Source organism: Mesorhizobium sp. BHscii (assembly GCF_053848065.1).
Genome location: NZ_JBSPKW010000001.1, coordinates 509,897 through 594,801, shown reverse-complemented (window position 1 = coordinate 594,801; position 84,905 = coordinate 509,897). Strand labels below are relative to the sequence as shown.

General features: G+C 61.6%; 69 protein-coding genes and 3 pseudogenes (1 of these 72 cut by a window edge). 39 read left to right on the top strand and 33 right to left on the bottom strand.

The genetic code is table 11. The features are described 5' to 3' along the window. Positions 1-137: 137 nt before the first annotated feature. From ACWTU7_RS02725 to ACWTU7_RS02700, 6 genes are all read right to left on the bottom strand, one after another. Positions 138-1,445, bottom strand: a complete 1,308-nt coding sequence (locus ACWTU7_RS02725) for an ABC transporter substrate-binding protein (RefSeq protein ID WP_455837623.1) — start codon at positions 1,443-1,445, stop codon at positions 138-140. Positions 1,446-1,470: 25 nt separating this feature from the next. After that, complete coding sequence (locus ACWTU7_RS02720) at positions 1,471-4,887, bottom strand: AAA family ATPase (RefSeq protein ID WP_455837622.1); 3,417 nt, start codon at positions 4,885-4,887, stop codon at positions 1,471-1,473. Positions 4,888-5,184: 297 nt separating this feature from the next. Next, the gene (locus ACWTU7_RS02715; RefSeq protein WP_455837621.1) at positions 5,185-6,384 is read right to left on the bottom strand and encodes a mandelate racemase/muconate lactonizing enzyme family protein; all 1,200 of its coding nucleotides are present in this window, start codon (positions 6,382-6,384) and stop codon (positions 5,185-5,187) included. 17 nt (positions 6,385-6,401) lie between these two features. Further along, entirely contained in the window at positions 6,402-7,763 is a 1,362-nt protein-coding gene (locus ACWTU7_RS02710; RefSeq protein ID WP_455837620.1) for a mandelate racemase/muconate lactonizing enzyme family protein, read from the bottom strand. A 63-nt stretch (positions 7,764-7,826) separates the two neighbouring features. Next, on the bottom strand, positions 7,827-8,993 hold the full coding sequence (locus ACWTU7_RS02705; protein WP_455837619.1) for a mandelate racemase/muconate lactonizing enzyme family protein: 1,167 nt from the start codon (positions 8,991-8,993) through the stop codon (positions 7,827-7,829). A 57-nt stretch (positions 8,994-9,050) separates the two neighbouring features. Next, complete coding sequence (locus ACWTU7_RS02700; RefSeq protein WP_455837618.1) at positions 9,051-9,761, bottom strand: GntR family transcriptional regulator; 711 nt, start codon at positions 9,759-9,761, stop codon at positions 9,051-9,053. A gap of 211 nt (positions 9,762-9,972) precedes the next feature. On the opposite strand from ACWTU7_RS02700, the gene ACWTU7_RS02695 reads away from it, so the two are divergent. The 9 genes from ACWTU7_RS02695 (at position 9,973) to ACWTU7_RS02655 (ending at position 19,700) form a co-directional block, all read left to right on the top strand. Further along, positions 9,973-11,451, top strand: a complete 1,479-nt coding sequence (locus ACWTU7_RS02695; protein ID WP_095491407.1) for an ABC transporter substrate-binding protein — start codon at positions 9,973-9,975, stop codon at positions 11,449-11,451. A gap of 66 nt (positions 11,452-11,517) precedes the next feature. Continuing rightward, the gene (locus tag ACWTU7_RS02690; RefSeq protein WP_095518397.1) at positions 11,518-12,477 is read left to right on the top strand and encodes a carbohydrate ABC transporter permease; all 960 of its coding nucleotides are present in this window, start codon (positions 11,518-11,520) and stop codon (positions 12,475-12,477) included. Next, complete coding sequence (locus tag ACWTU7_RS02685) at positions 12,474-13,364, top strand: carbohydrate ABC transporter permease (protein WP_192363768.1); 891 nt, start codon at positions 12,474-12,476, stop codon at positions 13,362-13,364. Before ACWTU7_RS02690 ends, ACWTU7_RS02685 begins: the two co-directional genes overlap by 4 nt. A gap of 10 nt (positions 13,365-13,374) precedes the next feature. Continuing rightward, the gene (locus tag ACWTU7_RS02680; protein ID WP_455837617.1) at positions 13,375-14,472 is read left to right on the top strand and encodes an ABC transporter ATP-binding protein; all 1,098 of its coding nucleotides are present in this window, start codon (positions 13,375-13,377) and stop codon (positions 14,470-14,472) included. Between the two features lie 32 nt (positions 14,473-14,504). Continuing rightward, positions 14,505-15,668: a mandelate racemase/muconate lactonizing enzyme family protein gene (locus tag ACWTU7_RS02675; RefSeq protein ID WP_455837616.1), complete on the top strand. Its 1,164-nt coding sequence runs from the start codon at positions 14,505-14,507 to the stop codon at positions 15,666-15,668. A gap of 23 nt (positions 15,669-15,691) precedes the next feature. Next, positions 15,692-16,441: a ribonuclease activity regulator RraA gene (locus tag ACWTU7_RS02670; RefSeq protein WP_455837615.1), complete on the top strand. Its 750-nt coding sequence runs from the start codon at positions 15,692-15,694 to the stop codon at positions 16,439-16,441. 3 nt (positions 16,442-16,444) lie between these two features. Further along, the gene (locus tag ACWTU7_RS02665) at positions 16,445-16,663 is read left to right on the top strand and encodes a hypothetical protein (RefSeq protein ID WP_455837614.1); all 219 of its coding nucleotides are present in this window, start codon (positions 16,445-16,447) and stop codon (positions 16,661-16,663) included. A 436-nt stretch (positions 16,664-17,099) separates the two neighbouring features. Further along, on the top strand, positions 17,100-18,566 hold the full coding sequence (locus tag ACWTU7_RS02660) for a DUF6600 domain-containing protein (RefSeq protein WP_455846488.1): 1,467 nt from the start codon (positions 17,100-17,102) through the stop codon (positions 18,564-18,566). Positions 18,567-19,019: 453 nt separating this feature from the next. After that, positions 19,020-19,700, top strand: a complete 681-nt coding sequence (locus ACWTU7_RS02655; protein ID WP_455837612.1) for an HAD family acid phosphatase — start codon at positions 19,020-19,022, stop codon at positions 19,698-19,700. A gap of 356 nt (positions 19,701-20,056) precedes the next feature. Here the strand turns inward: ACWTU7_RS02655 and ACWTU7_RS02650 are convergent, their stop codons facing one another. Beyond that, a complete protein-coding gene (locus ACWTU7_RS02650) occupies positions 20,057-20,230 on the bottom strand; it encodes a hypothetical protein (RefSeq protein ID WP_455837611.1) in 174 nt (57 codons plus the stop codon). A gap of 11 nt (positions 20,231-20,241) precedes the next feature. Between ACWTU7_RS02650 and ACWTU7_RS02645 the strand changes: the two genes are divergently transcribed. Then, positions 20,242-20,418 carry a DUF1127 domain-containing protein gene (locus ACWTU7_RS02645; protein WP_095491021.1) on the top strand — a complete coding sequence of 59 codons (177 nt, stop codon included), beginning with the start codon at positions 20,242-20,244 and terminating at the stop codon, positions 20,416-20,418. Between the two features lie 4 nt (positions 20,419-20,422). Continuing rightward, positions 20,423-22,132, top strand: a complete 1,710-nt coding sequence (locus tag ACWTU7_RS02640; RefSeq protein WP_455837610.1) for a tetratricopeptide repeat protein — start codon at positions 20,423-20,425, stop codon at positions 22,130-22,132. A 261-nt stretch (positions 22,133-22,393) separates the two neighbouring features. On the opposite strand, the gene ACWTU7_RS02635 is transcribed toward ACWTU7_RS02640, so the two are convergent. Next, positions 22,394-23,104 (bottom strand): response regulator, encoded by a 711-nt coding sequence (locus tag ACWTU7_RS02635; RefSeq protein ID WP_455837609.1) that lies wholly within the window; start codon positions 23,102-23,104, stop codon positions 22,394-22,396. A gap of 68 nt (positions 23,105-23,172) precedes the next feature. Beyond that, positions 23,173-26,862 (bottom strand): PAS-domain containing protein, encoded by a 3,690-nt coding sequence (locus ACWTU7_RS02630; RefSeq protein ID WP_455837608.1) that lies wholly within the window; start codon positions 26,860-26,862, stop codon positions 23,173-23,175. Positions 26,863-27,319: 457 nt separating this feature from the next. Here ACWTU7_RS02630 and ACWTU7_RS02625 point away from each other — a divergent pair. The 3 genes and pseudogenes from ACWTU7_RS02625 to ACWTU7_RS02615 all read left to right on the top strand — a co-directional run. Then, a pseudogene (locus ACWTU7_RS02625) lies at positions 27,320-27,832 on the top strand (FAD-binding oxidoreductase); the annotation flags it as partial. A 330-nt stretch (positions 27,833-28,162) separates the two neighbouring features. Next, positions 28,163-28,702 carry a BBE domain-containing protein gene (locus ACWTU7_RS02620; protein ID WP_455837607.1) on the top strand — a complete coding sequence of 180 codons (540 nt, stop codon included), beginning with the start codon at positions 28,163-28,165 and terminating at the stop codon, positions 28,700-28,702. Between the two features lie 1,363 nt (positions 28,703-30,065). Next, positions 30,066-30,332 (top strand): hypothetical protein, encoded by a 267-nt coding sequence (locus ACWTU7_RS02615; protein ID WP_455837606.1) that lies wholly within the window; start codon positions 30,066-30,068, stop codon positions 30,330-30,332. A gap of 176 nt (positions 30,333-30,508) precedes the next feature. Here ACWTU7_RS02615 and ACWTU7_RS02610 read toward each other — a convergent pair whose 3' ends face one another. Beyond that, positions 30,509-32,218: an ABC transporter ATP-binding protein gene (locus tag ACWTU7_RS02610; RefSeq protein WP_455837605.1), complete on the bottom strand. Its 1,710-nt coding sequence runs from the start codon at positions 32,216-32,218 to the stop codon at positions 30,509-30,511. A 159-nt stretch (positions 32,219-32,377) separates the two neighbouring features. Here ACWTU7_RS02610 and ACWTU7_RS02605 point away from each other — a divergent pair, with 159 nt between their 5' ends. The 6 genes from ACWTU7_RS02605 to ACWTU7_RS02580 all read left to right on the top strand — a co-directional run bounded on the left by ACWTU7_RS02605 (position 32,378) and on the right by ACWTU7_RS02580 (position 38,562). Continuing rightward, positions 32,378-32,662, top strand: a complete 285-nt coding sequence (locus ACWTU7_RS02605) for a DUF2218 domain-containing protein (protein ID WP_455837604.1) — start codon at positions 32,378-32,380, stop codon at positions 32,660-32,662. 22 nt (positions 32,663-32,684) lie between these two features. Then, positions 32,685-33,587 (top strand): siderophore ABC transporter substrate-binding protein, encoded by a 903-nt coding sequence (locus tag ACWTU7_RS02600; protein WP_455837603.1) that lies wholly within the window; start codon positions 32,685-32,687, stop codon positions 33,585-33,587. Further along, positions 33,584-34,564 (top strand): ABC transporter permease, encoded by a 981-nt coding sequence (locus ACWTU7_RS02595; protein ID WP_455837602.1) that lies wholly within the window; start codon positions 33,584-33,586, stop codon positions 34,562-34,564. The genes ACWTU7_RS02600 and ACWTU7_RS02595 overlap by 4 nt, the downstream gene beginning before the upstream one ends. Next, positions 34,557-35,531 (top strand): iron chelate uptake ABC transporter family permease subunit, encoded by a 975-nt coding sequence (locus ACWTU7_RS02590; protein WP_455837601.1) that lies wholly within the window; start codon positions 34,557-34,559, stop codon positions 35,529-35,531. The genes ACWTU7_RS02595 and ACWTU7_RS02590 overlap by 8 nt, the downstream gene beginning before the upstream one ends. Continuing rightward, complete coding sequence (locus tag ACWTU7_RS02585; protein ID WP_455837600.1) at positions 35,528-36,286, top strand: iron ABC transporter ATP-binding protein; 759 nt, start codon at positions 35,528-35,530, stop codon at positions 36,284-36,286. Before ACWTU7_RS02590 ends, ACWTU7_RS02585 begins: the two co-directional genes overlap by 4 nt. 188 nt (positions 36,287-36,474) lie before the next feature. Next, a complete protein-coding gene (locus ACWTU7_RS02580; protein ID WP_455837599.1) occupies positions 36,475-38,562 on the top strand; it encodes a TonB-dependent receptor domain-containing protein in 2,088 nt (695 codons plus the stop codon). Positions 38,563-38,638: 76 nt separating this feature from the next. On the opposite strand, the gene ACWTU7_RS02575 is transcribed toward ACWTU7_RS02580, so the two are convergent. The 5 genes from ACWTU7_RS02575 to ACWTU7_RS02555 are packed head-to-tail and all read right to left on the bottom strand — an operon-like array spanning position 38,639 to position 45,565. Next, complete coding sequence (locus ACWTU7_RS02575; protein WP_455837598.1) at positions 38,639-39,484, bottom strand: sugar phosphate isomerase/epimerase family protein; 846 nt, start codon at positions 39,482-39,484, stop codon at positions 38,639-38,641. After that, positions 39,481-40,824: a DUF6005 family protein gene (locus tag ACWTU7_RS02570; RefSeq protein WP_455837597.1), complete on the bottom strand. Its 1,344-nt coding sequence runs from the start codon at positions 40,822-40,824 to the stop codon at positions 39,481-39,483. Before ACWTU7_RS02570 ends, ACWTU7_RS02575 begins: the two co-directional genes overlap by 4 nt. After that, positions 40,824-42,095, bottom strand: a complete 1,272-nt coding sequence (locus tag ACWTU7_RS02565) for an AMP-binding protein (RefSeq protein WP_455837596.1) — start codon at positions 42,093-42,095, stop codon at positions 40,824-40,826. The genes ACWTU7_RS02570 and ACWTU7_RS02565 overlap by 1 nt, the downstream gene beginning before the upstream one ends. A gap of 13 nt (positions 42,096-42,108) precedes the next feature. Next, entirely contained in the window at positions 42,109-43,818 is a 1,710-nt protein-coding gene (locus ACWTU7_RS02560) for an IucA/IucC family protein (RefSeq protein WP_455837595.1), read from the bottom strand. After that, on the bottom strand, positions 43,802-45,565 hold the full coding sequence (locus ACWTU7_RS02555) for an IucA/IucC family protein (RefSeq protein WP_455837594.1): 1,764 nt from the start codon (positions 45,563-45,565) through the stop codon (positions 43,802-43,804). The genes ACWTU7_RS02560 and ACWTU7_RS02555 overlap by 17 nt, the downstream gene beginning before the upstream one ends. A 585-nt stretch (positions 45,566-46,150) precedes the next feature. Here ACWTU7_RS02555 and ACWTU7_RS02550 point away from each other — a divergent pair. The 9 genes from ACWTU7_RS02550 to ACWTU7_RS02510 all read left to right on the top strand — a co-directional run bounded on the left by ACWTU7_RS02550 (position 46,151) and on the right by ACWTU7_RS02510 (position 57,573). After that, positions 46,151-47,182 carry a substrate-binding domain-containing protein gene (locus ACWTU7_RS02550; protein ID WP_455837593.1) on the top strand — a complete coding sequence of 344 codons (1,032 nt, stop codon included), beginning with the start codon at positions 46,151-46,153 and terminating at the stop codon, positions 47,180-47,182. Between the two features lie 108 nt (positions 47,183-47,290). Beyond that, the gene (locus ACWTU7_RS02545; RefSeq protein ID WP_455837592.1) at positions 47,291-48,832 is read left to right on the top strand and encodes a sugar ABC transporter ATP-binding protein; all 1,542 of its coding nucleotides are present in this window, start codon (positions 47,291-47,293) and stop codon (positions 48,830-48,832) included. 19 nt (positions 48,833-48,851) lie between these two features. Then, on the top strand, positions 48,852-49,841 hold the full coding sequence (locus ACWTU7_RS02540; protein ID WP_127208126.1) for an ABC transporter permease: 990 nt from the start codon (positions 48,852-48,854) through the stop codon (positions 49,839-49,841). Positions 49,842-49,870: 29 nt separating this feature from the next. Then, a complete protein-coding gene (locus tag ACWTU7_RS02535; RefSeq protein WP_065007908.1) occupies positions 49,871-50,851 on the top strand; it encodes a sugar-binding transcriptional regulator in 981 nt (326 codons plus the stop codon). Then, the gene (locus tag ACWTU7_RS02530) at positions 50,848-51,843 is read left to right on the top strand and encodes an aldo/keto reductase (RefSeq protein ID WP_455837591.1); all 996 of its coding nucleotides are present in this window, start codon (positions 50,848-50,850) and stop codon (positions 51,841-51,843) included. Before ACWTU7_RS02535 ends, ACWTU7_RS02530 begins: the two co-directional genes overlap by 4 nt. Positions 51,844-51,861: 18 nt before the next feature. Next, positions 51,862-53,598: an FAD-dependent oxidoreductase gene (locus tag ACWTU7_RS02525; RefSeq protein WP_455837590.1), complete on the top strand. Its 1,737-nt coding sequence runs from the start codon at positions 51,862-51,864 to the stop codon at positions 53,596-53,598. Continuing rightward, on the top strand, positions 53,571-54,413 hold the full coding sequence (locus tag ACWTU7_RS02520) for a class I fructose-bisphosphate aldolase (protein ID WP_077381191.1): 843 nt from the start codon (positions 53,571-53,573) through the stop codon (positions 54,411-54,413). Before ACWTU7_RS02525 ends, ACWTU7_RS02520 begins: the two co-directional genes overlap by 28 nt. Positions 54,414-54,439: 26 nt before the next feature. After that, entirely contained in the window at positions 54,440-55,954 is a 1,515-nt protein-coding gene (locus ACWTU7_RS02515; RefSeq protein WP_455837589.1) for an FGGY-family carbohydrate kinase, read from the top strand. After that, a complete protein-coding gene (locus ACWTU7_RS02510) occupies positions 55,951-57,573 on the top strand; it encodes a GMC family oxidoreductase (protein ID WP_455837588.1) in 1,623 nt (540 codons plus the stop codon). Before ACWTU7_RS02515 ends, ACWTU7_RS02510 begins: the two co-directional genes overlap by 4 nt. Before the next feature lie 94 nt (positions 57,574-57,667). On the opposite strand, the gene ACWTU7_RS02505 is transcribed toward ACWTU7_RS02510, so the two are convergent. Then, complete coding sequence (locus tag ACWTU7_RS02505) at positions 57,668-58,456, bottom strand: class I SAM-dependent methyltransferase (RefSeq protein WP_455837587.1); 789 nt, start codon at positions 58,454-58,456, stop codon at positions 57,668-57,670. A gap of 164 nt (positions 58,457-58,620) precedes the next feature. On the opposite strand from ACWTU7_RS02505, the gene ACWTU7_RS02500 reads away from it, so the two are divergent. The 3 genes from ACWTU7_RS02500 to ACWTU7_RS02490 are packed head-to-tail and all read left to right on the top strand — an operon-like array spanning position 58,621 to position 61,539. Then, complete coding sequence (locus ACWTU7_RS02500; protein ID WP_455837637.1) at positions 58,621-59,703, top strand: ABC transporter substrate-binding protein; 1,083 nt, start codon at positions 58,621-58,623, stop codon at positions 59,701-59,703. Further along, complete coding sequence (locus ACWTU7_RS02495) at positions 59,693-60,760, top strand: FecCD family ABC transporter permease (RefSeq protein ID WP_455837586.1); 1,068 nt, start codon at positions 59,693-59,695, stop codon at positions 60,758-60,760. The genes ACWTU7_RS02500 and ACWTU7_RS02495 overlap by 11 nt, the downstream gene beginning before the upstream one ends. After that, a complete protein-coding gene (locus ACWTU7_RS02490) occupies positions 60,754-61,539 on the top strand; it encodes an ABC transporter ATP-binding protein (protein ID WP_455837585.1) in 786 nt (261 codons plus the stop codon). Before ACWTU7_RS02495 ends, ACWTU7_RS02490 begins: the two co-directional genes overlap by 7 nt. A 1,283-nt stretch (positions 61,540-62,822) precedes the next feature. Here ACWTU7_RS02490 and ACWTU7_RS02485 read toward each other — a convergent pair. The 8 genes from ACWTU7_RS02485 to ACWTU7_RS02450 form a co-directional block, all read right to left on the bottom strand. After that, entirely contained in the window at positions 62,823-63,764 is a 942-nt protein-coding gene (locus ACWTU7_RS02485) for a lipid kinase (protein ID WP_455837584.1), read from the bottom strand. Positions 63,765-64,012: 248 nt separating this feature from the next. Continuing rightward, positions 64,013-64,996: a branched-chain amino acid ABC transporter permease gene (locus tag ACWTU7_RS02480; protein WP_082982332.1), complete on the bottom strand. Its 984-nt coding sequence runs from the start codon at positions 64,994-64,996 to the stop codon at positions 64,013-64,015. After that, positions 64,996-65,883, bottom strand: coding sequence for a branched-chain amino acid ABC transporter permease (locus ACWTU7_RS02475; RefSeq protein ID WP_029355907.1), 888 nt, complete (start codon positions 65,881-65,883; stop codon positions 64,996-64,998). Before ACWTU7_RS02475 ends, ACWTU7_RS02480 begins: the two co-directional genes overlap by 1 nt. Positions 65,884-65,952: 69 nt before the next feature. After that, a complete protein-coding gene (locus tag ACWTU7_RS02470) occupies positions 65,953-67,140 on the bottom strand; it encodes an ABC transporter substrate-binding protein (RefSeq protein ID WP_240992870.1) in 1,188 nt (395 codons plus the stop codon). A 55-nt stretch (positions 67,141-67,195) separates the two neighbouring features. Then, entirely contained in the window at positions 67,196-67,942 is a 747-nt protein-coding gene (locus tag ACWTU7_RS02465) for an ABC transporter ATP-binding protein (protein WP_095519874.1), read from the bottom strand. Then, positions 67,935-68,690, bottom strand: a complete 756-nt coding sequence (locus tag ACWTU7_RS02460) for an ABC transporter ATP-binding protein (protein ID WP_455837583.1) — start codon at positions 68,688-68,690, stop codon at positions 67,935-67,937. Before ACWTU7_RS02460 ends, ACWTU7_RS02465 begins: the two co-directional genes overlap by 8 nt. A gap of 306 nt (positions 68,691-68,996) precedes the next feature. Beyond that, entirely contained in the window at positions 68,997-69,197 is a 201-nt protein-coding gene (locus ACWTU7_RS02455) for a hypothetical protein (protein WP_455837582.1), read from the bottom strand. A gap of 65 nt (positions 69,198-69,262) precedes the next feature. Next, positions 69,263-69,409, bottom strand: a complete 147-nt coding sequence (locus ACWTU7_RS02450) for a hypothetical protein (protein WP_164759765.1) — start codon at positions 69,407-69,409, stop codon at positions 69,263-69,265. 177 nt (positions 69,410-69,586) lie between these two features. Here ACWTU7_RS02450 and ACWTU7_RS02445 point away from each other — a divergent pair, with 177 nt between their 5' ends. The 3 genes from ACWTU7_RS02445 (at position 69,587) to ACWTU7_RS02435 (ending at position 73,284) form a co-directional block, all read left to right on the top strand. Further along, positions 69,587-70,681, top strand: coding sequence for a glycosyltransferase family 4 protein (locus ACWTU7_RS02445; protein WP_455837581.1), 1,095 nt, complete (start codon positions 69,587-69,589; stop codon positions 70,679-70,681). A 77-nt stretch (positions 70,682-70,758) separates the two neighbouring features. Next, the gene (locus ACWTU7_RS02440) at positions 70,759-72,927 is read left to right on the top strand and encodes an amylo-alpha-1,6-glucosidase (protein ID WP_455837580.1); all 2,169 of its coding nucleotides are present in this window, start codon (positions 70,759-70,761) and stop codon (positions 72,925-72,927) included. A gap of 147 nt (positions 72,928-73,074) precedes the next feature. Further along, on the top strand, positions 73,075-73,284 hold the full coding sequence (locus tag ACWTU7_RS02435) for a hypothetical protein (RefSeq protein ID WP_455837636.1): 210 nt from the start codon (positions 73,075-73,077) through the stop codon (positions 73,282-73,284). A 31-nt stretch (positions 73,285-73,315) separates the two neighbouring features. Here the strand turns inward: ACWTU7_RS02435 and hutC are convergent, their stop codons facing one another. The 8 genes from hutC to ACWTU7_RS02395 all read right to left on the bottom strand — a co-directional run bounded on the left by hutC (position 73,316) and on the right by ACWTU7_RS02395 (position 81,401). Beyond that, positions 73,316-74,050: a histidine utilization repressor gene (hutC, locus tag ACWTU7_RS02430; protein WP_029355923.1), complete on the bottom strand. Its 735-nt coding sequence runs from the start codon at positions 74,048-74,050 to the stop codon at positions 73,316-73,318. Next, a complete protein-coding gene (locus ACWTU7_RS02425; protein WP_455837579.1) occupies positions 74,050-75,051 on the bottom strand; it encodes a zinc-dependent alcohol dehydrogenase in 1,002 nt (333 codons plus the stop codon). The genes hutC and ACWTU7_RS02425 overlap by 1 nt, the downstream gene beginning before the upstream one ends. A 5-nt stretch (positions 75,052-75,056) precedes the next feature. After that, positions 75,057-76,379, bottom strand: coding sequence for a histidinol dehydrogenase (gene hisD, locus ACWTU7_RS02420; protein WP_455837578.1), 1,323 nt, complete (start codon positions 76,377-76,379; stop codon positions 75,057-75,059). A 35-nt stretch (positions 76,380-76,414) separates the two neighbouring features. Further along, positions 76,415-77,215, bottom strand: a complete 801-nt coding sequence (locus tag ACWTU7_RS02415; RefSeq protein WP_029355930.1) for an ABC transporter permease — start codon at positions 77,213-77,215, stop codon at positions 76,415-76,417. Continuing rightward, positions 77,212-78,156, bottom strand: coding sequence for an ABC transporter permease (locus ACWTU7_RS02410; protein WP_455837577.1), 945 nt, complete (start codon positions 78,154-78,156; stop codon positions 77,212-77,214). The genes ACWTU7_RS02415 and ACWTU7_RS02410 overlap by 4 nt, the downstream gene beginning before the upstream one ends. Before the next feature lie 66 nt (positions 78,157-78,222). Beyond that, positions 78,223-79,329 (bottom strand): ABC transporter substrate-binding protein, encoded by a 1,107-nt coding sequence (locus ACWTU7_RS02405; protein WP_287095461.1) that lies wholly within the window; start codon positions 79,327-79,329, stop codon positions 78,223-78,225. 35 nt (positions 79,330-79,364) lie between these two features. After that, positions 79,365-80,429 (bottom strand): ABC transporter ATP-binding protein, encoded by a 1,065-nt coding sequence (locus tag ACWTU7_RS02400; protein WP_455837576.1) that lies wholly within the window; start codon positions 80,427-80,429, stop codon positions 79,365-79,367. A gap of 198 nt (positions 80,430-80,627) precedes the next feature. Beyond that, positions 80,628-81,401 (bottom strand): SDR family NAD(P)-dependent oxidoreductase, encoded by a 774-nt coding sequence (locus ACWTU7_RS02395; protein ID WP_455837575.1) that lies wholly within the window; start codon positions 81,399-81,401, stop codon positions 80,628-80,630. Positions 81,402-81,792: 391 nt separating this feature from the next. On the opposite strand from ACWTU7_RS02395, the pseudogene ACWTU7_RS02390 reads away from it, so the two are divergent. Next, positions 81,793-82,028 (top strand): annotated as a pseudogene (locus tag ACWTU7_RS02390) (type II toxin-antitoxin system VapB family antitoxin). Beyond that, a pseudogene (locus ACWTU7_RS02385) lies at positions 82,025-82,440 on the top strand (PIN domain-containing protein). The pseudogenes ACWTU7_RS02390 and ACWTU7_RS02385 overlap by 4 nt, the downstream one beginning before the upstream one ends. Positions 82,441-82,782: 342 nt before the next feature. Here the strand turns inward: ACWTU7_RS02385 and ACWTU7_RS02380 are convergent. Next, positions 82,783-83,022, bottom strand: coding sequence for a hypothetical protein (locus ACWTU7_RS02380; protein WP_455837574.1), 240 nt, complete (start codon positions 83,020-83,022; stop codon positions 82,783-82,785). A 511-nt stretch (positions 83,023-83,533) separates the two neighbouring features. Here ACWTU7_RS02380 and ACWTU7_RS02375 point away from each other — a divergent pair. Next, positions 83,534-84,160, top strand: a complete 627-nt coding sequence (locus tag ACWTU7_RS02375; protein WP_455837573.1) for a transglutaminase-like cysteine peptidase — start codon at positions 83,534-83,536, stop codon at positions 84,158-84,160. 464 nt (positions 84,161-84,624) lie between these two features. Continuing rightward, positions 84,625-84,905: the beginning of a TylF/MycF/NovP-related O-methyltransferase gene (locus ACWTU7_RS02370; protein ID WP_455837572.1), read on the top strand. It continues 469 nt past the right edge of the window; the window shows 281 of its 750 coding nt (coding positions 1-281); it begins with the start codon at positions 84,625-84,627; its stop codon lies beyond the right edge, outside the window.

Genomic DNA, 84,905 nt, shown 5'->3' with positions numbered 1-84,905 from the left:
GGCCGGATTGATCCGACCAAGAGCCATGCTGCCGTCCCGGCAACGACTAAATCAACAATATCCTTCGCAAAGCGGGCGTTCGGCATCTCCACGATGGTCGGTGTGAAACGCGATGCGTCCATCCATAGCCACACCGACTACCGGCGCCCGTACTTCTTGAAAGTCGCGTTCCAGTCCGCGGCGAGGGCATCAAGCGTCTCCCTGGCCGTGCCTTGGTCGCCCGTCACGTACGGATAGACTCGCTGGTTAAACTGCTGCAGTAATTCGGCGTACTCCGGGACCGCCCAGAAGTCCTTCACCTTGAACATGGTCTCATAGAAGGCCCTGTTGTACGGCGTGGCGTTCTGAAATGCATCCGACTTCAGCACAGCCGCACTGCAGGTGTAGCCGCCGAGCTCCGCCCACCTCTTCTGGGTTTCGTCCTTGATGAACCACTCGAGGAATTTGAGGGCTTCGTCTTGCTTTTGCGAATAAGAGATGATCGAGATGCCCTGCCCCCCGAGGGGGGCGAACTGATCGCCTTGCGGGCCGGCCGGGTTGGCGAAGAAGCCGGTGTTGGCGGCATTCCGATTGCTAGCCTCGTTGGTAAGCGATGGGAAGAACGCGAAATAGTTCATGCTCATCGCGGCCAGGCTTTCGGTGATCGCCAGATTCTCCTCTCCGAAATTGGCGTTGGCCCAGCCCGGAGGCGTGAATTTGTACAGCTCCCGATAGAATTCGAGCGCGGCCACGGCCCTGTCGGAATTGATAAAACCGTCGACCTCGTAGGTTGCATAGTCGCCAAGCTCGCCGCCATACGAGAAAAGCACGCTTTCGAAGCCCCCGACCAACCCATCGTATGAGTTGTCGGTGTAAATCGCGATGCCATATCTCTTCTGGTCAGGCCGGTAGAAGAACTCAGCGATGTCGCGCATCTCTTTGAACGTGTTCGGCACGGCGAGATCGTAGCCGTACTTCGCTCGGAAGTCGGCCATTTCCTTCGGATCCTCGAACCAGTCTTTGCGATAGGCCCAACCGATAGCGTCGCCCTCGAGCGGGACCGCCCAGTATCTGCCGCTGTCGCCAGAATACTCGGAGTAAAATTTCACCGTGGCCGGAGCCATTAACTCGGCGATATCGTGCTTCGCGAAGAAGTCGGTGAGGTCGACATAGTGGCCGCCAGTCGAGCCCGCGCCGAGCCACTGCGAGTCGCCAACGACCATATCATACGCATCGCCCCTGGCATTGAATTCGGCGAAGGCTTTGGTCTGAAAGCCCGGCCAAGCCGTTGTTTCGACTGTTACCTTGACGCCCGTCTGCCTCTCATATTCGGTAACGAGTTCTTGCAGATAATTGGCAGGATCCCATTCTGCCCAGAAGATCGTGAGCTCGGTGGCAGAAGCCGGTGTGCCGGCCAGCGTTAGCACTACGCCGGCCACCAGACCAAAGCACGTTTGTTTGAGCATGGTTGTCCTCCCTGGTTGTTGCTGCCTATGGCTGCGCCGCCGGATGATGTGAAAACTTCTGCAGCAGGCTCTTTGCCTCAACCAGATCGGAAGTGCCGAAACCCTCGTTGAACGCCGCATATGCGGGTGCGAGCAGGTCTCGCGCCTCGCTCTCGCGTCCGCGATCGGACCAAAGTCGGGCAAGCCGAAGCGCGGCCCTCAGTTCGGCCAGTCTCGCACCTTGTTCGCGGGCGGCGGCCAGCGACTGCCGGAACGAGCCTTCGATAGCATCGTCGCCTTGGTCCAGGCGCGATAGGAGCTCTCCTTTGGCGCTCAACAGTTCGGGCAGCTGGTAGCTGGAGCCAGACTTGGCGAGCGTGTCGAACGCTTGCTCCAGCAGCGCAAGCCCTTCGCTTGCCTCGCCCCGCTCGCCGCAAGCGCGGGCGAGCGCGCAAAGGTAGTAAGCCATCCCCATGTCGGCGCCGGTCGCGGCGATCGCCGCGATCCCGTCGCGCATCTGGCGAATGCCCTCGTCCAACTGCCCCAAACCACCGAGCGCCCAGCCGAAGAACACGCGAGCCTGCCCAAGCAGCAGGGGCATGGCGAACTCGGTGCATACGGCGATCGCCTTTTCGGCCCAGAGTCGCCCGTCATGCGGCTCCCGTCGCATGAGATGGACGACGCTGAGCGCCATCTGCGCCTGGGCCAGGCTAACAGGGTGCGAATCGCGCTCGGCGAGGGCGACTGCTTCTCTTGACTGCTGAACCCCCTTATCCGGCTTGCCGCAAATGCAGAGCATCTGTGCGGAGAACGACCGGCAGCAAACGCCCGGATCATGCCCGGTATAGCCCCAGGCTAGGTGGCGATGCTTTTCGTAGTCGTAGATGGCCATACCCTGGCTGGCGTGCACCCCGCTGGTCTTGTAGTTGCCGAGATAAAAGTTGACACCCCAGAGCTGGTGGTGCGCTTCCAGCATGTAGCCGGAATCGCCTGAAGCATGCGCGAGTTCCATGCCGAGCGTGAGGCACTGGTTGGCGAGCGCATTTGCGGCGCGCAGGTGACCCGAAATGGTGCGGCAGGCGCTCTCGCCCCGGACCGCGGCGAACAGCTGTGTCTTATCGCCAAGCCTTTCGGCAAGTTCCCGTGCCTTCGAGAAAGAGTGCAGGACCTCGGGATCTCCCCAACCCCTGGTGGAGATGAGCGCCGAGCCCATTGCCGTCCAGAGTGACAGCTCCTGTCTGAGACGGGCCTCGGAAGCGGGCAAAGTCACAACGAGCTCGAGTCCTTTGCCGAAGTGCGCCGCGGCTTCGCGGTTGGCAGACTTTGTCATCGCCCGCTGCCCGGCTTTCAGCCACCACGACGCGGCCTCAGCCACCAGTCCGGCGATCGTATAGTGCTGCGCCACGGTCTCGGGTTCGGTCTCGGCGACGTCGGCAAACTCAGCTTCCAGCGCGGAGGCAATCTTCGCATGGATCTGCTGGCGCCGGCTTCTCAACAGGCTCTGGTAAGCCGTGTCGCAGACCAGCGCGTGCTTGAATGTGTAGGTCGCCTCCGGCGCCGCGCCGCTGCGGAACAGCAGCTCCGCCTGTTCCAACTGGCTGAGCGCATCGTCGAGCCGGCCTCGGCCGGCGCCACTCACTGCGGCGAGCAGCCGGTGCCGGAAAACGCGGCCGATGCAGGCGGCGATCTGCGCCGTCTCCTTCGCCGGTGACAGCCGGTCGAGTCTTGCCATCAGCGAGTCCTGCAATGTCGACGGGATCGCGATCGCCGGCAGCGGCCCGATCGCCAAATAGCGATCGCCCGCCTCGACCAATAGGTCGGAATCGAGCACGGTCTTCGTCAGCTCCTCGACGAACAGCGGCACCCCCTCCGTGTTAGCAAGGATGCGGTCCGCGATGTCGCGCGGCAGCTTCTTGCCGCCCGCCACCCGCTCCATGATCGCCGTGCCTTCGTATGGTTCGAGCCGCCCCAGTTGCAGCGTGTCGACACACGACAGCGCCCTCCAGCGCGGCTCGAATTCCGGCCGCGCCGTGACCACCAGCAGGACCGGCAGGTCCGAGAGCCGCTCAACGAGCGCTTCCAGCCATTCGGCCGTCGTGGGGTCGATCCAATGGGCGTCCTCGACGAGTACGAGCACTGGAGCGTTCGTCGCCGACGCCTCGACAAGCCGCGTCAAGGCTGCGAGCGTGCGCGCCCTGAGCGCCGGCGCCGGCAACTTCGGCGGACGATAACGCCCGCTTGCATCGATCGAGAGCAGCGTTGCCAGCAATGGTAGGGCCTCGCCAGCCTCCGCGCCGATCCCGGTAAGCAGCGTCGTGAGCTTGTCGAACCGCGTGTCGGCGTTGTCGTCGCCCACGAAGCCCGCCGCCCTTTCCAAATGCGAGATCAGCGGATGGAGTGCGCTGTTGGTGTAGTGGGCCGAGCAGAAATAGCGCAGTACCGAACGCGGCCCTGCGGCGACCTGCGCGGCAAGTGCTGCCAACAGGCGAGACTTGCCGATGCCAGCCTCGCCGGTGAGTAGGAGAACCTGGCCTTGTCCCGATGTTGCGCGATGCCACCGTTCGGCTAGGAAGGCGAGCTCTTCGTGCCGGCCGACCAAAGGCGTCAGCACGGCGTGCCGGGCTTCGAAGCGGCTCTCGGCCGCCGTCTCGCCGACGATGCGCCAGCACCGCACTGGAGCGGTGAAGCCTTTGAGCTCCCGTTCACCAAGATAGGTCGCTTTGAACAGTCCGGCGACCAACCTTTGCGTAGCCTCCGCGACCACTATAGAATCCGGCTCGGCGACGGCTTGCAGCCGGGCTGCAAGATTGGGCGTGTCGCCGACTACGGCTTCCTCTTGCGCCGCGCCTTCGCCGACCAGGTCACCGACGACCACCAGCCCGGTGGCGATGCCGACACGCGCGGCGAGCGGCACTCCTCCGGGGCCGCCCAGTCGGCCGGTCGCGGTCGCGGCCGCGAGACCCGCGCGCACGGCGCGCTCGGCGTCGTCCTCATGCGCCCGCGGCCAGCCGAAATAGGCGAGCACGCCGTCGCCCATGAGCTTGGCGACCCGTCCCTCGTAGCGCGCGATCTCGCGCGACACGGCCTGCTGGTAGCTGAGGATCACCTCGCGCATGTCCTCAGGATCGAGTCGCTGCGACAGCGCGGTCGAGCCGACGAGGTCGACGAACATGACGGTAAGTTGCCGCCGCTCTGCTCGTGGCGCTGCAACGTCGTCGTCGGTGGCGTCTTGCGCAAACTCCTCACGAGTGGACAGGGTCGACCCTGGCTGAGCGGAGGAATTCTCCGCGAGCGCCGAAATGGCGCTGAGCAGCTTGCGCCGATGCCCCACGGACCTGATGCCCAGGGCCGTCAAGTCCTCGGTGGTGAGCTTAGGCAGCAGCTCGAAATCGATGTCATTGTCGCGGAAGGCCGGGGCGTATTCCCCCAGTCCGAGGCTTGCCAGCCATGCCGCGATATCCACGCCCTTCTCCCTAGGCGGTGGAAGTTTGGTCAGCATTATACCGCAAACAGGAGGCTAAGTCGTCCTTGCCGTTGTGCCCATAGCAACGTCAGGTGCCAGTGAGAGAGGGCGCGCGTTGAGGAGGGGCAGATGGCAGCTCCGGGTCAGATCACGACGATGCTCGCGCCGACCTGAAGGTCCGCTCTTGAAAATTCGAGACCCGAAGCTGTCAGTCCGCTACCGGCCCGAAACGGTCATTCCGGATGCCAATTTGCGTGAAGAGGTCCGCGTGGTGCAGGGTGGAGCAAGAAGGATGGTTCAATTGAAGAAGCCCGCATCCTCTTCCCTGAGATACCTCCTGGCTGCTTCGGCGTCGATATCGAGGCCCAGCCCCGGCGCTTCCAGCAGGTCCACCATGCTGTCCTTCACGACCTGCGACGGCAGGCCGATCACAAGGTCCTCCCACCAGGGGTCGGAGGCGCTCGGGTATTCGAAGGCGATGTAGTTGGCGGGCAAGGTGGCGCACACGTTGATCAACGCGCCCAGGCCGAGCAGGCCGTTCGCCGTGCCGTGCGGCGCCATCAGGATCGAGTGCATATGGGCGTGCTCGGCTACCCATTTCAGCTCGGCGATGCCACCGACATCGGCCGGGTCCGGACCGATGATACGGACCGCCTGCGTTTCGATCAGCTCCTTGAAATTATGGCGCAGGTAGATCTGCTCGCCGGTATGGATTGGCGTCGAGGTGGAGGTGGTCAGCTCCCGATAGGCCTGCGGATTGACCCACGGCACATAGTCGCCAGTCAGCATATCCTCGAGCCACATCAAATTGTACTTCTCGACCGCGCGAGCAAACTTAATTGCATCGGGCAGCATCCAGCCGGGGCCGCAGTCGAGCGCCAGGCTGACCTTGTCGCCCAGCACTTCCTTCATCGCGATCACGCAGTCGAGCATGTGATTGAAACCGCGCTCGCTGATCACGCCTTGATCCATGGCACCGTGATAGCCGGCCTTCTTCTGCGTCACGCCGTAATGGAAGCCCGCAATGGTGTCCTTCATGTTGGAGTGGAACGAGATTCCTTGCTTGATCATGAAGAAGTTCTGCGGCTGCTCCATCATCCATTTGACGTCAGCGGCGTAATCCTCCGGCCGGTCGCCCGTGCGCTTCTGGCGGATCGAGCCGTTGTAGACGCGCACCTTGTCGCGCACCTTGCCGCCGAGCAGTTTGTAGGCCGGCACGCCTGCGGCCTTGCCGGCAATGTCCCACAGCGCATGCTCGATAGCGCTTACTGCCGCGCCATAGGGCTTGAAAGAGCCGCGTTGGCGGATCTTCAGCATCACGCGCTCGACGTCGGTCGGGTCCTCGCCGATCAGCGCCTCGCGAAAATGCAGGACCCAGGGCTTGAGGTAGGGCTTGGTGTATTCGACCTCGCCCAGGCCATAGAGGCCCTCGTCGGTGACGACGCGAACGATGGGATGTTTACCGATGACGGCACAGCGGAGATCGGTGATCTTCATCTTCGGTTCTTTTCGCCTCAGCTCCAGGTGCGATCCCAGGAATACTCGTTGTCCCAGTGATCCGTGGCCTGCCAGATGCCGCTGACACCCGGCTGCAGATGCTCCGAAATCACCTCGTCGACGACGTCGTCAATCCCCAGGCCCGGCTTGTCGGGAACAGTGATAAAGCCGTCTTTCACGAGCGGCTTGGCAACGCCGGTGACGATATCGTCCCACCAGTCGACATCGGCAGAGTGGTATTCGAGCGCCATGAAGTTTTCGGTCGCGGTCGCGACATGTGCCGCTGCCATTGCGGCGATTGGACTTTCTGCCATATGGATCGCCATAGCGACGCCGTGGTCCTGCGCCATGTCGCCGATCTTCTTGGTCTCGAGAATGCCCCCGCTGGTGAGCAGGTCTGGGTGGATAACGGACAGGCCGCCGCTCTTGAGCAAAGGTTTGAAGCCCTCCTTGAGGTAGATGTCCTCGCCGGTGCAGATCGGCACCGTGGTGGCGTCCTGCAGTTGTCGGTACTGCTCGGTGTACTGCCATGGGATCACATCCTCGAGCCAGGCTGGCACGTATTTTTCAATCCGCCTGGCGAGGCGAATACCGTTCTGCAGCGAGATGTGGCCGACGTGGTCGATGGCGAGCGGAATATCCATGCCGATAACGTCGCGAACCTCGGCAATGTACTGCTCAAGCAGGTCGAGGCCCTTGTCGGAAAAATGGAGGCCGGTAAACGGGTGGGGGACGTTGTGCAAATCGTAGGCGGCGTTGCGGGCGCGCCGCTCTTCAAGAGTCTTGACCGGGCCGCGGCCGGGCTCGACGCGGTACCCTTCAAGTGAGCCGGCAGGAGACACGACCGCACCGGGTACATCCGCGATCTGCATCAGGCCCAGATCCATCTTGAGGACCGTGAAGCCGAGCGCCATGCGCTGCTTGAGGCGCTTGCCGGTCTCGGTGCCGCTCGGCACGGTAGCGTCGGTATCGCAATAGAGGCGCACCTTGTCCCGAAACCTGCCGCCGAGCATCTGGTAGATGGGCACGCCATAGGCCTTGCCGGCGAGATCCCACAACGCGATTTCGATCGCCGAGACGCCGCCGCCTTGCCGGCCGTGTCCGCCGAACTGTTTGATCCGGCGGAACAGGCGGTCGATGTTGCAGGGGTTCTCGCCAAGCAGCCGGCTCTTCAGCATCAGCGCGTAGGTGGCGCTGGCGCCGTCGCGCACCTCGCCAAGTCCGACGATGCCCTGGTTGGTGTAAATCTTGAGCAGGGTTGAGGTGAACGGCGCGCCGATGATTTCGGCTACCCGCATGTCGGTGATGCGAAGCTGGGATGGCTTAGAGTTCGCGTTCACCCGATTGAGCGCCTCGTCGGCACCACCCGTCTTTGCCATGAATTATCCTCGTTCTGGTGGATGGGGCTTGTCGCCCGCACGCCGGGCCGGCATAGGGCGTTGCTAGCCCAGCTCAATCTCGTGGGCCTGCAGGTAGTCACGGTCCATCTCAATACCGAGACCAGGCTTCGACGTCAGCTTGAGGCTGCCGTTCGAGACGTCGAGTGGTCTGTCGATGAGGTGATCGTATTTGCCCAGGTTCCACTCCGACGTTTCGAGCTTGTAGAAGTTAGGAACGGTCATCATCACCTGCGCTCCCGCAACCACGTTGATGGGTCCCGCGGCGTCATGTGGCGAGACCGGGACGTAGTAGGCTTCGCATAGGGCAGAAATCTTCTTGAGTTCGGTAATGCCGCCAGTCCAGGTGACGTCCGGCATGATGTAGTCAGCGAGCCTGTTCTCGAGTACCGGCACGAAATCCCACTTCGTGTGGCCGCGCTCGCCCCACGAGATGGCGGCACTGACCTTCTCCCGCACCTGCTTGAGGGCGTTGAGGCTCTCGGGCGGGCAGGGCTCCTCAAACCAATCGATCTGGCCGGCTTCCTCGAGGCTCCGACAGAGGCGAATGGCGGTGGGAACGTCGAAGCGGCCATGCGCATCGATGAGAATGTCTACATCGGGCCCCGCCGTTTCGCGGATCAGAGCCGTGAGTTCGGCGGCTTCGCGCTCGTCCTTGCGGGTCATGCTGCCATCGAGGTAGCCGTCCCGCTGTTCGCGGGGCAGGCCATCGGCGCTGCGGCCCTGGTGGGGGTACGGATCGAACTTGAGCGCGGTGTGTCCGGACTCGACGATGTCTAGAATTTCGCGGACCACAGCCTCCTTGCTGGTGAATTTGGCCTGGTTGGGATGGGTGTAGAGCGCGATTTCATCGCGTACTGGTCCGCCCAGCAGCTCGTAAATCGGCTTACCGAGGACTTTGCCCCGGATATCCCAGAGGGCTATATCGATGGCGCTCACGCATTCGACGGCGGCGCCGCGGCTGCCCATGTAGGTGAAGCTGCGAAAAATCTTGTGCCAGAGGTGCTCGATACGCGCTGGATCCTCGCCTGTCACGGCGACACCGATCTGCCGCAGGATCGTGCAGAGAGCGCGGTTGGCGAGCTTTGTAGTGGTGGTGATCTCTCCCCAGCCACTCACCCCCTCGTTGGTCGTCACTTCGACGAACAGGAACTCTCCCCAATAAGAAGCATCGGACTTGATCAGCCACGGCCGAATGCTCGTGATTTTCATCTCAATTCCTTATCTGAAATGGCCAGACTAACGATGTTCGAGACTGGACCTTCGTTCCTATCCGGCCCGAGCGGCGTTGCGCGCACGCATCTGTTCGAGAATATGCCGGCCGGAACCCTCGACATGGCGGCAAACGAGTTCGGCCGCCTTGTCGGCTTCTCCCGCTTTTACGTGCGCGATGAGTTCGCGGTGCTCGCGAATGATCGCGGCACGCCGCGCGAGCGTGAAATTGAAACGCCGGCTGACGGCTCGCAGCACTTCGCGATGCTTCCACCAAAGTTCGGCGGCATGGCGGTTATAGTGCCGCTGGTACATCACGGTGTGGAAAGCGGTATCAAGCTCACTGTGCCTGAAGGTGTCGGCAAAGTTGTTCTCTTCAATCAGGCCTTGGAGACGTTCGAGTTCGGCGATGTCCTCGCCGGTCGCCATATTCACAAACCATCGCGTCAGGGCCGGCTCAATCAAAACACCGATTTCATAGATATCCCGGACAAAATCCTGATCTATGGGTCGGACGCGCGCCCCGCGGTTGGGAAGAAAGATGACAAAACCCTCCCCGCGCAAGAGCTGCAGGGCCTCGCGCACGGGGTTGGTCGAGGTGCCGTGACGCCGGGCGAGATCGGTAACCACAAGCCGTTCATTGGCGGCGAGCCGTCCCTCAATGATGTCTTCCCTGATGAGTTCATAAAGCGAGGCGCCCTCGCTGGATGCCCCGATTGGATCAGTGCCCACAGGTGGCATCGCTTTGAAATCGCTCATTTCGGCCAAGGCCGGCTCCCCTAATCAATACATACCCAGCCCGATATCACACACGGTTTCCGCAAACAATGTACGATCCAACGCGTTGACAGGCAATCCACGATCTGAAAACGTACAAAATGATCGAGGGGATACATAGAACAGAAAGGCGTCCCGCGGTCGAACGAGCTAGACCGCTTTGCCTCGGCGCAGGGCGGCATGCAGAACAGGGAGGATACCTATGACGAGGATTACGCTCGGCAGTGCGGTCCTGCGCGGCACTGTCGCCACTGCTTTGATGGCATCGCTGATGTCCACTTCGGCGCTGGGAGCGCCGCCGGTCGACCTCAGCAAGTGGTCGCCGGAATATGTGCGCTCCATTGCGGGCACACAGGATTTTGACACGGCGGCCGATTGCGCCAAGGTCACCCCCCTCGACTACAAGGGGCGACTGACTTTCTGGTATCAGGGCGTGTTCGAGGGCGACCCCGACCTTTTGCGCCAGTACTACAAAGATTTCTTCGAGACCTTCCGCAAGACCTATCCGAACATCCAGCTCGAGGAACAAGCCCTCACCTATAACGACCTTCTTGACAAGTTCCGCACGGCGCTCCTGGGCAATGCCGCGCCGATGGCGGTCCGCCTGCAAATCCTGGGTGGTACCGAGTTCGCCTCAAAAGGTTATCTGCAGCCGCTCAAACCCGAGGATGTGGGGTATTCCACCGAGGATTTCTGGCCCGGCGCCATGAAGGCCGTGACCTGGGAGGGGGTGACCTACGGCATTCCAACCAACAACGAGACGATGGCGTTCATCTGGAACGCCGACATCTTCAAGCGTGCGGGCCTCGATCCGGACAAGGCTCCGGCAACCTGGGACGACGTCGTCAAGTATTCCAAGCAGATCCACGACAAGCTCGGCATTGCCGGTTACGGCCTCGTGGCTCGCAAGAATGCCGGCAATACGCCGTACCGTTTCATGCCGCAGCTGTGGGCCTATGGCGGCGGCGTCTTCGACGAAGCCACCGCGAACCCGACCTATGAGCAGGTCAAGCTCGATAGCCCGCAGAGCAAGGCCGCGCTGCAAGCCTCGTACGACATGTATGTTCGCGACAAGTCGGTTCCGGTTTCGGCACTCACCAACCAGCAGGCCGATAACCAGCCCCTGTTCCTCGCCGGCCAGCTCGGCATGATGATCTCGCATCCTTCCGACTACGACGTCATGCTCGACCTGCAGAAGAAGGCGACGGGCGCCGACAAGGATAAAGCGCAGACCGTCATCGACAACATGCGCTACGGCCTGATTCCCACTGGCCCCGACGGCAAGCGCGCAGTCGTGTTCGGCGGCTCGAACATTCACATTCTGAAGCCTGAATATGTCGAGGGCGGCAAGGTCGACGAGCCAGCTGCAAAGGCTATCATCTGCATGTGGACAAGCCCTGAATGGTCGCTGAAGATGGCCTACGCCGGCTCGAACCCGGGCAACCTTAACGGCTTCAAGACCAAATGGATGAAGGAACGCCTAGACAACATCAAGTTCCTCGATGTGACGACCTCGATGCTACCATATGGCATCCCGTTTCCAGCGCTGCCGCAGGCCCCCGAGATCATGAACATCATCGTCCCGGACATGCTGCAGAATGCCCTGACCGGCGCGATGACCGTCGACCAGGCAGCGGACGACGCGGCCAAGAAGGTAAGAGACCTGATGGGCGGACTCTAGTCCGAGCCTGACCGGCTGCACCGATAGTGCAGCCGGTTCGTTCAGAAGAAATAAGGGCGCGCCACAGTGACGATCGTGACCGGCAAGGCCGAGGCTCGCCGAAGATTGCAATCCGGTAGGTCCGGCGTGCTACGGAAAATATGGGATCATCGCGCTGACTACGCGTACGTGCTCCCTGCGATCGCCGTGATGCTCATCGTCATCGCCTATCCGATCTACTACACGATCGAGCTGTCGTTCTTTAAGACGCCGCCTGGCCTACAACTTCGCGACAAGACCTTCATAGGCTTCGACAACTACACGGCCATCCTCACCAGTGAGGTGTTCTGGAAAGTCACCTGGAACACTCTGATCTGGACACTGGGATCCACTTTGATCTCCTTTGTCCTGGGGTTTGCCACCGCGCTGGCACTCCACCGCGCCTTTATCGGCCGCGGTGTCCTGCGCGCAATCCTGATCATTCCCTGGGTCATCAGCGCGGTCGCCGCCTCCTATATCTGGAAGTGGATCTATCATTCGGACTTCGGGATCATCGGTGCGGTGCTGGTCGGCCTCGGATTGGCCGACCGACCGCCGAATTTTATCGACAGCGTTAGCACGGTGCTGCCTTCCCTGATCGTCGTCAATATCTGGCGCGAGTTTCCGTTTGCCATGATCATGATGATGGCCGGCCTGCAGACCGTGCCCGAGCAGTTGCTGCGCGCCGCGCAGGTCGACGGCGCCAGCGCCTGGCAGCGCTTCTGGCACGTCACCTTCCCGCACTTGCGCAACGTCTCGACGGTGACGATCCTGCTGCTCGCGGTGGCCAACTTCAATTCCTTCATCATCCCCTGGATCATGACCGGCGGCGGGCCCTCCAACGCATCGCATATCTGGATCACCCACATTTATGAGCTTGCCTTCGGACGACAGCGCTGGGGCGTGGCATCTGCCTATTCGGTGCTCCTGTTCCTCATCCTGATGACGCTCGGCTACTTCTACGTCCGTGCGCTAAGCGGCAACGAGCGGAAAGAGGGGAGCGCATGAGCACGACTGCCGAGACAGCCCCTCGAGGCCTGAGCCGTCGCCGCATGCGCGTCGACGGATGGCGGTGGGCCGGGCGTATCTTCCTCGTGTTCATGCTGCTTTACACCGCGGTGCCGATGATCTGGATGCTGATCACCTCGATCAAGTCCGGGTTCGCGGCGATGCAATTCCCGCCGCAATGGTGGCCGGACGAACCTACCCTCGCCAGCTACGAGAAGCTGCTCGATCCCCAGAACAGCGTCGGCCAGGACTTCCTCCGCTTCTTCTGGAACAGCCTTTTCGTGTCGACCGTCACGACAATCCTCTCGGTGATCGTCGCCGTCCCTGCGGCCTACGCGTTTTCGCGCTTCAGTTTCCCCGGCCGGAACTTCCTGTTCTTCGCCGTGCTGCTGCGCAACATGTTCCCGGCTGTGATCTTTCTCGTGCCGCTGTTCATCCTGATGCGCCTGCTCGGGTTGATGAACACGCATGGCTCGCTGATTCTCACCTATCTCACCTTCGGCCTGCCGCTGGCGATCTGGTTGCTCAAGGGCTTTTACGACAACATTCCGGTGCAGCTCGAGCAGGCGGCGCGCATCGATGGGGCAACGCGGTTCCAGGCCTTCATCTTGATTGTGATGCCGCTCTCGACGCCGGGGATCATCGCCACCGCGATCTATTCGTTCATCGGCGCGTGGAACGAGTACATCTACGCCTACACCTTCCTCACCAAGAACGACCAGTTGACACTGCCGGTCGGCATCCAGCGCTTCTTCTCAGAGAATACGACGGACTTTCCGGGCCTGATGGCGGCCAGCTTTATGATGAGCGTGCCCGTCGTGGTGCTGTTCCTCGTCCTGCAACGATACTTCGTACGCGCCCTTACAGAAGGCGCGGTCAAGCACTAGGGAGTTGCCGATGGCCCACGTGGTCCTCAAAGATCTCGTCAAGACTTATGGCAGCTTCAAAGCTGTCAACGACGTCTCGCTGACGGTCAATGACGGCGAGTTCGTTGCGCTCGTCGGCCCTTCAGGCTGCGGCAAGACAACCACGCTCAATCTCGTCGCGGGGCTGATCCCGATCACATCGGGCGACATCGTCATCGGGGACCGGGTGGTCAATGACCTCGACCCCAAGGACCGGGACATCGCAATGGTGTTCCAGAACTACGCGCTCTACCCGCAGAAATCGGTTTACAAGAACCTGGCGTTCCCGCTGCAGATGCGCAAACTGCCCAGGGACGAGATCGACAAGAAGGTCAAGGAAGCGGCGCGAGTGCTCGACATGACGCACCTGCTCGAGCGCAAGCCACGCGAACTTTCGGGCGGGCAGCAGCAGCGGGTGGCCCTGGGCCGTGCGCTTGTCCGCGACCCCGCCGTGTTCCTCATGGACGAGCCGCTCTCTAATCTCGACGCCAAACTGCGCGTGCAGATGCGGTCGGAGATCAAGCGCTTCCACCAAGACCTCAAGGCGACAATCATCTATGTGACGCACGACCAGCTCGAAGCCGTAACCATGGCCGACAAGATGGCGGTGATGAACGGCGGCTACCTGCAGCAATACGATTCACCGGCGCGGGTCTTTGCCCATCCCGTCAACATGTTCGTCGCCAGCTTCATCGGCAGCCCGGCGATGAGCCTTATTCCGCTGGAGGCATCGACGGCAAACGGCAACTCTGTGTTGACCGGCGCGGAGGGCTGGAGCTTTGAGCTCTCGCCGCGCAACGCCCAGAAGGTCGCAAGGGCAACGACCAAGAAAGTCGTGCTCGGCGCGCGTCACTCGACGATCAAGCTGCGCAAGAACGCGGTCCCCGGTGCCATTCCGGCCAAGGCCTACACGGTGGAGCCGACCGGAGACGTCACCTTCGTGCAGGCGTTCCTGTCCGGCGCCATCGTCAACGTCAGCGTGCCGCCGAACATTGCCGTCGCGCCCGATGAACAGATCTGGCTCGAGTTCGACCAGGAGCGGATGCATCTGTTCGACGGCCAAACCGAAATGGCCCTCAAGGCCAACTGAGACAGGGTGGATGCGTTTGGAACGTTACGTGGATGACTACGAAGCTTAAGATCACCGCGATCAAGCCCTATCCAGTGTGGGTAGGAACGCGCAACCAGATGCTCGTCAAGGTCGAGACCGACCAAGGCATCTTCGGCTGGGGTGAGAGCGGCTTGAGTGGTCGCGAGAAAGCGGTGGCCGGCGCGGTCGAGCACTATCGCGAGTTTCTCATCGGCCGCGACCCGATGCAGATGGGCCGCATCTGGCAGGAGGTTTATCGCAGCCAGTACTTCGAAGGCGGACGAGTTCTGCAGGCGGCGATTTCCGCCATCGACATCGCCCTTCACGACATCAAGGGCAAGGCGCTGGGAGTGCCGGTCTACGAGCTGCTAGGCGGCAAGCAGCGCGACCGCATCCCCACCTTCGCCTCGACCGGAGACGAGGCCGAAGGCGACGTTGCCATCGAACGAGCCCGCGAGCTACGCGCACAGGGCTGGCAGGCGATCCGCTTCTTCCCCGCCGGGCAAAACAGCAGGGAGATCTTCGAGCCGCGCGAGTCGATCGGCGCTACCTCGAGTATGCTTAACAAGGCGCGCGAGGCGCTGGGCGACGACGTCGTCCTCGGCATCGATTATCATCATCGGCTGTCGGTGGCCGAGGCGGCGAGCTTCTGCAACAAGCTCGGCCGCGGCGTGCTTGATTTCGTCGAAGAGCCGATACGAGACGAGGCACCGGAGGCCTACGAATCCCTGCGTAGGATGACCGACATCCCCTTTGCCATCGGCGAGGAATTTGCCAGCAAGTGGCAGTTCCTGCCCTACATCGAGCGTGGCATCCACCAGTTCAACCGGCTCGATGTTTGCAATGTCGGCGGGCTTACCGAGGCGATGAAAGTCGCTGGCTGGAGCGAGGCGCACTATGTGGATCTGATGCCGCACAATCCCCTTGGTCCGGTGTGCACGGCTGCGACCGTGCATCTCGCCGCCGCGGTACCCAACTTCGCCTGGCTCGAGACCAGGGAACCCGAAACAAAGCTGGGCTTCGACAATTCCGACTTCTTCCCCGTGCAACCACGGCTCGACGGGACCAACTATCCGGTCGGCGATCTGCCGGGGCTCGGCGTCGAGGTCAACGAGGAGGCGATCCAGGCGGCGAGCTTTCGTTTTTGGGAAGCACCTCACCTTAAGCGCCGCGACGGTTCTGTTACGAACTGGTAGTTCTCTTTCAACCGGAGTCCACGATGACACATGCTCCCGACATCACGCGGCCGCCAAAACACCTGATCGACGGGCTAAGGGAGATCGGCGCCGCGACGGTTGCCGGCACGCTTGGCCACATGGGTTTTCGCAATCCGCACATGGTCGGACCGGTGGCGCAGAACCACGGGAAGTCGATCGTCGGGCCGGCGCTGACGCTGCAGTTCATGCCACAGCGGCCGGACCTATTCACCGAGGGAGAATACGCCGATCCAGAGACGCAGCTGCATCGGCACGTGCTTTATCACGCACAGGAGGGCGATGTAGTCGTGGTCGACGCGCGCGGCGACATGAGCTCGGGCGTCTTCGGCGATATGATGTCGACGTATTTCAAGGGCAGGGGCGGCGCGGGCATCGTCATCGATGGATGCATGCGCGACCGGCCCAATGTTGAAAAGCTCGATCTGCCCCTATGGCTGCGCGGCTGGACGCCAAATTATCATGTGCAGACCAGCATCTATCCCAATGCCGTCAACGTTCCGATTGCCTGCGGCGGTGTCACGGTGATCCCCGGTGACATCATCGTCGCCGACGACGACGGGGTGGTGGTGCTCCCTGTCGCAATGGCCCCGACGGTAATCGAAGAATCACAGAAGCATCACGATTGGGAGGAGTTCTCGCGAGTGAAGCTCATGGCGGGCGGGCCGTTGCAACGCTACTATCCGCTGCATGACGACGCCCGTGGGGAGTACGAGGAGTGGCGCAAAACAAACCGCTTGGAGGACCCGAGTTAGCGCATGGATTACCCTGCGGCAGGCGGCAGACCTTCTGGCGGTAACGCCGGCGTCTACGCAAAAGGCCTCAACAAATGCCGCGAATATCTCTACAGGCTGTCCGTCAATCCGGAGCCCGGTCAGAAGCTTTCCCGGGCGCAGTATCTCGACTACGCGGAGCGCGTCGAGAAAAGCTCGGTCGTGAAGGTCAGCCGCGGACCATGGTGTTCCATCGCTGCTTGAGGGCGGAGTCGATGCCCTCTTGGTGTGGCGCCGATCCGCACCGGTTCAATCGGGGACCCAGAAACGGTTTTGAACAACCGGATACTGTTCGTGCAATTTCGCGCGGGCGCACGGGTGCAGGTTGCCCCGCTGCTTCGGTGCAACCTAGGTTTTGTCCGCGCAGATGTCAGCTTGCCCGCTTTTCGTGGCTATATTCCAGAGCGCGGGCTGACTGCTTTCGGCCCGAGGCTGCCAGGCAGCAATGCGCCGATGTGTGCTGTTTGCGCTGATAGGGGTGGCGTACCATCGTGTGATGCCAAGCCGGTGTGTGAGCAGATGCGTGCATCACTAGCAAGTGGAACAATCCGACAGCCGGCGAGTTTCCAAGAGGAAGGGCGATCTGTTTCGGAGGAAGACTAGGATGAAACGCGTCCTTGCCCAAAACGCTGTACGGCTGATGCTGGGCGGCGTAAGCGCCTGCCTGCTCACGGTCGTCGAGATTCCCAACCCGGTTGCGCCATTGTCGCTTGTGTCCGAGGCGAGGGCCGCCACCGACGTTTCCATTTCGATCAGCACATTCTACGATGACCTGTCTTCCCATGGTGATTGGGTTTCCTACCACGGAGCGACCGTTTTCGTCCCGGTCGATGTACCTGACGATTGGCGTCCGTATACCCTTGGACACTGGGTCTATACCGAGCAGTATGGCTGGCTCTGGGTGTCCGACGAGCCGTTCGGCTGGGCGACCTACCATTACGGCCGGTGGGGCTATGCCGACGACATCGGCTGGTACTGGGTTCCCGGCACTCGTTGGGCGCCAGCATGGGTGAGCTGGCGGCGTGACAGGGAGCACATGATCTGGGCTCCGCTGCCGCCGCGCCGGGATCCCGATTTGATTTCAATCGAGGTGACGTTCGACACCACGCCGGATTTTTACTGGGTCGTGGTCCCCACCCGCGAATTCCTTGCTGAGGACATTTCTGTCGTCGTTATCCGTGATGAGCCGGAGTTTGTGCGCATTGTCGAGGCGGCCGAGCCGGCCGGCGACGTGACGATCCAGAACAACGTGGTGATCAACAAAGTCATTGATGTTGATGTGATCGAGAAGGAGACGAACCAGCAGGTGACTGTCGTCGAGGTCAGCGAGACCGAGACGCCCGAGCAGGCCGGCAAATTGGAAAAGAATACGGTCACGGTCTTTGAAGGTGAAGTCAAGGCCGATCCCGATGCCAAACCAGCTGAGCTCAAAGACATCGAGGAGGTGAAGCAGGTTCAGGCTGGCCGGAAATCAAAGCCGACCGAAGGCGGAGCCACGACCGAACAGGCGCCAGCGACCGGCGAACAGGTTGAGCCGGAAGAGACCGCCAAGCCTGAGAAGCCGACGACCGAGGAGCAACCGGCCGCCGGGCAGCAGCAGGCCGAGCCGGAACAGGCGGCCAAGCCTGAGAAGCCGACGACCGAGGAGCAACCGACCGCCGAGCAGCAGCAGGCCGAGCCGGAACAGGCGGCCAAGCCTGAGAAGCCGAAGGCCAAGGAGCAGCCCGCCGCCGAGCAGCAGCAGGCCGAGCCCGAGCAGGCGGCCAAGCCTGAGAAGCCGAAGGCCAAGGAGCAGCCCGCCGCCGAGCAGCAGGCCGAGCCCGAGCAGGCGGCCAAGCCTGAGAAGCGGAAGGCCAAGGAGCAGCCCCCCGCCGAGCAGCAGCAGGCCGAACCGGAACAGGCGGCCAAGCCTGAGAAGCGGAAGGCCAAGGAGCAGCCCGCCGCCGAGCAGCAGCAGGCCGAACCGGAACAGGCGGCCAAGCCTGAGAAGCGGAAGGCCAAGGAGCAGCCCGCCGCCGAGCAGCAGGCCGAGCCCGAACAGGCGGCCAAGCCCAAGACACAGAAGCAAGAAAAGGCGTGCGATCCGCAGACAGAGGCGAACTGCTAGGTGTTGTGCGGGTACAGACTACGGCACCGCGATCGTTCCACCGCGGTGCCCGTTGAACGGCAACGCGCCAAAGCTGCGAGCCCTTGCCGACATCGACGATCGGTCGTCCCATCGTGCATAGCCATTTGCTGTACTCGAAATCGGACATGCAGAAGACGGCCCAAAATAGGAGTCCATTGTCTCGGCGCTGAGCGTCGGCAGTTGGCGCATTCCGGACGCGTCGGTTTGTGCAAGCGCTAATTTGTGCAGCAATGGACGAAATCCTGCACCTTGCAGCAACTCATAGAAACATTCGGCGTCTGTTTTGGAATCCTCTAATTCAGCGCCGCAGTTTCGAGGACCTGTGCCTTGCCTCGCTTGACAGAGGACTTGTCGCGACCGCAAGGTCTCATGATGCAGACGATTAGTTGGAATAGAATTGCGCGTGGTGCGGCCGTTGGAGCAATCGTGCTGATGACTGGCACAAGTGCGCCTGTGTCGGCGCGTGCCGACGGCTCGCTCCTTCTTACAAGCCCGTCCCAGCCAGCCAATGTCGGCGACGCGATGCTGGCGGCCGCCAATTATCATGATTCCGGCGACTATGATCGCGACCTTGCCGCAGTGGCGAAGCAGGCAGGCGATTGGGTCGTCAAGCGCGCAACGGAGGTGCCTCGCCCCGCACTGGTGCTCGATATCGACGAGACGGCTTTGGCCAACTGGGAAGTGATCACACGTGATAATTTCGGCCGCCCGATCGGCGGCGCCTGCGACATCGCAATCGACGGTCCCTGTGGCTGGGCCGCCTGGGACCAGCTCGCGAAGGATCCGGCCATCGACCCTGTGCTGGAGGTCTTCCGGCAGGCGCGAACGGCGAAAGTCGCAGTATTCTTCATCACCGGACGTCCGGAGGACCAGCGTCGGGCGACCGAACAGAACCTGCAATCGGCGGGCTATGCCGGCTATGAGCAACTTTACATGGTACAGCCTGGAGCCAAATATAGTTCCGCCGCAGATTTCAAGGCACCCATAAGAGCCGAAATCGAAAAGGCCGGCTACACGATCATTGCCAATGTCGGTGACCAGCCATCGGACCTGTTCGGGGGGCATGCCGAGAAGCTGTTCCTGCTGCCGAATCCGTTCTACAGGGTTCGCTGACGGCGTGTACGACGAAAACCCGAACGCTAGGGGCCCTTGCCGCCCAACGGCAGGCCGTGACCCGTTGTTTAGCTTGAGCAGCAGCGAACGAACGACGGCTGTCGGGCGGGCAGACATGCCGATCATATTCATCTCCGGGTACGGCAACGTACCGATGTCAGCCCAGGCGATCGAAGATTTGACAGCCGCATATCGGCCCAAGAGGGGCCCCCTCGTCGGGCCTGACCACAGACGATCGATTACGGCTAATGTCATGGCTACTCTAACATTAGGCGGCAGATAACCTGCGATTGGACCGGTGTCCCCGTGCTGCCATCTGACGCGCGAGCCAGCGTGGCTGATCGCGGACGCCGGTTTCACCAATCAGCCCCAGGAAAGAAGTCGGTTTCCCGCGACTCTGGCAGCTCGGAATTCGCACCGCGCGGGAAGCGCTGAAACAAACGAAACACTTCGCGTTCGGCGCGGAAAAACGCCTGAAACAGGGATGGTTTAAATGCAATGGCAACGCTGCATCCCGCGGCGCTAATCATGGAGTTTTGCAATGTCGATAATGCGAGCAGCTTACCGGTCTTTCCGGGACTACCGGGTTCACCGTATGGCGGAACGGACCCTTGCGGCAATGGACGATGCCTTCCTGAGGGACATCGGGATTAGCCGGTCAGAGATTGGTTTGGTGGTCCGCGGCTTGAAGCGCGGCCAAGAAGACAAGGCGGGCTGAAACCATGAAGCTTTCATTTAGGCTCCCGCTACTGGCCTGTGCGAGCGTGGCCGCCCTTCTGGCGGCGCCCGCCGCCAATGCCCATGACTCGGGCCTTCCGCACCGCCAGGCCAAGGCGGCGGCGGTTGGAGAGGATTCGACAAGCGTCCCGCTGTTCGAAAACCTCGGCAGCCATTCCTACCCTGTCACCACCGCCAACCCGCTGGCGCAGGCCTATTTCGACCAGGGCCTGCGCTGGGCGTGGGCGTTTAACCACGCCGAGGCGCAGCGCGCTTTCAGGGCCGCCCAGAAGCTGGACCCGACCTGCGCCATGTGTTTCTGGGGCGAGGCTTACGTGCTCGGCCCCAACATCAATGCCGGCATGGGCCGGGACGCAGCCGCGAACGCCGCCGAAGCTGTCGCGCAGGCGCGCAAGGTAGCGCACCTTGCCACCAGCCGGGAAAAGGACCTCATCGCCGCGCTCTCCAAGCGCTACAGCGCCGATACTTCGGCCGACCAGGGCGCCCTGAACCAGGCCTATGCCGCGGCGATGGCGGAACTGGCAGACCGCCATTCGCAGGACGACGAAATCGCCACGCTCTACGCTGACGCGCTTATGAACCTGATGCCCTGGGACTACTGGCTTGATGGCGGAGCAACGCCAAAGCCGGACACGGTCAAGCTTGTGGCCTCACTGGAGCGGGTGCTGGCGCGCAATCCGGATCATGCCGGCGCGATCCATCTCTATATCCATGCCGTCGAAGCGTCCACGACGCCGGAAAGGGCCGAAGCCCATGCCGACCGGCTTGCCGCCCTCATGCCCGGCGCCGGACACATCGTGCACATGCCAGCGCACATCTATCATCAGGTCGGCCGGTGGATCGACAGTCTGGAGATCAACCGCGAGGCAGTGGCAGCGGACGAGGCCTATTTCGAGCGCGTCGGCATAGCGCCGGAGAGCACGCCCGGCGTCTACACTGACGGCTATTATCCGCACAACCTGCATTTCCTGATGACCTCCGCACAGATGGCGGGCGACGTCGAGGCAATCGCCGAGGCGGCCAAAAAGCTCGAATCGCTGGTCTCCGACACCATGGCCAGAAAGGTGGCCGGGCTGCAGCCGATCAAGGCGGCTCCCTATTTCGCGCACGCCCAGTACAGCGATCCCGAGGTCATACTCGCGCTGCCGCTGCCGGCAAATGCCCTGCCTTATGTCGAGGCAACCTGGCGATATGCACGGGGCGTCGCCTTCGCCGCAAAGGGTGCGAGCAAGGCGGCGCGCGCCGAGACCGCCGCAATCCGCAAGCTCGCTGCCGAGGCCGATTTTTCCACGGAGACGGCGGGAGGACTTCCGGCGCCGAATTTGCTGGAATTGAGCGCGCTGATCGTGGAGGCCCGCATTGCCCAGCACCAGGGCAACCTGCGGGAAGCGCGCAATAAGCTTGAGGCGGCCGTCGCGATCGAGGACGGCCTTGCCTATATGGAACCGGCGTACTGGTATTATCCGGTCCGACAAACCCTCGGCGCGTTCTACATCGCCATGGGCGAGCACGAGGCGGCCGCGGCGGCCTTCGAGCACGTCCTGGAGCAGACGCCGAACAACGCCTGGGCGCTGTGGGGCCTGCGCGAGGTGTTCCGCAGGACCGGCAGGACAGCGGACGCCGAAGCGATGGATGCGCGCTTCAAGGACGCGTGGGTGGGAGCGCCGGACTTTCTCGGCATCGAACGGCTCTGACCCGCGCTCAGGTGCCGGCGTCGTGTCGGCGCAGGAAACGTGTCGCAGCCTCGCAACCGGCGGCTGCGGCACACAATCCAGGTGTCGAGAAGGCCGGCTTGGCCTGCACGCCTCTCGCGCCCACACGTGATAGTGGAAGCCCAGGGCAACGCAGCTGGTTTCCGGAAACTCAGTAGTTCGAGCGGGGCCCTCCGCCTGGGACCACAAAGTCGCAATACCTCAACCGCAAGGGATGAGGCGCTGGTCCACCGTGCGGCGCGCTCAGGAGTAGAGGTAGCCCATGCCGCGGATCGTCCTGATCACCTCCGGCTTGGAGGGATCGACCTCGATTTTCTTCCGCAGGCGCGAAACGCGAATGTCGATACTACGATCGAAGGGATCCCATCCGCGGTCATGGGCGAGTTCGAGCAGTTGATCGCGGTTGAGCACTCGTCCGCGATGTTCGCTGAATACTTTCAGAAGCCGGAACTCCATCGCGGTGATCGCTATTTCGACCCCCTCGGCGTTGTATAATTTGTGTTCATCCGGGTCGAAGCGGCACTTGCCGAACTGGACCTGGTGAGAGTCCGGAGTACTCGCTTTCTCCGCAGCTCGTTCGGTCGCCGACGTCCTGCGCAGCACGGCCTTCACCCGTGCCAGCAGCTCCCGCAGGTCCACGGGCTTCGCGACATAGTCGTCGGCGCCAATCTCCAATCCGACAACGCGGTCGACGATTTCCGCCGATCCGGTCAGCATGATAATGGCAACGTCTGAGTGCTCTCGTAGATATCGCGCCAGGGAGAGGCCGTCCTCGCCTGGCATTCGGATATCCAATATGACCACATCGACGTGCTGGCTATTAATAAGTTCGCGCAGGGCAGGCCCTGCGTTGGCCGTTGTCACGGCATAGCCATGATGCTCCAGATATTCCGCCACCGTGTCGCGGATATCCGGTTCGTCATCGCAGACCACTACGTGTGCGTGCGTCGTCAAAATCGACCACCAGCAACTAGCCTAATGGATAAGCTGCCCCTGAAGTGACGTGCAAATCCACTGATCTGTCAAGTATTGTTGTTGACCAGATTCGAGACAAACGAACGGAGCTCGTTAGGTTTGATCGGTTTCTCAAGATAGGGCCGTTTCGCGGCGCGCAGGAACATCTGCGCGTCCGGGCTGATCGTGTCCCCCGTCAGGAAGGCTAACCTGTCGAGCTCGGCCGGATGAAGCTTGGCAATCTGGTTGAACAATCCCCGTCCATCCATGTTCGGCATTTTCAGATCGCTCAGGATCAGCGCGAAAGTGCGGTTCTGGAGCTGCACCAGCGCTTCTTCGCCGGATCTGGCAATGGTCACCTTGAAACCATCCCGGCTGAGCACCTCAGCAACCAGCTCACCCACTTCCTCTTCGTCGTCCACCACCAGACAAGCAACGCCGGTTGAATTCGGGAGCTCGTCTTCGGCCGTTTCGGCCCGTTCCTCGATACGGTCCGAAGCAGGCAGCGAAAGTATGAAGGTCGAGCCACCCCCCTCGGGGGATTCGACTTCGATGGTTCCTCCATGGGATTGAACGATCCGATGACAGAAGGACAGCCCGATCCCAGTCCCTGCCCCAATCTCTTTGGTCGTGAAGAACGGCTCGAAAATGCGGGGAAGTATCTCTTTGGGAATTCCCGGGCCCGTGTCGGCAACGCTGACGACTATTTTGCCGGTCGTGGGATGAAGCCGCGTTGAAACCGTGATTGTCCGTCGCCCTTCCCAGCCGTGCAGCGCCTGTTCTGCATTGACAAGCAAATTGATCAGCACCTGGCCAAGCTGATCGGGATCCGCCCAGATCGGGGGAAGAGCAGGTTCAAGATGAACTGAAAGCCCGATGTCCGACGATCGAATCGAATAGCTCGCCACTTCCACCGCTTCGGAAATAATGTCATCGATCGCAACGTTTGAGGTCCGCGTCGGCTGCTGTCTGGCCATAGCCAGGAAAGTCTTGACGATCCTGGCGCAGCGTTCGGCTGCCTTACTCATCTTGTCGGCGCGTTCCACGACCTTGGCGTCGGTTGCGGTCTCCTTCAACAGCGATGACAGGCCAAGCACCACCGAGAGCGGATTATTGAGCTCATGCGCCACCCCCGCCAGCAATCCGCCGAGCGCCGACATTTTTTCGTTCTGGTGCAGCGTCTCGCGCTGGCGCTCCAATTCCTGCTGCATTTCGATACGGTCGGTGAGATCGTAGGTGTGGGAAACAATCACCTTCTCACCGCGGTAATCGATCAGTCGAGACGAAATCGAGCACCAGCAGGTTCCACCGTCGTTGCGTTTGAGCTGGGTTTCGAAATCGTCGACCAACCCCGTGGCGAGCAGCCGCTCAACGTATCGCACCCGCTCTGAAGGATCGACATAGTAGTCGATGGCGCTGGTCACATTGCCGAGCAGCTCAACGGTGGCGGGACTGCGGTAGAGCAGCTTCCCGTCATGCGCGCGGGTCATCTGGATGTTGACGGGGCAGGCTTCGAGGACTTTACGGACCATTTCATCCGCTTCCTTAGCGGCCTCCTCGGCCCGCTTGCGCTCTGTAATGTCGACACGGGTGACCACGAACCCGCCTTCGCGGGTTGGACAGTTCGAGACGAAAAACCAACCGCCGTCCGTATGACGGAATTCCTGTTGCCGGAACTCGCGGCGGTCCCTTGCCCTCTCGGCAAGCCAGTCGTCGATCTTGTCCCGTGGAACCGGAAACTGGTTGCGCTCTGCGGTCACGCGGAGGAAATCGAACCAGTTCACCCCGGGAACGAGCACATCCGCGCTTATCGCATGCATCTGGCGGTACCTGCTGTTGGCCAGCACCAGGCAATCGTTCTTGTCGTAGAGGGCAAACCCTTCGGCGAGAGATTCGATCGCGTCGATCAGCCGCTCGTTTGCCTTGCGCGTTTCTTGCTGGGCGGTGATCATGTCGGTGATATTCGTCGTGTTCGACACGATCACCTGCCTTCCCTGGAACTCGATCAGGCGAGCGGAAACCGAAGCCCAGAAGGGCTTGTTCTCTGTGTCGTACTGCTGGACCCGAAAATCATCGATCCTGCCCTTTTCGATCAGGGTGCGCTCCAATATTGCGCTATTGTCTGGATCGACATAGTGGTCGGTTATTCGAGGGCGATCGGCGTAGAGATCTCTGGTAGCAGGATTGCGGTAGAGCGTTTCTCCCTCGAACGTCGTCATGTGTATCGGCGAGGGGCAGGCATCGAGCACCTTTTGCAGCAGAGCCGTCGCGTCGCGCTCGGCAGCCTCGGCCTTTTTGCGCCCGCTGATGTCGGCCCGCGTTACGACGAAGCCGCCAAGATCGGTGGGATGTATCGAAACCGAGTGCCATTTGCCGTCGGAGAGGGGGACCTCGAAATGGGAGTGGAACTCGATCCGGCCTTGAATCCGCTCGTCGAGCCACTCGTCCTCGCGCCCAACCGCGTTGCGGTACACGCCGCGCTTGGCGGATTCGCGAAGGAGCTCGTTCCATTCCACGCCCGGTTCAACGAGATCCCGCACCGGGTGGTTCAGTTCGCGGTAAAGGCTGTTGCACATGACCAGGCGGTGATCTTCGTCGTACAGTGCGAATCCCTCGGAGAGTGATTCAACGGCGTCTGCGAGCATCTCCCGCGCCGCAGCGACTTCGCCATCACGCTTCTTCTGCTTGGTCACATCGGCGATGCCGGCGAGAACCACTCGCCGGCCTTGGAACTCGACGATCCTGAGATTGCCCGTGGCCCAGAACTCTTGGCCGTCGGGTCGTTTAAGAAGCACCTCGCAATTTTCGACGACGCCCTTTTGCATGAGCTCCCGATTGATTTCCCGGTGTTTCTCGGGGTCGACAAAGTAGTCGCCGAGCCGCACCGTCTCGCGTTGCGCCTTCTTGCTCCATCCAAGCAGCCGTTCGGCAGCATTGCTCTGGTAAATGAGTTCCCCCGAACTTGCGTCCGTCATCCATACCGGCAACGGATGATGCTTGATCAGGAAACCGAACAGATCCTCGCGCTGCTTACGTTCCGTGATGTCCAATACGCCGATGATGAGCGAGGGGCGCCCGTCATAAACGCCGCGACGGCAGTTGGTCGAGCACCAGACGGTCGATCCGCTTGTGTTTCTAAGCTGGATTTCGTGATCCCGCACGATCTCGCTGTTGCTGGCGAGAGAACTGATTTCATCGAATTCGCCAGTATTCACGAAATAATCCGTCAGGAATTGCGGCTCGTTCGGGGTCCATTTTCGGCCAAGCAGGTTCGACGCATCGAGGCTTTCGTAGACGATTTTCCCGCTTCCCGCGTCCACCACCCAAACGGGCAGCGGGTGACTGTCCGTGATGCAGCGGAATATCTCCGCGTTTTCCCGGTGCGCGATCTGCGCTCGCTTCATGTCGGTAATGTCGACGCTTACCAGGGCCATGCCACCATTCGGCCGAGGATGTGCGGTGAGCAACTTCCACCGGCCATCCAATGTCTCAGCTTCAACTGGAGGGTTGTCGATTTGCGTCCATCGCGCAGCGGCGCTTTCAGCGAACGCGTTGCCCGGCTCGATGGGGCGGCCGTCGAAACTTTTCAGATGTGAGAGGGCTTCGGCGACTGCGGCAATGGTGTCCATCGGATGCATCTCGCCGCGATCGAGCCGCCGGCTTCCAAATATCTCCGGATTGCTGTCGACGAGGACATTGTTGGCGTCAAAAAGGGCATAGCCTGTGTGTGTGGATGGCACCGGATTATCAGGCCGCATGGTCGTTCCTTTTGTTCGCGTGATCTCGCGAGGGCGGATACTAGACCCTCTTTGTTTCAGCATACATTCAGACGCCGCGTGATTTGTTTCAACTGTTTCGGCGCGTGGGAATCTTCGCCAGCGCTGACGTGAAAACGAAACTCTACCCAATCCTCCGGAAAAACGGCGGAAACACGAATGGCCTGGGTTGCACGGCCGATACCACGGCTCGAGCAAACGACTCGGACCATAACCAGTCACAAAGTGCCGCCTGTCATCCCCGTGGGGCGCGCGCTGAAACAAACGAAACACTCCCACCGCACCACAGAAAAACGTCTGAAACGAAGGCGGTGTATGACAAGAAGAGCCGCAGATGCGGCAAATTCAACCGGCGAAGCGCAAATGTCCGGCGCCCAGGATGAACAATCTATTCTTGGCGAGCGTCGACGCGTCTTGCTCTGAAACCTGAGGGTTCAATATGGATAAGCCAGTTACTTCGTACGATTTCCCCGACAGGCTCCTCGCGAGCCTTATTGACCAAAACCATCCGGCCTATGAAGAGGCTCGCGGGCTCTACAACGCTATGATCGACAAGCGGCCGCGCTGGATCGTCCCCTGCGCCGAAGTCGCCGACGTCGTCGCGGCAGTCAATCATGCCCGAGATAACCATTTGCTTCTTGCCATTCGCGGCGGCGGCCACAACGGTCCAGGCTTCGGCAGTTGCGACGGCGGAATGGTCATCGACATGTCGCCGATGAAACGGGTCGATATCGATCCCAGGACTCGCACGGTCCGCGTCGAGGCCGGCTGCACCCAAGGCGATGTCGACCGCGCCACCAGCGCTCATGGGCTGGCGGTGCCGGCGGGCCTCGTCTCGACCACAGGCATTGCCGGACTGACGCTGGGCGGCGGCACCGGCCATCTAACGCGCAAACACGGCCTCACCATCGACAATCTGCTTGCGGCCGAGGTCGTGCTGGCCGACGGCAGCGTGGTGACGGCAAGTGAGGACGAACACCCGGAGCTGTTCTGGGCGCTGCGCGGCGGCGGCGGCAACTTCGGCGTCGTGACGCGCTTCACATTTCAGGCGCATCCGGCGAAGGATGTCTATGCCGGGCCGATCTTCTTCGACATCGCACATGCAGTAGAGATCATGCGTTGGTACCGGGACTTCCTGCCCGGAGCGCCGCGAGAGCTCGGGATGTTCTTCGGCATCAAGACGGTGCCCTCCTGCGACCCTTTCCCGCGCGAGATCTGGGGAAGGCGCATCTGCGCGCTAATCAGTTGCTACAACGGCGCGGAGGAGGACGGCATCTGAGCGATGCAGCCCGTGCGCGACGCGCTTCCCAAGCCTCTAATGGACGGTATGATGCAGATGCCCTTCGTCGATCTGCAGGCGCTGTTTGATCCGCTGCTGCCGAAGGGCTTACAGTGGTACTGGAAGGGCGATTATGTCGACGAGCTGTCCGATGCGGCCATCGCTGCCCATGCCGAGCACGGCTCGAAAACCCCGAGCGAGCTGTCGCTGATGCATCTCTACCCGATCGACGGAGCGGTCCAGGAAGTGGCTCCGGACGCCACCGCCTGGGGAGCGCGGCGAGCGCGTTGGTCCATGGTTATCGCCGGCATCGACCCCGACCCGACGAAGGCGCCGGAGCTGAGGCGCTGGGCAAGCGAGTATTGGGCCGCGGTGCACAAGCACAACCCGCATGGTGGCGCCTATATCAACTTCATGATGGATGATGAAGGCGAAGCGCGCGTACGCGCCGCCTACGGCGCCAATTATGAGCGGCTCGTCGCGGTCAAGCGCAAATACGATCCGGCGAACCTCTTCCGCGTCAACCACAACATCCGGCCGTAAGCCGAGGCTGAGCCTGTCCGTCCTTGGGTCGCGCCGAGGCGGACAGGCCTGTGGCATGCGGGAGCCGGTGTCGCGCCCATCGAGGAAGACTCTCGTCGAATCTCCGACGAGATCGATATGCGACGGCTGAAGGTCGGCTCCCGGAAAGCCGTTATTCAGCATGTGTTCTGGATGGACGGGATATTGACCTACCCAGACCTTCCTTTTCCCAGGAGAAAGTCGTGAAAGGACGCAGGCATGACCTACGCAGGCCGTGTTGGCCTCGCAGGAACAGTTTTGGCGTTAGTTAAAAAATCACCGCCATCAGTGCTCGTCAGCTCGCGCTCGCCTCCAGCAGCCGGACGAGTTCGGCCTGCCTGCGCACGCCGGCCTTCTCGAAGACATGCCTTAGATGCGCTCTGATCGTGTGGCCGCGATGCCGAGCCGGGCAGCGGCGTCGCGCCCGTTGCCATCGAGATTTTCCAGGACGACGTCAGCCTCCGCCGGATTCAGTCTGAACCTACGATCCAGGTCCTGCCTTCGCTCGTGCTGTTCTCGTTCAGGATTGGTGACCATATGGATCACCACTGGCCGCGCAGCGCCGAGCCAGGACGTGTCGATCGGACAGCGCGGAAAGGACACTCCGCGAGATTGCGGGCGGCATTCCATTCCTTCCGGGCCGCTCGGCTACGCGCCAGTGTTCGCAACCCCTTATCGACTTGATCCTTTCTGGATCCGGAGCAAACGACTCGGACCACAACCATCCACAAAATGCGGCCCGCCCCGTCGCGCGCCCCTGAAACAAACGAAACACTCCTACCGCACTACAGAAAAACGCCTGAAACGAAAGCGATGTATGACAATAAGAACCGCAGATGCGGCAGATTCGACGCGCAAGACACAAATATCCAGCGCTCTGGACGAACATCTAGTCTTGTCGAGGTGTCGACGCGTCTTGCTCCGAAACCTGAGGTTCAAAATGCATAAGCCAGTTACTTCGTACGATTTCCCCGACCGGCTCCGCGCGAGCCTTATTGACCAAAACCATCCGGCCCATGAAGGGGCTCGCCGGCTCTTACAACGCCATGATCGACAAGAGGCAGGCGTCAACCCCACCACGCGACGGCTGATCGGGAACAGCCGCCATTCATACAGGCCGCGTTGACGCCGCCGAATGGTGATGATCTCGGCTGCTATCAAGCAGCCCTCCGAACAGCGCACGAACGTAACAAGACAAACCGTGCGCTGAACAACCTGCTGCCGCAAATCCAGAAGGATAGCGGTTGGTCGGTTTGCCCAAAGGGCATGGAAGACGGCTCATCGATGCGGTGCGGGGCACGGCGCGTTGAGGCCAAATGCTAACCCTCAAAGATGGAGAATTGAAATGCTTAAGATCGTTCTTGCCACTGCCACCTTCCTGATTGCCTCCGGCATGGCCTTTGCCGGCAGCGACCACTATGGCTCCGACTACAGCCATGGCTCCGGCTCTTCGAACACCGGTCACCATTCGATGGTGTCCGACAACGGCTACGCGGTCGACCCGAGCGGCACAGCCAGTGTCAACACGGCCGGCAGCGCACCGACCTCGGCAGGAAATTCGATCTTCGATATTCCCGGGCCCGGTTATGGCCAGGGGATCTGGGGCCGCTAATGCCAGCGTTCGGCCGGCACCGTCGAGATTAGACTTCCAAGCGGCGGGCGCGCCCGCCGCTTGGAATCACCTCACGGCCACCGGAGAAAGATCTTTGCCGATCTCGAACCGTGGGCTGGAGCGGGCTTGGGGGCCTGTGCACGCTCCCCTTGGCTTCAGCTTTGAGCGCTGCGTCGTCAGTCCTGAGCCGCGCCCAGTCGGGAGTAAGCGCCGCCAAGCGCCACCAGTTCATCATGCGGACCTTGTTCGACAATGCCGGTATCGGCGACCACCACGATGCGATCGGCATTGCGGATCGTCGCCAGCCGGTGCGCGATCACCAGTGTCGTTCGGCCTTCCGCAAGCTCTGCCAGCGACTGCTGGATCTCCCGCTCGGTCTGCGTGTCGAGTGCCGACGTCGCCTCGTCCAGGATGAGGATTGTCGGGTTCTTCAGGAATATACGCGCGATTGCCAGGCGCTGTTTCTGACCGCCCGAAAGCTTTACGCCACGCTCGCCAATGATCGTATCGAGGCCTTCCGGCAGTGAAGCGATGAGTTCGTGGAGGCGCGCGCGGCGCGCGGCCTCGACGATCTCGCTATCGACCGCGTCCAGCCGGCCATAGGCGATGTTCTCGCGGATCGTTCCGCCAAACAGGAACACGTCCTGCTGCACGATACCGATCTGGCCGCGTAATGAGGCCAGCCTCATGTCGCGGATATCCAAACCGTCGATCGTGATGGCGCCGCTGTCGACGTCGTAAAAACGCGGCAACAGCGAGCACAGCGTCGTCTTGCCGGCGCCGGACGGTCCGACGAAGGCGATGGTTTGTCCGGCTGCTATGTCGAGATTGACGTTCTTCAAGACCGCCCGTTCGCCGCTATAGCCGAAGGTGACATCCCGGTAGCTGATGTTGCCTTGGAGCGTCGGTGCGTCAACAGCACCAGGCCGATCCGCGATGTCCGGCTCAGTGTCGAGGAGAGCCGCATAACGGCGGAATCCGGCGATGCCTTTCGGATAGGTTTCGATCACCGAATTGATCTTGTCGATCGGCCGGAAGAACACATTGACCAGGAGCAGGAAGCCAACGAAGCCGCCACTGGAAAGTTCGCCACGCAGCACGAGGTAGCTTCCGGCAATCATTACCACCAGTTGGATCAACCGCATGCTCATGTAGCTCAGCGACGTGCTGGCGGCCATGATGCGATAGGCATCGAGCTTGGTCTTGCGGTAGCTGGCGTTGTCACGCGCGAACAGATTGCGCTCGTGATCTTCATTGGCGAAAGCCTGCACCACCCGCATGCCGCCGACATTCTCCTCGATGCGAACGTTGAAATCGCCGACCCGCCCGTAAAGCGCCTGCCAGTTGCGCGTCATGCGCGCGCCATAGCGGCTTGTCACCCAGGCGACGAGCGGCACAATTGCGGCCGTAATCAGTGCAAGCTGCGGATTGACCAGGAACATCAGCGCGAAAGCGCCGAGGAAAGTCATGATCGCGATGAACAGGTCTTCCGGGCCATGATGGGCAACCTCGCCGATCTCCTCCAAGTCCTTGGTGACGCGGGCGATGAGGTGACCGGTCTTGTGGTTGTCATAGAAGCGGAACGAGAGCTTCTGCAGGTGATCGAAGCTCTTCCGGCGCATCTCGGTCTCGATATTGATACCGAGCATATGACCCCAGTAAACCACGACCGCCATCAGCCCGGTGTTCAACACATAGATGGCAAGCAGGCCGGCCGACGCAGCAAGTATCAACAGCCACTGCTGAGTCGGCAGCAGTTCGTCGACGAACAGCTTGACCGCCATCGGGAACCCGAGCTCCAGCATGCCAGACAGAACCGCACAGCAGAAATCCAGGATGAACAGACCCTTCCAGGGGCGGTAGTAGGAGAAAAATCTAAGCAGCATTGGAACGCTTTTTCTGTTCGAAGGTCTGGACTGCCAGGAGCATGGCAATATGGGGCTGTCGCTACAGGCAATCTTGCGGGCGACTGCTCATGAGGCCGACCTTGTCTGGAGGGATAGCTTACGATAAGTGGAGTGTAAACATCATATTATGAGGACTCCATGCTGACTCCAACCACGCGCTGCGAAACACCGAATGCGGGCAAATATATCCAGCAGCTATGCAAACATTTCGCGCACAAGGTGGAGGTCGCTTATGGCCAAGGGCATGGGCAGTGCCGGTTTTCCTGTGGCACAGCTACCATGAATGCCGGTCTCGAAGAGCTGGCCATAATAGTGGAAGCGGCCGACACCGGCGCATTAAACGAGACCAAGCAGGTCATCGAATCGCATCTCGCCCGGTTCGCCTTCCGCGAAAATCTCCAGCCGCTGGCCTGGCGCGATTGAGGCGTCGACACGGAGCATGCTCATGAAATGGCTCAAGTCGGTCCTGGCGTTGCCGGCACTGGCGCTTTTCCTCGTTCAGGCGTTCGCAACCGACATCGAAACCGCGAAAGGCCCGGTGACGGTCGCCAAGACGCCGCAAACGCTCGCGGTGTTCGATATTGCGGCAGTCGATACGCTGAACAGCCTGGGCGTGAAGATTGCCGGTCTGCCCGATAAACTCTATGTGCCCGAATTCGCAGGATTGAAGGACGGTGCGGAAATCGTCGGGACCCTCTTCGAGCCCGATCTGGAGGCCCTGAGCGCGCTGGCGCCGGACCTTATCATTGTCGGCGGGCGCTCCTCGCCGCAACTGGCGGCGACGAGCCGGATTGCGCAGAGCATCGATATGACAATGGAGGGCGATGACCTTTTCGCGCAGGCAAAGCAGCGCCTGATGGCTTACGGCGCTCTCGTCGGCAAGCGGGCCGAGGCGGCGGCGCTTGCTACGGAACTCGATGACGCGCTTTCGTCGACACGTGCCGCCGTCAAGGGCAAGGGTACGGCTCTCATCCTGATGACCAGCGGCCCGAAAGTGACTGCCTACGGCAAGACGTCCCGCTTCGGTTGGCTGCATTCGGCGCTCCAACTCACGCCGACCGTCGAGGATGTTGAGGCCGCCACCCACGGCGAAGCGATCTCCTTCGAGTTTCTCCGCGACGCCAATCCGGACTGGCTTATCGTGCTCGATCGCGCCGCGGCGATCGGTTCGGGCGAGCAGAATGCCAGGGCAACGCTCGACAATGAACTGGCGGCCGAAACCACGGCCTGGAAGAAAGGGCAGGTGGTCTACATGCCGGCAGCCGATTTCTACATCGCTGCAGGCGGCGTCCAGTCGACGATGCGCGTGCTTGAGACCATTCGAGACGCTTTCTCGCAGACCAAATGACCGCTGGATCGCTTGGCACTCAAGGCTTCGCTTATCAGGCAATCGGCGCCGCAACCCTGCTGGCGCTCTTTGTGGCCAGTTTGTTCGTCGGTGTCGGCGAGCTCGCCATAGGCAGTCTGGCGGCAGACCCGGAAGCGTTGCGGCTGATCATGATCAGCCGCCTGCCGCGGACGTTGGCGACGCTTCTGACCGGCAGCGCCTTGGCCATCGCAGGGCTTGTGATGCAGACGCTTGCCCGCAACCGTTTCGTCGAGCCGTCGACGGCGGGAACCGCGCAATCGGCGGCACTCGGCATACTGGTCGTGACCCTGGTGTGGCCCAATGCATCGCTTGGATGGAAAGCAGCCGGCGCGGCCGTGACCGCTCTCGCCGGGACATCCGTTTTCCTCATGCTAGCCCACAGGCTGCCGCCAACACAACCATTTCTGGTTCCGCTGTTCGGATTGGTCTATGGCGGCGTCATTGGCGCCGCCGCGACCTTTGCCGCATGGCACCTCGATCTTCTGCAATTTCTCGAAGTGTGGATGACGGGCGAGTTTTCCGGCATCCTGCGCGGGCGCTATGAACTGTTGTGGGTTGCGGGCGCATTGGTCGTATTGGCTTGGTGGACAGCCGACCGCCTGACGATGCTTTCGTTGGGCAGGGACGTCAGCATAGGGCTCGGCCTGAACTATGCCGGCATGCTTCGGCTCGGCCTGATTATCGTCTCGGCCATCACCGCTCTGACCGTGGTTGTTGTCGGAACGATCCCGTTCGTCGGCCTTGTCGCGCCCAACATCGTATCGCGCTTCGCTGGCGAAAACCTGCGCCACACCTTGCCGTGGGTCGCCGGCAGTGGTGCGGCGTTGGTGCTTGCTTGCGATATCATTGGCAGGCTCATCCGTTTCCCTTACGAGGTTCCGGTCGGCACGATCCTCGGCGTCGTCGGGGCTGTGCTTTTCCTCGTCCTGCTGCTTGGCCGAAACAGCAATGACTGAAGTCGTGATGCAACGCGGCCCGATGCGGCACGAGGGCCGCCTCGCGATGATGGCGGCGGTCGCAGTGCTGGTCGGCGTCGCGTTCATGACGATCGGCCTGCGCGGCAATCTCGCTTTCGTGATCGAACTGCGTGCCGTGCGGCTGGCGGCGATGGTTCTGGTCGGCGTGGCGGTGGCGGTTTCGACGGTCGTGTTTCAGACCGTTTGCGCCAACCGCATCATCACGCCATCGATCATGGGGCTGGATGCGCTCTACGTCTTTTGCCAGACCGCGCTTGTTTTTGCGCTGAGCGGTTTCGGCTTTGCCGGCATTGATCCCCGCTTGCACTTCCTCGGCAATTTCACGGTAATGACGAGCCTCGCGCTGGCGCTGTTCCTGCCGATGCTTCGCCGGCGTTTCGACCTGACGCTGATGTTGCTGACGGGCGTCGTGCTGGGCGTTCTGTTCCGATCGCTGACGACGTTGCTGGCGCGGCTGCTGGATCCGAACGATTTCGCCGTGCTGCAGGGTGCGTTGTTCGCCAGCTTCAATACAGTGGAACCCGATCTCATGCTGTTGGCCGGCGTGATCACCGTGGCGGGAGTCGCCATCGCCTGGCGGGCGCGACATGTTCTCGATGTGCTCGCGCTGGGCACCGACACAGCCATCGGGCTCGGCGTCGCGTGGCGCGGCATGGCTGCCGGGCTGCTGGTTCTTGTCGCCGCGCTCGTATCGGCGTCGACGGCGCTGGTTGGGCCGATGGCGTTTCTGGGCCTGCTGGTGGTTTCGCTCACTGAGCGCATCGTCGGCACCAACCGACACGCCATCCTTCTGCCGGCAGCCGCGTTCACGGCGATAATCGTGCTCGTGGGCGGCCAGACAATCCTCCAGCACGCTCTGGGCGGGGAAGGCAGCCTCGGCATCGTCGTGGAATTTGCCGGCGGCATCGTGTTCCTTGCCATTCTGTTTGCCGGGGGCCGGCGATGATCGAGATTGCAGGCGTCTCCCTGGCTCTTGGCGGCAGCCGCATTTTGGATAATGTGAGCCTGACAGTACCGAAGGGTGGCGTCACGGCGCTTGTCGGACCGAATGGCGCCGGCAAGTCCAGCCTGTTGTCGTTGATCGCCCGCCTGCAGCCCCTGCAAAGCGGCCGCATCACCGTCGACGGGCTGCCCGTCGATACGACGCCGAGCCGGCAGTTGGCCAAGATCATGGCCATCCTGCGACAGGATCCCGGCGTCGCAAGCCGCCTGCGCGTCGGCGAACTGGTGGGGTTCGGTCGTTTCCCGCATCACCGCGGGCGGCTGACGGCGGAAGACCGTGAAATCATCGCGGCGTCGCTCGAGCAGTTCGATCTCAGCGACCTGGCGCTGCGCTTCATCGATACCTTGTCAGGCGGGCAACGGCAGCGCGCTCTCGTTGCCATGACCTTCTGCCAGGGGACGGATTACATCCTTCTCGACGAGCCGCTGAACAACCTCGATATGTTTCACGCGAGAAACCTCATGCGGACGCTTAGATGCATCGCCGACGAGCACGGCAAGACGGTGCTCATCGTGCTCCACGACATCAATCATGCAGCCTCGTACGCCGACCGTATCGTCGCGATGAAGGACGGCGCAGTTGTCGCAATGGGCGAGACCGGCGACGTCATCCGGCCGGACATACTGGAGAGCATTTTTGGCTTCTCGATGCGGGTCGAAAACATCGCCGGTCGGCTGACCGTCCTGCACCACGCCTGAGAATCTGCACCACGCCTGAGAATGCTTCCGCGGCTGCGGCGCTCGAAGAGCGCAAGAGTTACAACGGCTTGCATAAAACTAGATTTTCACTATCAAGTTTATTGCGACAGCGCAACCGATGGGTTAAGGCAGTCCTACAGGCGCAGTTCGCGCCAGCCGGGGCTGCCGTAATCGAGGGGATTTAACCGATGTCATCGGATCTGTGGCGAGCGCTGACCGTCAGCACCGCGATGTCGATTTTCTTGTGTCCCGACGCGCTGGCGCAGTCTGCTCCCGTCCCAGAAACGGAAGCCAGGACGAGCACCACCGAAGAAAATGAAGACAGCCAGGCTCCTGCTGGGGGCACGCAACTCGACACCATTCTTGTCGTAGACGTGGGGGCGGGCGCTGACGCGACGGCCGGCGCCGACCTGATCACCATCGACCAGCAGGAGATCGACCGCAAGAAACCGCAGGATTTGAGGGAGGTGTTCTCCGGTGAACCGCAGATCGCCGTCGGCGGCGCGATACCCAGCACGCAGAAGATCTACGTCAATGGTGTCGATGAAAACAATCTAGCCGTGACTGTCGACGGGTCACGACAGAACAACAAGGTGTTCCACCACAACGGCACATACCTGCTCGACCCGGCGCTGCTGAAGGCCGCGTCGGTGCAGGCAGGCGTCGCACCGGCCGACGCCGGTCCTGGCGCGCTCGCGGGATCGCTTGGATTCGAGACCAAGGACGCCGTCGATCTGCTCGAACCCGGCCGCAACTTCGGCGGTTTCGTTACCGGCATATGGGACACCAACAGCGGGACATTCACCACCGGCGTGAGCGCCTTCGGCCAGCAGGACGGGTTCGAGTACCTCGGCTACATCAATTACGGCCGTGGCGGCAACTTCACCGCCGGCAACGGCGAGGAGATGCCGGGGACCGGCACCGATCTAATCAGCGGGTTAGCCAAGGTCGCTTACGAGAGTGTCGAGGGCCATCGATTCGAGCTCAGCCACGAGCGGGTCCGCGACGACGCGCTACGCCCCTATCGCGCCAATGTCTATATCAATCGACCGGGCCGGGAACCCGAATTGCGGAACTACGACCTGCGCCGCCAGAACACGGTCTTTACCTATACGGATACGTCGCCGGAAGGCTGGTGGGACCCCAAGATCGTGCTCGCCTATAGCAAAACGCAGATCGCAGCACCTGAATATTTCTTCGACGTTGTGTCGCCCACGGAAGGCGCCACCAGCAGCTTCAACGGGAAAGTGGAGAACCGGTTCGCGCTCGACATCGGCAGCGTCACTGCGGGTTTCGACTTCTACAACGACAAGGCCGATCTGGATTATCTCAACCCGACGGAGCCGTTCTTTACGGACGAGCGCGCCACTAATATCGGCGCCTATGCGCAGGCGCGGCTGGAGCCCTTCGACCGGACCAGGATTTCCTTCGGCGGGCGCGCCGATCACCAATGGTTCACCGGCGTCGACGATTCGGATTGGAACAATGCGGGCCTGAGCGGCAACATTTCGGGCGAGTATGACCTTATCCCGGAGTTCCTGACCGTAAAGGCTGGGACCTCGCATGTCTGGGGCGGCGTTCCGCTGGCGGAAAACTACCTGCAGAACCCGCTGTGGACCTATGGCGACGGCCCGGAGCCGGTGACCTCTAACAACTATACGGCCGGTCTAGAGGCGCGCTACAACGGCTTCACCTTCGAGGCGAACGTGTTTCGCACCGACATCAACGACGCGCGCCTGCCGGTGTTCGGACGCGGCGCGCCGGTGCCTGTTTTCACATCGATCCGAACGCTCGATCTCGTTTCCAAGGGCTGGGAAATCGGCGGCCGCTATGATTGGGACGCCGGCTTTGTCAGCCTGAAATACGCCGACATCAATGCCGACGTCGACGGCGAGCCGGCTGATACGGAGATCGGCCGCTATTTGACGACGCCTCTCGGACAGATCGTGATGATCGGCGCCGGCTACAAATTCGACGATTGGGGCGTCAAGGTCGGTGGCGACATCGAAATCGCCTTGAAAACCGACAGGACGCTGGTGCGGCATCCAACCGATCCGACAAGCGCAAAGAAGGAACTGCCCGGCTACGAGGTGGTGAACGCCTATGTCGAGTGGACGCCGCCTTCGAAGCCGAACTTCACGCTGCGCGCCGATGCCCTCAACATCTTCGACGAAGCCTACACCGACCGTGCTGCCTACGGGCAGGATTTCGTTGGCGTGGCGCCGCACTTTGATCCCGGCCGCTCGTTCCGGCTGAGCGCCACGGCGCGATTCTGATGTTGTAAAAACGCCGGTCGCGGACAATCGCCCGCGCCGGCTGCGAAAACGATGTTTGCGTTGGCGCCTTCGATGCTCAAGCGACGCCGACGCGGATCGGTGCCTCGCGGTCCGCCCGCAGTAGACGCATGTTGCGGGCGTCGGTGGCGAGAATGTTGAAGCAGTCGCCGCCGAACCATTCCAGCGAGGCATCTACTTCCTCGCGCTCGAACACCTCATCCAGGAATTGCAAATAGTCCACCGCACCATCGAAAAGCGCGGTCATGCCCGTCCGGTTTCCGGCCGCGGCATAGACATTTGCCGGCTCGAACACGGCGAGGTCTGCACGCGAGCGTACATTTTTCAGATGATAGTGCCGGATGTGCGGCAACAGCGCGCGATGCGCAGCAACCGGATCGGCGCCCCCTTCCCAGACGTGCAAAGTGTCGAAATTGATCCCCAGCGCGGGATGATCGACCTCCTCGAGCAGGCGCTGCGTCGACGCCAGCGTATCAGCAAGCGTTCCTGGATGTGTCTCCACCAGCATCTGGCAGCCCTGGTCCTGCGCCATCATGCAGGCATCCTTAAGCCGCGCCGATAGTCGCCAGCGCGCTTCGGGCGAGGTGTCCCCGCTTGCCGACTTGCCGGCGAATGTTCGCACCTTGCGGGCGCCCCAGCGGCCGGCCAGACGGCAGAGATTCGACGTGGCATGACGCAGTGACGTCAGATCCTCATCGAGAGGCAGATAGTCGCTGAGCATCGGCACGGAAAGGCCGAATGCCGCCATCCAGTCGGCGTTGCGGTCGGTCATATGCTGCATGTTGCGCGCGTGTGCGCCCCAGAGCTCTACCCCCTGGAAATCGCTCGCCGCCGCCCATCGCGCGATATCCTCCAGCGACAGCAGGTGATGGCGGAACGTGATCGTGCAGAGCGACAGTCTCATGCGACGGCGTCCTCCACATCGTGGCGTGGCGCGTGCAGGAGGCCGCGGGTGTCGCACCACAACCGATAGGTTTGGGCGAGACGGCGCTTCAGCGAGCGCTCCATCGCGTCCAGAACATCGAGTTTTTCGAATATCCGTACCGCCAGCGCTTCGTCGCCTATCTGGCCGAGCTTCATGATGGCGTAGTGAAGCGCCTTGAATTCCTGGATCAAGGATTCGATGTCGTCGCAGATCGTGTCAAACTCGGCGTTGGAAAGCTGCAGCGATCGCCAGAAAAAGGCAAAGCCGTGCTCCAGCGCGTATTTGCGGATCGAGATAACTGGCAACTCGCGCAGCGCCGTCGACAACTCGGCCAATTTCAGGCCGTCGCGGCCTTCCAAATACGCCCGGACGACCTCGCGCGTGGCACGTGTCAAAAGATTGTCGTCCTCATGAAAACAGGCAAGGAAATAGTCGCGAAGATCGACGGCGGACGGTTTCCTGATGTCGGCAGCGTCGAAGATGAAGCCGCCGGCAACGGTCGGCTGCATGATTGCGTCGATGACTTTCTGTTTCTCGATCCTGCCTTCCCAGCGGAAATCCGGGTCGAGGACCATCCAAACCGCCGGATCCTCGGTGTGTTCGAGCATCAAATAGTGCGGGAACGGATTCTGGTTGAACTTGTTCTCGCGCTCCGGCAGGTGGAAGAGATCGAGCATCACCATCAGGTACTCGCTCTGCTTCTTGCGCTCCAGAAGCTTCCGCATCGTCGCCAGGTTCTCTTCCTTCGTAGCGCCCGGCCGATACCATTGGCGAACCTTGGCGCCATACAGGCGCTCGAACCAATCGCGGAAGAAGTCGTGGTTGATTTCAGACGCGTGATACGCCAGCCGCCAGCTTTTATCGACGGCGAAACCCGCATCCCAGACGCCGAAGAAGAAGGGTCGATGATCAAGCTGCCTTTGCTTCACCGCGTGACAGACATTGCTGACGAAGCAATGGACCTTGATGTCAACGAAGTCCTCGCCATGCACGCCGATCCGCTCGGCCGCTTCTCTTTCGGCGCGAGCGAGAACAAGCTCCTTTGCGGGCTTCACCAGTGTTCCACTTGGTTCCGACGCCTTGGCGAACAACCGCGCCAGGTCGTCTACCGTGGCCAGATCCTGGCGGCTGATGACCGCCTCGGGCAACGCGACGCCGTGGTCGAGTTCAAGAGCCAGCATGGTTTCGAGGACAAGCACGGAGTCGAGGTACAGATCCTCGTTCAGCCTGGCTTGCGGCGCGAAGGCATCCATATGCTGGTTGTCGAGCTTGTCGCGCAGGATAGTCCCGATTGCGTCGAGTATTTGATCATAGGTCATCAGGCTGCCTCCGTCCGTACCGGCCCGAATTCGCCCGCACCGTAGCGCGCGGCCACGTCGCGCCTGCTGATTTTCCCGTTCGCTTGGCGCGGGATCCGCTCCACCTGAAGGATTTCAGTTGGCACCTGGTGTGCTGCAAGCCGCTCGGCGCACCATTGCCGAAGCTGCGTCCGGTCGACCGCATGTTCGGCACTGAACAGAAGCGCGACGCGCTCGCCCGCGAATGCATCCTGTTTCCGGAACACGACGGCGTCGCCAATGCCGCCGAACGTCAAGACGACGTCCTCGACTTCCTTCGGATAGACGTTGAGGCCCGAGACGTTGATCAGGTCGTCGAGGCGCGACAGGAAGACCAGCATGCCGTCGTCGCGGCGATAGCCGAGGTCGCGCGTCTCGACCGCCACGCCCTTGCGCGCAACGGCAATTTCCTTGGGCTCGCCGGCGGTGCCGGCGTCACGCAACGAGAAGCGCGGCAGCACATAACCGACTTCATTAGCCGCTTGAACATCCGGGTTGATCGCGATGCAGCCGGCCTCCGAGCAGCCGTACTGCTGGAACATGTGCCTGGATTTGGCCCTGATCTGCCTGAACCAGGGTTCGGGTAAGAGGGTACCGGATGTCATCGTTGCGTGGATCTGCTCGCCGGCCGGCAAAAGCCTGGCGAGCGTATACAAGATGGCCGGCGACGAGATCAGGTAGGGGCGCTCGGTTTCGCGCAGCTTGCGCAGCAGAAATTTGGGGTTCCCGGTGTCCAGTATGGCGGGCGACTGGCCGCGCTTCAGCGCCACCAGGACGCCGCAGATCAAGCCATAGGAATGGGTGGTTGGCCCCGCGATCAAGGGGGTCATGTCCTGGGGCTCGACAAACGCCGAGGTGTAGCTCTCGATCTCGTCGTCTATGTCGCTCCAGGCGCGCGCGATGCATTTCGGCTCGCCGGTCGTGCCGGAGCTCATCTGCAACAGCTGTCCAGCTTCGCTCGCGCGCTCCTCGCAGATCGGCTCGCCTTCCAGCCGGTTGTAGAAAAGCCAGTTGCACCTCGCCGTCTCCGCCTGCCGGCGCGCTGCGGCATATGGTGTCGAGGGATGCAGCGGCAGAACGCTGGCGCCGGCCGAGCGCGCGGCAAAGAAGAACGCCAGCCAATCCTGCGCCTCGGAGAAGCAGACCGCAAAACGGTCGCCTGCGCGCTTGTCGAGTTGCGCGGCAGCCGCAATGCGGTCCGCCGCGTCGCGGAAATAGACCTGATCAAAGACCGTGTCGTTGATTGTGATCATGTTTTCTGTCTCTCTACGCGACTGCAAGGCTGTTTGGGATTTCGTGGGCGCATTCGGTCCCCGGTGGCGAGAGCTTCCGCCGCAGCAGCGATTCCGTGCGGATGCGTGGCTGGAAAAGGCCAAGTGCGGCTTGCCGGTATGTCAGTCCGAACTGCCGGCTATGGTCCCGCAATCGCCTGCCGACATCCGACCAGAAGCTGTCTTCGTCGAGCCCGTAACAGTGCCGCAACAGATGCGAGATCTCGGCGAGGTTGTAGACGAACAGGGCGTCCATGCAGAGCTCGCCGAGCAGCTCGGCGCTCTCCATCCAATAGTACTGGTTGGGCGCGGCGTCGCGATAGGCGGGGTTCAAGGCGAGGAAGTCGGGTGCAGCATCGGGATCGCGCAGGAAGCCCGCCACATATTCGACGCTGTCGTGGAAGTCGCGCATTGCCAGCCTCACTGGCCAGCCGTCCCGGTGGATCAGTATCAGGTTCTGGCCATGCGCTTCCGTCGCGATGCCATGGCCGACGAGCAGGTGAAACACCGGCATCACCACCGTATCCACAAGCCTGTCGAGCCAGACGTCCAGCCCGTACTGCTCGATCCAGTTCGCGACGAACGGCCGGCCGTCACTCTCCAAGGCCATCAGCGCGTTGAGAGGCACCGCGGTTTCGCCGGACTTAAGACTGCTCGTAACGTCCTCTCGCCAAATCGCGGCGATCTGTCCTGCGAGCGGTCCGTCCCGATCTGCGATCGTGCCGGCATATTCGCCGAGGATCGTGAGCGGATAGCGCGCCTCAAACAGCGAATCGCCGGCGACGATGTCCTTCAGCCAGCGGCTGATCGCCGGCGCGCTGCCCACCGAATGCGGTTCGATAATGCGCTTGGCCGACGAGTTGACGAGATTCATCGGCAATTTAAGATTGGCGCGTCGCGGGTGATCGCGATTGAAAAGCGTCCGCACGGATTGGCTGGCGGTGTAGCGATCGCCGGCCTCGCCGAGGAATCCGGCGGAGCCCTCCGCCAGCCAGCGCGACAGTTCCGAGCTCTGCAACGCTTTCCATTGCCAGGGGTGCAGCGGCATCAGGCCGAACCGCCTCGCATTGTCGCCGAGTGGGGCACGGCGCTCGTCCAGCAGCGCGTAGGTTTCGGCGCCGAGTTCGTGCATCCAGAAAGCCTGCTCGTCCGTGGGAAACGCCGAGTGCAGACGTTCGGGCGCGACCGCCAGCCAGGCCAGTTGGAAGGCGTTGCCTGCTTCCGGGCCGTACGCCGCATGGTCGGTGTAATCGAAGCCGGTGCGCGCCTTGAAACACGGATGATAGGGATGGCCCTCATCGATCGCGCTGTCGAGTTGCGCAAATGGGAGATCGCGGCGCGGTCTGGGCCGGAGGTTGCTTTTGTTCCAGGCGCTGAAATCCAACGTCCGATCCAGTTCGGATGTAAGTTGCGCACGCCGATCGGGGCAGGTGTTTATACTCGCAAGGAGATCGCCGAGCGTCGCCGGCCGCCATGGGCCGCCGCAGCCCCGCACGATCGTTTCGGGGGCGATCCTGACCCGGCCGAAGGCGCCGATCGATCCCTCGCAGCGTATCGAGGCGCCGTCGCAGCGCCATTCGAAACGGGCTTTCCCGCCGCCTCGCGACACCGCGCAATCGACCAGGCCCTCATAGACCAGGGCTTCCGCGAGCTGGCGCATCACACGCAGCTCGGGGATGCCGTGGAGATCAAGAGGCAATGGCATGTGTCTGCTCCGCGGCCATAAAAAGCCCGACACGGCTCAGTGGATTGGCAAAATGCGTGTAGATGGCGCTGCCGCCCTCGGCCAGCTCATCGACATCCTGCAGCCGGATGGCCAGATTGGCCTTTGCGGTGATGTTCGGCTTGTCCAGCAGGCTGGACGCGAATTCCCGGCCTGCGCCAGTGAGCTCTCCCGCCAGCTTTTTGAGCCGCACTCGCAGGATGCCGAGCAGTTCGGCCTCGCTTACCAAGCCGTCATGTCCGGCGCGCGCGACGACCGAGAAGATCTGGTTGACGATGAGGTAGTAGGAGAGCCGCTCGCGAATGTCACGGTCATCGAAGAAGAGGCTGCGGATTTGGACAACCTCCGGCACCAGGCCATACCACCGGGCCCTGAAACTATTCGAGAGGTAGAATCCCTGGCTGTCGCGATAAAAGTATCGGCTGGGCAGCCCCTGCTGCGAAAGGTCCAGCAAGCTGTTCTGCTGATGCGCTTCCAGCGCGACGCCGAACCGGTCGTAGAGTCTGACCAGCGGGTCGAGCGCACAGTCGAGATAGCATTCGAACCAGCGACGGCACGCCTGCCGCACAGAGATATCATGATCATGCGCGACGCGCCGGACGACGTTTTGGAACAACGAGCTGTGCCCGGGACGCGGTTCGGCAGTCAGTGCCGAAACGGTTATCACGGCATCGTCGGCGCGGAACCGGTTTTCGCGGAAGATGACTTCGAAACCGCTCTCGGCCTGTCCGGAAATATCCAGCGTCACGTAGGCGCTGTCATGGAGAAAGCCGAGGCGCGGCTCGAACGTGTCGATCCCGGCGCATTCGAACAGGCGCGCCACCGCAACGCCGGCCTCCAGCTCATGCCGCCTGTTAACGCGCTTGGAGTTGGTGATGCGGACGGGCAGCGAAAATTTCGGCATCCAGGCGGCGTCGTCGCTGTAAACCGTGCGTACCGAGGACGTCGCCGTGAACACCGGCCCTGCCGGACCGAGATACCGGATCTGCCCTGAATCCATGAGCGCGCGCACCGCCGGGTCGAGCATCAATGCTTCCGCCTGCAGCGGATGCATGGGCAGGAGCATTTCGCCGCTGCTGGCGGCAACGTTGCCGGCGTCATTCCCCAGTAATGACCCGACGATCGAGGTCACCGCGATGCCGGCGGAATCCTCGCGGACAAGGTGGGCAGCGGCAGCGAAATAGGTCAGCTGGAAACCGCCGCGCAATTCGGGGGCATAAACATCCTGCTGCCAGTTTGACATGCCCTGCAGGCTCTTGGGCGTCGGATGCAGCGGATGTCCGAAATACAGGGATTGTTCCGCGGCTATAAAGCCGACCAGTGGCGGCGCCCGATCGGCGGCGTCGAGGTAACGTTTTGTCGCCTGACAGCTCTGAAGAATCCGCTCAAGAAGCTCCACATCGGCCTGTCGGTGCGTTGCCGATCCGGCTTCTCTGGCTCCCAGCACAAGCAGATGCACGGCCAGGATCGGCTCTATCTCGTGCCAGTTTGGACCGGCATCCTGGCGCATCCAGATCTGTCCAAAGAGGTGCATTCCGCAAAGCGATCGGGATTTGATTTCGATACGCAGGACTACATGCCGCGATGGCAGGGAAATCTCCACGCAATCGAAGTTCCGTTCTCCAATGCGGTGGAACACGGGGTTCCCGGAATTCAACTCACGCAGATAGCTGTTTGCGAAGGCTCGAAACGTTGCCTGTTCTGCTGCAATCTGATTCTTGTCGATCATTCGTTGCGGACGCCATGTCACACAGACGCCGCGCAGGCGTTCTGTGCTGAGTTTCAAAGGTTTTGATGGCGCCGCGCGTGAAGGGCCAGCCTTGCTGCGGCCGCGGCTAAAACTAAACTAGGATTGTCATGTTATCCTAGTCAGGTGCGCGGATCAACCTCCCAAGGGGGTCATCTGACCAATGCCAGCAATGGATGCTCTACGCCCGCCGGGCGGACAACTGATGAGAGACGGAGCAATGAAAGTTCTGATTGCGGGTGCCCGGGATTGGCGGCTTGACGACAGCTTTAGCTCTGCATGAACTCGGCATCGAGGCCGCGGTGTTCGAACAGGCACCCGAAGTGTGCGCGAACTCCATGTCGGTATCAATAAACGCCGGGGAGGGTCGCCAATTTGGCGCGAAGCTGCCAGTCGCGATGAGGTGTGAAATATATTTCTACATATGAATTTTATTGACACTCGAGCCAACTCCTGCGAATGATCGAACTGCTGGGCCTCGGGAGGAGGTTCGGCCTCATCAACCACAAGCGGCGGCACGTAAGTGTCCGACCGCCCATTGACCAGGCTTCGGCCGAGGGAGGACTCTTGCGCAAATTTTTGAGCATGCTCGCCATTTCGGCAGCAGCCACCACTGTGTTGGGGGCAAGCCACGCCGCGGCCCAGGCCGCTAACCCGTTCAAATGCGAGCCGGGTGAAAAATACGTCATGAACGTCATGGTTTCCGGCGTCGAATATTGGTTCCCGGTCTATGAGATGTTCAAGCAGGCCGGACAGCAGTTCGGTTGCGAGACCGAATACACCGGAACGCCAGAATACGACGTGAACAAGCAGATAGCGACATTCGACCAGGCGCTGGCTCAGAAGCCGGCTGGCATCCTGGTGCATCCGATGAACTCCGATCCATTCATCGAGCCAATCAATCGGGCGATAGACCAGGGAACGGCCGTAGTCACATTCGCCGCAGATTCGCCCAACTCCAAACGCGTATCCTACATCACCTCCGACAACGTCGCCGAAGGCACCTATGCCGCCGATGCAGTCGCCAAGGCGATGGACGGCAAGGGCGAATACGCGGTCCTCGAAAACCCTGGACAGGACAATCACGACAAGCGCATCGCCGCCTTCATCGCCCGCATGGAAGCCAAATGGCCGGATATGAAGCTTGTCGGCCGCGCGGCTTCGAACCAGGATGCGACGAAGGCCTATCAGGCCGTGCTCAGCCTCGCGCAGGCGCATCCCGACCTGGGCGCGGTGTTCATGCCGGAAGCCAACTCGGCAATCGGCGCCGCTCAGGCCGCGAAGGAAGGCGGCGGCAAGATCCGAGTTATGCTGGCCGACGTCAACGCCAAGATCCTCGATATGATCAAGGCCGGCGAAATTTTTGGCTCAGTCAACCCGAACCAGGGCATGCAGGGCTATATGGGGTTCATGCTGCTGTGGCTGGCCAAGCATCCTGAGCTGATCGATCCGATGAACGACGCCCGGCGGTCGGGATTCAATGGCATGAGCGTGCCTTTCGTCGACAACGGCTTTTCCATCGTCACTGCGGAAAATGCCGACGATTTCTATTGGGATGCCTACCTCAAGCGGCGCGGCACCAAGGGCATCGAGGAATAAGGGCTCACCGTTATCTCTTCGGGGCTCTTCGAAGATGCTCGATCCGGGACGGGGCGCGCTCGCGCCCCGTCGACCCAACCGTCAACATCAACGCTGCAGGGGGACGGAGTGACTGCCGCCGCCATTCTTGAAATCCGCGACATATCGAAATCTTTCGGCGCCATCAAAGCGCTGACCGGGGTCGATTTCACGCTGCAGCGGGGCGAAATTCACGCGCTGTGCGGCGAGAATGGCGCGGGCAAGTCCACGCTGATGAATATCATCGCCGGCATTGTGCAACCCGACGTAGGCGCCATTCGTCTCGAAGGCAAGGACGTCACCATTGCATCACCATCCGCCGCGCAGCGGCTTGGCATAGGCCTCGTCCATCAGGAAATCGCGCTCTGCCAGGATGCTACGGTCGCCGAGAATATCCTCATGGCGGCCATCAACAATCGGCGCGCGCCGCTGATGAATTTTCGCCGGCTCTACATTGATGCGCAGAAGATAATGGACCTGCTGGCGCCGATCCCGGTCGAGACGCCGGTCGCCGACCTTTCGATTTCCAACCAGCAACTTGTAGAAATAGCCAAGGCGCTGACGCTCGAATGCCGGGTGCTGATGCTCGACGAGCCGACGGCCGCGCTGACCGAAATAGAAGCCCAGCGCCTTTTCGCCATCGTCCGCGATCTCAGGGCGCGCGGAATTTCAATTATCTACATCAGCCACCGCATGGCCGAGATCTTCAGCCTGTGCGACCGCGTCACGGTGTTTCGTGACGGCAGATATGTCGCGACCGATTCTATCGCTTCGCTCACTCCCAATGATGTCGTGCGCAAGATGGTCGGGCGCGAAATCACGCAGCTCTATCCGCAAAAGCTCTCGCCTGAACGGCGTACTGACCGCCCTGTGCTGTCGGTCGCCAATCTCTCCTATCGAGCAGGTTCCGAGGGCGTCAGCTTCACGCTTCGTGCAGGCGAAATTCTTGGCATCGGTGGGTTGATTGGCGCCGGCCGCAGCGAGATGGTCCAGACCGTTTGCGGCTTGCGCCCGAAGCTGGCGGGATCGGTCGAACTCAATGGCGAGCCGGTCAGCATCAGGACCTATAGCGATGCCGTGCGCGCAGGCCTGGTCTACCTCTCAGAGGACCGCAAGGCGTCGGGCCTGTTCCTGGACCTGTCGGTTGCATCTAATATCTCCGCGCTGGACCTTCGGAAACTGACCACACCGCTTGGGCTGCTCGATCGCCGCGCCGAGGCAAAGCAAGCCACCGACCTGGTCGAGCGCCACGGAGTGCGCATGGGCGGCATCGAGACACAGGTGTCGACGCTTAGCGGTGGCAATCAGCAGAAGGTCGCCATCGCCAGGCTTCTGTCGGTTGGCCCCAAAGTGGTCATTCTGGACGAGCCCACACGCGGGGTCGATGTCGGCGCGAAAGTGGAAATTCATCGCCTGCTCCGCGATCTCGCCGAGCGGGGCGTCGGCGTCATCGTGATTTCATCCGAGCTTCCGGAATTAATCGGGCTCAGCGACCGTGTGCTTGTCATACACGAAGGTGCCATCGCCGGCGAACTGGGGGCGGACGAATTGACCGAAGAGGCAATCATGCTGCTGGCTTCGGGTCTCCGGCAACAACGATCAAATGCAAGGCAGGTTCAGAATGTCGCTTAGACAGACCGGAGGAACCCTCATGGACGCTGAACTCAAGGCGAGCGCCCCCGGGCTTGGCGGGCGCAACTGGCTGCGTCTTGGGTCAATGCGCGAGGCGGGGCTGATCGCAATCATGCTGGCGCTGTGCATCGCCATGACATTCGCTTCGCCGCATTTCCTGACTTGGGGAAATTTCCGCGCCATGCTGATGAGCTTCTCCATCGAAGGCATCGTCGTGGTCGGCATGACGATACTTCTCATTGTCGGGGGCATCGACCTGTCCGTCGGGTCGGTGGTCTGCTTCTCCATGGTCGTGTCAGGCGCTCTCTTCCTGATGGGTCTGGACCCGTGGACCGCGAGCCTAATCGGGATAGGCGCCAGCGCGCTGATCGGCGCGGCGATGGGCTTCTTCGTGACCGTCATCGGACTCAATCACTTCATCACATCGCTGGCAGCGATGGTGATCGTGCGCGGTCTTTGCCTTGTCATCACCAAGGGAACCCCGCTGTCGCTGTTCACCCTGCCGCCGGGGTTCAAAGCGATCGGCCAGGGCAGCTTCGGCAATGTGCCTTATGTCATTGTGATCTTTGTTGTGGTCGTAGCCATCTTCGATTTCCTGCTTCGGCGTGCCACCGCCTTCCGCAAGGTCTTCTATACCGGCAGCAACGAGAAGGCGGCCCAATTTTCGGGCATCAAGACCAAGCAGGTTAAATTCTGGGTCACGGTTCTCTGCTCGACCCTGGCGGGCTTTGCCGGCGTCATCTACATGTCGCGCTTTGGCGCTGCGACCCCGACCTTCGGCGCTGGCATGGAGCTCAACATCATCGCCGCGGCGGTGATTGGCGGGGCATCGCTCAATGGCGGCTCGGGCACCATCTTCGGCGCCATACTGGGCATGGCGCTGCTCTCGGTCGTCACAAGTTCGCTGATCCTGCTCGACGTCTCCGTCTATTGGCAGGACATGATCAAGGGATGCATCCTGCTCGCGGCAGTATCGATCGACCACTTCCTGCATCGCAGGAAATCCTGAGCAGCAGCGCGAGAATTGAGCATCCAATCATGTCACCAACCAATTCGCGGGACGACATCACGATCGTCCGCCAGATGTATCAGGCGCTTGTGCTTCATTACATGGAAGCCAAGACGCAAGCTGAAATCGCCAAGGAGCTCGGCATCTCGCATGCGACCGTCAACCGGCTGATCAAGCGCGGTCATCAACTCGGGCTTGTCGAGATCAAGATCAAGTCGCCGGTCGAGCAACTGGTCGACATCGAGGCGCGACTGGTCGCGATAGGTGGACTCCAAAGGGCCGTCGTCGTCCCTTCCGTTTCGGACAATCCGCAGACTGCGCTCCAGCGCGTCGGCGAGGCCGCGGCCAGGCTGGTGCTCGAGACGATCAAGGACGGCGACACGATCTCCATTACCGGGGGCAAAGGGGTGAGTGCCGTCGTCGCTGGCCTCAAGCCGAGCCGCAGCTACGACGTCGAGGTTGTTCCCGCGACCGGCCTGGTCCAGGGCAAGCATTACACCGACGTCAATCATGTCGCGTCTCTGATGGCCGACAGACTCGGCGGCCGCGCTTATCAGATTCACGCGCCGCTGTTTGCCGACAGCCCGGCCCAACGTGACATGCTGATGGGCGTCCGGGCCGTTTCGGATGTCTTCAACAAGGCCCGCGAAGCAACGCTCGCGGTCGTCGGCATCGGCTCCATCCTGACCGACGATTCCAGCTACTACGATCTGCACCCGTCCTCAAGCGCCGACCGGCTGGCCATCGAGCGCTCGGGCGCGGCGGGCGAGCTGCTCGCCCATCTCATAGACGGCAGCGGCAAGCTCGCGGACTACCGCCTCAACCACTCACTCGTTTCGCTGACGCTCGAGGAATTCGCGACCATTCCGCAGTCGATCGGGGTCGCAAGCGGCGCAAGCAAGGTGGTCCCGATCCTCAGTGCCATGCGCGGCTCTCACCTCGATACCCTCGTCACCGACGAAACCACCGGCTTGAAGATCCTCGAGCTCGCCGAAGGAAATGCAGCATGAATTCTCGACAAATCACCCGTCGCGTCGGCAAGTCCGGCGTTGTCACGTCGGCAGTAGGGCTCGGAACCTGGGCTATCGGCGGCTGGATGTGGGGTGGCACGGATGAAGCTGAATCGATCGCTGCGATCCAGGCGTCCATCGATGCCGGCGTCTCGTTGATCGACACCGCGCCGGCTTACGGTCTCGGCCGCAGCGAGGAGATCGTCGGCAAGGCCATCAAGGGCCGGCGCGACCGCGTGGTGATCGCCACCAAATGTGGACTGAACTGGCATTCGAAAAAGGGCAATCACTTCTTCGATCAGGACGGAAAGCCGGTGAGCCGATATCTGGGCGCCGATGGCATCGCTTATGAAGTGGAGCAGAGCCTGAGGCGGCTCGGCACCGATTATATCGATCTCTACATCACCCATTGGCAGGACCCGACGACCCACATTGCCGAGACAATGGAAGCGCTCGAACGCCTCAAATCAGCTGGCAAGATCCGCGCCATCGGCGCAAGCAATCTCAACACCGCCGAGCTGCAGCAGTATGTAGTAGCTGGCCAGCTCGACGCGATCCAGGAAAGGTATTCGATGCTGGATCGCGAGATTGAGCAGACATTGCTGCCGATCGCGCGCCAGCATCAAGTTGCTGCGCTCAGTTACTCGTCGCTTGCGCTCGGCCTGCTTTCGGGCGCGATCGATCCGGCGCGTGAGTTCTTCGGCGACGACCAGCGCAAAAGCAATCCGCGCTTCTCTCAGGCCAACCGGCGCAAGGTAGCCGCTTTGAAACATGCCCTGGCCCCGGTCGCGGAGGTCCACCAGGCAATCATGGCGCAGATCGTGATCGCCTGGACGCTGGCGCAGCCCGGTATCACCTTCGCGTTGTGTGGAGCGCGAAGCGCGGCGCAGGCGCTCGACAACGCCAGGGCAGGGGAGATTTCGCTGAGCGCTGCGGAACTGGCGGCCGTCGATGCGGCGGTGGCCGTGCATCTCGTGGCGATAGATGCGTGATCGAAAGCGCATCTTGAGATGAATCGCATCCAGACGATCGCCGGCTTGCGCGAGAACCCCGATGTCGACGTGCTCGTCATAGGCGGCGGCATTAACGGCATCAGCGTGTTTCGCGAACTCGCTTTGCAGGGCGTTGATGTGCTGCTCGCGGAAAAGGGCGATTATTGTTCCGGCGCCAGCGCGGCCCTCTCGCGCATGGTTCATGGCGGCTTGCGTTATCTTGAAAACGGCGAGTTCAAGCTGGTGCGCGAATCTCTGCTCGAACGCGATCGGCTGTTGAAGAACGCGCCGCACTACGTTGCGCCACTGCCAACCACGGTGCCTATCTTCGACCTGTTGTCAGGCATCGCAAATGGCGCATTTCGCTTCCTTGGGCTAAGCCGTCGTCCGGGCCGGCGCGGCGCTTTGGTCATCAAGACCGGCCTGGCGATGTATGATTTCTTCACCGCCGCACGGCGTATCGTCCCGAAGCATAAATTCAGGAGCCGAGCCGAAACACTCAAGGTCTGGCCTGCAATCAATCCTGCTATTCGCAATTCGGCGACATACTATGATGCCTGGGTCAGCCACCCCGAGCGGTTGGGGACCGAGATGCTGCGCGACACCATGAACCAAAAGCCGTCCGCTCGAGCGCTCAACTATGCACGCGTATCGCTCGATGACGCGACCCTGGTGCTTAATGACCGACTTTCTGGCGAAACGTTAGCCGTGAAGCCGCGGCTCGTCGTCAATGCCACAGGCGGCTGGATCGACCTGACCAATTCGGCGATCGGAGCCATTGCGCCGAAGCTTATGGGCGGCACCAAAGGTTCGCATCTGATCGTCGACAATCGCGAACTTCATGACGCGCTCGACGGTCACATGATCTATTACGAGAACGAGGACGGCCGGATCTGCATCCTGTTCCCCTATCTCGGCAACGTGCTGGTCGGCTCGACGGACATCCGTGTCGACGATCCCGACCAGGCGCGCTGCGTGGATGACGAGCGGCAATATATCCTGCAGTCCCTGTCATTCGTGTTTCCCGGGATCGAGATCACTGATGCCGACATCGTCTTTCAGTTCACCGGGGTGAGGCCGCTGCCGATAAGCCAAGACAGTTTTACCGGGCGCATTCCCCGCGATCATTTCTGCGAACTGGTCGAGGGCGCCGGTATACTGCCGCCGACGCTCTGCATGATCGGCGGGAAATGGACCACCTTCCGATCGTTCGGCGAACTGGCAGCAGATATCGTGCTCGAGCGATTGCGCCGACAGCGCGTCGTCGGCACCGAAAACATGCCGATCGGCGGCGGCCGGGATTTTCCCACTGCCCCTGCAAAATGGTGCGCAGAACGCGCGGCGACGCACAGCCTGTCGCTTGACCGCATGCGCAGCCTCTTCGAGCGCTACGGAACCGCGGCGGATGCCGTCGCCGCCTATATGGCAGCGGGACATGACGAGCTCTTGCCCGGCAGCGACTACTCGGCCCGGGAGATTCGATATCTCATCGCCAATGAATATGTCGAGCAGCTGGACGACCTGCTGCTTCGCCGCACGACAATCGCCATCACCGGTGCTCTGTCGGCCGACCTTCTCGATGCGGTTCTCGATATTCTCGCTGTCGAAAAAAACTGGGACGCCGCGCGCAAGGCATTCGAGCGCACCGATTTCCTTGCCCTGCTGCAACACCGGCACGGCGTCGATCTCGACCAGCTATCCCAAAAAGACCAAGGAAGGAGCGCCGAATGCGCATCAACAAGAAAGTCCGCATGAACCGGTTGTTCGGGGGAGCGCGCTGTCTCGACGTCGCAATCGACCATGGCGTGTGCAACGAGCCGTCGTTTCTGGAAGGGCTCGAGGATATGGCCGGCGTCGTCGCCCAGCTGGTTGCCGCGGGACCGGACGCCATTCAGATGAATTATGGCCAGGCCGATCTGCTGCAGTCCTTGCCTGGCAAGGACAAGCCGGCATTGGTCATGCGCATAGATATGGGCAATCCATATAACAAAACCCGCCATCGCTCGATGTGGGCCATCCTGCAGAACGAAGCCGAGCCACTGATCGGCGCGCTGGAGATGGACGCGGCCTGCGTGGTCGTCAATCTATTCATGCTGCCCGATGAGCCGGACCTGTTCCGGCAATGCGTCCACAACATTGCCCGCGTTCGCGCCGACTGCGAAAGATACGGCCTGCCGCTGATGATCGAGCCGCTGGCGATGCTGCCCAACTCGGAGCGCGGAGGCTACATGGTCGACGGCGACCCAGAAAAGATCGTCACCCTGACCCGGCTCGCAAGCGAGATGGGCGCCGACATCATCAAGGCGGACCCGACCACCGATCCGAACGACTTCCACCGGGTCGTGGCGGCGGCGCGCTGTCCTGTCCTGGTGCGCGGTGGGGGCAGGGAGGATTTGCGCGCCGTCTTCGACAAGTCGGCGGCGCTGATGGCACAAGGCGCGGCAGGCATGGTCTATGGCCGCAACATATACCAGCATTCCAACCCTCGTGCCGTCGTGAGAGGATTGATGGCGATCATCCATGAGAATGCGGACGGCGCTGCAGCTTGGGAGCTCTACCAACAAGAATAAACCTTGGTAGCTTGGGAGGCGCTTCAATGCAGCAATACATTCTGGGTCTTGATGCGGGCAACACCGTCATCAAGGCCATCATCTTCGACACGGCAGGTCGCGAACTCGCGCTTGCCGCTCGGGACGGCCACTCCTGCATGCCAAAGCCCGGCCATGTCGAGCGGGACCTCGGCGAATTGTGGCGCAACGCCGTCGAGGTCATCAGTCAGTGCCTCGACCAGTCGGGCATCGATCCCCGCGACATCGCGGTGATCGGCTGCGCCGGCCACGGCAACGGGCTCTACGCGCTGGACCGCGCCGGCGACCCGCTGCTCGGCATCCAGTCGCTCGACACCCGCGGCATCGGCATCGTGAGCGAATGGGCGGCCGCAGGCGTTGGCGACCAGACCTATGTCCACTGCCTGCAACGGCCCTGGGCGGCGCAGACGCCGACTCTGCTGGCGTGGCTCAGGCGCCATGATCCGGCGCTTTTTGCCCGAATAGGCACCGTCTTCCTGTGCAAGGATTTTGTCGTCAACCGCCTCACCGGAGCGCGCTCGACCGAGACCTCGGATATGTCGGGCTGCGGGCTTTTGCACATGCCCGGCCGACGCTACGAGCGTGAGTTGCTGGCCGCCTACGGGCTCGACGATTGCATGGAACTGCTGCCGAACGTGCTGGAGGCCTCCGACATCGCCGGCCATATCACCCGCGATGTCGCCGCAGCCACCGGCCTTCGGGCGGGCACGCCTGTGGTGGCGGGTCTGTTCGACGTCGTCGCCAGCGCCATTGGTTCGGGCGTCACCAGCACCGGCGCCGCCTCCATCATTGCCGGCACCTGGAGCATCAACCAGGTTATCACCGAAGAGCCGATCCGCGATCCGTCGATCTTCATGCTGTCGACGTTCGATCCGGTGCGTTATCTCGCCATCGAATCGAGCGCCACTTCGGCCGCAAATCTCGAATGGATCGTCCGTGAGTTCTTCGAGCATGCGCCGCCGGCAGGCGCATCGCCGTTCGAGATCTGCAGCGAGCTTGTTGCTTCCGTCGGTCCCGCGGGAGACATGCCGATCTACCACCCATTCCTTTACGGCTCGCAGCAGAATGGCAAGGCGCGTGCAGGTTTCTACGGCATCGCCGGCTGGCATACGCGGGCGCATATGCTGCGCGCACTGTTCGAGGGGGTCGTCTTCGAACACCGGCGCCATGTCGAGACGCTGCGCCGAGCGGGAGCGACCGTCAGTCAGGCGGTTCTTTCGGGCGGCGGCTCGCGCAGCGCCATTTGGCCGCAGATATTCGCCGATGTGCTGGACGTCCCGGTGACGGTAGCGCGCAGCCGCGAGACTGGTGCGCTGGGAGCTGCAATTGCAGCCGGGACAGGCGTCGGCCTGTTTGCCGACTTCTCTTCAGGCGCGGCCGCGATGACCGCGCCCGACCGCTGCTACCAGCCCAATAGCGAGATCGCACCGGTCTATGAGCAGCGCTATCGGCTGTATGGCGAAATCAACCAGGCCATGGGTCCGCTATGGGACAGGATGGCAAGCGAACGGACGTCCAATTGACACAGACCGCTGCCGATTTTGGACAATACGACTTCATCATCGTTGGCGCAGGTTCAGCCGGCTGCGTGCTGGCCAACAGACTGTCGGCCAATCCAGCCATGCGCGTGCTGCTTCTGGAGGCCGGCGGCAGCGACCGCTATCACTGGGTCGACATTCCCATCGGCTATCTCTACTGCATGGGCAACCCGCGCACCGATTGGCTGATGAAGACCGAGCCGGAAGCCGGGCTGAACGGTCGTGCGCTCAAGTATCCGCGCGGCAAGCTTCTGGGCGGCTGCTCGTCGATCAACGGCATGATCTACATGCGCGGCCAGGCGGCCGACTATGACGGCTGGCGGCAAGCCGGAAATCTTGGTTGGGGCTGGGATGACGTGCTTCCGTATTTCCGCAAGTCCGAGGACCATTTTGGCGGCGCCAACCACCTTCATGGCGCCGGTGGCGAATGGCGCGTCGAGCGCCAGCGCCTGTCCTGGCCAATCCTGGATGCCTTCCGCGATGCTGCCGAGGAACTCGGCATCCCCCGGACGGAGGATTTCAATGGCGGGACCAACGAGGGGTCCGGGTATTTCGAGGTCAACCAGCGGAACGGCGTGCGCTGGAATACCTCGAAAGCGTTCCTGCGCAGCGTGCTGCGGCGGCCGAATTTGCGCGTCGTGACCGGCGCCGAGACCGAGAAGCTAAATTTCGACGGAGCTTGCGTCACTGGTGTTATTTTCCGAATGGGCGGTCAACTGCATCGTGCGCGGGCAGGCGAGACGATACTTGCCGCTGGCGCGATCAATTCGCCGAAGCTGCTCGAGCTTTCCGGCGTCGGCCGACCCGACGTGCTTGGTGCAGCAGGAATCCCGGTTCGCCACGCGCTGGAAGGCGTCGGCGAGAACCTGCAGGACCATCTGCAGATCCGCACAGTCTTCAAGGTCGCCAATGCCTCGACGCTGAACCAGCGCTACCACAATCTGTTCAGCCGCGCGGCCATGGGCGTCGAATACGCTATTCGTCGCACCGGACCGCTGTCGATGGCGCCGAGCCAGCTTGGCATCTTCGCCAGAAGCCACCCACGCCTGGAAACGCCCGATCTCGAATACCATGTCCAGCCGTTGAGCACTGACCGGCTGGGCGAGCCGCTGCATCGCTTCCCCGCGGTCACGGTTTCGGTCTGCAACCTCAGACCGGAAAGCCGCGGCACCGTCCACATAGAGGCACCCGATCCGCCGACTGCCCCGAAGATCCGGCCGAACTATTTGTCTACCGAGGGAGACAGGACCGTCGCCGTAGCCTCGCTTCGCCATGTCCGCCGCTTGATGAAGGCGCGCGCCGTTGCCCGTTTCGCGCCTGAGGAAATGCTGCCCGGTACACAATATGAAAGCGACGAAGATCTCGTCCGCAAGGCCGGCGATATCGGCACTACGATTTTCCACCCGGTCGGCACCTGCAAGATGGGCGCAGATTCGATGGCGGTGGTCGACGGCCGGCTGCGGGTGCACGGCATTTCTGGCCTGCGCGTCGTCGACGCTTCGATTATGCCGACGATCGTTTCCGGCAACACCAACTCTCCAGTGGTGATGATCGCGGAGAAGGCATCGGAAATGATCTTGCAGGACGCCAGTCACAAGAAATAATACTCGGTGGCGCATCTGAGCTGACCGCAGACCGGCAGCTATTCGCAGTCGTGCCGCCGCCCGCGCCATCCCGACGCCGGCAGCGCCGAGGCGTTTACTGCGGCTTTGTCGCGCAGATCGCGAAGCGATGTTGAGTGACGCGTTCGAGCGCCTTGGGCCAACTCATCTGTCGAGACTGAGCGCGATGGATCGCGCCCAGTTTCCAGTCGACGACAGGCTGCTCCAACCCGGCTTCGGCCAGCAAGCGCGCTATCTCTTCCGCCCGTGCGCCGCCCGAGAAATAGATACGAGCAAGAATGCTCTGATGGCGTCTGGCCATGGAGGCGCTGTCATTGTCCGCGACCCAGGACTTGCCGGCCGTGAGCTTCTCCCAAAGTTCCCGCAAATCCATCGCCCAGTTGCGGCTGACGAAATCGCCGTCGATGATCAGCAGCTTGCCGCCGGGCTTCAGCAGCGAGAACCATTCGGCAAAGGCCGTTTTCGGATCCACCAACGTCCAGACCAGGTGACGGGTGACGATGACATCGTAGCTCGCCCTGTCCTCGAGCGTCCGTTCAGCATCCCTCAGGATGAAGCGGATATCGGCGCCGCGTTTTTGTGCCTTGGCGCGCGCCTTGGCGAGCATGGCTTCCGACCAGTCGAGGCCTGTCACCACAAAGGTTAGATCGTGCATCAGATGCGAAATGACGCCTGTCCCACAGGCAAGATCCAGAGCCGCCCGCCCGGCGCCAGGCCCAAGGTGCCTGCTTATGAGCGCATGCCAGGCAGCGCGCTCGCGCTCGGAAAAAATCTCGTGGCCGACCTGCAGGTCGAACGTCTCGGCGCGATCGGACCAATAGTCCCGAATTTCGTCGCGCAGCGAATAGTTTGCGTGAGCCGTCATTGCCCGAAACGCTCTCTCCAAAAGCGGTACATTGGAATTGCTCTAAAAGATAATACTTGATTAGACAATTCACGTTTTCTAAGCGGGGTGGGCACAAACTGAATTGCGAGAGCACAATGATTTTGAAGTCGATATTTGCGGCCGCGGTCGCCCTCGCGGCCTTCATGCCGCTTACCCTCGGCGCGCGCGCCGAGACCGTCACCGACATTAGTGGCCGTAAGGTCGAAGTGAAGACGCCGGTCGAGAAGGTCATCCTCGGCGAAGGCCGGCAAATCTACCTGATCGCCGCGCTCGATACCGACAACCCCTTCAAGCGAATCGTTGGCTGGCGCGAGGATTTCTCCCAGGCCGATCCCGACAATTACGCCGTCTATCTGGAAAAATTCCCCTCGATGGCTACGATCCCGACCTTCGGCGGTTTCAAGGACGGCACCTTCGACATCGAGCAGGCCATCGCGCTTCAGCCGGACGTGATGATCATGAACATCGAGTCCAAGCAGGCAACGGAGGACGCGCAATATATCGAAAAGCTCGCCGCCGTTGGCATTCCGGTGGTCTATGTCGATTTCCGCGAGCATCCCTTCACCAACACCGAGCCGAGCATGCGCCTCATCGGCAAGCTCTTTGGCCAGGAAAAGCGGGCCGAGGAGTTCATCGCCTACCGCGCCGCGCAGATCGCGCGCGTCACCGAGGTGATCGCAGAGAAGGATCCAAAGCGCCCAACCGTCTTCGTCGAGCGCGCCGGGGGCTATTCCGATGACTGCTGCATGAGCTTCGGCAACGACAATTTCGGCAAGTTCGTCGAGATGGCCGGCGGCCGGAATATCGCGGCGGATCTGATCCCGGGCACTTTTGGTGCGCTCAATCCCGAACAGATCATCGCGAGCGATCCCGACCAGGTGATTGTTACGGGCGGTAACTGGGAGGCTTATGTGCCGGGTGGCAAATGGGTCGGCGTCGGTCCCGGCGCGGACGAAGCGGCAGCACTGAAGAAACTCAAGGGCCTGACGGAGCGGTCCGCCCTCACCGGCATCAAGGCGGTGGAGAACGGGCGGATCCACGCCATCTGGCACCAGTTCTACAACAGCCCCTATCAGTTCGTCGCCATCCAGCAGATGGCCAAGTGGCTGCATCCCGACCTGTTCGGCGATCTGGATGCTAAGGCCACCTTCAAGGAGTTGCACGAGAAGTTCCTGCCGGTCGAATACAGGCCTGGCCATTGGGTCTCGCTCTCCGATGAGCAGTGAACCCGCTACACTGTCTGCCAAGAAAGGGCGCGGCCTCTACCGCGCACTTGTTCTGCGCAAGCAGCTCATGCTCGCAGGGCTCGCCCTGGCGCTGCTCCTGAGTCTTTGCGTCGATCTTGCGCTCGGCCCTGCCAGCTACAGCCTCGACCAGGTGGTGCTCGCGCTCGTTTCTCCCGCCAGCGTGCCCCTTCAGGTGCGCGTCGTACTGTGGGAAATTCGGCTTCCCATCGCGCTGATGGCCGTGGTCGTTGGCGCAGCACTGTCGGTCGCCGGTGCACAGATGCAGACCATCCTCAATAATCCGCTCGCCAGCCCCTTCACGCTCGGCATTTCGGCGGCGGCCAGCTTCGGCGCCGCGCTCGCGCTCGCCTTCGGCGTCGCGCTCATCCCCGCCGCGATCGAATATGTCGTGCCGCTCAACGCCTTCGTGGTGGCGATGCTGACCGCGCTCGTCATCCACCTGCTGAGTCTCAAGCGCGGCGTGACGGTCGAAACCATCGTGCTTCTCGGCATCGCGCTCGTCTTCACCTTCAATGCGCTGCTGTCGCTCGTCGCGTATCTTTCCTCGGAGCAGGCGCTCGCCGCGGTCGTGTTCTGGACGATGGGAAGCCTCACCAAGGCCACCTGGCCCAAGCTCATCATCACCAGCCTCATCCTTATCGCAACGCTGCCGATATTCGCGCGCCGCGCCTGGGCACTGACGGCGTTGCGGCTAGGCGAAGACAAGGCCGCGAGCTTTGGGGTCAAGGTCGCACGCCTGAGGCTCGAAACCATGATGATGGTGAGCCTGCTTGCTGCCATTCCCGTCGCCTTCGTCGGCACCATCGGCTTCATCGGGCTCGTCGGTCCGCACATCGCCCGCATGCTGATCGGGGAAGATCAACGCTTCTTCCTGCCCGCTTCAGCGCTTGCTGGCGCCCTCATCCTTTCGGCAAGTTCGGTTGCCAGCAAGTCGCTCATTCCAGGCACGATCTTCCCGATCGGCATCGTCACCTCGCTTATCGGCATTCCCTTCTTCATCTCGCTGATCCTCTCGAATGTGAGGCGCTCATGGTGACGATCAGGCTCGATGGTCTCGGAGCCTTCCACGGGACGCGGCTCGTCCTTTCGGACGTTTCAACTCCCATTTTCCGAGGTGGCGAGGTAGTCGCCGTTATCGGGCCCAACGCAGCGGGCAAGTCAACGCTGTTCAAGCGCATCGCAGGACTCTTGAAAGGCCCGGGGCGCGTCTGCCTCGAGGGAGCGGCGAAGGGACCGGACGGCATCTGCTACATGCCGCAGGATACGGCAGCCAACGCGGTGCTGACCGTCTATGAATCGATCCTGCTCGCCCGCAAGCAGGGCTCTGCCTGGTCGGTTAGCGATGGCGACCTCGCACTCATAGACGGCATCCTGGCCGCGCTCAGCATCTCGGATCTTGCCTTTCGCAATGTCGGAGAATTGAGCGGGGGGCAAAGGCAGGTGGTGAGCATCGCCCAGACCCTCGCCCGCGAACCGGAAATCCTGCTCATGGACGAGCCGACGTCCGCGCTTGACTTGCACCGGCAGGTCGAGGTGCTGAGCTTTATGCGCGGGCTTGCGCGCAAGCACGGGATTGCGGTGTTGATCGCAATTCACGACCTCAACCAGGCCCTGCGCTTCGCTGACAAATGCATCGTGATTGCCGAGGGCCGGATGATCGCCTGCGGCACGCCGGAAGATGTTGTCACCCCGGCGCTTTTGCGTGACGTGTACCGCGTCGAGGCGCGGATCGAGCGCTGCTCGCGGGGCATCGGTCATGTGATGGTGGATGGCGTCGCGGACGAGACGGCAGCGGCTGCGTCGATAGCAGCTTAAGGCATCTGTGGCCGAAAGCCAAAACCTAGAAAATAGATCGAAATGCTGGCGTAAATGTTTGAATTAAAAACATTTGCTATCGCACAGGCGGCTATTGGGCGACGAAGGGAGGCGTTCACTTACGACCGCTGCACGTTCTTCGACGAGCCGCTGTTGTACGAGAGACCTTGGGTAGACAGAGGTCGTGAAAACGCGCGATAAGGTTAGCCTGCGCTAGATCTAGAGATGGCCGGGGCACCAGAAGATGGCACGCCGATTGTGCAACGCAATGCTTGGCTTCGCGGCGCTTGCCATAACCGCGTGCCAATCGGCTCCTGAAGCGCCGCAACCCACTCCCGAACCTGCATTAGAACTTGGTACCATTCCCGCCCAAACTACCTCGGATCCTGCGGCTGTTCCCTCCGGCTCAGCAATTATGCATCAATCCGTGGCAGTCACTCCGCCTGACAAGGCCGTTCCGTCAAAGTATGCTGTTTTTTCGGGTCTATGGGCCGGACGATTGGATGGGAGGTATGACGCCATACTTGCTGTTCAGACGATTTCTTCCAATGGGAAGGTGACGGTTACCTATGCGTGGGGAACTCTGGGCGACAACCATCCGGGAGAGGCCGCCGGCGCTGGAAGAATTGTGGGGAGTACGTTGAAGCTTGAGCGCCTACCGAATGGCGCAGACGTCAGTTTTGTCATGCGGCCCGACAGAACCCTGGCCGGAACCGTTAGGCTTGCCGGCCAGACCTACACGGGCGCGTTCCTCAAGCAATGATCAAAGACGTGTCCGAAGGCTATGTAGGGGCCAGGCGACCGTTCCATATTGCAGCCTATTGTTACCGGGGTGGGGGCCTGCAGGCCGTGACCAGCGGCTACAATGGTTGCCAGGGCGTCGGCTGCATGGGCGACGACCCGGATAGGGCTGTCGACAATACTCCCAGTTTGACAAGGAGGGTGAACCCAACTTTGACGAGCACGGCAGCTACCAGGGTTGTCATGGCGCCGGCTGCCTCGTCGACGATCCCGGAGATAATGAACAATTTCTGATGGATCGTCTGCGTCAGACACTCTCGGACAAGTTTTAGTCGGTCGCGCTCATCCGCAGCGCCGAAAGGTGCGGCGGGCTTTTTGCGTCTGGAATAAAGGCTTTGAGACGAAAGTTAGCGGCTTTGCGGCGTGTTCTCGCTGACGACAATTGCTGTTGCCCGATCAGCCCGCGTCCTTGTTCCAGAGGCTCCTGATCGAGAGATGTCCGCAGGCGGTTGGGTTTATTCGACGCGCGCTTGATCGCCAGTCTACCCGCTTGCGCTGACCGCATCATCAAGCACCTTTGTGCTGGGCTGTATGCGCGCGCCAGCAGGCGCGAACACCGAAATCGCCTTCGGGTGGACCTTGAAATGCGCCGGGGTCGAGGTGACGATCTCCCCATCAGTGTTCACCGGCATCGGCCTTTTCGTCTCGATGTCAAACTCGACGCATCTCGCTGTGCGAACCTCGCTCCAGGCGCCATGCGTGCCTGAGCGGAACGAGCGCAGCATAAGCGCCATTTTCCAGAGGTTCGTCATTTCCAGGCTGTACAGGTCGAGATGACCGTCATCGATCTCCGCCGTCTCCTCGACGATGTTGCCGCCGCCATAGTGGCGGCCGTTGCCGACTGCAATCTGGTAGGTCTTGACTTCGGTCGCTACGCCCTTTTCGGTAATCCTTGCTTCGAAGAGGCGGGCCTTGGTCAACACTTTCATGGCCGCCAAGGCATAGCCAAACCTGCCGAAACGCTTCTTCAGCGCCGGATCGAGACCCTGCGCAAGGTCGGTGCTGAGGCCGATGCTCGCAACGTTGAAGAAAGCGTGACCATTGACGGTTCCGATGTCGATCAGACGTCGTCCGCCCTCTACGATCACGTCGGCCGCCTTCCCCAAATCCAACGGTATTTCGAGGGTGCGCGCCAGATCGTTCGCCGTCCCCATCGGAATGATACCCATCGGCAGCCGGCTTTCCATAACCGCGACCGCCGCCGAGGACACCGAGCCATCGCCGCCGCACACGATCACGAGGTCGGCCCTATGGCGAAGGCGCACGATATCGCGTGCTATCTCGGGCAGCGCCTCAAACGTCTCGACGCTGACGCGGAGCCCACCGGCCTCCAGCCGCTCGACGACCGGTGCGATAGATTCCTGCCCGCGTCGCGCCTTTGGATTGACGAGCAGAAGCGCGCGTCTGTTCGTGATGTCGTTCATGCGGCGTAGATAGGGTGCGTGCCTGCGGATTACGACGTCAACAGGCGCACCTGGGAAGACCCAGAGTTGAATTTTCGTAACAGCCCGAATTGCTGGTTGTCACATCCGATGAGGAATCTGCACAGTTGAGGCCGCTGTCGCCCGCATCCGCTGCGGCTAACTTGGCCGAACCTGACGCTCAAACGTCGTTGTGAGTCGACTTCTCGAAGTCGACCGTTGATGATCCGAAATTTCGGCCTCATGCTCGTTCAGAGCGGCTTCCGGATCCATTTTGCCAGGACGCCAACGATGCCCTCCCGGAACGACAGCACCGCGACAACGAAGATGATGCCCTGGCCGATGGTGACCCAGTCGCCGAATGTCGCGAGGTAGTTCTGCATCGTGACGATGACTGCCGCGCCGACGATCGGTCCGAACACTGTGCCCATGCCGCCCAAGAGCGTCATCAGCACGACCTCGCCGGACATGGTCCAGTAGACGTCGGTAAGCGACGCCAATTGGAACACGATTGCTTTGGTTGCACCGGCGACGCCGGCGAGCGTGGCCGACAGCACGAATACGGCGAGCTTGTAGCGGTTGACCCGATAGCCCAGCGAGATCGCGCGGGGCTCGTTCTCGCGGATCGCCTTCAACACCTGTCCAAACGGCGAATGGATAATCCGGTAGATCAGCAATATGCCGGCGAAGAAGACGGCGAGCACGAAGAAATAGAGAACTTCGCTCGATCGCAGGTCGATTAGCCCGAACAGGTGGCCGCGCGGCACGGCCTGGATGCCGTCCTCGCCGCCGGTAAACGCCGCCTGCAGCGAGAAGAAATAGATCATCTGCGCAAAAGCCAGTGTCACCATGGCGAAATAGATGCCGTGGCGGCGAATGGCGAGGGAACCGATGGCGAGACCGAGCACGGCTGCCACCAGCGTGCCCGCGATAATGGCAAGTTCAGGCGTCAGACCCCACACCTTTGCCGCATGGGCCGAGACGTAGCTTGCCATGCCGAAATAGGCTGCGTGGCCGAAGGACAGGAGGCCACCAAAGCCGAGCAACAGGTTGAAGGCGCAGGCAAACAGCGCGAAGCACAGCACCTTCATGACAAAGATCGGATAGAGCAGAAATGGCGCGGCGATGAGGAAGACGAAAAGCGCGGCGAAGATCGCAAGGTGATGACGGGGCATGCCCGCGGCGCCAACGGACGTGATGGTCGCCATAGCGATCGGGTTGGTGTCGGTTGCCATCACACACTCCGCCCAAACAGACCGGCGGGTTTGACGAGCAGCACGAGCGCCATGATGACAAAGATCACCACGGCCGAGCCTTCCGGATAGAACACGCGGGTCAGGCCCTCGATCAACCCAAGCCCAAAGCCGGTGAGGATCGAGCCCAGGATTGAGCCCATGCCGCCGATGACGACGACGGCGAAGACGACAATGATCAGGTCTGCCCCCATGTTCGGATTGACTGCGTATATCGGCGCGGCGAGCACGCCGGCGAAACCCGCGAGTGCGACGCCGAAGCCATATGTGAGCGTGACCAGCAGCGGCACGTTGATGCCGAACGCGCCGACCATCGTCGGGTTCTCGGTCGCTGCCCTCAGATAGGCGCCAAGCCGGGTCTTTTCGATGATGAACCAGGTCGCGAGGCACACGATCAGGGAAGCCACAATCACCCAGGCGCGCGAATTGGGCAGGTACATGAAACCGAGATTATGCCCGCCGGTCAAAAGCGGCGGCGGCGGGTAAGGCAGGCCAGATACGCCGAAAAACTGGCGGAAGAAGCCGACGATTATCAGCGCCAGGCCAAAAGTGAGAAGCAGTCCGTAGAGATGGTCTAGGTGATAGAGCCGTCGGATCAGCACGCGCTCGAGCACGATCCCGGTGACGCCGACGATCGGCGGAACGATGAACACAGCCCACCAGTAACCGACGCCGAGATAGTTGAGCAGCATCCAAGCGCCGAAGGCGCCCAGCATGTACTGCGCGCCATGCGTGAAATTGATGATGTTCAAGAGACCGAAGATGACCGCCAGCCCGAGGCTCAGAACCGCGTAGAAGGACCCATTGATCAGCCCGAGCAGCAACTGGCCGAACAGGACCTGCGGCGGAATTCCAAGCAGTTCGAACATGGTCGCTCCAGCTGACTTGTCGACGCAACGACGCGCCGAGCGGTTCGGCGCGTCGTTGGCGAGGGCTGCTTATTTAACGAGCGAACAGCCGCCTTCGGCGAGCGGGCGGAACGCCTTGTCGGCCGGAATGGTGGCCACCGTCTCGAAATAATCCCATGGCCCCTTCGACTGGTCCGGCTTCTTGACGCGGAACAGATACATGTCGTGCAGCTTGCGCCCGTCGGCGCGGATCGTACCCTTGCCGAACAGCGGATCGTCGGTCGGCATTTCCTTCATCTTGGCCATCACCTTGGCCGCATCCTTGTCACCAACGGCCTCGACGGCTTTAAGGTAATGCAGGACCGAAGCGTAGACTCCCGCCTCGATCATCGAAGGCTTTTGTCCGGCATTCCGCTCCTGGAAGCGGGCAGAGAATGCCCGCGTTTGATCGTCCTTGTCCCAGTAGAACGCGCTGGTGAGCACGAGGCCTTGCGCCACGTCGAGGCCAAGCGCATGCACGTCATTGATGAACATCAGCAGAGCGGCGAGCGCCTGGCCACCCTGCGTGATGCCGAATTCCGACGCCTGCTTGACCGCGTTGATCGTGTCGCCGCCGGCATTTGCGAGGCCGACGACCTTGGCACCCGACCCTTGCGCCTGCAGCAGGAAGGACGAGAAATCCTGGCCGGGGAAAGGATGACGGACAGCGCCGAGAACCTTGCCGCCCGATGCTTCGACGACCGCCGACGTATCGCGCTCGAGCGCGTGGCCGAAGGCGTAGTCTGCCGTGACGAAGAACCAGCTATCGCCGCCTTCTGCGACCATGGCCGAGCCCGTGCCGTTGGCAAGCGCCCAGGTGTCGTAGGTCCAGTGGACGGTGTTGGGCGAACATGCTTTGCCGGTGAGGTCGGACGAGGCCGGACCCGAGGCGAGGAAGATCTTGTTCTTCTCCTTGGTGATCTCGTTGACGGCGAGCGCCACCGACGAGGTTGGCACGTCGGCGATTACATCGACATTTTCAGTGTCGTACCACTGGCGGGCGATGTTCGAGCCGACGTCCGGCTTGTTCTGGTGGTCGGCGGAGACGATCGACACGTTGATGCCCTTGTCCGCCGCCTTGAAGTCTTCCGCCGCCATCTGGGCCGCGATGACCGAACCTTCACCGGCGATGTCCGCATAGATGCCGGAACGGTCATTCAGAACGCCGATCTTGACATCCGTGGCGTGGGCCGTGCCGGCCATCAGCAGGCTCGTCAGCGAAGCCAGAATAAACCCCATTTTTTTCATCGCTACTCTCCTCCGATTGCGGCGCAACGCGCCGTTGATGATTGCCTCAGACACCGAGATAGGCGTGCAGTTTGTCGATGTTGGCGTCGAGTTCGTCATTGGGGATCGTGTCGATCACGCGCCCCTGTTCGACCACGTAGTGACGGTCCGCGACCGACGCGGCGAAATGAAAATTCTGTTCAACGAGCACGATCGTGAATCCCTCGTCCTTGAGCCGGGCAATGGTGCGGCCGATCTGCTGCACGATGACGGGCGCAAGCCCTTCGGTCGGCTCATCGAGCAGCAAAAGCTTCGCGCCCGTCCGCAAGATCCGGCCGATGGCGAGCATCTGCTGTTCGCCGCCCGAAAGCTTGGTGCCTTGGCTCGAAAGCCGCTCCTTCAGGTTCGGGAAAAGCTCGAAAATCTGCTCGACGCTGAGCCCACCGGGGCGCACCTGCGGCGGCAGCATCAAATTCTCCTCGACCGAAAGGCTGGAAAAGATCGCGCGTTCCTCTGGGCAGTAGGCGATGCCCATCTGTGCGATCAACCGCGACGGCAGCTTGATCGTCTCGCGGCCGTCATAGGTGACCGAGCCCGAGCGCCTGGAAAGGATGCCCATGACTGCCTTCAGCGTCGTCGTCTTGCCGGCGCCGTTGCGGCCGAGAAGTGTCACCACTTCGCCTTCGCCAATCTCGAAACTCACGCCGTGAAGCACATGGCTCTCGCCGTACCAGCCCTGCAGGCCATCGACGCGCAGCAGCGGTCTCGCCGAGGGGGCAGGAGCCGGCCTGCTCGTCAGTTCAACTTCAACCATGTCCGGCCCCGATATAGGCTTCGATAACGCGCGAATCTTTGGAAACCGCGGCATAGTCGCCTTCGGCGAGGACTTTGCCGCGCGCGAGCACGGTGATGCGGTTCGACAGCGAGGCTACGACCGAAAGATTATGCTCAACCATCAAAATGGTGCGGTTCTTGGAGATGCGCCGGATCAGCGCCGAGATGCGCTCGATGTCTTCTTGCGCCATGCCGGCCATAGGCTCGTCGAGGAGCAGCATTTCAGGGTTCAGCGCCAGCGTCGTCGCGATCTCAAGCGCGCGTTTGCGGCCGTAGGACAGATCGCTGGCGCGGATATCTGAAAACTCGGTCAGGCCGACATCGGCGAGAAGAGCCGCACCCTCGCTATTGAGCTTGGAGAGCACTTTCTCGGAACGCCAGAAATCGAAACTGTCGCCGCGCCGGCGCTGCAGCGCGATGCGGACATTCTCGAGTGCCGTCATGTGCGGAAACACCGCCGATATCTGGAAGGAGCGCACAAGGCCCAGCCGCGCGATGTCGGCCGGCTGCATCCTGGTGATGTCGCGGCCTTGGTAACGGATCGCGCCGCGCGTCGGCTGGAGGAATTTGGTCAGCAAGTTGAAGAGGGTCGTCTTGCCTGCGCCGTTGGGCCCGATCAGCGCGTGGATCGATCCTCGCTCGACTGTCAGGTTGACATTGCTGACAGCGACGAAACCCCCAAATTCCTTAGTCAATCCCGCTGCTTCGAGGATCGCTCCGGAATTCATGCGCGGGAGCCTTCGCCGGTCATTGGCGTGAAAACGTGGAACCGCGCTGCGAGGCTATCCGCCCCCAGGGTGACTTCCATGGTTTCCTCCCGTGGCACTCCCGCCCGCAACAAACGACCTAATGCACATCGCGTCAAGGCCGCAATTGCCGGCGCTGTGGCACGGGGCCTTCGATCATTTTCGAATTGCAACGTCGAAGGGGCAAACGACAGGCGAGATGGGCCTCTAATCCGAACCACCCCAATCCGAACCCATCCCGTCCAAGCAGTTCGAAATCCGCGCCGACTGATTAGATGAATGCAAAGCTTAGCTGCGCTGGCTCGAATTGGGGTTTTCCCGGTCTGCCCGGGTGATCTTGCCCTTTGACGCTTTCGATCCGCCGCCCCATTCCTGGGCGTTCCTGGCTTGGGCGCCGCCCTTGGCCGGTTCCTTGGCCTTGTCGCTGCCGCTTGCCCTCTTTCCCGATACAGGATGCTCGGCTTTCGTAGACGAGTTGGTCTTTGTCATGGTGTCACTCCTATGGATGGTCGGGGATCGCAGCCATTACGGTTCGCCTGCGGGGCAGGCATCGTTCAGTCCTCGCCGCGGTTTGGATCCTTGCCGGCAGCCTGGCTGCTCTTTTGCGGCTTGTCCTTCTTCTCCTGATTGCCGCCGCGGTTGCCGCCATGCTCGTCGCTCGATCCCTTGACGGCTTTTGTGTCCTGAAGCTTCGTAACCATCCTGGTTCTCCTTTTGGTCCATCTGCTTGAACTCCCCTGACTCGGCGATTGTTCCCGCCGGGAACATATCGGCGCTTCGAGAGTTGGCGAGGAGGACCGCACCGCAATGAACGCGAGGAAGGGGATTGCCGTCGGAGCTTTTTGAAGGGTGACCTTCACTTTCGAGAAGTGTTGCAGATGAAAATTGCCCAGATCGCCCCCCTTACCGAAGCCGTGCCGCCGCGGACCTATGGCGGGACCGAGCGAATAGTTTCATATCTGACTGAGGAGCTTGTTCGGCAGGGGCATGATGTAACCTTGTTCGCCAGCGGTGATTCACGCACCTCTGCCGAATTGGTACCGTGTTGCGATATTGCATTGCGCCTGAATCCCAGGGTCCGGCACGATATTCCCCAGCACGTGATGATGCTTGAACAGGTGCGCAGGCGGGCCGATGAATTCGACGTGCTGCATTTTCACATCGATATTCTCCACTTCCCCGTAGTCCGGGACTTTGCCGAGCGAACCGTTACGACACTTCATGGACGGCTCGACCTCCCGGATTTGGCGCAGCTTTATGCGATGTTTGATGACATTCCGCTGGTTTCGATTTCTTACGATCAACGCTGGCCCATGCCGCCTGTCCATTGGATCGGAACGGTGTATCACGGTCTGCCTCGCGATCTTCTCCCTTTTCGCCCGAAAGCCTCGGGCTATCTCGCCTTCCTCGGCCGCATCTCACCGGAAAAGGGGCCGGAAACAGCAATTGAAATCGCAGCGCGTACCGGAATGCCGCTGAAGATTGCCGCCAAGATCGACAAGGTAGACCAATCATATTGGAAAGAGAGGGTCGAACCCAAGGTGCTTCGAAATTCCAACGTGGAATTCATCGGCGAGATCGACGAACGGCAAAAAGCAGACTTTTTGGGCAATGCGGCAGCGCTTTTGTTCCCTATTGACTGGCCGGAACCCTTCGGACTCGTAACCATTGAGGCGATGGCCTGTGGCACGCCTGTGATAGCGTTTAGACGCGGCGCCGTTCCGGAGGTCATCGACGATGGTGTGTCCGGGTTGATCGTCGACACGCTCGACGGAGCTGTGGACGCGGTACGGCGGATAAACGGCATCGATCGTGCACGGGTGCGACGGACTTTTGAAGAGCGATTCACGGTTGAGCGCATGTGCCGCGACTACGTGGCGATCTATGGCTCGCTCTCGGACGTCATAACGAAAGCACTTGGTTCTCAAAACAAGCGCGCTAAAAATGCCGCAATGATGACTATGTCTACCTGACCGAGCAAGGCGACGGCTCGGCTGCCCGGATCAGCGCCTGAGCCGCCTTGTTCGCTTCTGAACGGGAGGGGGTTACCATGACCACTCAACTCGAAGACCGCAAGATTGATCCAGCCGTGGCGCTGCCGGCAATCGACGAAACGGCACCGCGCGAGCCGCATCGGCAATTTGCGCTGAAACACGAGGATTGCTTCGTCGTCGCAGACAGCTACGGCGACATACGCGGCACCGGCGACGGGCTTTTCCGCGACGACACGCGTGTATTGTCGCGCTTCCGTCTGTTCATTGGCGGCCGGATGCCGTCGCTGCTCGGCGCCTCGCTGTCGCAGGACAACATCCTATTCACCGCCAATCTCACCAATCTAGCCACTATCGGGCCGAATGGCAGCGAAGCATTGCCGGGCGTCGTCCACGTCGATCGGACGCGGTTCATCTGGCAGGACCGCATGTTCGAACGCATCAAGTTCACCAACTACTCCGCGCGCGAGGTGGTTCTGCCGGTCCGGCTCGACTTCGACGCCGATTTCCGTGACATGTTCGAGGTGCGCGGCACTATGCGTAGCCGCCGCGGTCGCGCGCATGACGCACTGGTCGGCGAGGCGAGCGTAACGTTCCGATATGAAGGCCTCGACAATGTGGCTCGTCAATCGGCGATCGCATTCTCGATCAAGCCCGATCAGGTGCACCCCGATCACGCGGATTTCCTCATTGTCGTGGCAAAGCGTGACAGCAGAGCATTGTACCTGGAGGTCGGCCACAGCGAAGAAACCCCCTCCAGCGACCGCTTTCGCGCGGCCGCTGCGCGAGCCCGCTTCGCCATGCGCTCAAAGCGCCGGCAGGGCGCCACCGTCTTCAGCTCCGGGCGCGTGTTCAATGACTGGCTGACACGCACGCGCGCCGACATCGCGCTGCTGACGACCGATCTGGAGACCGGGCCATACCCGTATGCCGGCATCCCTTGGTTTTCGACGGCTTTCGGCCGCGACGGCGTCATTTCCGCCTTGCAGATGCTTTGGCTTAATCCGGACCTTGCTCGTGGGGTCCTGGCCTTCCTTGCCCATTATCAATCGACCGAGACCTCTGTATTCGACGATGCCGAGCCTGGCAAAATCATGCATGAAACCCGCAAGGGGGAAATGGCCGTGCTGCGCGAACTGCCGTTCGGCCGCTACTATGGCGGCGTCGACACCACGCCACTCTATGTCTACCTGGCTTCGTCCTACGCCGATCGCACCGGAGACGAGGCATTCGTCGATCGCATGTGGAACTCGCTGGGCGCTGCCACTGCGTGGATGGAAGAGGTCGGAGCCCGCAACGGGGATGGCTTTGTAACCTACAACAGGGCGGCCGACACGGGTCTGTTCAACCAAGGCTGGAAGGACAGTTCCGATGCCATCTTCCATGCCGACGGCACGATCCCCAAAGGACCGATCGCATTGGTCGAGGTGCAAGGTTATGCCTTCGCCGCATATCAAGGGATGGCGGCGCTGGCCGCCAGGCGCGGCGAAGACGCAAAGGCGGCGCACTGGAGCGCCCTGGCAGAGAGGATCCGTCAGGCAGTGGAGACGCATTTCTGGATGCCGGATCGCGATTTCTATGCTTTGGCAATCGACGGACAAGGCAAGCAATGCGCGGTTCGCACGTCCAATGCCGGTCACCTGCTTTATGTCGGGCTGCCGGCGGCGGAACGGGCTCAGTCAGTCGCCACCCAGCTGCTCTCTGGTCATCTCCATAGCGGTTGGGGCGTTCGCACACTGGCCGACGACGAGATTCCATTCAACCCTATGTCATATCATAATGGCTCGATCTGGCCGCACGACACCGCGCTCTGCGCCTCCGGGCTCGCCCGCTATCACGAGCGCGACAGCGTCGTGAAGCTGATGAGCGGTATGTTCGAGGCGGCGGTCCGTTTCAACATGCGGCTGCCAGAGCTGTTCTGCGGCTTTACGCGTGCGGCCAGCGATTCACCGGTGGCCTACCCGGTCGCTTGTCTGCCGCAGGCCTGGTCGGCTGGCTCCGCTTTCATGATGCTGCAGGCTTGCCTGGGCATTCGGGTTGACGGCTGGAAACGCGAGATCACTGTGGAACGCCCGCGGCTGCCTATCGGCATCGACAACATCGTTATCCGCCACCTGGCTATTGGCGAGGCGAAAGTCGATCTCATCTTCGAGCGCATTGGCGACCGTGTTGTGTGTTATCTCGATCACCGTCATGAGGGTCTGGTGCCTCTGGTGGTGCGCTCATAACGCAGGCCGGCTAGCGGCCACTGGGGTTAGCCGCTGTCAGCTGATCGCTAGCAAGGGCCGCGCGCGCCCAAGCTTGTCTTGAGCACCTCCAGGAACACAATGTCGCGGGAAACGTTGCAAAGGCAAGTCATCGTCTTTGAGGAAGCCATGGCGATCCGTCGAAAAGCTGAGGAAGCTGGTATTTTTGATCCGTCCGAGTTGGCTCTGCTGGGTCGAGCGTTCGAATACCTCAAGCTTGAAGGTCAATCGACTGGTCAGCGTGAGGCGCTCGCGTCTCGCATTATTGCCAACTACATGGCCGGCGTGATCGACGAGGCAGAACTGATTTCCCTATCAAGGCAGCCGTTGGGCCGATGACGCTGCCCGCCCGCTTGGCGGGCCGTTGCTGCTATGCGGCGGGTGAGGGCGCGTAGCGGCTGCCAAGCGAATAGCGGCTGCCGACATAGGTGAGATTGTTGACGGTCGCGACCGCCGCGCCCGACCAGGTCCGCCGATGCAGGAGCAGGCAGGGGTCGCCGGGCCGAATCATCAGATGGCGGGCCGCCATCTCTTCTGCGGCGACGGCCGAGATCACGTGCTCCACTTCCGTCAGCGGCGTCGCCCGCTGCAGATAGTCGTAGGTGGTGGTCGCAACGAAATTTTGCCGATGGTAGTCCGGTGCGAGAGCCGGATTGACAAAGCGCTCCTCGAGCTGGACAGGCACCTCGTCTTCGAAATGCACGATGATCGAATGGGCGACCGGTCTGCGGCGCGTGAACTCGAAGGCGACAATGAGGTCCAGCGCCGGGTTGCGGATCTTCTCGAGGACGACGACCTCGGCCCTGTGGCGTGCGCCGCGCGCGGCGATCTCGCCGGCAATGTTCCTGATTTCGATGAGGGCCGATTGCGGTTTCGGCGGCGCCACGAAGGTGCCTACGCCCTGGATGCGCAGGAGGTGGCCTTCCGAGGTCAGTTCCCTCAGCGCCCGGTGCACAGTCATCCGCGAGACGCCAAGCGTGCTGACCAGCTCGTTTTCGGAAGGCAGCCTGCGGTCCTTCGGCCATTTGCCGCTGCCGATGTTGCCGAGCACGTAGTCCTTGACCTTTTCGTAGAGGGGCCCGGCGGTTTCGGGAAGCCTGATCATCATCCTCTCTCCATTCGGATGATGGTCTTCAACCCGCCGCTCGTGCCTGCGATCAGGCGCTGGTAGGCGGCGGGGATTTCGTCGATCGCGATCTCTTCGGACACGAAGCGCGACAGCGCGGGGGCGAGATCACCAAGCATCGCGACGGCCGGCGCAAGCTCGTCGGCGAAGGCGTGGCAACCGACAAGCGCGATCTCGCGTTCGACCAGGAGGTTGGGGTCGAGATCGAGGCGGCCATGCGATATGCCGACCAACGCCAGCTTGCCACCCCCGGCCAGGAGATCGAGCAGTTGCGCCATCACCGCCACGTTTCCCGTCGCATCGATGGCATGGCGCAGATTGGGATCACAGGGCAGGGCCTCCAGGTCGACGACGGTCGCGCCGCTCACCTCGGCCACAAGATCCGCACGCGCCGCATTGCGGTCGGCGACCAGGACCGGCCTGTCGCCGGGCCGCGACAGGAGCAGCGCAGCCAGCCCGCCGATCGGGCCGCAACCGGCGATAAGTACCGGCACCCCGGCCGGCGCCGACAGTCGCCGGACGGCGTGCAGGGCGACCGCCAGCGGCTCCGCCATGGCGGCGATTGCGGGATCAAGCGCGGGGTCGTGGCGCAGGAGCAGCCGCGCCGGCAGCTCCGTCTCTTCCGCGAAGCCGCCGTCGCAAACCTCGCCTACAAAGCCCAGTCTGGCACAGACATTATGCAGGCCGGCCCGGCAAGCAGGACATTCGCCGCACCAAAAACGCGAATCGGCGACGACCCGGTCTCCGCAGGCCAACTGGGACACGCCGGCGCCCACGGCTGTCACCTCGCCGGCGAACTCATGCCCGGCGATGCTCGGCGCGCGGCTGATCCACTGACCGGTGCGGAAGTTATGGAGGTCCGAGCCGCAGATGCCGGCAGCCGCCACTTTGAGCCGCACCCAGCCAGGCGCGGGTCCGCCGGGAGACGGCACATCCTCAACCCGCAAATCGCCCGCCGCGTGGAGTCTGGCAGCCTTCATCGTCGCTACCGCACCAGATATCGGTCGCGCACGTCGGAGACGGCGTGTTCATGCGAGGAGAAGCCTTCGTAGCGGGCAAGCGTGCGGGCATGGCGCGCGAATTCCGGATAGGCCGCCGCCGTCACGTAGCCGATGGAAGAACGCTTGACGAAATCCGTGACCGAGAGCGGGCCGCAGGTACGCGCCCAGCGGCTGGTCGGCAGGACGGCGTTGGGGCCTAACCCGAAATTGCCGATCGAGACTGGCGTGTGCGGCCCCATCAGGATCTCGGCGGCTTCGGTGATGTGGCCAAGGTGTGCGAAGGGATCGCTGGAGAGTATCTCCAGATGCTCCGGTGCATAGTCGTTGATGAAGCGGTAGCTCTCCTCGATCGCCGCCGTCAGGACGATGCCGCCACAGGCGCCGGTCAGTACCGCGGTGGAAAACGCTACTCGCTGCTCGGTCATGCGCGCCCAGTGCTCGGGCAGGGCGGCCAATGCCTCCTCGGCCACGCGGCGGCTGTGTGTCACCAGGTAGGCCGATGAGTCCGGTCCGTGCTCTGCCTCGATGAGGAGGTCGAGCGCGGCTAGCCCGCCATGCACGCTGTCGTCGGCGAGGATGATCGCTTCGGACGGACCGGCGGGAAGGCCGGGATCGATCACCCCGGCAAGCAGCCGCTTGGCCGCAACGACCCAGGGGCTGCCTGGACCGACGATCTTGAGCGCCGGCCTGATCGTCTCTGTGCCGTAGGCGACCGCGGCGACCGCCTGGGCGCCACCGCATTTGTAGACCGTTGCGACGCCGGCGAGGCGCGCTGCAACCAGCGTCGCTGCGTCCACCGAACCATCGGGCGCTGGCGGCGTGACGATAGCAAGCTCCGGGACGCCCGCCACCACTGCGGGCACCGCGGTCATCATTGTCACCGAAGGGAACGCCCCTTTGCCACGCGGGACATAGAGCGCCACCGAGCGGATCGGCGTGAAGCGGTCGCCGGCGTAGGCGCCGGGCCGCATTTCCTTGAGCCACATCGCTTCCGGCCTCTGTTCTTCGTGGAAATGCCGGATGTTGTCGATGCCGAAGCGAATGGCGGCGACCACGTCCTCGTCCACCATGTCGAAGGCGGCGTCGAACTCCGCGGGGCTGACCTTCAGCCGCGCGGCATCGAGATCTGCCTTGTCAAAGTCGCGGGCGAAGCGGACGAGCGCGGTGTCGCCTTCTGTTCGGACCGCCTCGATGATCGGTGCGGCCTTCTCCATAAAGCCAGAGAGATCGGTCTCTGAGCGCCGCATCAGCGCCGAACGACCGGCGGCGTCGATCTGGCTCAGGTCGTGGAACGATACGTTTGGCATAGGATTTCCCTTTGCGGCCGGCAGGCCGGCATTCCTCATTTCGATTTCAGGAAGATGTCGAGCCCGACCAGCCTGTCGAGCAGGAAGATGGCGACAGCCGAGCAGGCGATGAAGACCACGGAGATCGCGGCAAGATCCGGTGTGATGATCGAGCGGATGGAGTTGTAGATCAGCACCGGCAGCGTCACGATGCGCGCATCGACGAGCAGCAGGCTGACCAGGAACTCGTTGAGCGCAAGGATGAACATCAGCAGCGAGCCGGTGATCACCCCCGGCATCACCGCCGGCAGGGTGACGGAGAAGAACACCTGGAGCGGCGGTGCGCCGCAGTTGGCGGCGGCCAGTTCCAGGTCCGGGTCAAGCCCGGTGGCACTCGCCGTCACCGCCCAGATCATGAAGGGAAGGTTGATGACGCAGCAGGCGATGCCGACCGGCCAGAGCTGGCCGAGAATGCCGGCGTTGCCGAAAATCAGCATGAGGCCGATGCCCGATCCGATCAGCGGGATAGTAAAGGGCAGCAGCAGATAAATCTGGATCGTCTTCTCAAAACGCACCGCATATTTCGCCAGCGCGATGCCAGCCAGCGTGCCCACGGGAATGGCAACGATCGTACAGACCGTCGCGACATGAAGCGTACGCAGGAAAGCGTTGCGCAGGTCGGAGGCCTGTGAGATGCGCGCGTACCACCGCAGCGATAGCCCGTCCGGCGGAAACGTGATGATGTTGCCGCCGGTGAAGGAAGCGCCGAGCACGACGATCGTCGGCGCTGAAAGCGTCACCAGGGCGATCGTAACCAGGGTCCACAAGACAACGGATTTGCTGCGCGAGCCGTTCACGCCCGTGACCTCCCCATCGCAAGCGTTCCGGCTCCGAACAGCGCGAACACCAAGCCGACGAGGATTGACCCGAGCGCGACAAGCATAAGCGCCAGCGTCGCGCCGAGGCCCTGGTCAGACGTTCGGAAGAACTGATCGTAGATGGCGTTGGCGATGAAGTCCTGCGAGCCGCCGCCAAGGATCGCGGGGACTGCGAAATCGGTGAGCGAAAGCGTCAGCACCACCACGCCGGCGCCGATGAAGCCCGGACGAGCGAGTGGCAACACGACATGGATGAACGTGCGAACCCAGTTCGCACCGAGCGATCCAGCGGCCGCCTCCAGCTCTTCGGGAATGGCGGTGAGTGCCGGCGCGAGCATCAGTACGGCGAAGGGCAGCATGTACTGGACGAGGCCGAACAGCACGGCGGGATAGTTGTAGATGAGCCGCATCGGGGCGACCCCGATAAGGCCGAGCGCCTCGTTCACCATGCCCTGATTGCCGAGGATGATCAGCCAGCCATATGCACGCACAACCTGGCCGATGAAGAAGGGCAGGAACAGCGCAATCAGCAGGAATTTGCGCAGTCTTGGCGAACGCGTGCGCACCATCAGATAGGCGTAGGGAAAGGCGAAGACGAGTGTCACCGCGGTGACGATCAGGGCGGCGATGAGGCTGCGCTGCGCGACGACGAGGAACAGCGGCTCTGTCAGCGCCCGCCGGAAATTGGCGATGGAATAGTCGTCCGAGAATTGGAAGGTGGTGGTGTCGAGCGTGCGCAGGCTTGCATCCGCGATCTGGATGAGACCGAGCACGAGCAGTGCGACCAGCAGCACTGCCGGAAGCAGCATCAGATAGGGCGTGGCGCGCCTGAATCGCGCTGGCCAGATGGCGGCTGCAATGCCTTCCAGCGCATCCATGATACGCCATTTCAAGGGATAGGCTGTCCTGGCTGCCCGCATGAGAAAATCCGTAACCGACCTCGTAAAGGAGCCGGTGCCGCCAGCGCAGCACCGGCCGCCCCGGCGTCAGCCCTGCATGATCGCCTTGAACTTGGAAAACCACTCGCTCTCATTCTCGACCTGGATCTTCGACGAGATGCGGATGAGGCGCTGGAAATCCGCTTCGGTGGTCGGATAGGACGGATCGCCCACCAGATCCTTCGGCGGTGTGAGGCCCGGCACCACGCCCGGCAAGCCGAGGCCGTCCAGCCAGACCTGCTGGGCTTCCTTGGTCAGCGCATGGTTGATGTACTGCTTGGCCCAGTAGAGTTCGTTTTCCGGCAGGCCCTTGGGGATCCACAAACCGTCCGTGTCGAATTTGGCACCCTCCTCCGGCACGACCCACTCGATTTTCACGCCGTTCTTGCGGGCCTCCCGGGCGTTGGTGGAGATGGTGCAGGCGGCATCGATTTCGCCGTTCTGGAACCAGGTGGTGAAGTCGGGATCTTCGCCGAGCAGCGGCTGCTGCGCCTTCATCTTGGTGATGAAATCCCAAGCCGGCTGCATGTTGCCGGGTATGTCCTCCAGCTTGCCGCCACCGGCGACCTGGGCTGGGAAGTGGAAGCCGATGCCGTCATTGTAGAAGGCAAGCCGGCCCTTGAACTTCGGGTCGAGCAGGTCTTTCCAGGACTTCGGCGGTCCGTCCGGGAACGCCGCAGGCCGATAGGCCAGCACATAGACATAGCCGTAGGTATTGACGATCGGGAAGCCTTCCAGGCCGGCCGGCTTGGCAAGGTCCGTCACATTGGCAAGGTTCGGCAGGTCGGAGAGGTCTTCCGTTACGCCGCGCAGTGCCGACTTCGTGGCATTGGTGGTGGTGTCCCAGTTTATGTGGATCGGGGGGACCCGGTTCTGCGCCACGGCCGCCCAGACTTTGGGCTGGATCTCGTTGTCTTCAGTCAGGTCGTGACGGACAGCGATCCCCGTCATTTTGGTGAAGCTGTCGGACACGCCGGCCTTCAGGCTATCCACCCAGCTGCCGCCCCAGGCGCGCACGATGATCTCCGCCGGCTTTTCCGGTTCCTGCGCATAAGAACTGCGCAGGCCGAGAGCTGAGGCGCCGCCGAGCGCGGCGGTGGCCTGAAGGAAGGTTCTGCGGGAAAGATGGGATAATGTCGGCTTGAAGCGCTTCATCTGCATTCTCCTCTGGGTTTGACCGGTTTCCGGTTCTATCGAAAAACAAGCATGTCCCTGGCATTCCACCCCAGGAACACGCTTTCGCCTATGTCGAACTGCTTGTGCGCGGCGGGATCATGGTCAAAAACGCGAATGACCTCGTCGCCAATCGCGGCGCAGGCTACCTCGTAGACCATGCGCTCGCCTTCGAAGATCGTATCGATGACAGTCCCGGCCAGCACGCAATCGAGCTTCGACAGCTGAGCAGCGTCGCCGGCGAGACGGATCTGCTCGGCGCGGATCGCTCCCGACGCCTTGCCGCCCTCCGCAGGTGGATTGACCGGATCGCCGATTTTTCCGGCAAGCGTCAGAGCACCGCGAAGGATGGAGACGTCGCCCCCTTCCGAGACGGACCGTACCGTACCGGCAATGAAGTTGGTGACGCCGATGAAATTGGCGACGAAGGCGTTGCGGGGCTGGCGGTAGGTATGGATTGGCCGCGCCTTCTGCTGGATCTCGCCCTGATCCATGACCACAATGTCGTCGGAAACCACCAGCGCCTCGCGCTGGTCGTGGGTGACGTTGATCGTGGTGACGCCGAGCTCTCGCTGGATGCGGCGGAATTCGAGCTGCATTTCCTCGCGAAGCTTGCGGTCGAGCGCAGCCAGCGGCTCGTCGAGCAGCAGCAGGTCGGGCTCGAACACCAGCGCGCGCGCGATCGCGACGCGTTGCTGCTGCCCGCCGGAAAGTTCGTGAATGCGCCTGCCGCCATAGCCCCCGAGCCGGACCAGCGCGAGGTATCGCTCGACGCGTTCGGGAATGGTGCGTGCATCGCGCCGACGCATCTTCAGCGGGAAGGCGACATTCTCAGCCGCCGTCATATGTGGAAACAACGCAAGCCTCTGAAAGACCATGCCGATCGTCCGCTTGTGCGGTGGCACCGCGCTCACCGCTTCACCGTTGATGAAGATCTCGCCGCTGCTCGGGGTCTGGAATCCGGCGATCATGCGCAGGAGGGTCGTCTTGCCGGACCCCGAGGGCCCCAGAATGGTGAGGAACCGGCCCTTCGGCAAATCGAAGGACGCATTCTTGACGGCATGAATCCCATCGAAGTCCATCCCGACGTTCCGGACTGTGACTGCGATTTCCCTGCCGCCTTCCGCTTCCCGCGAAGCTCCGGCCCGGAAAGGCTCCTGCATTGTGGTTCCCCTTTTTGTCGCCGGCCGCATGCAAGGACGTCCAGCGTTGTGAGGTGGTATATACAACCATATACAAGATGGGTCTACACGGTTCTTGTTGCACCCGCCCTCAGTCGCTCAGATGGATGCGAGATAGCCGCCGTCAACTGGGAGGCAATGCCCGGTGACATAGGCGGATGCCCCGCTCGCCAGGAATACAACGGCTCCGGCCAGATCCTCCATCGTGCCGAAACGCCGCTGCGGTATCTTGGCCAGCATTGCCGTCTGCCAGTCGGGATCCTGATAAAAAGCATCCGTCATCGCCGTATGGAAATACCCCGGAGCGATGGCATTGACGCGGATGCCGAGCGATGCCCATTCCGTGGCCAGCGCGCGCGTCATGCCCAGAAGCCCAGACTTCGAGGAGCCGTAAGGTGCCGCGGTCGGAATGCCGACATAGGAGGTCAGCGAGCAAAGATTGATGATCGCGCCACCGCTGCTGTCGGCAGCCATCCGCCGCGCCGCAGCCTGCGCGCAGAAGAAGGCGCCCTTCAGATTGGTCGATACGATGCGGTCCCACAGCGCTTCGTCCACGTCGAGCGACGGCTGGACTTGCTCATAGCCGGCGTTGTTGACCAGGATGTCGAGCCCGCCAAAGGCGTCCGCCACCTCGTCGACCACCACGCGGATGCGATCGGTGTCGAGCACGTCGAGAGACCGGCAAAGCGATCTTCGCCCGTTAGCGCTAATTCGGTCCGCCGTCTCAAGAAGGGACGCTTCGTCGCGGGCGGTCACCGCGACGTCGGCACCTGCCGCGGAGAGCGCGTCAGCCATAGCCTGGCCGATGCCGCGGCTGGCGCCCGTCACCAGCGCCTTTTTTCCCGTCAGATCGAACAAGGAAGCGGCGTCCATAGTCACGATTCCTGCATTTTCCGAAATTGCATGCGATCGGATTGGAAACGAACACCAGTTGCGACCGGTTGTCTATACATCTTGCGATCTTCGCTGGCGGCGCATCACTGACCAGCGCCATTAGGGCGGGATTGAGGTAGAGGTTTTCGCTGCCAGCCTTCATCCCTGTACCAATCCCTGCTCGGTCGGGGCCTTCAGATAAATCGGGACCGCTTGGCGCTGCCGGCCGACGATGACCTTGACCAGCTCACGTTTTCGGCAGGCCCGTCATAGAAGACCAGCAAACGATCAGTTGACGGTCTAGCCCGGATGGCAAGCCATCATCTGCCATCTTGCTAGCAATGCGAGGCAGGCTTATCTACGCCAAAGGGAGTTCTATAGGGCCGAACCTCTGCTTTCCGTGCGCAGCGCCAAGGCGCGTGATCTTGCGCAGCGGCTTGCTCGACGCGAGAACCGCTCGATCGCCGACGTGGTTGAGCGCGCTCTGGAATCTATGAGGTCCGGGAAGCAGGTCGTGAGCCGGCATCGACGTTCTACACTCGTATTGCCAGCGCTTATGGTACCGAAATCGATCTTGAGGCAGTGATCCGGGGTAATCGGCAGGTTCATGCGGGACCTGAGCTTTGATCTTCCTCGATAACCATTGTCATTTCCGAGACGCTGAAAAGCTCGCCCGACCTGCCGTGATTGCATGGTTGGTCCGCCATGACGCTGAACTTGCACTTCCGACCGTGCCCATCGCGGAGATCGCCTTCGGCATCCAGAAAATTCGACCCGATCAGCGTGCAGAGCGTCGGGAGCAGGGACTCTCGGATCGGCGTCGTCGGTTTGCGGATCGGATCTTCGGCCTGACCGAGGAAGCCGCGATGGCCTATGGGGAAATCATGAGTACCGCCATGCGGCAGGGCCGGGGGATGTCGGCGCCCGACCGGCATGATTGCTGCAATCTCAAGAGTGAATGGCGACCGGCTTGGCGACGCGGAACTTGGGCGACTTCGGCACGACCGGTCTCAACTTGTTCTCTCCGTGGGAGTTCTGACCTGGGATATGGGCTCATTCAGGACCGGAGCAGGGCAGGGGGAAGGACTTATCGCCTACAGTCCGGTCGCTTTGGTCAGGTCGACGCGGAACCGTTCGCGGCGGCGCTGGAAGGGATGGCAGCGGCCGACGTGACGGCCGATTGACAGCGGCGCAGATGCAGACGCGGCCCTCGAAGCCTCGCCACGATTTTTTCCTGAGTTCGCGACCTGACGCATTCAATACTCTCGCCAGAGACGGTCAATGCATCCATGGCTGCAGGATTTTCTTGCGCCCTGTCCAACCACCCTTTGTCGCATGGCGGGTGGTTGGACTTTTTGCATGGGAGGACAAGGTCAGTATATTAACGACCCGCCCATGGTGCACGACCCCTGAGGACCTTGCCGGGCTGTGGTCGTTGTTCTTTCGGGGCTACCACGGGTAGCGGCAAGGAAGCCGTATGATTGGTGTCTAAGGTCATTTCGCCCTTGTCGACATCAGGAGCAAATCCGCGGGTCGGATCGCGGTCCGGATTTTGAGCGGCAGCGAGAGAGACTCCCGTCGACAAGGCGAGGAGGGCGAAAGCCGTTGCAAGTTTGTTCATCGTATTTTCCTTTCTTAGAATGAGCAGACCTGCCAATCGGCCTCGCGCGGTGTTGACTCCCGCTTGCGAAATCGCTGTCGGCTTTCTGTCCCGTCACTATGACGAGGCTTCCTGCTCACGATCGAAACTTACGCCACGCCTGTCGCAGAGATTTGCCCGAGTGCCATCGAAATGTATCCGAATGTATGCGAGTCTACGCGAGAGCCCCGTAGCTCTTGGACTTTCTTGCTTCGACTAATTTGGCTACAATTTTTTTCTCGGCCGCCCTGTCCGCGTTTGAGCCGTCGATGACAGAAAGGCGCCGATGTGGTCATGCGACAACACGCGAAGGTCATGATCTTCCAGTGGTTATGGAACTTCTCCAGCATTGACGGCAGCGCCCACCAGCAGGTCATTGATGATTGTTCGCGACCGTAGCTTTAAATTGTGTGTCGGCTGCGTTGATGTCCCCATGAAAAGATGGTAACGCGATATTAAAGATTGTTTCGGGTCGTTACCTTGGGCGGGGCGAATGGGATTGGTGATACCGCGGGCATGGCTGTGTGCCGGCCTACTGATAGGCTTGATGATGTCCGCGACGCCGATGGAGAAAGCTTCGGCCGATGCAGTACCTGGTGCCATGGCGACCGGGCAGCGGACCTCCATCCCAGTTGGCTACATGGAATTCTGCCGAAGGCAGGCCGCAGAATGCAGGATACGATCAGGCAAGATCCCGCCGGTTCTTATGACCAGTGGAATGGAAGATAAGCTCGCATCCGTCACCAAACTCGTGAACAGATCGATCAAGCCCGTGAGCGATTTTGCCGTTCACGGCACAATGGAATTTTGGTCCTATCCGGTTAGCGCGATCGGCGACTGCGAGGACTACGTCCTGCTTAAGCGTCAGATGCTCAATTTGGAGGGCATATCGCTCTCAAACCTTCTGATCACTGTCGTCAGAAAAAAAGACGGCGAGGGGCACGCAGTGCTCACGGTCAAGACCGACAAAGGCGATTATGTGCTCGACAACCTCAACGACGACGTGAAGCTTTGGTCGGAAACTGGATATAGATTTCTAAAAAGGCAATCGTCCACACATACCGGACGCTGGGTTGCGATACTTGAACACCCCGATATTCTGGTCGGGGCAGTCGACTGAACTTCTCGATTTGCGACTGAACAATACCTGGCGCACCCGCGCCTGAGAATGGCAGGAATGCGCCAGCCAGCCTTTCGATTCCCGCTTCGTTGACACCTGGGTCTTCCTCCGCCACGATCGATGTTGTGGGGCTGCCTGCCGCCGCCAAGCGCGATGCCTGAGCTTTTCGATGGGTGTCTGCCGCAGGCGCCATCACTCGCGGCGCGCGCAGCGCAAGCCGGGCAGTGGGATAACTCCGACAGCCCGGGGGTTTGACTGTTTCCGGACCGGCCCAGGCACGTGGCCCGTGATCTTGAGTCGCACCCCATGCAAGTTCCAAACCTCGACGTTGCCTTATTACGGGCACCGGAAAGTGCTTTCTTCCGCGCTCGAGAAGCCCATGTCCTGCAGCCGGAACTCGACTTCATTCCGCGTCTGATGCCGGCAGAGCTTTCGATTCCGCCCGTTTTATGAACATACCGAAAATGCTGGTACCGATGAAGTTAAGAGATATGGCACTCGCTGTTGTTTCGAAGAAACGCAGAGGCGTGGCTTGGTATAAGGTCTCTCAGAAGCAGGCCGACAAATACGACTTCTATGTTTATTCCAGTCATATGATCTGGAAGGACCAGCCATTTTTCCGAAAGGCGCTGCAGCGGGTCAAAAACATCCGCGGGATTCCGGATCCCCGGGCTTTCATCCTGCAAAGCTGCTTGCGATCGATCGAGCGTATCGATGGCGATGTGGCCGAATGCGGCGTAAGGCA

What these genes read in the sequence shown, in the direction of transcription:
- ACWTU7_RS02725 (WP_455837623.1), bottom strand. Translation starts at nt 1,445, where the DNA reads ATGCTCAAACAAACGTGCTTTGGTCTGGTGGCCGGCGTAGTGCTAACG.
- ACWTU7_RS02715 (WP_455837621.1), bottom strand. Translation starts at nt 6,384, where the DNA reads ATGAAGATCACCGATCTCCGCTGTGCCGTCATCGGTAAACATCCCATC.
- ACWTU7_RS02710 (WP_455837620.1), bottom strand. Translation starts at nt 7,763, where the DNA reads ATGGCAAAGACGGGTGGTGCCGACGAGGCGCTCAATCGGGTGAACGCG.
- ACWTU7_RS02705 (WP_455837619.1), bottom strand. Translation starts at nt 8,993, where the DNA reads ATGAAAATCACGAGCATTCGGCCGTGGCTGATCAAGTCCGATGCTTCT.
- ACWTU7_RS02695 (WP_095491407.1), top strand. Translation starts at nt 9,973, where the DNA reads ATGACGAGGATTACGCTCGGCAGTGCGGTCCTGCGCGGCACTGTCGCC.
- ACWTU7_RS02685 (WP_192363768.1), top strand. Translation starts at nt 12,474, where the DNA reads ATGAGCACGACTGCCGAGACAGCCCCTCGAGGCCTGAGCCGTCGCCGC.
- ACWTU7_RS02680 (WP_455837617.1), top strand. Translation starts at nt 13,375, where the DNA reads ATGGCCCACGTGGTCCTCAAAGATCTCGTCAAGACTTATGGCAGCTTC.
- ACWTU7_RS02675 (WP_455837616.1), top strand. Translation starts at nt 14,505, where the DNA reads ATGACTACGAAGCTTAAGATCACCGCGATCAAGCCCTATCCAGTGTGG.
- ACWTU7_RS02670 (WP_455837615.1), top strand. Translation starts at nt 15,692, where the DNA reads ATGACACATGCTCCCGACATCACGCGGCCGCCAAAACACCTGATCGAC.
- ACWTU7_RS02665 (WP_455837614.1), top strand. Translation starts at nt 16,445, where the DNA reads ATGGATTACCCTGCGGCAGGCGGCAGACCTTCTGGCGGTAACGCCGGC.
- ACWTU7_RS02660 (WP_455846488.1), top strand. Translation starts at nt 17,100, where the DNA reads ATGCTGGGCGGCGTAAGCGCCTGCCTGCTCACGGTCGTCGAGATTCCC.
- ACWTU7_RS02655 (WP_455837612.1), top strand. Translation starts at nt 19,020, where the DNA reads ATGACTGGCACAAGTGCGCCTGTGTCGGCGCGTGCCGACGGCTCGCTC.
- ACWTU7_RS02650 (WP_455837611.1), bottom strand. Translation starts at nt 20,230, where the DNA reads ATGATTAGCGCCGCGGGATGCAGCGTTGCCATTGCATTTAAACCATCC.
- ACWTU7_RS02645 (WP_095491021.1), top strand. Translation starts at nt 20,242, where the DNA reads ATGTCGATAATGCGAGCAGCTTACCGGTCTTTCCGGGACTACCGGGTT.
- ACWTU7_RS02640 (WP_455837610.1), top strand. Translation starts at nt 20,423, where the DNA reads ATGAAGCTTTCATTTAGGCTCCCGCTACTGGCCTGTGCGAGCGTGGCC.
- ACWTU7_RS02630 (WP_455837608.1), bottom strand. Translation starts at nt 26,862, where the DNA reads ATGCGGCCTGATAATCCGGTGCCATCCACACACACAGGCTATGCCCTT.
- ACWTU7_RS02620 (WP_455837607.1), top strand. Translation starts at nt 28,163, where the DNA reads ATGCAGCCCGTGCGCGACGCGCTTCCCAAGCCTCTAATGGACGGTATG.
- ACWTU7_RS02615 (WP_455837606.1), top strand. Translation starts at nt 30,066, where the DNA reads ATGCTTAAGATCGTTCTTGCCACTGCCACCTTCCTGATTGCCTCCGGC.
- ACWTU7_RS02610 (WP_455837605.1), bottom strand. Translation starts at nt 32,218, where the DNA reads ATGCTGCTTAGATTTTTCTCCTACTACCGCCCCTGGAAGGGTCTGTTC.
- ACWTU7_RS02605 (WP_455837604.1), top strand. Translation starts at nt 32,378, where the DNA reads ATGCTGACTCCAACCACGCGCTGCGAAACACCGAATGCGGGCAAATAT.
- ACWTU7_RS02600 (WP_455837603.1), top strand. Translation starts at nt 32,685, where the DNA reads ATGAAATGGCTCAAGTCGGTCCTGGCGTTGCCGGCACTGGCGCTTTTC.
- ACWTU7_RS02595 (WP_455837602.1), top strand. Translation starts at nt 33,584, where the DNA reads ATGACCGCTGGATCGCTTGGCACTCAAGGCTTCGCTTATCAGGCAATC.
- ACWTU7_RS02590 (WP_455837601.1), top strand. Translation starts at nt 34,557, where the DNA reads ATGACTGAAGTCGTGATGCAACGCGGCCCGATGCGGCACGAGGGCCGC.
- ACWTU7_RS02585 (WP_455837600.1), top strand. Translation starts at nt 35,528, where the DNA reads ATGATCGAGATTGCAGGCGTCTCCCTGGCTCTTGGCGGCAGCCGCATT.
- ACWTU7_RS02580 (WP_455837599.1), top strand. Translation starts at nt 36,475, where the DNA reads ATGTCATCGGATCTGTGGCGAGCGCTGACCGTCAGCACCGCGATGTCG.
- ACWTU7_RS02575 (WP_455837598.1), bottom strand. Translation starts at nt 39,484, where the DNA reads ATGAGACTGTCGCTCTGCACGATCACGTTCCGCCATCACCTGCTGTCG.
- ACWTU7_RS02570 (WP_455837597.1), bottom strand. Translation starts at nt 40,824, where the DNA reads ATGACCTATGATCAAATACTCGACGCAATCGGGACTATCCTGCGCGAC.
- ACWTU7_RS02565 (WP_455837596.1), bottom strand. Translation starts at nt 42,095, where the DNA reads ATGATCACAATCAACGACACGGTCTTTGATCAGGTCTATTTCCGCGAC.
- ACWTU7_RS02560 (WP_455837595.1), bottom strand. Translation starts at nt 43,818, where the DNA reads ATGCCATTGCCTCTTGATCTCCACGGCATCCCCGAGCTGCGTGTGATG.
- ACWTU7_RS02555 (WP_455837594.1), bottom strand. Translation starts at nt 45,565, where the DNA reads ATGATCGACAAGAATCAGATTGCAGCAGAACAGGCAACGTTTCGAGCC.
- ACWTU7_RS02540 (WP_127208126.1), top strand. Translation starts at nt 48,852, where the DNA reads ATGGACGCTGAACTCAAGGCGAGCGCCCCCGGGCTTGGCGGGCGCAAC.
- ACWTU7_RS02535 (WP_065007908.1), top strand. Translation starts at nt 49,871, where the DNA reads ATGTCACCAACCAATTCGCGGGACGACATCACGATCGTCCGCCAGATG.
- ACWTU7_RS02530 (WP_455837591.1), top strand. Translation starts at nt 50,848, where the DNA reads ATGAATTCTCGACAAATCACCCGTCGCGTCGGCAAGTCCGGCGTTGTC.
- ACWTU7_RS02525 (WP_455837590.1), top strand. Translation starts at nt 51,862, where the DNA reads ATGAATCGCATCCAGACGATCGCCGGCTTGCGCGAGAACCCCGATGTC.
- ACWTU7_RS02520 (WP_077381191.1), top strand. Translation starts at nt 53,571, where the DNA reads ATGCGCATCAACAAGAAAGTCCGCATGAACCGGTTGTTCGGGGGAGCG.
- ACWTU7_RS02515 (WP_455837589.1), top strand. Translation starts at nt 54,440, where the DNA reads ATGCAGCAATACATTCTGGGTCTTGATGCGGGCAACACCGTCATCAAG.
- ACWTU7_RS02505 (WP_455837587.1), bottom strand. Translation starts at nt 58,456, where the DNA reads ATGACGGCTCACGCAAACTATTCGCTGCGCGACGAAATTCGGGACTAT.
- ACWTU7_RS02500 (WP_455837637.1), top strand. Translation starts at nt 58,621, where the DNA reads ATGCCGCTTACCCTCGGCGCGCGCGCCGAGACCGTCACCGACATTAGT.
- ACWTU7_RS02495 (WP_455837586.1), top strand. Translation starts at nt 59,693, where the DNA reads ATGAGCAGTGAACCCGCTACACTGTCTGCCAAGAAAGGGCGCGGCCTC.
- ACWTU7_RS02490 (WP_455837585.1), top strand. Translation starts at nt 60,754, where the DNA reads ATGGTGACGATCAGGCTCGATGGTCTCGGAGCCTTCCACGGGACGCGG.
- ACWTU7_RS02485 (WP_455837584.1), bottom strand. Translation starts at nt 63,764, where the DNA reads ATGAACGACATCACGAACAGACGCGCGCTTCTGCTCGTCAATCCAAAG.
- ACWTU7_RS02480 (WP_082982332.1), bottom strand. Translation starts at nt 64,996, where the DNA reads ATGGCAACCGACACCAACCCGATCGCTATGGCGACCATCACGTCCGTT.
- ACWTU7_RS02475 (WP_029355907.1), bottom strand. Translation starts at nt 65,883, where the DNA reads ATGTTCGAACTGCTTGGAATTCCGCCGCAGGTCCTGTTCGGCCAGTTG.
- ACWTU7_RS02470 (WP_240992870.1), bottom strand. Translation starts at nt 67,140, where the DNA reads ATGGGGTTTATTCTGGCTTCGCTGACGAGCCTGCTGATGGCCGGCACG.
- ACWTU7_RS02465 (WP_095519874.1), bottom strand. Translation starts at nt 67,942, where the DNA reads ATGGTTGAAGTTGAACTGACGAGCAGGCCGGCTCCTGCCCCCTCGGCG.
- ACWTU7_RS02460 (WP_455837583.1), bottom strand. Translation starts at nt 68,690, where the DNA reads ATGAATTCCGGAGCGATCCTCGAAGCAGCGGGATTGACTAAGGAATTT.
- ACWTU7_RS02455 (WP_455837582.1), bottom strand. Translation starts at nt 69,197, where the DNA reads ATGACAAAGACCAACTCGTCTACGAAAGCCGAGCATCCTGTATCGGGA.
- ACWTU7_RS02450 (WP_164759765.1), bottom strand. Translation starts at nt 69,409, where the DNA reads ATGGTTACGAAGCTTCAGGACACAAAAGCCGTCAAGGGATCGAGCGAC.
- ACWTU7_RS02445 (WP_455837581.1), top strand. Translation starts at nt 69,587, where the DNA reads ATGAAAATTGCCCAGATCGCCCCCCTTACCGAAGCCGTGCCGCCGCGG.
- ACWTU7_RS02440 (WP_455837580.1), top strand. Translation starts at nt 70,759, where the DNA reads ATGACCACTCAACTCGAAGACCGCAAGATTGATCCAGCCGTGGCGCTG.
- ACWTU7_RS02435 (WP_455837636.1), top strand. Translation starts at nt 73,075, where the DNA reads ATGGCGATCCGTCGAAAAGCTGAGGAAGCTGGTATTTTTGATCCGTCC.
- hutC (WP_029355923.1), bottom strand. Translation starts at nt 74,050, where the DNA reads ATGATCAGGCTTCCCGAAACCGCCGGGCCCCTCTACGAAAAGGTCAAG.
- ACWTU7_RS02425 (WP_455837579.1), bottom strand. Translation starts at nt 75,051, where the DNA reads ATGAAGGCTGCCAGACTCCACGCGGCGGGCGATTTGCGGGTTGAGGAT.
- hisD (WP_455837578.1), bottom strand. Translation starts at nt 76,379, where the DNA reads ATGCCAAACGTATCGTTCCACGACCTGAGCCAGATCGACGCCGCCGGT.
- ACWTU7_RS02410 (WP_455837577.1), bottom strand. Translation starts at nt 78,156, where the DNA reads ATGCGGGCAGCCAGGACAGCCTATCCCTTGAAATGGCGTATCATGGAT.
- ACWTU7_RS02405 (WP_287095461.1), bottom strand. Translation starts at nt 79,329, where the DNA reads ATGAAGCGCTTCAAGCCGACATTATCCCATCTTTCCCGCAGAACCTTC.
- ACWTU7_RS02400 (WP_455837576.1), bottom strand. Translation starts at nt 80,429, where the DNA reads ATGGACTTCGATGGGATTCATGCCGTCAAGAATGCGTCCTTCGATTTG.
- ACWTU7_RS02395 (WP_455837575.1), bottom strand. Translation starts at nt 81,401, where the DNA reads ATGGACGCCGCTTCCTTGTTCGATCTGACGGGAAAAAAGGCGCTGGTG.
- ACWTU7_RS02380 (WP_455837574.1), bottom strand. Translation starts at nt 83,022, where the DNA reads ATGAACAAACTTGCAACGGCTTTCGCCCTCCTCGCCTTGTCGACGGGA.
- ACWTU7_RS02375 (WP_455837573.1), top strand. Translation starts at nt 83,534, where the DNA reads ATGGGATTGGTGATACCGCGGGCATGGCTGTGTGCCGGCCTACTGATA.